This is a genomic window from Flavobacterium sp. GW823-FHT04A11, assembly GCF_058796535.1.
Genome location: NZ_CM179503.1, coordinates 57,672 through 173,014, shown reverse-complemented (window position 1 = coordinate 173,014; position 115,343 = coordinate 57,672). Strand labels below are relative to the sequence as shown.

Sequence of the window (115,343 nt, the reverse complement as noted above, 5' to 3'; positions counted from 1 at the left end):
ATCAACAAAGCCATTCCATAACGGAGTGGTTTTTTCTTTTATCATAAAATCTTATTCAGAACTATATCTTTCGAAATAATTCTGATATTTCTACATTCAAAGCTTTACTGATTCGAATAAGTTTGTCGATTCCCATAATTTGTTTGCCTAACATATATCGCCTTAACGCTTCAATATCTAAATCTGAATCGTGAGCAATATGTCTTACTTTAAGATTTTTTTCTTTTATAATCTCCTTAATATTATTTTCAACAATCTTAATTAATTTTTCTACTCTTTTATGAAATAACAGTCATAAATGCAGGAACGTATATGTCCAGTGGTATGTATTCCTATTTTATTATAAGAATTTGTTGAACTATGCAAATAAAAATAAAGACCTTATGGAAACTAATGAAATTAAAAAATTAGAGAATCTTAAAAAAGTAATTGGAAAGTATTTCAATAATCCAAAGCAAGATAATAAATCAGGATTTTATACAGCTCAAATCAAGATTAATTATTATGAACTTGGTTGTGTGATTACAAATATGATTAAAATGTGTGTTTTAATATTAGATAATGACGGGCATATAAAGTCAAGTACAAATAAAAACCCTGTAAATGTTTCGCTGGTTTTAGAAATGGTACTTGAAATGTTTCCTTCAAATGAATTTGACTTGTTGGGTGAAATTAATGAGATTGTTATGGATTCGCAGATTATTGAGGAATAAGATAAATAGTTTACGAGCAAGCAGAGTAGAATTCAAAATCACATCATTTTTCCTTCTTTCACATATTCTTTTTTTATTCCCTGAATAAGGTGATGCAGTTTAATATTTTCGTTTTCGTCTTCTAATGTTCTCAAACACGCATATTGAATAATGTTGACAATATTGGCGCCCGTAATATCGTATTTTTTTGAAAGCTCGTTCAGATTTACATCTTCGGCAATTCGGATTCCTTTTGGTAAATTATTTTGCCAAAGTTTTAAACGTTCATCATACGAAGGCACTTCGAACTCAATTATAGATTGAAATCTTCGGGTGAAAGCCGTATCGATATTCGCTTTAAAATTAGAAGCCAGAATAACCAATCCGGGATGATTTTCGATGCGCTGCAGCAAATACGAAACTTCCTGATTGGCATATTTATCATGCGCGTCTCTAACGTTGGTTCTTTTTCCGAAAACCGCATCGGCTTCGTCAAAAAAGAGAATCCAGTCTTTGTCAATCGCTTTGTCGAAAAGAGAAGAAAGATTTTTTTCGGTTTCACCAATATATTTCGAAATCACCATTGACAAATCAATTCGGTATACGTCTCTTTGAGTGTATTTTCCAAGAAGTGACGCCGTAAGGGTTTTTCCTGTTCCCGGCGCACCATAAAACATAACTCTGAAACCGGGTTTTATATTGGTTTTCATATTCCATTCATGAAGCAGAATATCATTGAATTTCAGCCAGGTTTCAATTTCCTTAATCTGATTTAAAGTATTGGAATTGAGAACCAAATCCTCCCAATCTAATTGTGTTTCGATTAATTGCGCCGGAAAAATGCTGCTAAGCTGTGGTTTCAGAATTTTTCCGGTCAGGAATTTTTCGATGTATTCTTCTTCTAAAATAAGCAAACCGCTCAATTTTGGTTCGCCAACGGGAACAGCTTGTATTTTGACGATTCCTTTTTGATACAAAAATGAGTGATTGTGCAGATTATTATAGAAAGCAATTCGGTTTTCGAGATCATTTCCAGCGATTAAAAATTGTGCGGTTTCACCTGTTGGCAGGATTCCGCGATGGTTTTTGGTTTTTATTCCGCCAAATTCAGGCAATTCACCACCATTTGGTAAATAGTCGGCAATAATCGAACTTAAAAAATCAGGCTTCAAATGCGGAACAAACGCCAATGCCAATAAAAGAATATCAGTTTCGGTTAGCTTATTTTCGATAATAAATTCATTAATAAATCCATCCGAATAAAGTTGATCCAAAACAGGTTTTTGCATCGGGTTTTCTGCCTGAAAAAGGATGTCAAGCTGAAAGACAAGTTGGTTTTTTAAGTAGTCAAAAATCGCATTCATGTTGTTTCTTTAAATCATTAAAAATTTCTTAAGCTTATAATTAATGTGTTTTTGACGTTTTCATCTACAGTATCGTCAATATAAGTAATCACAGAAAGCCTGTATATTTCTTCATATTCCCACGCATAGGCTTTAAAATTCTGATAGGGTAAATTAAAGACTTCGTCATGAATTTTAATCGTTGGCGAACTCTTAAAAATAGTCGTAAAATAATCGATTATTTTATGTAAGGTGTCCAGGAAAATCTCAGAATACTTTTGAATTTTATTGTTTTCCAGTAAATTAGTAAACTCAACATAGTCATTTCCGCCATCTTTTTTCCAATAAAAATCAGGGTAGCTTATAAAAAAAAGCTTGATTTCGGTTACTTTATTAGTGTCTTCAAGAAAGTTATAATAGACCAGAATTTCTTCTGTTTCTCCTACTTCATAGAAATAACTCAAAAAAGGATTGCTGTATCGTTTTTCTTCAGTTGGTGTTCCTTCTTTTGTAATCACATCATTTATGTCGTCACCCATTTTAATTCCCCTAAAATGAATATCATTGGTTTTGATAATTTCATCAAATAAATTTTCAGTTGCCATTTTGTTACTTTTAAATTAATAATTCTTTCGCTTTTGCTGAATAAGGATTGCTGGTTTTGGTTAAAAGAGATAAAAGTTCGATTCCTTTTTGTCGGGTTTCTTTTTTGCCAAGGTAAATACTGCCCAGATAATAAGTCGCTTTTAGATTATTTGTCTCCTTTTTTAAAACCAGTTGAAGTTCCTTCAAGGCTTCATCTTCTCTTTTATTTCCGAGTAGAACAACTGCTTTATCCACTCGTACCGCATAATTAGCAGGATTGTTTTTTAATAATTCATCCCAATAGGCTAAAGTACTTTCAATATCATTGCAGGTCATACTGATAGCGCCTGCCAGATGAAGTGATTTTTCCCATGAATTGTGAAATTCTATGCTGGTTTCAATGGCTTTTTTCGCCAGATTAAAGTTGCGGTTTTTAAAATGAATATAAGCGATATAGTACCAAACTTCATATTCTGATTTTTCCTGTAAACGGGCCAGTTGAAGCACATCCAATGCTTCCTGATACAACTCTTTTTTGATATAATTTTTTGCCAGTTGAATTTTAAACGAAACTTCCACACTTACCTGAATGATTATGGTCGAAAGTGCTTCGATTGCTTTGTCTGTCTGGTTGGTGAATTCGTATAAGGCCACCAGACTTTTCCATGCGGCATTGTCACCTTTGTCCAGGCTAATTTTATAATATTTTTCGGCCTCCTCATATCTGTTTTGATACACTAAACTATGCCCAAGATTTAAGGCATAAGTAGCATTTGGAGATTGGTTGTAAGCTTTTACAAAAACGTCTTCTGCTTCCTGAAATTTTTCTTCCTGAAGATATAAAAGTCCCAGATTATTTAAGGTTGTGGCATTGTTTGAATCAATATTCAGAACTTCAAAATAGTTGTTTTTTGCTTTTTCAAAATCATGATTTAAAAAATGCAGAACGCCTTGATTGTTTATTTCTTTTGTGTCAGTAATCATAACAGCATAATTTAAGTTAATCAAAAATTTCGTCTTTAACATCCGAAGCTAAATTTTTAGCCATGTCAATGACATCAAGTTCCGGGTAAATAACTTCGATGTCTTCGAACGATATATCAAAAGGCTCGCCTTCCTGATAATGAATAGGGAATACCAATCCGAATTGAATGTCAGGACCCCAACTGAAAGAAGCCAAATTGTATCTCCACGTTTCAGAAATCGAGAACCATCCAATACCCAAACTTGCTCTCGCAAACGCATTTACATCGAAAACAAATTTTGGATTTGCAGTAATATGGCCTTCGGCATCTAGTGCTAATCCGGTTTGAGGGCTCCAGTTAACATCAACAGAAGCACCTGCTTCTCCTTCAAGCCCCAAAGTTCCTGCCAGTTCAATTCCGCCTGATAAGCTGGCAATTCCCACACTTAAGCCCAATCCTAAGTCACCGTGCATGGTTAAACCGGCATCGGCAGGAATAGCAAATTCACCGTGGCCACTCACTGTAGTTTCATCTTCGTGTTCAGGATTATAGGTGATTTCTGCAGATAGATTTCGTAACTGACCCGGTCCAAATCCTGCCGTAAAATCCAGCCCTCCGCCAACCTGAGCTACCAATCCTAAACTTCTTGGTCCTAGTGGTATCGCAAATAGCGGGATTTCAATCGTTGGTACGGTAAATAAATTTCGATCAAATTGTTTTCTTGGAAATACATCATAAGTGTCTGTGGCCAGTCTTGCAGTTACTTCCATCTCACCATTTGGTAAAAATTTAACTCCCGCAGTCGCAGCCAGCCAAGGCGTTAGCTGCAGTGTCAGCGTACCTCCGCCATACACTCTCATAGTATCGTCTGGTTCGCCTGTTGGCTGACCGTCTTCGCCGATTGTTCTGTTTGTAGCTCCAACGGTAACAGAGCCACTTAACATTCCTCTTGAATAATCTGCTGAACCGGCCAGAGTTAATGCGCCATTATCGTAAGTTACGGTCAATGACGAGTTGACTCCGGGAATATTCGGCTGTGCGGTTCCTGATACACGAACGTTATAACCTTCATCTCCGTTTTGTTTTGAAATAGTGGCCGAAACATTGCCGCCTCTAATGCCGGGTATATCATTTCGTAATTGAAATTCTCCACCAATTGAAAATCCCTCGTTGTTGTAAGTGGCCTGCATATTTCCTCGCTGTATGCCCGGAATATCCAGTTCTGCATCACCCGTTGCCGTAAAGGTATTTTCGCTATAACTTGCTGTAATAGTGGCTCTTTTTACACCTCGCACTTTTCCTTCGGGTATTCCGACAGTTCCTCCAATGGTAAATATTTCATTAGCATAACTTACTTCAATTGATGCGGGATCAAATAGGGAGGAGTCAAAATTGAAACCTCCTGCCAATGCAAAACCGCTCTCTGTGGTAACGCTTCCGCGTAAGAATCCGTCTCCCACATTTTGGATTTTGAAATTCATTTCTCCCGTTAATCCAAATCCCGCAGTGCCGGCAAAAACTTCTAAAGAGGTATTGGTCACTTCAAAAGGAGCAGGGAAACTGAAATCACTTTTTTGGAATAATTTTCGAATTCGGGCACCGGTTTCATCAATGACCACTTCGATGTTTGCATTGCTGATTAAAGGAACAGAAGGCGCAATCTGACCCACTGCGCTTAATCCGATATCATCGTCTAAAGTCGCCTGGTTGAGCGTTATCGGACTCATATGTTTGAATTCAAGCGCATGAAGACAGGCCTGCAAAACCGAACTTGGTTCTATATATCCGCCGTAAGAAACTCCCGCCATTGGTCTTATGGTGAAGGCCAGATTGGTTTTCTCTTTAATCATACCTGTAGAGCCGGGAAAAGCGGTACAAATAATGGATCCTGTACCTCCAAAATTTCCTTCTCCGGATGATGAATTGTAAACAATCGAATTAACAAACAAACCGGCGCCGCCTCTTTTTCCTAAGCGAAGATTTAAACCATCTTTTCTGCCAGCCGTTTTTGCCTGTTCGTCCCACGGAACTTTTATTGGTTTGCCTCCGGTCAGATTGGTGAAGAAAATCAATTCATCGGGACTTCCTCTTAAACCGGCAGCATCTACTTCAGCTTCTGTTAAAAATTTCAAGCCGCCTAAATGTACACCTTGCTGTATTTGGGGTAATTCCCAGTTAAGGTTAGGATCGCCCGTGCCATCGATAGAACGATCTGCAATAACACCGTTTTCGACCACAATATCATAATTCTCTTTTGCAGCTTCTACATCTGACGGCGGATCAATCAGGCTGCTGCGTCCCGCATCTAAAAGCTGTTGGATCGCCTGATTTTTTTTAATATTGATGTTAGATCCCGAAGATCTGTTTGCAGAAGATTCCAGCATCCACATATTGGCAGTATCAGTTTCTCCACCGCCAAGCTGTATTTCTCGTTTGTGATCTACGTCTAGAGGTTTAAACTCACCACTAGAAGTCCAGAAAGGTCTGGATGTTCTTCTTTTTATAGTATCAATACTTCCAAAAATAACCCCTTCGTTTCCTGGAGTAGCTCCTGCAGCTCTTCTCGAACCGCCGCCTTTTAAAGTCAGGTAAAAAATTTGTTCTCCATTAAAACGCAGGTTAGGAGCATTTTGTGAAGCCGCATAATCAGTAAATCGTGTCGTGAAACCGGTTCCTGTCATGGCCGCATTTTCCCATTCGGGAATATGATTGTCGTTTCTTGGAAAACCTCCTTTTGGTATTACAAATCGGGCTGAAGGTCCAAAAGTTGCTTTAAAAGACGGAACTTTTAAATTAGGTAAAGTAATTGTTTTTGAAGTCGTATTTACAGTTCCTTTTCGATCTGGATCTACGTATTCGCTCGTAGGCGCAGGCGGCGCTACGGTTGGGGTTGCCGTTTCTGTTTTCTGAATCATTTTCGGCTGGATACTGCTGGCTCCTTGTTGCACCGTATGGGTTAATTCATGCGCCAGAAGGTGTTTTCCGTCTTGTGAATTCGGGTTGTATTTGCCTTCGTTAAAATAAATATCATTACCGCTGGCAAAGGCTTGCGAACCCAATTCCTTGTTCATTTGAACGGCGTTTGAATCGTTGTGGATTTTGACACTGCTGAAATCGGCTCCAAAACCAGATTCCATTTCGTTTTTTACAGATCCCGATAAAGCAGCACCGCCACCTTTTCTGCTGTTTAAATTGCTTTCGAGATTAGAATTGTCGCCAGGATTTGCATCGGCACTGGCACTCATCTGAAGCTCTTTTTCGTCTTCTTTGGTTTGAAGTTCCTCTTCTTCTTTGGCCTGAATTTCTTCTTCGGCTTTCTTTTGTTGAATTTGATGTTTTGGAACTGAATTTTTTTCGACAGTTTTAGCCGTTTCAGGAGTACTGGTTTCCGTTTTGTTTTGGATGGTTTCTTCTTTCTCTGTTTTTAACTGAACGACAGGCGTAACGTTTTCTGCGATTGATTTTTCCTGAACCACATTTTCAGTTTCTTCTTGTTTTTGTGGTTCATTCGATTTTTTCTGAACTAATGGCGAAGGACTAAAAAAAGATTCAGCAGTACTATTTTGTTTTTTCGATAGAATTTGATCTGCCGCTTTATCAGCTTCAACTTCATATTTATCATTTGATTTGCCAATGTTGAGCTTTGCCTGAACGCCAAAAAAATCCTCGCCCTGTCTGGAATTAAATGCAGAAGGGGTAGAAGGGTTTGGTTTTGATTTTTGGCCGAATGCTGTCATTTAGTTGGTCACATTAAATTTTCCTTTTAATCGTGGACTATTTGCAGGATTGATTACTCTTATTTCTACCTTGAAAAAGATGCACTCTTTTGATTTTACAGTAAATGATTGTGCTTCTGTTCTTCCAACATCAAATCTTCTAACAATAGGATCAGCGACAGTTCCTCCCTGTATAGCTGTAATTGCAATATGATAATGTTCTTCAGTATGTGGCGTTGCCCAATTTGCCGTTGAGATTATTTTAAAATTACCTTTTGAACAGAAAGTTGCCTTAGAGAGCACAGAACTATTTATATCAAAGTCGTTGTCGTTCTGGGGTAATTGAAATGCTTCTCCACAACAATTGGAATCACCTCCCTTTTGTTCGACCAATTTATTATCAAGAGTTCCAATAGTTTCCGGCCCAACCATTCCATCAACGTCAAGACCATTCTTGTCCTGAAAGCCGATTACAGCATTTCGTGTTTCGCTTCCAAAATCTCCGTCTGCTCCAAAATTGTTTAAATTTTCTCCTGTTTGCATTAAGCCTTTTTGTAATTCCCGAACCGCCGGACCTTTTTGTCCGGTTGAGATGAGCATTTCGTCATCATTGGCTTTTTCAAGATTTGTATTGCCTTTAAACTGTGGATTTTCCGGCTGTTCTGCGCGTAAATCTTCCGGATGGTTTGCTATCGCCGATTTTTGTATAGTTCCTGATTTTTGTTTGGCTCCGGTTTGCTGAACGGTATGTGTTAATTCGTGCGCCAGTAAATGTTTTCCTTCTTTTGAACCGGGATTGTATTTTCCATCGTTAAAATAAACATCATTGCCGTGGGTAAAAGCCTGCGCACCCAATTCATGACTCATTTGAACAGCATTTGCATCTGTATGAATTTTTACATTACTGAAATCGGTACCAAAACCTGATTCCATTTCATTTTTTGTTTTTTTATCTAAGCCGCTTCCGCTTCCTTTTGAGTTGTCGAGCTTTTGTTCCAAATCATTACTTTGGATTTCACTATCTGAATTTTGTTCTTTCTTCTGAACAGCTTTTTCTTCCTCTTTTTTATCTTTTTTCTGAACCTTTTCTTCTTTTTCACATTCAGCACATTTCGCCTGAATAGGTTTTTCTTCTTCTTTTTCTTTTTTCTGTACCGGTTTCTCTTCTTCTTTTTTATCGGATTTTTTCTGAACGGGTTTTTCTTCTTCTTTTTCCTTTTTCTGAACGGGTTTTTCTTCCTCTTTTTTGTCTGATTTTTTCTGAACAGGTTTTTCCTCTTCTTTCATTTCTTTAGTCTGAACAGAAGAAATAGTATCTGAAATCGGTTTTTGCTGCACTTCTTCCTTCGATTGTAAAAGCCCGGCTTTGGCAGCATTATTATTAACGACCTTATCTGCAACGTTATCAGCTTCTACCTCATATTTGTCTCCAACGGTTCCGGTTTTTAATTTCTTCTGAATTTTGGGTTCAAAGAAAGGCGAGGAGGAATGTTTTTCGGGTTTTCTATTTTCTAAAGCTCTCATAACTTGATTGTGTTATAAATGTTTCTATGTGTTCAATTTTTTCACGCAGATTTAAAAAGATTTAAGCAAATCCGCACAAATAATTATCTATCAAAATCTGCTTAAATCTGTATAATCTTCGTGAAACAAAAACAGTTTTATTTACGCTGCAATAATTTTAGGATTAACCTCATCTTTCTGAATGATCTGATGTTTTTCTAATTCAATTTTTATTTGGGCATACCAATACGGAAATATTTTAAACAGTCGGTATTCAATTTCCTGCGTGATGTCTTTTTTATATTTTTTAATGCCAAAAAGATGGCTGTAACCCATTTCATTGGCATATTTGCTTTGCTCGATTATATTTCTTCCTTTGAGTAAAAGAGTTGGTTTGATATTATTATAATCCAGCAATGACGCCAGATTATATTGTTCTATCACGATGCAGGGTTCAAATCCTTGTTGTTTTAATGGCGTAAATTCTTCTCGATGTGCCATAAAAATTTCTTCCAGATCGTAATAGGCATTTACAAACTTATTACGCAGCATAAGATCGTTGAAACCCAATATGCCGCAACTGTAAGAGCGTCCTAAATCAGAATGCCAATACGATAAATGTTGAGTATATTGATTAAAAAAATCAATCTGTTTCTTGTAATGCATTTCATAACCGCATTCTTTTCGTTCCAGAATAACCGCATCGAAATTAAAATGGATCTTGTTTTTTATAAATACATCGGTATCCAAATGAACAAAGGGTTTTGTCTGTTTTTCGATAGCATGAATTTTAGACTTCATCCAGAGTTCCTGATTTTTTTCATTGACAACTTTTGTAACTCTGCACGGCAGCATGTATAAAAATTTATACGCCGTTTCGTCTGCATAAAGTTCAATGTCTTTGTACCAAAGATGACTGTACAAAACACTCAAAGCCGTCATATAGATCGTTTCCTTCAATTTATTGCCCATTTGCCAGCGGTTGTTTATTAAAGGAAAAGCATCCAGACTGTATATTATTCTTGGTTCTTCTTTCATACATTTTTTAAGGTTTGCAGCAGGTTTTTTTCTTCTAAATAGCACATATTATTATATAGCGAAGCTTTTTTGCTGTGTTTATAAAGCCTTTTCCATTCATAATTTGCACCCATTGCCTGTGAGGTTATTAATGGCACTTGTTTGTTATGAAACTCTTTCATTTCAGTAAAAGAGGCATGCCATACCATTTTGCCCAATAAAGGAGATTGACTGAGTTTTATTCTGGCAAAATTTCTTTTGTAATAATCCATGTGGATTTTTTTGTTATTGATAAAACATTCTGAAACCAGTACTTCGCCAACTTCCATACTATAAAATCTCGTGCAATATTTTCTTATTCCGTATTGTTCCTGAATGGGCAATAAATCGGCTTCGTTTTCATAAATAATATCAATATCGTTGACCGGCATATCATAATAACTGCGGAGATTAAGATAATCGGCAATGCCGCCTACAAAGGCAATTTTTGACATATCGAGTTTTTCAAAAATACTTTTAAGAGCTTCTTTCTGCTCCTGAAAAATGTTCTTTTCATCCTCATTCACAAATGTTTTCTTTTCGATGTTCATAATGTTGTTTTTAAATTACCATTCAACAAAAATTACTTTGTTTTTCCATGCCAGTTTTACAACTCCCAGATTCCATGAAATTTTATCTAACAGAATATCCTGCGTTTTTCTTTCTACAAGAATCTTCGGATTATCCTGTGTCAGGATTATTTTTCCAGGTCTTTGTAGATATTCATTTCGCAATAGCGCTACAGAAGAATTTTTCATCACCGACCAATTTTCCAGAACCGATTCCAGCATTTCATTGACATGATTTTTAAACTCTTCCGGAATTTTAATATTTCTGTTAATTGTTTGGTTGGCGGGAATGTTGCACAATAATTTCTCGAACAGCATTTCATTTTCATAATCCTGTTCCTGCTCTGTTGCGATATAGTGCAAAAGATGCGCAGCCAGTTCCGGGTTGTTTATAGCATTGTCATTGTTTAATAATCCGCAATTCTCAAAAAGTGTTTTCAAAAATGGATGAATCAGAATAAGTCCGGCATTGTTTACATAATGATCGGACAATATTTCAGGTGTTTTTTCTTCTTTTAAAACGAAAGCCAAATCCAAAATTTCTTCTTCTTTAACCTCATTTTTATTGTTTAAAATGGTGTTTGTTTCTTCAATTTTTTCCTTTTCGGAAGATGTATCGGTTTTTGAAAAATTAGATTTTAAGAAAGCATCGTTACTATTTTTCTGAAGTATTTCTAACGCTTTTTCTTCGAGAATTGCGGTTGTAATCAAAACTTCATTTGCCAGATTGCCCAGAATTTCTACAACTGGTTTATTGATGATTTGATCATTAATGGTTTCTGAAACAAGTTTTGAATTGTATTTTCTAATAGCAACAAAAGAAGCAATCAGGTAAAATAATTTCTCTTTTATGACGCTTTCGTTATGCTTTAATAATTGTGAAAGAATGATTTCCCAAATTAAATTTCGCTGTTGTAATCCTTTTGCAGAAGGCGCAATAACTGTATTAATATTTGCCTTAATTCTTTTGATGTTTTTTGTGATCGTTTCTTTTTGAAATGCTTCTAAAAGAAATGTTTTGTTGAGCATAATATAAATCTGATCATCTGATAATTGCTTAATGAATCGAATTCTCGTTTGAGTATTTTCCAACGCATTTCGCAATTTTAAACCAAAACTTTTGTCGCTAATGATATCTTCAAATTGATCATTTTGATTTAAATCAGACGCTTTTTTAGAAATCGCCCACCAAGGCGTAATTCCCGTTTCTAAAAAGCTAAAAAATGCATTGACACTTTTTTCTTTATTAGAAATTTTCGTGTAATGTTCTGTATCAGGAAAACCTTTTTCGACTTGGGCTTCAATCTGTTTTTGAAATTGATCCACAACTTCTCTTTTTATAGTGTTAAAATCAAGATCTGGAGACAGAGAAAGATCGATGTTTAATTTATCTATCTGAATACTATACAATGGCATTTTTTTATCAAGCTTGTCAAAATAAGTTTCTAAAAGAGGAAATAATTCTTCTCTTAGAAACGTGTTCAGATTATCTTTCAGATCATACGCCTTTTGTTTAGAATGCGTATTCACTTCAAAATATAACCTGTTGATACTATGTCTGTCTGCCGTTTTCATCTAGACTAAACTTGTTAATTGTGTTCGAATGGCATCATAAATAAATTTGATTCCTTTAAATATTGCCACCATATCCGTAAGGAATTTTTTTAATATTCCATTTAGATCTGCATTGTATTTCATTTCTACAAGACTTTTTAGAAACGTATCAAAACGAACCGTAATTGGCGTAATCTGATTTTCGAATTCTTTCAGCTTTTCGGGATCCTGACATTTTAAAATGTAATAGAACAATGAAATATGATTTTGAATCAGGAAATTAAGCGCATTTTTCTCCGCAGCAGTTTTGGCATTTCTTACCGCAAAAAGTAAAGTATCGTAAATACTCTCGGTAAACATTTCCGGTAATTGAGTATTGAAATCACCTTTTACAAAACCGGCAGCTTCTTTGTCTACGTTTCTAAATTGTTTTTCAATTTGATCGGTAAGTGCAGTAGTTTCGGCACTGAATTTTGCAAACGCAGGAAGCAATTTTATTTTTTCCAGCTCTTCGATTGCTTTTTTGGTAAATGCACTGACGCTTTCAAGACATGAATTTGTTTCAACCGGTTCTCTGATAATGACGTCTTTTGGGCCATCAATTCCTTCACCACAATTTCTGTTTATTGCAGTAAGTGATATTACAATCGAAGAATTGTTGTATAGAGAAAGCGGACGTTTTATGGTTTCTTTAGAATTAGTTTCTATGATTTCGCCTGCGATTTCCCATTTGTATATTTCTGCGTCTGTAGAATTGTTGGTCAATACGAGTTCATTATTTTGTATAGCATAATTAAAGCGTGCAAATGGCTGGTTTAGCATGGTAATCACAAGATCTGAAGGTTTGTCATTTGCCATTACCACCACTTTGTCTACACCTTTAGGAACATTATAGCCAATAAAAACATATTGTCCCGCTTCATCCTGAGAAACGCCGTCGCCGGATAAGGTTACTTTTTTATTTTTGGATTCAATAGTTAGAACATGCGGCGTTTGATCGTTTTTGCAGATAGTAGTACTGTCAATGTTAATCGTGATTCCCGTGATTTCAAAAGTGACCGAATGATTGACCTGATAAGTGCAGTTTCCATTATCTCCGATAACTTTTACAGGAAAACTATAACCGTTTTTAACAGGCAATTCATATTTATAAATGCGCTGCATTTTTCTTTCGTTAGTGATCACTCGCTCACTTCCGTCGCCAAAATCCCAAACGTATTTCATTCCTTCCTGATTTTCGCCGGTAATTTCAAAATCAGCTGTAACTTCATTTGTTTTATCAGATTTTGTGATGATAATGGTAAAATCAAATTTTGGTTTTCTGAAAATCGTTATTTCACATTCTGTTTCAAAATTATTAACCGTAAAAGTGATGGGCTGGCCTATGAGTTCTTCGCTGACCAATTTTGGATCAAAAACAAATTCTCCATGTTGATTTGTTGTCACGCCGCCATTTAAATCTTCGTCGATATCTGCTTTTACAAAACCTCCTGTAGGCGTAACATGAAATGGGAAATACGGCGTTGTTTCATCAAAACAAATTTTATTGACAGGTAAGGAAAGCGATATCACATTATCATCGCAGCATAAATACGGCAAAGTAAAATCGGCTACGATAGGATTTAAAACAACCGAATCTCCGTTGCCTTCTTCACTTTCAAAATCGCCTGCCAGAGAATTTCCGCGTGGAAACTCATGCGGATAACCATATCCATAATAATACGGATATTGGCTGTATTCTCCCTCAATATAAATCATAATAAACGTGCCGCCCGGCGCTACACCGGATTTATGCTCGTAACCATGATTTTTATTCAGATAATACGAAGTGAAGTTTTCAATAACTTCTTGTACTTCGGTTGCATTTACACCCAATACGACGACATTAAATCCCAAACCATTCTCACGTCTTATATCCTGAATGATTTTTAAGGCTTCTTTGTAATTCTTGCCCTGATGCCCTTCAATTCTGTAAAAATTGTGATCAGCAACAAATTCCAGCGGACGTTTTGTATTCAAAAGATTGTCGTGATAACTTCTGTTCGTACGTTGTTTTCCTATCGCTGTTTTTTCATAATCCCAAAGTTCGATAAGATGATTTCCCACATTATTATAAAACGGAATCGCTTTTTTGCCCAAAACACCTAATTCAAAACTTGGTGTAATTTTTATATAATTGTAATTGACATTGTAGTTGGCCAGTAATTGCGCACAGCGTTTTATAAGGCTGTATAATTTTTGTAAATCTGTATTTTTCCCATAGCAGATTTTAACTTCTTTGCCTTCCGGATCCACAATAAATTCTGCAATTGTTTCTGCATTTCCAGGCTCAATCAGCGGATCAAATGGCAAACAATCTGCACAGGTATTTAAGTTTTGACCCGTAAGCAAAGGCGATTTGTAAAACGCATGTCGGTATTCAAAACAAGGCCCGGTTTTATATATTTCGCCCAACATTAAATGTTTGGGAAACGATTTAATATCCGGACAGCAAAACTCGCCATCCATATTAGACAATAAAAGTTTTATCTCATTGTAAGTATCAATCAAATCATTAAGAAGATCATATCGATATTGAAAATCCGGCGGAACATTATTTTGGTCAAAACCATATATTTCGCCCAGATTCTTTTTAATCGAATTGAGCGTTACCGGCATTTTCAGGCTGTTCAATAGGATTTCAAAGCCATCACGCAGTTTGGCAACCACATTGTTTTTAAAAATACCACTGGCAAATTTCTTTTTGATTTCAATATAATTGCTAAAATTTTCAGGCTGTAAAACAATGCGATTTGAAATTACATTCGGCAATTTATAATACAGATTCGCAAAATTGGTTTTACTGATAATCGCATCGTTACTGTTAATTTGCGCCGCAACTTCTTTACTTACAATTAAAGCTTTGTGATTGCCAATAATTTCTAATCCCTGATTGTCGCAGGAAAGACTCACACAGAGATCCAAATCTTTTTCATACGATTCTAAATACAATAAAACGACGGCATTGTTGAGGTCTAAGTCGGCATTGGCTTTAAGATATTGTATCGGGAAAGTATTAGCATTATCCAGCGCTTGCTGTTCGTACGTTAAAAGTTCGAAAATTTCAAGCTGTTCGCTACCATTATAAAAATAAGGTTTGTAAGCCGCTTTTTTATTGTCGTATACTTTGTAATGCGTGTATTCTTTGTTTTCGAAATCAATAAATTCTCCGCCATTCACTTTGGTTTTATACAAATGAAAAAGATCACCATCAGTCGTTATGCCGCTGCCTTGTGTGATAGCTATCGTTTTGGCAGCTTCATTATAAGAAACCTGAAATCCGCAAATGATGCCTACACCACTAAGACCAATTCTGGAAATACGGTCCTGATCATCAAAAAAATCTACAATCTCGTTGAGATGTCCTTCTGTAAGTACCTGATTTTTGGTAAATTTTCGGTACAAAGTTGTTATGGTTGAAAGTTTTGCTAACATTTTGAATGGTATTTATAGTGATCCTAAATTCGTTTTTCCTAGTATTATTTTTTCGTATTGATTTTCATTTTCATCGCTGCAGTCAAACAATCTTCCAGTAGGGTATAAATTGCTGAGATGTGAGAGCGAGTGAATAAATTGTATCAGTTCTGTTTCCGGCTGTTCCTGCTGCAATACCGTTTTTGCAAACAAATATTCTTTATAAGCGTTTTCAAACTGTAAAAGTTCATTTTCTGCCGGATTTTCAATTTCATTTTTCCGATGTCCGATCCAGCAGATTTTTGCCAGTACATGCGAAGGCAATTCTTCCTTAATGACCTTTTCCATGTAATTTCTAAAATCAGTATTCGCAAAACGGAGCGTATATCCTGGCAGCACAATACTAATGCGATAGGAGTAAGGGTCTAATGGTTCGCAACTTTTGCATTCATCGGTACAAATAGGTAAAAATGTTTCCGGATTTACCGTAATCAGATTCACATCCGGGCGAAGCATCATGTGCTCGATGATAAACATTCCTTCCTCTGTAAATTCTTCTTTCATAAAATGTATTAATTCCAGAATGGACTGTTTTACTTCGTCTAATGTGTCATAATACGTATAGCGTTTTGCAATAATCCTGTCCGGATTGTCTTCGTCACTAATTAAAGGATTGATAATGTCATACGAATACTTGCCGGAATCTGCCTGATGAATCTGTATGTTATCAATAATTTCAGGATCTGAAATTCCGTTTTTAAAAGCTTCTTCGACATTATATTCCCTTGTCTGGATAATCTGCAAAACCGCAAAATATAATTCTCTGTTCGCTCTTGAAGTATCATAATATTCTGTGGTCGCAGAGAGTACAATATTATTTTCAGCATCCCTGATTCTCCATCGATATACAAGCTGATTGTCAGAATCGGTAAAATGATATACTTCAACAAAAGAGTCAGAAAGATGTCTTCGATTGTAATCTTTAATACCCAAAAGTCGGGCAAGTCTCTTTTTTACTCCCGAAACATTATCGGTATCCCACAAATTACTATTTGGCTGGTTGTAATAATTGAAGGAATTTCCACGGTTTCTGCTTACGATTTTATAATCTTTCAAAAAGTCTTCTTTGTTTTTAAGAACCACTTCGTCTGTTGCGTTTCCATAGATACTTTTGTTGATAAAAACATATTCAGAAAAACGCTCCGCAAAACGACCTAAAAGATGATCAAGAATAGCATTTCGTCTTTCGATATTATTGTCAAGTTGTTTAAAAAGAATCTCCGTTAGATATTCATCATTATTTTCCGGATAATTGGTCACCAGTTCGCTAAATCCGTCGAAGTCTTTTATGGCCTGGGTAAAAAATGTTTTAGTCAGATTGCCACTTACCGAAAGCATTTCATTCACCTGACCTAAATGTTTGAAGTAACTGGCCAAAATCTGATCAAAAAACAAAAGATATCCCTTAAGTTGTTTTGCCTGAGATTTTCGGGCGATTGAAGCTCTGGTTGGCAATCCTGTTTCGCCAATGCCATACGTTTCCGGAAAATCATTTTGTATGGTTGTATAACTGTCTATTTCCAGATAATCGCCATTTGGCACAAGCAGTTCCTTATTTTGGCTTGAATAAGCGGTAGCTGCTGCTTTTTGGGCGGCAATTTCATCCAGATAAATAGTTACTTGCGCTTTATTGATATTGAGTGGCAGCAAACCTTTGTTATAATTGAAAACGCTTTTGTAACAAATAACCGGTTTTTGATATTCTTTAAGGCAAATCAGCCATTGATTCATATCGACATCGCCATCTCCGCAATTTCCCATCGAGATATCTTTGATGGTGATAACTCCCGGAACATTCATTATTAATTTTATAATATCAGATAATCTGACTTCGCTCGTCAATTCTGCTTCGATTAATTCTTTGGTATCTATAAAACCATTTTCGAGAACTGGACCGTCAAAAATTTCCAAAGAAGAATATCCTTTATCCATCATTTGCTTGACAGAATAAAAATTGACAGTGGTAGATAAATAGCCATCAAGAGCGGTTAATACAAGCGCGTGAACCATTTCTTCATCGGCCTGAGTATCAACTTCAATATTGGCGCAGATTTTTATGGGATATTCATCGACTTTTATGATATTGATTAAATCCTCGCACAGATTTCTGTTGGCGTGGTATTTTTTTCTGATTTTTTCTTTAACGATATTAATTTCAGAAGGTTTTTTGCTTTCAAAATCAACATACAAATCATACAAACCTTTGAGTTCAAATTGTTTTTTAAAACCTCTCGGAAGCTCGCTAAAATCTTTATAATCATAAGATAACTTGTCATCTTTACAATTAACATAAACCGTTTTTTTGTGTTTTGCCGGCCAGCAGTTTTTAACGCCCTGAATATCGATAAACAATTTTCTATAGTCTAATGCTGTAACCGGGCTTGTGGGCAAAACTTCTGAAGCTTTAAAAAACTGAGAAGCCAGTCCTTTGTCATTTTGATCAGAAGCAAGAACATTTTCGATAGGAAGATTCAATCGCATTCCAAGATCGGTGATGGCATAACACAGCATTTCCAGCATCGTGATACCGGGATCGTGCGAGTTAAAATCAGTCCATAAGTTGCCGCCAAGCTGTTCGATATACTCAATCCCTTTTTTTCTCAGATAAAAGAAATCCAGGTCGTCTTCGGTGGCCACTTTTTTGGGAATCGTACTATGTGAATTTAATATTGACATGTTTCTGGTGCTTGAATAATGGGTTGTTTACAAGTTTTTATATCCGTAGAAATAATGTGATTTTTTACCGATACAAGAATACGTTTTGGGTTTGAGGGCGAAACAACTGGAAGAAAATCCAACGCCGCCTGATAACCGGTATCATTAGGATTTTCGGGTTCTGTATTGTCTTCCAGTTTTGCCATTTCTAATTCAGTCAGATAATCGACATAGTATAATTTTTCTATGTAGTCGATGACGGTGCTTCTGTGTAACTCAATTCCAAAAAGAATATCCTGAGAAGTATCAAATGCCCACGGAGATAAAAATTTTGCAATATCTTCATTAAGCTGTTTTTTATAGAAATTCTCATCATATTCGGCAAAAAACCGCACATTTAATTTGATCACTACTTTTTCATATTCCGGATTAATTACAGAAACCTCTACGTGCATGCTGTTTAAATTGCTGATGTAGTTTTGAATCTTGTTTAATGTCGCTTTACTCACTCTGGGCTCGTAAATATCAAACACATTTTTGTTGATAATATCCGGAACGACAATAAGCGTAACATCGCCGGGCGAAAGAAAAGAGTTGGTCGTATTATTTGTATGGTTCAGGCATTTAACTCTAAATACTTCCGGAAATTCCTGAAGAATAAGATGTTCATAATCCCAAAGGGTAATCGCTCTGTTTTTATGTCTAAGCCGTTCACTCACGCGTTTGTAATACGTATCATCAGATTCTATCGGTTTTCCGTTAAAGGAATTAAAAGGCTGTGAAACACTTTTTATTTGCGGAATTCTGGTAATAAGTTTCGAAATCGTTTCGGCAGGCAATCCTTTTTCTAAATGCGATAATTCATTGCCGTTGTTATAAAATTCGGCTGTTACAACTTGTGTTTTTACGTCAATAACTTTGCAGACAGCATCATACGCTTTGTGCATTTTTGCTTTGATCCAGATGAGGTTATCGGGAAATAAAGTATTTGTTTTGGTCGCCTGTTTCGGAATTATAAACTTTACAATTCCCGATTTTAAAAAATTATCTATGGAATTGGCCAACATTTCATTCTCGATATTTTTCCAGTAATTGTCACAAAGCACAAACCATTCTACTTTTTGTTTTCCTGTAAAAGATTCTGCCAGCGGATTCTCGCTTCCTTCCAAAATCTGAATCAATAAAGCAACTTGCTGCGTTGTTTCTGCTTCATCAAGTCCGATATAAAATTCGCCTCCATTGCAATAATCGGGAACAATACGGCTTGCAATTGTCGCATTGGTATCTAAAACTGCTTTTTGTCTGGCTAGTTTTTTTAGATACGAATGTTCTTCGCTTTGACCAAAAGGACCTTCATGAAATAATTTTATGCGGTCTGTTTGATATTCTTCTTCGGTTTGATGGGCAAAATCGGTGGTTTCTTCTGCCGTATAATTTAAACTAATATTTTCTGCAAGCGGAGTATAAGCTTCGTTTGGAATCAGTGTTTCCGGATTTTCACTCATAACAGCCAGCATGTATATTTTTGGATATAAAGAATGCAAAAACGACTGATTTAAAGTCAGGCGAATGGGGCCGCTTTTGTCAATATCATAAGCTCCGGATATAGAAAATTCCGTTTGGTAAAGTGTATCTTTTTTCGAAAATAATACTGTCGCAGCACTTTTAGGATCCCAGTCTTCTTTATTTAATACCGAAACGGTCGCTTTAAAATAAGCATCAGACGATACAATAAGATCTGACGGATTAGAATTTAAAATCCACTTGCTTTTATCCGGAATATTAATAGCGATATTCTCTTTTGCTTGTGGAGCTTCGGGTTGGTTTGCAGACAATGCTTGTAATATTTCTTCCGTAAACATTCCATGCAAAAAGTTGTTTTTGCTGATTGTAGTTAGATATTTGGTTTTGTAAGCGTCGTAATGTGTTGTGAAAGAGGTTGGCGTATTTTTCCAATTGATGATAACATCAATATTTTTCCATTTTTTCGAAAAGATTTCAGGATAATTAATCAGAAAGGAAGAACCTTTAACCGGCTGCGTTGTAAAAGGATAAAAAGGTTTGTCTGCATTTAATAAACCCGTGTCACTTTCCAGCGATAAAGATTTCACATCTTTTACATCGACTTTTACATTAATGTTTGCGATGGTTTTGGTAACCAAATTTCGAAACAAATAATGTCCTTTTTTATTTTCTGTATGAATTAAAAAACGAATGACAGGCAGATTAGTCGAGAAATATTCGCCCAATATTTTTTGATTATAATCTACAATCGCAGGAATGTCTTTTGAAATTTGAAAAACAAGTTTTAAAACATTTCCTGAAATGGCTGAGGTCGTATTATTAAGTTTAAAATCACCCAGCCATTCTTTTTCGCCACTGCAAAAAATACTGATATTATCTGCAAGATCATTCACCGTAAATGGTCCTGACGGAAAGCTAAAAGCCTCATTAAACGTGATTGTAATTTCAATATTTCGTTCGCCTTCCTGTAATTGCAATAGAGGAGAAGCGATTGCAAAACCAAGTTTGGCCGCTTCCAGCTCTGTATATTTTTCTTCTACAGAAGTATAGCCAAACGGCAGCCAGTATTTTGCCTCTTCTTTCAGACTTTCGCCTTTTCCGTCAAGCGAATTAGCTACTTTACTTGCTTTTATTTCGCCCAGCTTAATATCGTTATAAACACTTTTAAGCTGTGTAATCTCAGCTTTATTGGCAATTAATTCTTCGGTAGTTTTGTAAATAAGTTTGTTTCCGGCTGCGTCTTTTCCGGCATCCAATTCGGTTTGTGCTAAAATTTGTTCCTCGATACTTTTTTTAGCCAATTCAAATATTACATGGACTTTATCTGCTATGGCAGGAAGTTTTTCGATTTGTAAAATGTCTTTATAAAAGAAATCCAGGTGTTTTTTTGTAATTAAATTAAAACGTGTTTTAGAAAGTTCCAACAGTTTTAAAAAACACACAAGAAGTGTCACATGCGGCGTTAGCGTACCTTCAAATTCAATATTGCGGAGTGTTTGCGAAATGTTTTGTTTTAAAATACCGTAAGCTTTGTCTTTTCTATTCGGAATTTCCTGCTGTGGAAATCCAAAGTGATCAAAAATTTCCTGCCAGTTACCGGATGGAGTTTCGCTATTGTTTGTGTCAAAAAAGTTAACCTGTTTGGCGAAATTATAGGTAAAAAGTAACCAGTCTGCCATATCAAAATCATGGAGCTGCAGATTGCCGGGATCGAGAGTTGTATTCAGACGATCGCCCTGGTCTGTGCCGTTTCTTTTAAATATTATATCGTTTGTATGGTCGCTATTGTTACACATAATAATTAAATATTTTTTGCTGTTTTTTTTCCACAGATTAAAAGATTCTCACAGATTTTTTAATCATTTTAATCTCGTAATCTGTGGCTAAAATTTGTTCCCGCAGATTTTGCAGATCAGATTTTTTTTCAACGTTTGTCACCCTGAGCGTAGTCGAAGGGCGTTCCAATTGAGAGGCGGGCTTCAACTACGCTCAGCCTGACAACCTGAATTGAATTTTTAATTTTTAATTCAAAATTTTTAATTCTATAAGTTCGTTCCTTCTTCTTTATAAAAAGGATAAACCATATTAGTTCTGGAGTTTGTTGCTCTTATTTTATAATCTAAACTCACTAATAATTCACCATTTAAATCATCTCCCTGGCTAATGTCGATTTTCTCTACGTCAATTCGGGGTTCGTGGTACAAAATGGCGGTTCTTATTAATTCAGATACATAGGTTTTTAATGTTCTGTTTAATGGATTAAAAAGAAGTTCGTCTACATTGCAGCCATATTTTGGAAGCATAATGCGTTCGCCAATTTTGGTTGTCAATAAAATTTCCAGACTGCTTTTTATATCTTCCTCATCAGAAATCATGACAACCGCTTTTGTTGTTTTTTTAAATTCTGGCGGGAAACTCCATCCGGTTCCTAAAAAGGCTTGTTCACTTTCCATAATTATTCGAGTTTCTGGTCAATCAGGTGTAGTCCCTACGGGACAATATTTCTTTTCTACATTATTTGCTACCAACATGTAATCTCTCCGAGATATAGCCGTTTGGGGTTATTTTTATAGCAACAAAATTTCAATAGATAATCCGTTAGGATTTAAGCGTTGGTCATTAAAATAATCAGTTAGGATTTAAATGATGGCAGAAAAACTGCCGACATGTAATCTCTCCGTGATATTCTTTAGAACTATTTGCATAAACAAAATTTCAATATAAAATCCGTTAGGATTTATGCGTTAGTAATCAATAAAATAATCAGTTAGGACTTAAATGTTGGTATAAAAACTGCCGACATGTAATCTCTCCGAGATATATTCTTTAAGATTATTTGCTTAAACAAATTTTCAATATATAATCCGTTAGGATTTAAATGTTGGTAGCAAAAACAGGTCACCACCACATAAAATATCCCGTAGGGATTATACCTCAACGTTTTTAAAACCACCTGAATTAATTAACCAATTAAAACGGTTGCTAATCCGGCTACAATTGTTCCGCCATGTGCGGTTGAATCTCCCATTCTTGCTGCAGGTTTTCCACCAATCAAAACCGTTGCTGAACCCATTGCGATCGTATCCGGCGGACCGCTGCAGGTTGCCATATCACCAACGCATGCTGCTGGAACTCCGCCAATTAAAACAGTAGGCGAGCCGGCTGGTAAAATAGGTCCGCCCACATGCGGAACCGTTGCCGTTACCATTGGGCAAACATGCATATCTGAAACTCGTGCTGCTGGTGCTCCCATAATTTTTAATTTATTTGTACAATACTTCCTTTTAGAATTGCCGTTGCGCCAGAAGACATTTCGACGCCTGCGCTTCCTTCTGCCTTAAATTGCGCACTGGCTTTTATTGAAACATTTGTTCCTTCGATTTTTACATCTCCGCTTGCTTTTAGTTCAATGTTTCCGGCACTTTCCATTTTTATTCCGTTGCTGTCGATCGTGATGATATTCGAATTTTCATCTTCTATTTTAATGATACCCTGATCTTCGTCGAGTGTGATTTTTTTTCCTGCCGGAGTTTCAATTCCGATGGATTTTTTTTCATCATCAAATAAAATTTTCATTTCACTTCTCGTTATAATTCCCTTTTGGTGATTATCGTCAGAAGCCACAATTGGAGCCGGTTTTCCACTGCTGTGAAGCGTTCCTAAAACAATGGCATTATTCGGATCTTCATTCACAAAACCGATTATTACTTCGTCTTCGATTTCAGGTCTGAAAAAAACACCTCTGTTATCTCCGGCATCGGGCGACGCCACGCGACACCAGATTCCCTGTTCTTCGTTGTTGATGATGGGAATTTTTACCAGAATGCGTTCTTCACCATTTGGATCTGCTTCGAGCTGTGTAACAATCCCAACATGAAGACCTTTTATGGCCGGAATAATTCCGGATCCTGTTGGCGTGTGAATGTCAAATGTTTCAGAAAACCATTCCGGATTTAACCCAAATTGTGCATCAATTGTCCAGTTTCCTTCTGTTATTTCATGAAAAACTCCTGTGATGTACGCATTTCCATTAAATCGATCGCCCACACCTTCAAGCGTGATTATCGTGTTTGGTTTTACAGCCGGAATTCCCTGAAATTTGACTCTTCCGCGAATTTTTGATAACTGCTGAAAGAGTAATTTGGCATCTGCCCAATCCTGAAGCTCCACTTCTGTAATTGTTCCGCCGTGACGTAATTCGAGGTTTTCCAGTTCAATAGTTTCAGCTAAATCAGAAGCTGAAAGATTGCCGTTTAAACTCACACTTGGATCATTGGCTTCAATTTCAACAAGTTCCTGATTCGTATAATCCCAACTGTAAGATGATACTTTTGCAAATTGATTTCGTGCATCCATTTCAGCATCAAAATCAAGTAAGGAAGCACCAAAAGTCACCGTTTCTACCGATGATGACGTCAAATTTGGTTTGCTGATCGTTATTTTACCATTTTCAACAAAACAAAGTTTTCCGTTCGTCTGTGCTCTCGAAACTATAAAATCCCAATCGGAAGTATTGTATTGCACCAGTTCTTTATGACTGAAATTAGTGGCTTCGACGTCTTTTTGCAAACCGTACGCATCAATGATTTCTTCGAATGCTTCACTGTCTTTTACATCATAAAAATACTTGCTCTTTCTGCCAATCGTCAGTTTTACGGCTTCGTCTTTACATTCGACAATTAATAAAGAAGCGCTGCCTTTTATTTTGATCGAATGTTTGATGATTATTCCTTTGTAAATGGTTTCTTCATCGTTGTGATAACCGGCCGTGATTTCGATTTTTTTTCCGGGAATCAGCAAATCTTCATTGCTTAATTTAAAATCCCTTTCAGAAGCTTCTCCATCGATCAAAATGATTTGAGCCATAGGAATCCGGTTGACTTCATTTTGTACCACAATGCTTTTTACCTGATAGGTTTTAGATAATTCTTCCCCTTCAATTAAAACTTTATGCGTTACTAAATCGGCACTTTTACTGGTTTGTATGACTCCGCTATTGTTCATCAGGATTGTTTTTGTAAGGGTGGAAAAAATATTCTCTGACCCGTTTTTAATTTTCTGAAATTCATAATGCTGTTTGCCTTTGCAACTTCCAGATAATACTTAGAATCACCATAAATATGAAACGTCATCAAGGGCAGTGTATCACCTTCTTTTACTGTTCTGTAATGGGTTAAATCCGGCGATTTATTGTTTTCTCTTGCTGCTCTTAAATTATCTTCGACAAAACCCTGAAATTTTGCTTTTGCAATGGCTCTTATCGGCGTTCCGTCTGGTTTGAAGAGTTTGAATTCTACATTCATTTCGGTTAACGCGCCTTTAAAAAGCAATGTTCCCCAGGAAATAATCAGGTAATTCGGTTTGTGTTCATCGCCATTGTAATCAAGGATAACCTTCTTGAATTTCTCAATATCATTGATGATTCCGTCGTCTGAACTTTCGTAACCATTAATTACTCCGGAACGGTCAAAAACAAAATCGAGCTCCAGATTTTCGGGCAATTTTTTATTGAATTTTGGAGAAACCGTACTCGTGCCGGAAGCCTGAGTTTCGTCAGTTTCTATCTTATAGTTATAGGTGTATTTTTCCGGATTCATTAAAGTCGAAAATTCACCATCCGAAATCTTGTTGTTAAATTCCGGATCACTATAAGCCACCACTTTTAATTTTTCTAATTCCCCTGCCATGTCAGCGTTCTTTTTTGCGTTCGATAATTTTCATGACCTGTTCTACACATTCAGCTACCGCATCTTCGCCTTTGCTTTTAGGAGCGGCCGGAGAAGCTGGTTTTGATCCTTCGTTCACGTTTATTTTTATGTGAAGCTCTTTTATTTCTATCGGCATGACTAACTTTTAATTAAGGTGAAATAATTGTAGGTAAGCTCCACGTTTTCAACAACGAGCTTACTTTCTTCCGCATTAAAATCTTCCACCGACCATTTTACAGGATAGGCGTGGACGACATTCCATGAAACCAACGGCTGATGTTCGTCATTCAGCAATTTGATAGTCAGATTGACGGGCTTAAACGCAAAGTTTTCGAGCGCGTCCCTGCACCAATCGATCACGGCAGAATCAATCAGCATTCCTCTCTTTAAAGTCAGGTTTGGATATTTTGTCTTTACAGGAAGTTTGTGCTTAAATCTGTTTTCACCACCTTCGGCTATATCCTCGGTTTCAATGTCAACAGACAGTCCGGAAACCGCTTGAAACTGATGGTCTTTTTCTTGCGAACCAAGACCTTCAAATTCAACTAAAAAATGAAAACCAACCGGTGGATAATACGTAGCCATGATTAATCATTTTGAATCGACAAACCTTCATGCGCTAATTCCATTGATTCGATAGCAACTTCGTTTCCGTCTGCTTTTAAATCAGTTGACTGAACTTTGGTTGGCCAGGCGTTTTTTACTTTCCAGGTAATCACGGGTTCGTGTTCCTCGTTTAGTAATTTGATGGTAATGTCCCTTCTTTCAATGGTATTTAATTTTACGGTATTCCACCAGTTGTAAAATTCATTATCACTTTTAAAAGTGCCTCTTTTAAGCGTGATATTAGAAAACTTCTGCATGCCCGGCATCTTGATTTTGCTGTATTCCGGACTGGCGCCCTGACGGTATTCGATAACTTCCGTTTCTACATCCAGTCCGGAGACTTCTGTAAAACCTATTTTTGTTCCTCCCCAGTCAACTGAGAAATGAAACTTTGGTAGCGGATAACTCATGATCTATATTTTTTTAATGTTGATATTAATTAAGATTCCTGCATTTTGTGAGAGAAACGAAGAATGATGAATTCTGCCGGACGAACGACTGCCAATCCGATTTCGATAATCATTCTGCCTTCCAGAATATCCAAAGCCGACATGGTTTGTCCCAATCCGATTCTCACATAAAAAGCCTGTTCCGGTTTTGCTCCGGCCAAAGCTCCGGCTCTCCATTGAAGAATCAGGAAGTTCTCAATCATCGCTCGAACTCTTATCCAGGTATTGGCATCGTTAGGTTCAAATACAAATTGCTCCGTTGCTTTTTTGATCGATTCTTCGGCCATGTTAAAGAAGCGGCGAACCGGTACATAACGCCATTCATTGTCATTTCCGGCCAGTGTTCTTGATCCCCAAACCAAAGTTCCCTTACCACTAAAACTTCTGATGGCATTAATGGATTTTCCGCTTACGGTATCCACATTCAGATTGTCCTGAATTGTGTTTGTGATTTTTACGGTTGGTTTTGTAACATAGTTCAGACTCACATTGGCAGGAGCTTTCCAAACCCCTCGATCTCTGTCAACTCTTGCGTAAACTCCTGCAATAGCAGAACTTGGCGGAAGTGTAATAGGAAGGTTGTAAATTTCAGTGAGAACTTTATTATACGTTGCATTGTCGATGCCTTCGAGAGTATCTAATTTTCTTCCATTTAATTCACCGTTATTTAAATCTTTTCCATCAACCGATTTAATGGCGTTTAAAAGTGCAGTCAGGTTTGCGCCAATTCCGGCAAAAGTATTTGTAAGTCCGGTAATTCCGGTTTGAGCGTTCAAAGGCGTATAATTTACCAGCTTTTTCAATTCCTTGTCAAAACTTACATCATCAGTTTGTATGATTTTAAGCAGTTTTGCTGTTGCATTCTCATCCTGAATTTTTTTCTTTAATGTTTTTAAGTTTTTATAAACCGAATCAATTTTATCTGCATCCGTAAAATTCAAATTAAAAGCCGTTAGAGCATTTGAAATGTTACCAGCGATCACCATGTTTTCGTCAGATATTGTGCTGATTGCGGCATTTGCTTCGTCGTTTAGTGAATTTCTCAAAACAGATAATTCCTCTAAAGAAACCAGTAAAAGATCAAGATTATTTAAGAAAGCAGTTTTTTTGGCAGCATCGCTCACAAATGTACCGCCCAGATCAAAACCCGTTGCATCGTTACTGTATAATTGCAAAAGCACATCACTTATTTGTCCTGCAATTTCACCTGCAGCAGGTTCTTCGACTAATTTGGTAATTGTTGCCGTAACTCCTGTAGTAGGATTTTCAACAGGTACTAATCCTGCAGCAATTTTATCATATGCTTTTGCAGTATATGAATAATGTTTAATTATAATTTTACTGCTGTCAAAAGCATAATCCAATATGGTTTCCAAGTGCGGATAATAAACCGCTCCGTATTTAATAGTGTCTTTTTCAGAACTAATCTGATTTCTCAAATCGTCTATATTTGCATCTGTCGGACTTGATTCGTCGTAACTAAGCGTGTCGATTAAAGTAAATCTGTCCTGAAGATTTTTGCATTGTGTCAATGCATTATTGTATAATCCGTAGAAATCAGTAGCACTTATAGAAGATACTTTTGTGGCATCCGGAAACACAATTAAAGTGGGTTCGTCTACTTTTTCCAATTCTAATAAACCGTTGTTCAAAGCATTACTATTGTTGATTGCTGTAACCTGAGCGTCGTCGTCATCTAATTCCTCTCCATAACGGCCAATTGAAATAATGTAACACGGACCACCGCCATTTGCAAAAAACAACTGCAGAGAATAATACATCAAAAACGGTTGTTTATCGGTTGGCTGATCTACAACAATAGATCGGGTTTCTCCATTATCAGTCAAAACATCATTGATTGTAACACTAATCGTTGTTTCTGGTTTTGCAAATCCGAAAAAGCGTTCATATTCTAAAAGAGACGTTATTCTCGTTGGTTGCGATTTCAAATCTCCATTAATTTTATTCGTCGCTTTTTCGGTATAGCCAATAAAAGCAGGAATCGCTGTTTCTACCTGAGCAACAGAAGGAGGAAACTTCACGATTTCCTCAATATAGACTCCAGGCGTTTTGTAAGTTGTTGCCATAATTGATTGTTTTTTAATTATTAAATAAATATTTCTGAGTAGTAATTACTATTGATTTTTGTGATTGATTTTACCGTTGGATTTGGGTATTGACTGTTTGCTGGTTCCGGCGGCGTAAAATCGGTAAGCGGATCAATTTCAACAAAACCTGAGTAGGTTAGGGGTTTAACAGCATTGGTTTCAATTTCGGTTGCTGCTTTTCTGTTGATGTATTTCCAAAGTGTTTTTCTATTATCAAAATGAATTTTAAAATTGGGACTTATGATTTTGCCCAAATTGTCTAATACATTTTTGGTGTTATTATCGCCTTGCATCGTCAGGGAAATTATCCCGAAAACGCCTTGTCTTTCCGGTGCATGAAGTTCTGAGATGAAATGAGTTGTTGTTTCTTCGGATACTAAATACTCATTTGAGATCAGAATATTTTCATTGAAATCAGGAATGTATTGAAACGTTACCGGTTCTGTTGAAGGCTTTACATTGCTGAATAAAAACAGTTGTTGCGGAACAAATTTTAAATCGGTATAATTTTCAAAATGATAATCATTTATAGCGATTATAAAGTCCAATTTTAAATCATCAGGAACCTTTATAAACGGATTGATATCATCGTTTTCTTTCACTTTAACGTACACACGAAATCCCGTTTTAGTAGGTTTAAATGCCATTTTGAAGTTTCTTAAACGAATGTTAGTTTCCACAGTTGGTTTTATAACTGCAAAAGAATCACTGTTGAATTTTTGGAGCATTTTTTCCTTTTCTGCCGCCGGCATACCTGCATAAGTATCTTCGCCGCTATTGAGAAAATAATTGTGTAAAAGTGTTACTTCAAATAACAACGAATATGTAAGACCAAAACTCATGACTGTTCTTTTGTTTTTGTGATACCTTTGATTTTGCTGATCAATTCTCCTTCGCCCTGAGCGATATTGCGTTCAATTTGTATCATGCTCACTTTATATAAAGCCGATGGAAATTGTTTGCCTCCTAATGTTCCCCAGATATAGTTTAACTCTTCAAAAGTGGGTGTGTAGAGCTCGACTGAAAATCTAAAATTGTCTAGATTGGTCATCGCAACATTATTTCTGTTGTAAATAGTGTTGGCTTGCGTAAATAGTTTTTTACCCTGAAAAAAAGCAATGATTTTCGAAATATCATTGAGAGAGTTGATGTATGCTGTTCTGTTGGCGCTAAAAAGCAGATACAGATTTAAATTGATAATGCTGTTTTTATAAATTGTCTTACTATTTTCGATAGTGTGATTGGGAAAGTTTTTTAAAGTTGCTTCTTCATCCAAATTGATCAGGGTAAGTGCCACTTTATCGTCTAAATTTGTTGCTACAGTTTCGTTTTGAGACTCTAAAAAAGCAATATTTTCAGCCACAACTGTTTTCTCTAATCCGATTTCGTCGAGATAGTTGTTTACTTGTTCTGCAATTATTTGAATTATTTCAAAAATCATCTTAATTATAAAATTTTATACGTTCTAAATACTTATATGAATCAATATAAATATCTCATTATTAACAATATACATTTAGGATTTTTCACTTTGCTTAAAGTGTGATAGAAATGATGGCTTATAAAACTAGTCGAAGTTAGAAAAACCGAAGGCAATCAGGAAAGGGGAAAATAACCCTTTTTTTTACCGGTTTTTACATTGTTAACTAATTGAATATCAGTTTTTTATGTTTTTAAAAAACGGTTTTATTTTTTTATATAAAAAAGGGAAGCATCAGAATTTATAAAATCATTAAATTTTTAATATAAAAAAGTGTAAAAAAGTCAATTTGAGATTTAACCTTCTAATAATCAATTGTGAATTGGAAATTCAGCCCTATTTTCTTCAGATAATAAGCGTTTTATGAATTTTAGAATGAGGAATTGTATTGGAGTTTTAATCCATAAAAAAAAAGCCTGAGAATTTAGAATTCTCAGGCTTTAGTTGATAGATGTTTATTGTTTAAGACTTGTAAAAGTTAATGTTATGAAAGTAAATTTGATGAATTACTTATTTTTTCTCCTCTTCTAAACCGTCAACAGCAGAAATCTGATCCAGGATATTGGTTTGATTAGGCGAAATATAGTTTTTTACTTCAGCCGGAGTTTCTTTCTTAAAAAGAATATCTAAAGCATTATATAGTTTTAATAAAACATCTTTATCTTCTTTCGCAATGTCTAAAGCAGTATTAAAATTAAAAACGTAATTATTGGAGTTACGTACTTCTACTTTTATTGTTTTTGATGTGATTTTAAACTTTACTATGTCCATGATATATAATGCGTTAACTTTTTTGACTTCTTATAACGTGATAATTTTAACAAGTTAAGATTTTTTATATGATAATAAAAACGTTGTAAAAAAATATTTAATGTTAGATAAATAATCTGGTATTTTTAAAATTACTAAGCATAATTTTTTGCTCCTCGATGAAATATTGCAATAAAAAACCCTTAAACAATTGATGTTTAAGGGTTTGTTTTTTGTAGCGAGGACGGGAGTTGAACCCGTGACCTCAGGGTTATGAATCCTGCGCTCTAACCAACTGAGCTACCTCGCCAAGATTGCAAGTGAACCGTGTTCCTCATTGCGGGTGCAAATATAAAAATAATATTAGAGCTTACAAGCATAAAATGAAGAAAAAAAAATATTTTTAAAAATGCATTGTTTTTGGACATATATTCTTATATTTCCAAAAAATTTAAAGTAGCACATGGATTCAAAAATACGTTACGAAATAGAGTTTCCAATAAATTCTTCGCCGCAATTATTATATCAATATATATCAACTCCGTCAGGTTTATCAGAATGGTTTGCTGACAACGTAAATTCAAGAGGTGAATTTTTTACCTTCATTTGGAACGATTCACAGGAAAAAGCAAGATTAGCGTCTAAAAAAACCGGTGAAAAAGTAAAGTTTAAATGGGTCGATGAAAGCAGTAAAGACACTGAATATTTTTTTGAATTGCACATTTTAGTTGATGAATTAACTAAAGATGTATCATTAATGGTAGTTGATTTTGCAGAAAAAGAAGAAGTAGGTGAAGCTAAACAATTGTGGGAGAATCAGATTTCAGATCTGAAACATCTTATCGGATCTGTTTAGTAAAAGTCTATTTTATACCTTATATTTGCCCTGAACAAAATTCAGGGTTTTTTTATGATTAATTTTAACGGAAACATAGCAGCGCAGGACGATAATGTATTAACTCAAAATCGTGCGTTTTTGTACGGAGACGGAGTTTTTGAAACGCTAAAAATAATTAATAATAAAATCTTGTTTCTTGAAGATCACTATTTTAGATTGATGGCTTCTATGCGTGTTGTGAGAATGGAAATTCCGATGAACTTTACAATGGAATATTTTGAAGAACAGGTTTTAAAGCTTGTTCAGGAAAAAGGACTTTCAGCATCGGCAAGAGCCAGAATAACCGTTTTTAGAAATGATGGCGGATTATATTTACCAAAAACTAATGAAGTATCATTTCTAATTCATGCAATTGCTCTGGATAATACGCTTTATACTTTAAATTCAGCTTCTTATGAGGTAGATTTGTATAAAGATTTCTACGTTACAAAACAGTTATTATCGTCTATAAAAACGACTAATAAAATGATTAATGTGACTGGAAGTATTTTTGCTCACGAAAATGGTTTGCAAAACTGTATTTTACTCAACGATACAAAAAATGTAGTAGAGGGATTGCAGGGAAATTTATTTATGGTAACGGGTAAAAAACTAATTACACCGCCAATTTCTGAAGGTTGTTTAAACGGAATAATGCGTAAGCAAATTTTAGCTTTGGCAAAAAAAGTTACTGACATAGAAGTTTCCGAAGAAATAATTTCACCATTTGATCTTCAAAAAGCGGATGAATTATTTCTGACAAATGTAATCACGGGAATACAACCGATAACGAAGTACCGAAAAAAGGAGTTTAAAAATGACGTGGCTCATTTATTAATGCAAAAGCTAAATGAATCCATTTCTGAAAATTAATTCAGATATGGATTTTCAGGTGCATTCGACCAAATAACGTAATCTCCGCCCAGTTCAATAATTTGTTCTTTCCAAAAATGAGTGGTGGATTTTCCGATAATCTTGTTTTTGTAATTATTATCGGCAATGATCCAGGAGTTACCCTGCATTTCACTTTCAAGCTGATTTTCGTCCCAACCAGTATATCCTAAGAAAAAACGAATATTATTTTTACTAATAGATCCGTCGTTTATTAAGTCTTTGGTCGATTCAAAATCACCTCCCCAATAAATTCCGTTAGAAATCTCGACACTATTCGGGATTAATTCCGGTATATTGTGAATAAAATAAAGGTTATCCTGTTCAACAGGACCACCATTATATATCTTAAAAGTGGCATCAATCTCAGGTATCAAATCATTAATAGTGTACTTTAAAGGTTTATTAATGATGAATCCTATTGATCCTTCTTTGTTATGGTCTGCTAATAAAATTACCGATCTATTAAATGATAAATCTCCAATTATCGAAGGCTCGGCAATAAGCAGGTGTCCTTTTTTTAATTTTTCTGAAATCATACGGCTACAATTTTTATTAAATTTAGTCATAATTTTTTTAAAAACCCAAATAAAATCGTTAAACCGCACAAAAAAACCCTTCACGAGGAAGGGTTTTAATTATATTATAAGTTTAGAGAACTTTCTTATTAGTTCACTGCACCTTCTAATTCAGCTCCAGCTTTAAATTTTACTACATTTTTAGCAGCAATTTTGATAGTTTTTCCTGTTTGAGGATTTCTACCGTCTCTAGCAGCTCTAGCTGATACTGACCATGATCCAAAACCTACTAATGAAATTCTTCCACCTTTTTTCAAAGTAGATCCTACATTTCCTAAAAATGATTCTAAAGCTAATTTTGCCGCAGCTTTTGTAATTCCTGCATCAGCAGCGATAGCATCGATTAATTCTGATTTGTTCATAATAATTAGTTATTAATTGTTGGTTAAAAAAAAAATTGTTAATACACAAATTTAATAGGAAATCCGTTCCTTGCAAGTGTTTTCTTTAAATTTAGCAAAAATTGTTAATAACTTGCTTTTTTTGTTCATAAAGCGGGTTATTCATCGATATAAAACAGGAAAAAACCCCCGTTTTATTGGCCTTAATAGACTTTTGCGTTTTCTGTAAAAGTGATACCATTTAGTAACTCAGCGACTTGCATTCTCTTTTTTCCCGGTAATTGTAAACTCAAAAGTAAAATATAACCATTCTTAATAGCGATTTTAATTTCTTTTTTGCTGCTAATTAAGCTTCCAATCTCCAAAGAATGCTCTTCTGAAATTAATTTTGCTTCGTATATTTTGATGCTTAATTCTTCATTTTTATCTTTCAAAAAACACCACGCAGCAGGATAAGGACTTAAACCACGAATTAAATTATTAATTTCATCGCCGGATTTACTCCAGTCAATCTTACAATTTTCCTTATTTAATTTATATGCCGTTTTAATTTCTTCGTTATCTTCCTGAATTGTAGTGGTTACGTTTCCGTTTTCGATAACCTTTAAAGTATCAATAACGGTTGTACTTCCCAAATTCATTAATCTGTCGTGTAATTCTCCGGCACTTTCTGTTGGTTCAATTGCAATTTCCGAATTTAAAATCATCGCTCCGGTGTCAATTTTATCATCAATAAAAAAAGTAGTAACGCCGGTTTTGGTCTCTCCATTAATAATAGCCCAGTTAATTGGCGCCGCGCCACGATAATTTGGCAATAAAGAAGCATGAAGATTAAAAGTTCCCAAACTTGGCATTTCCCAAACTACTTTTGGCAGCATTCTAAAGGCAACAACAATTTGCAAATTAGCATTGAGGGCTTTTAATTCTGCAAGAAAATCTTCGTCTTTTAAATTTGTAGGCTGTAATAAAGTCAGGTTATTTGCCAGCGCATATTCTTTTACTGCCGAATATTTTATTTTCTGTCCGCGTCCTGCCGGTTTATCCGCGGCCGTAATAACGCCAACAACATCATAATTGTTTTTAATAATGGTGTCCAGAATGCCAACAGCAAATTCCGGAGTTCCCATAAATATAATTCTCAATTTTTCCATTTATAATTTTAAAGTGTATTTATTGTTTGGTTGAATCGTAATATAATTGTTTTCTAATAATTCCTGAAGCGCCAAAATGATATCATTGGCATCCAGTTTTATTTGGGTCTGAATTTCTCTCGAAGTCAAAGCGGCAGATTTTAATAAATACAGAATTTTATCAGCAATCGAATCTGCTTCTGTGATTTTTCCTTTTTGGGTAATACAATAGGAGCAAACACCGCAATTATCTTTTGTTTCTTCGCCAAAATAATCTAAAATCAATCGGTTCTTGCAGGTTTTGTTCTCCTTAATATAATGTAGAACTGATAAAAGCTGTTCCTTTTTTAATTGATTCTGTCTTTCCAGATATTTCGAAACCCTGTTTATGGTTAAATCGTCCTCGCGAACTTCGTTAAATAATATAGTGGCGTCGTTATTTTTTGCTTTGTATTCGATAATTTCTTTTTCTATCAGTTTTTCTAAAACTGCAGTTACCTGTTGTTCTGTTCGGTTTGATTTTTTTGCAATTAAAGAAAGATTAAAAGCCGTTTTCATATCGTAAATTCCCGGATATGTTCTCAAAATCGCCAGAATAATTTCTTCATCATTCGGATTCAGACTCATATACCGGATCACCTCTTTAGATTCAATCAAAAATTGCATGGTTATTTTTTCTGAAAATTCCTGAGACATCGTTATAATTCCCTGTTGATTCAAAAACTGCAAAGCATTGTATGTTTTTAAAGTAGGAAATTCATATTTATGACAAAAATGATTCAGTTTAAACGAAAAAGAATCGTCTAAACCTTCGCCGTAAGCAATCTGAAAATAATTGCAAAGTTTGACATACATTGTTTTTAAGAACTTTTTGTCCGGCAAAACACTTAAAAATTGCTGTTCTGTCTGCGTATAATCTGAATTATTAAAAAGTAAAACAGAAAAAGCTTTTTCGCCATTTCGTCCCGCTCTTCCGGATTCTTGATAATAGTTTTCGATATTTTCAGGAAGCTGTGTATGAATAACCGTTTTTACGTTGTTTTTGTCAATTCCCATTCCAAACGCATTTGTGGCCACAATAACCTGCGCTTGTTCAGACATCCACAACTGCATGTTTTTGTCTTTTTCTTTTGCCGAAAGTCCGCCGTGATAATACGTTGCTTTAAAACCTAACGATTCTAATTGCGATGACATATTCAAACACGATTTTCGATTTCGTACATATATAATAGAAGGCTGTGGGTTTTTCTTTAAAATTTGTTCGGTGCGATATAATTTGTCTTCGACTTCGAAAACCATATACGCAATATTTTTTCTCTCAAAAGACTGCTGAAAAAGTTTCGGATCTTTTAATGTTAATTCGGTTGTAATATCTGTGATAACTCGGGGAGTTGCCGTGGCCGTCAAAGCTAAAAACGGAATCTTCGGAAAGTACTTTTTAAGCTCAGAAATCTTCAGATAAGCCGGACGAAAATCATGACCCCATTGCGAAACACAATGCGCTTCGTCAATAGCAATTAAATTAATGGGAAGATTTTTGATACGTTCCAAAATCCAGTCCGACTGTAAACGCTCAGGCGAAAGATATAAAAACTTATAATTTCCGAATTGGCAATTGTCCAGAAGATCAATGATTTCTTCGGTGTGAATTCCGCCGGTTAATGCAATCGCTTTGATTTCTCGTTTTTGCAAATTCGCGACCTGATCTTTCATAAGGGCGATCAAAGGCGAAATAACCAGACAAATACCTTCCTGCATCATTGCCGGAACCTGAAAACAAATCGATTTTCCGCCACCCGTAGGCAACAGTGCAAAAGTATCCTGACCGTCTAAAACCGAGTCAATAATTTCTTTTTGCAGCGGTCTGAAACTGTCATGTTTCCAGTATTTTAAAAGAATTTCCTGTGCTTCCGGCATAGCTCTGGTTTTAAAGTTAAAAATTTAGAAATCAGTTCTAGTTTTACAACTTTAAACCGCCTGCCTAAATTTTATCTAATATATAAAGAATTCTGTTCTCAACCGTATCTTTAGGTACTTCAATTAAGTCGTAGCCATATTTCTTGTACGTTTCAACAAGATGTTTCTGAATCGTTAATGCCTGTTCAAAATTCTCGTAACGCTCTGTGTCGCTTTCGTAAATTTCTTCCCACGGCGGTAATATAAAGGTTTTTGTGTATTTAAAATCCTCACAAGCCTTTGTAAAATGCTCCGGATATTCATCGCCTATATAATCCATATAAGCCACAACATCAGGAATTCCACGATCTATAAAAACTACATTATCAGGTTCTTCAAGCGCATTTTCAAACTGTTTAATTCTGCCTTCCAGCAACATTTCGCTAAACAATAAAGGTTGTTCCAGAAACAATTGTTCGATACCGCGTTGTTGGGCTTCGAGAGTAACTTGTCTTGAAATTTCAGGATAACAGCAGTAGCCACGAGCCACCAATTCGTTGATAAGAGTAGATTTTCCCGTTCCCGGGCCACCAATGAGAACTATGATTTGTTTTTGCACTTTCTAAAAATAAAGCGCAAATTTACCTAAACTTATTGGTATTTAAAAAGATTATTTTGCTTTGAGCGAATGATTTCGCAATTTTTGTTGATATGGGTTCCTGCTATCCACTTCAATCTTTTGCTTTTTAAAGAAAAATGCAAAAGGATTTCCGTTTCTATCAGGGCTAATTAGGAAGCATAGTTTTGTTTTTGGAAATATTTCAAAAAGCACAATTTCCTGCAAGGTTTTCAAAACCTCGTAGGTATGGTAAGAATACAAATTTTTAAATGTCAAATAAAAGCCGCTGAAGCTCTGATAATATTTACACAACTGGACTAAAGTCCAGCTCTACAAAATAGATCGTTCCTCCGGAACTTAGCGAAAAAGAGCAATAGGCTTGACAAATATTGTAGGGCTGGACTTTAGTCCAGTTTAAAACGAATGATATAATAAATAGGTTTTGTACATATAATGCCTGCAAGGTTTTGAAAACCTTGCAGGAGAGAAAATCAATTATGCTTTTTGATTACCGTTGGTTACTCACAAAACAAATATTTCCCAGAACCTTCAACTTTCTTTTTCGAAGGAATAATCAAGTGCGATTCAAACTTTTTCCCAGCCAAAACATCATTCACAAAATCCAAAACATATTGTTTACCGTCATGAAAAAGGTAACAGGAAAATTCATGTCCGCCGCCACAAAACGTAATCAATTCAATATCTTTATGGAGTTCATTCATATGATTATAAACGGCATAAGACCCAAACAGAATCAGCCAGCCGGAAGCATTTGTAGGGCAGGAGCGATGTGAACCTGCAGCATATGGAACAGTTTGGTCATTATTTCCGTGTGCTAATAACATCGGAATCGCATTTTCTTTCGTAATCAGATTAATATCCTGAATGGCGCCCGAACCTCCAATGAAACCTTTGTATTTAAAATTTTCCGGAAGATTATTTTTGTATAAATTCATCAGTTTATAATCCCAAAACGAGGCGTGGAAACCAATTTCTGCACCCGCACTAATTCCCGAAATAAAGATTTTTGAAGTGTCAAGATTGTATTTATCCGCATTTTCAATTAAAAACGAAGTCGCCTGCCACATATCGCTTACACCAATCTGGATTGCTTTTATCTTTTCTGTCAAAGTTCCTTTACAGCCAAAATCTTTTCCTTTCATATATAAACTGTACGAAATACTGGCAACCGCATAACCGTTTTTTGCCATAAACAATCCAAAGTCTTTCTCGCTTGTGCGTTCTCCACCGGAAAATCCTCCGCCAAAAGCGAAAATAATCAACGGAATTTTTTCGTTAGTTTTCTTCTGAGGCAAATACAAATCTAAATCCAATTTGATGGTGTCATTCTGAAAATAAGTCAGCGTTTTGATTTCCTGAGCCTGGAGATTGTAAAAAGTGAAAACTGTGAAAAGTAAAAAGATAATTTTTTTCATTGTAATGTGTTTTTAATCTCGCAAAGTAGCAAGTAAAAATATTCAAGCTTAAAAAACTTTGCGACTCTGCGACTTTGCGAGCAAATTTCTAAGCAATGTTTTTCTCAAATATAAGGGTAAATTTTACAAAGGAATAAAGTTACAGAGCTTTTTTCTTTGCACCTTTGCACCTCTGTAACTTTGCACCTTTTTCGAAAGAAAAAAATCTAAAATCTAAACTCAAAACCGTATATTTGCCTTTATTTTTAATTACGAATGGAGAACGATAAAGAAAAAAACACCGCCGAATTTTACGAAAGATTAAAAGTGGAGTTAGATAACGCAAACACTTGGCCTGCAGAATATTTGTATAAATTTATTGTGCCATCTGTTGCCGATAATGTGGAGCGCGTTGAAAAAGCTTTTGACAGAATGGGCGCGGTTATCAAAACAACAAAATCTAAAACAGGTAAATTTACCAGCGTTTCTATAGATGTTACGATGAACAGCTCTGACGAAGTGATTGGCAAATACAAAGAAGTTTCTACAATAGAAGGTATAGTTTCATTATAACTTATGATCGAAAAATATAAAAAAGAAGTCGCAAATGATGTTGTTTTTAATTTAGAATACAATTCTGAAAGACAACGCTTAATCATTCCGGAATATGGTCGTCATTTGCAAAAACTGATCGATCAGGCAACCGCAATTGAAGATGCTGATACGCGCAATAAAGCCGCAAAATACATCATTCAGGTAATGGGAAGTCTTAATCCACACTTGCGTGACGTACCGGATTTTCAGCATAAATTATGGGATCAGCTTTTTATAATGTCTGATTTTAAATTAGATGTAGAATCTCCATATCCAATTCCGTCAAGAGATGTATTGCAGTTAAAACCGGATGTATTACACTATCCGCAGAACTTCCCGAAATACAGATTTTATGGTAACAACATCAAATATATGATTGATGTTGCCAATAAATGGGAAGAAGGCGAAATGAAAAATGCATTGGTTTTGGTAATTGCCAACCATATGAAAAAATCATATTTAAGCTGGAACAAAGACACCGTAAAAGACGATGTGATTTTTGAACATTTATTTGAATTGTCAGGAGGAAAACTCAACTTGTTACAAAGTACAGAAGAACTTTTAAACACAACTGATTTATTGCGTACCAACAAACGTATGTCAAACAAAATCACGCCTCCGGGACAGCCAAAAATTCAAAGCAACAAGAATAATAAAGGTCCGGGAAAACCAAAACCTTTTCAAAAAAATAATAATCAGAAGTAAAAAAAAGCTGCTAAGTGACTAAGCTGCTAAGTTTTTTTAACAAATGATCTTAGAATATCAATACTCAAAGCCCTAAAAACAAAAACAAAAATAAAAGTTGCTAAGCAGTAAGTCCTAAGCTTTTTTACAAAGAGAAAAACTTAGAGCCTCAGAAACTTAGTGACTCAGAACCTTAAAAAAGAAATATGGGAATATTTAAAATCGAAGGAGGAATTCCTTTAAAAGGAGAAATCACTCCGCAAGGAGCAAAAAATGAGGCATTACAAATTTTATGTGCCGTGCTTCTAACGGGGGATAAAGTAAAAATTAATAATATTCCCGATATTATTGACATCAATAAATTAATCACTTTGTTGGGTAATTTAGGAGTAAAAATCCAACGCAATGAACCGGGTTCGATTACGTTTCAGGCCGATGAAGTGAATGTTGGATATTTAGAAACTGAAGCTTTCAAAAAAGAAGGTGGAGCGCTTCGTGGTTCTATTATGATTGTTGGACCGCTTTTGGCTCGTTTCGGAAAAGGATATATTCCAAAACCTGGAGGAGATAAAATTGGCCGTCGTAGATTAGATACTCACTTTGAAGGGTTTATCAACCTTGGAGCAAAATTCAGATACAACAGAGAAGATCACTTTTACGGAGTAGAAACTCCTGCAGAAGGATTACAGGGAACTGATATGTTACTTGACGAAGCGTCAGTTACCGGAACTGCAAACATTGTTATGGCTGCAGTTTTAGCAAAAGGACAAACTACAGTTTACAACGCTGCCTGCGAACCATATTTACAACAATTGTGTAAAATGTTGAACTCGATGGGAGCTAAAATCACCGGAGTTGGATCTAACTTATTAACTATCGAAGGTGTTGAAAGCCTTGGTGGTTGCGAGCATACAATTCTTCCGGATATGATCGAAATTGGTTCATGGATTGGTCTTGCGGCTATGACAAAAAGCGAAATCACGATCAAAAATGTAAGCTGGGAAAACTTAGGTTTGATTCCGAATACATTTAGAAAACTTGGAATTACTATCGAAAAACGCGGAGATGATATTTATATTCCTGCTCACGTTGACGGTTACGAAGTAAAAACAGATATCGACGGTTCTATTTTAACTATTGCCGATGCGCCATGGCCAGGATTTACACCTGACTTATTAAGTATCGTTTTGGTTGTGGCAACACAAGCAAAAGGAGATGTTTTAATTCACCAGAAAATGTTTGAAAGCCGTTTATTTTTCGTGGATAAATTGATTGATATGGGAGCAAAAATCATGTTATGTGATCCGCACAGAGCTGTGGTTATGGGACATAATTTCGAATCTCAATTGAAAGCAACAACAATGTCATCTCCTGATATTCGTGCGGGGATTTCATTATTGATTGCAGCGCTTTCAGCAAAAGGAACAAGCACCATTCAAAATATCGAACAAATTGACCGTGGATACGAGCGTATCGACGAGCGTTTAAGAGCTATTGGAGCAAAAATCGTGAGAGCGTAAAAAATATTTGACACTCCAGATAACTATCGTGAGTGTCGAAAAAAAATAGTCTACATGACAGATGAAAAAAAAGCTATAAAAGCTACATACTTTAGTATAGCTGGAAATACCTGCCTGGCCCTTGTAAAAGGTCTCGCAGGTTTTTTTGGCAATTCTTATGCCTTAATTGCAGATGCGATCGAATCGACTGCGGACATATTTTCGTCTTGTCTGGTTTTATTCGGAATCAAATATTCTAATAAACCTGCCGATGAAAATCATCCCTACGGACATGGTCGTGCTGAACCTTTAATTACTTTTCTGGTTGTTGGTTTTTTAATTACTTCGGCAACAATAATTGGCTATGAAAGTATTATAAATATTCAATCTTCACACGATTTGCCAAAATCATGGACGCTGTATATTTTAGGAGCCATTATTATCTGGAAAGAATACTCTTTTAGATTAGTAATGAAACGAAGTAAAGAGACAAATAGTTCGTCTCTGGAGGCAGATGCCTGGCACCATCGTAGTGATGCGATAACTTCAATTGCTGCGTTTATCGGAATTTCAATTGCACTATTTATGGGCAAAGGTTACGAATCAGCAGATGATTGGGCGGCACTTTTTGCTGCTTTTTTTATCTTGTATAATAGCTATAAAATTTTCAGGCCTGCTCTTGGCGAAATCATGGACGAGCATTTAAACGATGATTTAGTCGAAGAAATCCGTGTTAAATCACTAATTGTTCCGGGCATTTTAGGAACCGAAAAATGTTTTATCCGTAAAGCCGGAATGAAATACCACGTTGATCTTCATGCTATAGTTTCGGCAAAAATTTCTGTAAAAGAAGGACATGATTTGTCGCACAAATTACAAGATACTTTAAAAGAAAAAATACCGCAATTAGGGAATGTCCTTATTCACATCGAACCGGATGATTATCACTGAGGAAGGTTCTAAGAGGCTAAGATTCTGAGTTACTAAGTTTTTTTTCTTTGCCAATCATAAAAAAAATCCGCTTATTCTTGGGAGTAGGCGGATTTTTTTATGGGCGTTCCCTCCGGTCGGGCTATTCACTCCAATCTTTTTTTGAGCAGAAAAAGCTCAAAAAAAGGATTTCCGCTTCTATCCCTAACGCAATTTAAGGTAAACAAAAGTTTAAGGAAATAAATGTTATCAGTATAGTTTTGTCAGTTCGAGCGGAGTCGAGAACCCGCACAGCATTTCGAATTGGTTAACTTAGCAACTTAGAACCTTAGCCACTTAGCAACTTTTTCCCTAATCCAATACATTCAAAATCTTTAATCCAAACACAACGCCATTTTGCTCGATTCCACTTTGATAAGAATGCACATAATCAACTCTGAATAATTTAAATTTCCCAAAACCTAAATTATCCAAACCAATCGTAAATTCAGAATACGGTTTTCTATCCGGAATTGCCAATGAATGAAAACCCAGATTCATCGTTGATTTTAATAAATTCAATAATGGAATTTTATTCATAATAAAACCGGTGTCATTGTATTCCAAATGATTTTCAAAATAACTGTCGTTTGTACTGTTTGCGTAATAAGGCATTAAATTGAAAACATTCAAATAACGGTCGCTTGTTCCAATGTGCGTTTGGTTTCCGTTAAAATGTCTGTAATCGATAAATGATATATTTTCGGCATTAAAGAATTTTCCGGCTCTGAAATTCATTCCAATAATTCCTTTATTCTGAAGCGATAAATCATATTGTACAGAAGCGCCAATACGTTCAAATTCATATTTTTTCTCACTCGCGGCAAAGGCTTTTTCGAACGCTAAAAATATCGTTGGATATTTATCATCTTTAAAATTATATCTTCCGTCGGGTCTTGAAATATATTTATTTCCAAAATTAATTCGGGCAGTTAAAGAAGCTTTAAACAAATGATGCGGATCAAATGCCGGAGTTGTAAAATCATTTGGAGCAAGGGGATTATTAGACGAATAAATATCATCTCTTTTAAAGAAAGAATAATCTGTTGTATTAATAAGAGGTTTGCGCTGTTCATACGCCACTTTTCCATTCAAATTTATTCCGTTTGCAACATCTTGGGCATAATTGATTTGGACAAATTCTAAATTATAGAGTTTCATATAATTGTCTTTAAAAAATAAAGAACTTATAGAATTGACAAACTTACTTATAGGTTCGGCATTATTAAATTGGGCGACTTTTGTTCCCCCCGAAACTCCAATTGTGGCATAATTTATATTGTTGAATTTATGATTATATTCTCCAACAACGCGAAAACGCTCATCAGAAAAACCATAATTAAAAGTGGTTTTTAAAGAAGTAGTTTTTCCTTCTTCTTCATTCCATGTTTTAAAAGAGAAACCGGAATCCAAATTAAAACCCTGAACCGTATTAAAACTCAAAGAAGTAATATTCAATACACCATCGTAACTAAAAGAATATTTTTTGAAAGTGTTTTTATAATCATAACCCGCCAAAATATCCCAAATCTTAAACTTATTGTTTTTAGCATCAACAGAATCCGTGTATTTCTGTGTTTTTCGAATCATTAATAAACTGTCTTTTTTGGTATAATCCGCACTTTCTTCGATCGTTAACGGAATCGGACGAATTTCATTCCAGAAAGCATTGTCTTTTTTATTGGCATTGGCTTCAAAAGCGACAATTTCATTGGTGAAAGTTTTCTTTTCAAAAGCATCCGGGAATTCATAATTGGAATAGACATAATTGAATTGTCCTGAAAACTTCACTCCAAAAATTCCTGCCTTAAACGAAAGCGTTTGGGCATTTTTTGACCAGATTTTATTTTTAGAATTATAATTAAAACTCTGTTTTAGCGTCATCACTTCCGTAAATTCATTCTTCATTCGATACCCTTTTATATCAAGGTCAATCGCATAAATAGCAAAACTGTCGTCAACAATATAAATGTAACCTTCAAAAACAGGTTCTTTATCACGTTTTGGCGTTACTTTAATTTTATTGATTTCGTGATTATTAGCATCAAAAAAAGTTCCTTCGAGTTTGTATTTGTAATAATTGAAAGCATTATCAGCAATTGGCGAAATCAAATTAATATCAAAATCTAACGTGTTGTCATAAAAATCATAATACGATAGGGTGGCCGTATTATAACTGTATCCTTTATTGTTTCCTGAAATTCGCGAAGCAATAATTTTCTCTTTTAGTTTATTAGGTTTTTCATAGGCAATTTTCGAAACAGTTTCAGACAAATACAAAATCCCGGTTCCTGTCGAATCCAGATTGGAAGACATATCATCGCCAAGATCTACTTTTTGCCCCAGAATTTTTTTAGGTAAATCTTTTACTTTAAACATTCCTTTAGAGTAAAAATCGGCAGTGTATCGCGAAGTTTTTTCAGAGTTTTCCTTTTTGTTGGCAATGGCATTTTTTATAATGGCATTTGCCGGATTGTTTTTCGGATCAATAACAACTTCATTCAAAGAGAAACTTTCTTCCTGCATTTTGACATCCAGAATGGCAGTTTTGGAATCTGCCGAAACGGAAAGTTTTTGGGTTTTAAAGCCTAAATATTGAAAGATGATTCTGTTTTTACCAATTTCCTTTACGTTAATCTGGTATTTTCCCTGCTCGTTTGAAGTTGTACCGCTATACGTATTTTCTTCAAAAACAGAAACAAAAGGAAGCGGATTTCCTTTTTCATCGGTAATGGTTCCTTTGATTTGGGCAAAGTTTGCAATCGAAAAAAATATAAAGGCAAGTAAAATGTAATTTCTCATAAAAGCTTTTTCTCTAACAAAAATAAGGTATGTTGAGAGTGCGCTTATTAAAAATTTGTTAAATATTAAGTCGTTAGAATCATCTCAGGCTGAGCGTCCCGAAAATTTCTGCAGAAGCCTTTTTTACAAAAAAGACTGAATCGCTAATTCGTAACTTTTTAATCCAAAACCTAAAATAACGCCTTTTGCATTTCCGGATAAATACGATTGATGTCTGAAACTTTCACGCGCATAAGTATTCGAAATGTGCACTTCGATAACGGGAGTTGTAACCGCTTTTATGGCGTCTCCCAAGCCGATTGAAGTATGTGTGTAAGCGCCGGCATTCAAAATAATTCCATCAAATGTAAAACCAACTTCCTGAATTTTTCCAATCAATTCACCTTCAATATTACTTTGATAATAAGAAAGCTCAACGTTCGGAAATTTGTGTTCCAGTCTTTCAAAATAATCTTCAAAAGTTTGACTTCCGTAAACTTCAGGTTCACGTTTTCCTAAAAGATTCAAATTTGGCCCGTTGATTATAGCGATTTTCATATTTAAGTTTATTTAAAGCATTTAGATTTTTAAACCATATAAGTGATATAAGTTCAAATAAGCTAAATTGATTTTTTAATTGGCATTGAATCGTGTAAAAATAAAAAAACCGTTCTAATTAATAGAACGGTTTTTATAAAAGTATGTGATATTATTTTTAGAACATAAATCCGGCAGACAATTGTACTGTGGAGTTTTTCACGTCAGCATTTTTTGAAGCTTCTGTTAATCCTAAACCATAACGACCCTGAACGAAGAAGTTTTTGGTAATCTTAAATCCTAATCCGGCATTAAGACCAAATTCGAAAGTTTCGGCATCTTTTACATCAAAATCATTTTTTTCGCTTACTAAAAATGATGCCTGAGGACCAACTTCAAGACTAAATGAATCTGTTAAATAAAATTTAGCCATTACAGGAATAGAGATATAACCTAATTCGTTTTTATATTCGTCAATAGCATTTTTATAAGTTGCTCCTTGTGTAGAATATAAAAGCTCTGGCTGAACAGAAAATTTATCTAGTAATTTAATTTCTGCAACTAAACCTGCATGATAACTTGTAATACCTTCTTTGTCAAAGTTTTGCTCTGGAAATGCATCTCCGGTTTGGCTTGCAAAATTCACCCCTGCTTTTACACCAATTTGTAGTAATTGTGCCTGAATTGTAGCCGATGTTGCAATGAACAATACAGCTGCTAATAATATCTTTTTCATAGAATTGTCTTTTTTAAGATTAACATTGTTTTATAATATTAAAACTACAGATTTAGAATATTATTGCTTTTATATTTTGAATTTAATAATTAATAGAATTCACATTTATAAAGATTAACTTTTATAAATGGATTAAATTTTAAGTTTTTTGTTTATTATATAACATAATGCTAATTTTTAAATTTTATTTAACATGATTTTGGCTCTTAATTACTACAATATTTGTTAAAAAACAAATTATCTCTTGTTAAGTATAATTATATATTTGCCGCATAATTTTCAAACCAAAACAATTAAAAATGAAAAAAATTATGTTAACTGCGGCAGCAGTAATGGCGTTTGCATTTTCAAATGCACAAGAAACTAGATTTGGAGTAAAAGGAGGTCTAAACATTTCAAACTTAGGTGGAGATGTTGAGGATAACTCAGCAATTGTAGGCTTTCATGTAGGTGGATTTGCTGAAATTAAATTATCAGAAAAATTTGCAATTCAACCGGAATTATTGTTTTCAACTCAAGGATCAAAAATTGAAGATTCAGGTGAAGATTATTCTGCAGAAGATAAATTAAATTTATCTTACATTAATTTACCAATTATGGCTAAATTTTACGTTGCGCCAAAATTTAGTTTAGAGGCTGGTCCGCAAATAGGATTTTTAGTTAGTGCTAAAGATAAATATGAAGAAACATATTTAGGAGAAACTATTTCATCTGATGAAGATGTTAAAGACAATTTTAAATCTATTGATTTTGGTTTAAATTTAGGAGCTGGATTTGACTTTACTGAAAATTTATCTGCGGGTGTTCGTTATAATATTGGTTTATCAAACATTGCTGATGCTGATGATGAAGATTTTAAATTAAATAACAGTGTTTTCTCATTATCTGTAGGATACAAATTCTAATATTATTTTTAGATATTCAAAAGCCTTCCACTATGGAAGGCTTTTTTTTTGGACAAATATTTCTATGTCGAAAATTTCGATTATTATTTAACATGATTTTATCTATAATAACTGACATTCTTTGTTAAAAAACAAATTAATTTTTATGAAGTATAGTTTTATATTTGATTAATTAATTTTAACCAACATAAAAAATGAGAAAAATAATTTTATCTGCAATCGCAGTTATGGCATTTGGATTTACAAATGCACAAGAAACAAGATTTGGAGTAAAAGGAGGTCTTAATATGTCAACAGTAGTTGGAGGAGATGTTGAAAATACTAAATCTATAGTAGGATTCCACGTTGGAGGATTTGCAGAAATTCATGTTGTTGAGAGATTTTTTATCCAGCCTGAAGTTCTGTTCTCAACTCAAGGGACTAAAGTTGAGGGACCTTTTGGAGCTGATGCCGATATTAAACTGAATTATTTGAATATTCCTGTATTAGCTAAATATTATATTGTAGATAAAAAATTTAGTGTTGAAGCTGGGCCACAATTAGGCGTTTTATTATCAGCTAAAGCGGAAGATGATGATATTAAAGATTTTACCAGATCAGTTGATTTTGGATTTAATATCGGAGCTGGTTATAACTTCACGGACGATCTTTCAATAGGTCTTCGTTATACTATTGGCTTATCACCTCTTTCTGATGAAGATATTGATAATGAAGACGATTACTATGACAGTGCAAAAAACAGTAATCTTGCATTATCTTTAGCATATAAATTCTAAGGTATTTATTTATTAGATGCAAAACCTTCCAGCAATGGGAGGTTTTTTTTATATAGTCTTAACAATTAATTAATTTTAACAAAATTCAGTCCAATTACCAAATTATTTGTTAAAAAACAAATGCGTTTTTACTTAGTATAGTTTTATATTTGACCATTATTTTAACCATAAACAAATAAAATGAAGAAAATTATTTTATGTGCTATTGCAATAATGGCATTTGGGTTTGCAAATGCCCAAAAAACTAGATTTGGAGTAAAAGGTGGTCTTAATATTGCTACGATTGGTGGTGCTAATGATGCTAATTCATTAGTAGGTTTTCAATTAGGTGGATTTGCTGAAATCAATGTTTGGAAGAAATTGTTCATTCAACCAGAACTTTTATATTCTGCTCAAGGAGCTAAATTTGATTATGGACAATATGATCGTACTGTGAATTTAAATTACATTAATATTCCAGTATTGGCTAAATATTACATTACAAAACAATTTACTGTTGAGGCTGGACCACAACTTGGTTTCTTGGTTTCTAGTAAAAATATTGAGGATGAAAAATCTGTTGATGTTGCTTTTAATTTAGGAGCAGGATATAATTTTACAGATAATTTCTCAGTTGGTATTCGTTATACTATTGGTTTATCAAGTGTTTACGATTACAACGATTATTATGATGGTTATTATTATGATGACAGATATACTAATAATGTTTTAGCATTAACTGCAGCATATAAATTCTAATCTATAATTTTAGAATATTTAAAAACCTTCCCTAATCCGGAAGGTTTTTTTATGCCCAAAAATGTTTTACTTTGTAAGTATGAAATGGAATACTTATATCAAAGATTATCAATCGTATTTGCGTATCGAAAGGGGATTGTCTAAAAATACCATAGAGAATTATGGTTTTGATATTGAGCGATTGTGTCTTTTTTTAGAAACCAATCAAATTGAAGTTTCGCCCATAAATATAACCGATGAAACGGTCCAGCAATTTATATATTCGGTTTCTAAAGAAGTAAATCCGCGTTCGCAGGCGCGAATAATTTCGGGACTAAAAAGTTTTTTTAACTATTTGATTTTTGAAGATTACAGAAAAGACAGTCCGTTAGAATTAATCGAATCGCCTAAAACCGGACGAAAATTGCCGGATACCTTATCTGTAGCAGAAATTGATGCGCTTATTGCGGCGATAGATTTAAGTTCGAACGAAGGCGAAAGAAACCGTGCCATGCTGGAAACTTTATATGGCTGCGGACTTCGGGTTTCTGAACTTGTTGAACTTAAAATTTCAGATTTATTTTTTGAAGAAGGCTTTATAAAAGTTACCGGAAAAGGAAATAAGGAGCGATTTGTTCCTATTGGAAAATTGACTCAAAAATACATTCAGATTTATCAAAATTCAATCCGAACCACTTTAAATATCAAAAAAGGCCATGAAGATACGCTTTTTTTAAACAGAAGAGGCAATCAGCTTACACGTTCGATGATTTTTGCGATTATAAAAAATCTGGCGATACAAATCAACCTCCATAAAAGTATTAGTCCCCATACTTTGCGTCATTCCTTTGCGACACACTTACTTGAAAACGGTGCAGATTTGCGATCTATTCAGTTAATGCTTGGACATGAGTCGATTACGACAACTGAAATCTATGTGCATTTAGACAGAAGTTTTTTAAAAGAAGTAATGCATTCTTTTCATCCGAGGAAATAATTTACATATAATTCTTTTAAAAGTATGAATTTATGTAATAAAATTGATATCTTGTTTTAAATTTTTGCATTAATAGAGCTAGAAAACAATAACTTAACTCTTTTTCTGTTTTGGTTTTGAAGATTATTTTATAATTGAATCTGCATAAAAGAAAAATATATGGTTTTTGATTTATATGAAAATGAGGATTGCCTGGAAATAAATAATTTTTATAAAAAGTTATTTGCTGAAATGCCTGATTTGCTTTTTCAGTTTATAATTGACAGAGATAATAATTATACTTTTCCGCTTGTAAGTAAATCTGCCGATGATATTTTTGAATTGCCATCAACCACTTTTTCAAATGAAAGTATATTAGTTATTTACAATAGAATTCATCCTGGCGACAGAGATTTATTTTTTCAGTCTTTGGTTAAATCCCGTAGAGAAGTGAAGCCTTGGATAATTGAATTCAGAGCCATTTTACCTAAAAAAGGGCTGCGCTGGTTTAAAGTTTCTTCAAAAACAGAATTAGCTTCAGATGGATCTGTGAGTTTTTATGGACATGTGTCGGACATTACGGATTTAAAAGATAAGGAAGAAAAAATACGCATTTCCGAAGAACGTTTTCAATTTGCTTTAGAAGCTTCAACGACTGGAATCTGGGATTGGAATATGGTTACAAATAGTGTTTTCTATTCTTCACTTTCCCTTAAAATTTTAGAATTAGATTCAGCAGATATATTTGATGATCCGGAACGTTGGGATAAAATTGTGCATCCGGATGATCTTCCAAAATACTATTCAGACATTCAGGATCATTTTGATAATAAGATTCCGTATTACGAAAATTACCATCGTGTTATGACTTCGAGCGGAAATTACAAATGGATTTTAGATCGCGGAAAAGTAATAGAACGCGATGAAAACGGTCGGCCATTGCGCGTGATCGGCACTCATACCGATGTATCTCAGCAAAAAGAAAAAGAGCTGGAACTTTTAAAAACCATGAAGCTCTACAGCGACCAAAACAGCCGATTATTGAATTTCTCGCATATCGTTTCGCATAACTTAAATACGCAGGCAGGAAATATAAAGTCGATTCTTGATTTTATTGATGCCGATGTTGATAAAGTTACAATTAATGAAATGCTGATTCATTTAAGAACCGTATCTAACGATTTGAATGAGACAATTGCCAATTTAACTCAGATTGTAAAAACGCAAAGTAATATTAATATTGCCGTTGTGCCGTTGCGATTAAATGAATACATCGATAAAACGATTACCACCATTAAAGGTTATGATAAGCAAACAAATGTTACGATTATAAACAACGTTCCAGAATATTTAAAGATTAATTTTAATCCCGCTTATCTGGAAAGTGTATTGCTGAATTTTGCAACAAATGCCATAAAATACCGTCATCCTGAACGAGATCCTGTAATTATTTTTGATTTTGCCATAGAACCGGACGGACACAAATCGCTAAAGATTACAGATAATGGCTTAGGTATAGATTTAGCGGTTTACGGAGACTTATTATTTGGAATGTATAAAACATTTCACAAACATCATGAAGCACGCGGAATTGGCTTGTATATCACCAGAAATCAAATTGAGGCGATGAAAGGAACAATTTCTGTAGAAAGTGAAGTAGGAGTGGGAACGAGTTTTAAAATTGTTTTTAATGATATGTAATTACACGTTTTAAGTTTTGAGTTGTGTTTACACAATCTAAGTTCGCAAACCTTTGTGAACTTTTTGATTTTACTAAACTTAGCATATTTAAAACTTTGCGTTCTCCGTGGTAATTTTTTATCTCTCCACAGGTTTTTGTATCAATATGAATTTATAAAATATACAAAAAGTCATATGGTGTCATATAAAAAAAACAAAGGCTATCCGTTTAAGATAGCCTTTGTTTTTTTATATAAAGTTGAGATTATTTAGCAATATTAACTGCTCTTGTTTCTCTAATTACAGTTACTTTAACCTGACCCGGGTAAGTCATTTCAGTTTGGATTTTTTGTGAAATTTCGAAAGATAAATTCGCTGCATTATCATCAGAAACTTTTTCGCTTTCTACAATTACACGAAGTTCTCTACCAGCCTGAATAGCATAAGCATTTTTTACACCGCTAAATCCGTAAGCTACCTCTTCAAGATCTTTCAAACGCTGAATGTATGAATCCAAAACCTGACGTCTTGCACCTGGTCTTGCACCTGAAATAGCATCACAAACCTGAACGATTGGAGAAAGTAATGATTTCATTTCAATTTCGTCGTGGTGAGCTCCAATTGCATTACAAACTTCTTCTTTTTCACCATATTTTTCAGCCCATTGCATACCTAATAATGCGTGTGGTAAATCACTTTCAGTATCAGGAACTTTACCAATATCGTGTAGTAAACCGGCTCTTTTTGCCAGTTTTACATTTAAGCCTAATTCAGCCGCCATGATACCACAAAGTTTAGAAACTTCTCTTGAGTGCTGTAATAAGTTTTGTCCGTAAGAAGAACGGTATTTCATTCTACCAACCACTTTAATTAATTCAGGATGTAAACCGTGAATTCCTAAATCGATAACCGTACGTTTTCCAACTTCGATAATTTCGTCGTCGATTTGTTTTGCTGTTTTGGCAACAACTTCTTCAATACGTGCCGGGTGAATACGTCCGTCAGTTACTAATTTATGTAATGATAAACGGGCAATTTCTCTACGAACAGGATCAAAACAAGAAAGGATAATCGCTTCCGGTGTATCATCAACAATGATTTCTACTCCGGTTGCAGCTTCAAGTGCTCTAATGTTACGACCTTCACGACCAATAATTCTACCTTTTACATCGTCAGATTCAATGTTGAAAACAGAAACGCAATTTTCAACTGCTTCCTCAGTCCCGACTCTTTGAATCGTGTTGATGATAATTTTCTTAGCTTCTTGCTGCGCAGTAAGTTTTGCCTCTTCAATAGTATCCTGAATATGAGACATTGCTTTACTTTTAGCTTCGGCTTTTAAGCCTTCCACTAATTGTTCTTTTGCCTCATCCGCAGAAAGTCCTGAAATTACTTCAAGTTGTTGTAATTGACTTTTGTGTAATTTATCAACTTCTGCTTGTTTCTTGTCTAAAACCTCAATTTTATTGTTGTATTCAAGGGTTTTAGCTTCAAAATCATCATTTACTTTTTTAGCTTTTGATAATTCATTTGAAACCTGAGATTCTTTGTCGCGAACTCTTTTTTCTACTTCGGCAACTTTTTTGTCACGTGCTAAAATTACTTGTTCGTGTTCTGATTTTAATTCGATAAAACGTTCTTTTGCCTGAAGGATTTTATCTTTTTTAATATTTTCAGCCTCTAAATTTGCATCTTTTAATATGGAAGCTGCTTCTTTTTTGGCGTTTTTGATTAAGTTAGAAATATTGCTTTTTTCGATAATTTTAGCGATTGCAAAACCTGCTGCAATCCCCACAATACCTGAAATAATGATCGTTATGATGTCCATGTTTGTTAAAATTTATATATAAAAAAAGCCTACATTAATTGCTTGAATAAACTCGTAAAGACAAGTTTTGAGCTAACTCACTGTTCAAGTTTCCCGGTCAAAGCTGGGCATACTATAGTAGCGACGATTTGCTCATTCTAAATTGTTAGTGTTGAGTTTACCAATTGTGAACTAATGTAGGCAGTATCTTAGTTTCTGTAAAGAACGTTTAATTTTCGAGATATTGATCTAAAAGCGAATTTAATCTTTTAATTCTTTCAATGGTTTCTTCTCCATCGATTGCGTTATCAATTTGTTTTTGTTCTACTTGTGAAGCAAACTGCAGGGCGCACATGGCCAATACATCTTGCTTATCGCGAACTGCGTAACTTTCTTCGAATTGCTTGATCATAGCATCAATTTTTTTAGAAGCACTTCTAAGCCCTTCTTCCTGAGTAGGATCTACCGTTAACGGGTAAACTCTGTCTGCAATTGATATTTTTATTCTAAGCTTTCCGTCCATGTTTTCTAGTCAGATAGTTGTGCTATACAGTGATCTATTTCGCGAATTAATGAATTTATTTTAAGCTTTGTCTCTCTCTTGTTATTGTCGCTGCCGAGCAACGAATTGGCTATCTTAAGTGTATCATACTGCTTCTTCAAAGCTTCCATTTCTTCAGATTGTTTCTGGATGATTTGCGCAGCTTTGGCTAGTTGTAATCGTAATTCCTGATTGTTTTTCTCCAGTCCTTTTGACTTCTCAAAAAGCTTTTCGATCTTATATTCAAGAGTATCAATTATTTCGGCAATTACACTCATTATAAATCCTATTCATTACTTAATCATACAAAGTTAGTATTCCTTTTTATTAATGCAATTTTTTATTGATTTTTTTGCATTTAAAATAGACAAATAAATGAATTTCAGTGAATTGTATTTTTGTAGCTAAATCCTCGGTTTTTGCTGGTTAATTTTTTATCTTAGCAAAAATGTTGCTTATGAGATTTTCACTACTTACCTTATTTTTCTGTAATTTGTTTTTTGCCCAAACCCAATATCCAAAAGATTATTTTGGTTCTCCGCTGGATATTCCAATGCAGCTTTCGGGGAATTTTGGGGAGTTGCGCCCGAATCATTTTCATGCCGGATTCGATTTAAAAACAAATCAAAGAGAAGGTTTAAATGTTTATGCTGTTGCTGATGGATATGTTTCGAGAATCAAAATTTCGACCTTTGGTAACGGGAAATGCATCTATATAACGCATCCCAACGGATATACCTCTGTTTACGGACATTTGCAAACTACTATTGGAGCGATTCAGGATTATGTTTTAAGAACACATTATAAAGAGAAAGCATTTGAAATAGAAATATTTTTAAAGCCGGATGAATTGCCTGTTACAAAAGGACAATTAATTGCGCTTTCAGGAAATACAGGATCGTCAGAAGGACCGCATTTGCATTTTGAATTCCGCGATTCTAAAACCGAATTTGTGATCAATCCAATGTTTTTTGGCTTTGATAAAAATATAAAAGATACTAAAAAACCCACGATTTCGAATGTCCTGGTTTATCCGCTTGACGGAACAACTGCCAATCAGTCAAAATTGCCATTGATGTTAAATGTTTCTCTTCAAAAAGACGGAACTTATCTGGCAAGTAAAGTAAAAGCAAATGGTAAAATTGGTTTCGGAATCACAGCTGTGGATTTTGACGATGTTTCGGCAAATAGAAATGGTGTTTATAATGTGTCGACTTTTTTCAACGGGAATCAAAACTACAATTATCAATTCAATACCTATTCATTTGATGAAATGCGCTATATCAACGCTTTGATCGATTATCCACGATATAAAAAATCCGGGCAAAGAGTGCAAAAACTTTTTATGAAAACGCCTTTTGCTTTAAGCATTATAAAAACAGATTCTCTTCGCGGAATTTTGCCGGTTGAACCGAATTTGGCTTCAAGTTATCGCATTGAAGTTTCTGATTATTTTGGGAATTTAAACTCTGTTACAGTTCCCATTGAATATGATTCGGCAACGCCAATTGTAAATGCAGAACCTGTAACTTCAAAATATTTTGTGAGATACAATAAAGATTCGAATTTCGAAAAAGATAATATGTCTGTCTTTTTTCCTGCAGGAACTTTCTACGATGATTTTAATATGAATTTTGATGTCAAAAACAACAAAATTTATATTCATGAAGATGTAATTCCGGTGCATTCAAATTTTACGATCACGATAAAAGACAGCACTTATGCCGAATCTTTACGCGATAAACTTTATATAGGAAGAAACACAAGTTATAACGGAACAATTAGAAAAGGTGATGTTTTTACAGCAAAAGCAAAAACTTTAGGACAATATGGTTTGGTGCTCGATACAATTCCTCCGGTTATTAAAATTGCAAAACCAATTCAGGATAAATGGATTAGCGATATGAAATTAATTCAGTTTACGATTGGTGATAGTTTGTCCGGAATTAAGTCATACAACGGTTATTTAAACGGAAATTGGGTTTTATTTGAATATGATAATAAAACCAGAAAAATTACGCACACATTTGATGCTGATAGTCTGGTTAATGAAGGTGCAAATGATTTAAAAATTGAAGTAGTTGATAATGTAGGTAATTCTGCTATCTTTGAAACTCACTTTTTTAGAAGTCAACAAAAATAAATACCAAAACGTTTGAATCAGAGTAAATTAATATTCGTTTTCCTTTTTTTGTGCGTCAGTTATATTTCATTTGCCCAAAACGCACATGTCAAAGGAATTATTTTAGATAGTGAAAAACGTCCGGTTTCTGATGTAAATATTGTTTTTTCGGGAAATTCTTCAAAAACCGATTCTAATGGTTTTTTTGATGTAGAAATTCCTTCGAACAAAAAAGTCTCTTTGATTTTTACTCATATTTCATTAAAAATGATGAGTCTGACAGTGAACTTAAAACCAAACGAAATTTTTGTTTTTAATCCCGTTATGAGCAATTCAGCAGAGCAAATGGGAGAAGTTTTTGTATCATCAGGAAATAAAAAACGAGTTCAGGGCATTACGGTTATTGATGCCGCGACAATAAAGAAAATTCCGGGAGCCAATGCCGGAATCGAAAATGTTTTGAAAACGCTTCCGGGCGTCAATTCAAACAATGAATTGAGTACACAATACGCAGTTCGAGGCGGAAATTATGATGAAAACTTAGTTTATGTAAACGAAATAGAAGTTTATCGACCTTTCTTAATTCGTTCAGGACAACAAGAAGGTTTGAGTTTTACCAATACCGATTTGGTTCAGAATGTTGATTTTTCTGCCGGAGGATTTCAGGCAAAATTTGGTGATAAATTATCTTCGGTTTTAGATATTACCTATAGAAAACCAACTGAATTTGGAGCCGCTTTAGAAGCTAGTTTCCTGGGAGGAAGTATTGCTGTTGATGCGGTTTCTAAAAATAAAAAATGGTCTGCCGTGACCGGAGTCCGTTACAGGAACAATAGTTTGCTTGTCAATAGTCAGGATACGCAAACCAATTATACGCCAACTTTTGTAGACGTTCAGACCAATATTAATTATGATATTTCTGAAAAATGGCAAATGAGTTTTCTGGGAAATATTTCCAGAAATAAATATTTATATCAGCCTTTAACACGCGAAACAAAATTTGGAACTATAGATCAGCCCATGGCTTTGGCGGTTTATTATGAAGGTCAGGAAAAAGATCAGTATGATACTTATTTTGGAGCTTTAAAAACTACTTATAAAGTGGCGCAAGACTTTACTTTGAAATTTATCGGATCTTTATTTCATACCACAGAACAGGAACATTTTGATATTTTGGCACAATATCGTTTAGGAAATGTAAATGCTGATGGTGAAACTGATATTGATAATGTTGATTTTACCCGCGGAATCTGTTCTCAGGTTAATCATGCACGAAATGATCTGGATGCTTTAATCGCAAACGCCGAAATAAAAGGTTTTAAAGAATGGAGCAATAGCCAGTTAGAATTTGGTTTAAAATATACCAGAGAATCAATTCGCGACAGAATAGTAGAGTGGGAGATGATCGATTCGGCAGGATTTTCTATAAATCCGCCCATTGTTATTTTGCCGAAAAATAACCAGCCTTACCAACCTTATACGGGACCTTTATTGCCTTATCAGGATATTCGTGCGACCAATTTCAATACCATAAACAGATTTTCAGGTTACCTGCAATGGAATAAAAAATCTGAGATTGGTTCAAGCGAAGTTTGGTATAATATAGGAGTGCGATCGCAAAGCTGGAGTGTTTCCGGCGCAGCTGTTGACGGAAAAAATCAAATTGTTTTTAGTCCGCGTGCGCAATTTGCCATAAAACCAGATTGGGATATGGATATGGTTTTCAGGCTTTCGGGAGGATTATACCATCAGCCGCCTTTTTATAGGGAACTTCGCGATTTAGACGGAGTTGTAAACCCAAATGTAAAAGCGCAGGAATCTGTACATATTGTTTTGAGCAACGATCATAATTTTAAAATGTGGAATCGCCCGTTTAAATGGGTGACGGAGATTTATTATAAATCGCTTTCAGATGTAAATGTGTATTCAATTGATAATGTTCGAATTCGATACATAGCCAACAACAATGCAAAAGCGTATGCACAAGGTTTGGATTTCAGACTAAACGGAGAATTTGTTCCCGGAACAGAATCGTGGATAAGTTTTGGATATTTAAAAACCGAAGAAAATTACGAAAACAAAGGATATATTGCGCGACCAACAGATCAGCGTTTGAAATTTGCGATGTTGTTTCAGGATTATATGCCGAATATTCCGAGTGTAAAATTGTATCTGAATTTAGTTTATAATACTGGTTTACCCGGAGGTTCGCCATCTTATTCTGATCCTTATTTGTATCAAAACCGTTTAAATGATTATCGAAGAGCCGATGTAGGTTTTGCAAAAGTTTTTGTTGATGCCAATACACAAAGTTCTAAAACAGGCTGGATAAAAAACTTTAAGGAATTATCTCTTGGTTTAGAAATTTTCAATCTTTTCAATAATCAAAATGCCATAACCAATACATGGGTTCGCGATGTGTATTCTAAAAATCAATATGCGATTCCAAATTATATGACTTCGAGAGTTTTTAATGTGAAGCTGAATGCGAGGTTATGAGACAAAAACGTGAAAAAAGAAAGAAGTTTTTTTACGTTCCCGGGATGATTTCATTGGTTTTAATTCCTTTGTTGTGTTTGAGTTATTTTTATAAAGTTGATGCTTTTAAAGTTTATAGTTCAGTGGAATTTTCTGTTCCGAATAAACAATATTTTAGAAAATACAGAGTTGGAGATTTAAGAGAATATAGGGTTTTTAGTTTTAATGATAAGAAATCAAAACAGGAGCAACAGTTAACTGAATTGAGGTTTTTTGCACGTGATATCGTGAAAAAATATGACACTATTAATGGTGCTAAAATTCAATTTGGTTCAAAAACAGATTATGATACTTTTGTTAGTGTAGTTAATATTATGATTGAAGAAAATATGCCTACTTGGGGTTTTTTTAATGATCATGAAATTTATGCATTTGGAAATGCTAAAGCAAAGCTGAATAGAAAGCGAAGCTTTGTTTGCGGAACTAGTACATATTCGAAAGAAAATACTATTCGAATACAAGAAGAAAATCGAAGAAAAGAACTTCAAATTTTTCAGTTTTCTTTTTTGAAAGAACAATGGATAATATTTTTAGGTTACTTAGGCCTTGTATTTCTCAACATCTTTACTCTAGTAAACCTCAATAAAATTAAATAATACAATCAAAAATACTATATTTGATATTCCAATATAATTAGCATACATGAAAAACTATTTAAAATATATCGCCTTAGCAATCATCGGAACAGTAGTGAGTTGTAAAGATGACGTCGAGAAACAGCCAAAAGTAATTTATGATGCTTCGAATAAAGCTAAAATAGTAGCTAAAACAGATTCGACACAAATTGAAGTTGCCGATTTGCCAATTCAGATGGAAGGAACAAATTATTTGATTCATCCTGTTGGAGATTTGCGTGTATATGAAAGAGGAACAAAATCGCGTTACGGCTCTTCGAGTGTAAGTGACTTGAGTTTTACAATTTCAAATTTAGGCGAATATGAAATTACAGGATATTTACAAAACCTAAAGTTTCAGAAAGTAGATTCAGATTCAATTCGCCCTTTAACAGACAAACCCGCTTTGATTTTAACGGCTACTTATTTGAAACCAGTAGCAGACAAAACGCAGAACCAAATCATGGTTTATACACTTGCGGATGCTGATACCAATAAAGACGGTAAAATTGATTCAAGCGATATTAAAACTTTATATCTGAGTAATATAAGCGGAGAAAATTTCACAAAAGTCTCTCAGGATTTTCAGGAATTGGTTGATTGGAGTTTAATAGAATCCAAAAATCGTTTATACTTCAGAACAATTGAAGACACCAACCAAAATGGTCAATTCGATAAAAACGATGTTTTACATTATAATTATATTGATTTAGCTTCTAAAAAATGGGAAGTGAAAAATTATAAACCAATATAGGTTTTTTTTAAAGTTTCTAAGGAACTAAGATTCTAAGATGCTAAGTTTTTTAATCATTGACTTAAAAAAGAGCCGTTAGGCTCGATCAATTTTGTAGAGCTGGACTTTAGTCCAGTTTAATTGATATAAGTATTTTAGATTTGGATTGAAAAACATATCGCATTGTCATTTCGAGGAACGAGAAATCACATAAAGTTATTCCGTTCCTAAAATTAGCCTTTATCAATCTCAACCTTACAAAAGAAAAAAATCCGCCTTAATCCGTGTTTTTGCAAAGCAAATCCGCGTCATCCGCGTTCAAATCCACGCAAGTAATAGCCTTCCAGCAAAGTAAAATTACCTACTTCCTCAACAAAAAAGCTTAAATCAAAATATCACTTTCCAAATCTGATTTTTCAATTTCGAAATCAAAACCAAGTCGCTCAACCAATTCGATTACCAGTTTTTTATACCAGTTTTCAGATTTTGGATGAATGTATATTTTTTCAATTAATTGATTGATGTCAACATTGATTTTTAATCCATCATTTAGTTTTATAGTACTTTTTGAAGTGTCAGTCAAAATGCGGACTTCACGCTCATATTGAAAACTTTTTCGTTTAAATAAAAATGGAAAGAACAAATCATCAAACGGAATATATTCTTTTCTGTAATCGATATAATTTACCTCGCCAATATACTGATCATAATTATTTTCCGGTTTTACCGCTTTTTGCAATCTTCCAATCGTTGACTGAATAGCTAATCCTTCGCTGTTTTGTGTAAATATCTGCCACATGGCAAACGATTCGTATTCGTTAATGTGCCAGCTGCTCACGGCTACTTTTTCACGATGTGTTTTGTAGTAATTTAAAAAGTCAGGATTGTCAATCGCCAGTTTTTTAATCTCCTCAAATGTAGGTTCGCTAAAGGTCCCTTCGTACTGATCTTCAAATTTATCAGAACGGGACATGAAGAGTTTCTTCGAAAGTAATAAATCCAGGAATTTAGATAAGTCAAGATATTTCCAGACAATAGTATCAGGATCGTCCGGCAGTTTTATATTTGGATTGTTAAGATACATTTTCTAAAAGAATTAAACGATTTCAATCTGTACTATCTAAGTTATAAAAATAAACACAGATTAAAGAAATTAAACTGAGTTTTAATATTTCCTTAATCTGTGTAGGTCTTATGATTTAGGTGTAAGTCTTACGATTCAAAAGACTGCATCGTAACCAATTTGTTATAAGTGCCGTTATGTGCAATTAATTCGTCATGAGTTCCTTGTTCTACGATTTTTCCTTTTTGCATAACAACAATTACGTCTGCTTTTTGAATAGTCGAAAGTCGGTGTGCAATTACAATCGAAGTTCTGTTTTGCATCATGTTTTCTAAGGCAACCTGAACAAATTTTTCACTTTCCGTATCCAATGCTGATGTTGCTTCATCCAAAATCATAATTGGTGGATTTTTCAATACGGCACGAGCAATCGATAAACGTTGTTTTTGACCGCCGGAAAGCTTGTTTCCGCTATCTCCAATATTAGTGTAGATTCCTAAAGGTAAATCTTTAACAAATTCAAAAGCATTGGCAATTTTCAATGCTTCTATAATTTCGTCATCTGTAGCATCCAGTTTTCCTAATGCGATATTTGCTTTTATTGTATCATTAAACAAAATACTATCCTGAGTAACCAATCCCATTAAGCCGCGAAGCGATTGCAGATTCATGTCTTTGATGTTGATTCCGTCAATAGAAATTGTACCGTCATTTACATCATAAAAACGGGTTAACAAGTTGGCGATCGTACTTTTTCCACTTCCGGATTGCCCCACAAGAGCAACGGTTTGTCCTTTTTTAATTTGAAGAGAAAAATCTTTTAAAACTGTTTCTTCTTCATATTTAAAGTTGATATTCTGAACCGTGATATTATTTTCAAAAGTTGTTTTTTCAATAGCGTCCGGTTTACTTGTAATTGGGTTTTCCTGATCCAGAATCTCAAGAACACGTTCTGCTGCGGCATTTCCTCTTTTTACACCATACGAAGCTTTGGAAATAGCTTTTGCAGGAGTCAGAATGTTATAAGCCAATCCCATATAAGCAATAAACGAAGCGCCATCTAAAGTTTTTTCGATCAAAACCATTTGTCCGCCATACCAAAGTAATATGGCAATAACCGTAATCCCCATAAATTCACTTGCAGGCGAAGCTAAGTTCTGACGATTACCAATAGAATTGGATAAATTGAAAAAACGCTCTGTAGAATTTTGAAAAACGGTATTAAAATAGTTTTCAGAATTATATCCTTTTACCACTTTTAGTCCGCCAACAGTTTCTTCAATAGTAGATAAAAAAGTACCTTGTTCCTGCTGCGCTTTTGTGGATTGTTTTTTAAGCTGTTTTCCAATTAATGAAATAATATATCCTGAAACCGGAATAAAAATAAAAACAAACAAAGTTAGTTTTGCACTAATAATTAGCATCGCAATTATAGTAAAAGCAATTGTTAGAGGCTCTTTTACGATAAGCTCTAAAATTGCTAAAAATGAAGTCTGAACCTCATTTACATCACCGGCAATTCTGGAAATTACATCTCCTTTTCTTTTTTCAGAATAAAAAGCCAATGGCAATTCCAGTGTTTTTTTATACATCGCATTACGCATATCTCTTAAAACCCCATTACGCAAGAAAGTAATAAAAAACATTGCAGCATAATCAGCTAAGTTTTTCAATAAAAATATCGAAATAATGATAGCAACCATTACAGAAAGTACAAACCCGGGATTATTTGGGTCTGTGTGTGTTGTAATGTAATAACTTAAATAGTTTTCTCCATAGTCTTTAATGTGGGTAATTCCTTCGTAAACAGGCATTACAGTGTTGCTTTTTGTTTTGTCAAATAAAACCTGAATCATAGGAATTAATGCCATAAAAGAAAGCGTACTGAAAAGCGCATACAAAATATTAAAGAAGATGTTTAAGAAAGCGTATCTTTTATAGGGAAGTATAAAAGGGAATATTTTTTTGAAATTACTCATTTATTTGTAGATGTTATTTTCTGCTGTTGCAATTGCTTTTTCCAGTTTTCCGGTAATAAATAATTACTTTGTTCCGGATGTTTTTACTCGACAAAATTAATCCAATTGGTTTATTTTCGACTTGTTTTTATTTTTTTTTATAAAAAAAACTCTAATTTATATTGTTTTTAATATAAATCAGAGTTTTAGGTATTGTATCATTTGAATTCTGCAGAAAGTATTAGCAGAATTCAAATGTTATTGAAAAGAGTTTATCACTCAATTTTGTTTATTTCAATTGCATGCCTGCAATGATATTTTGTATTTTTTGATCTAAGAAACTTTCTGCGGCATCAAAGTCTTCAACAGATTCTAATTCAGCATTTACACTGATATAGAATTTGATTTTTGGCTCTGTTCCGCTTGGTCTTGCACAAATTTTAGAACCGTCTTCCGTATAATAAATCAAAACGTTTGATTTCGGAATATCCATAGTAGATTCTTCTCCTGTCAATAAATTCAAGGCAATTGATGATTGATAATCTTCCACCATAATTACACGTTGTCCGTTGATTTCTTTCAAAGGATTTTCACGTAAATCAATCATCATCTGATTAATTTCCTGTAAACCTTCCATTCCTTTTTTGGTTAACGAAACCAAATATTCTTTATAAAAACCATTTTCAACATAAAGCTGTAAAAGTTCTTTATAAACCGTGCTTCCGGCAGCTTTTGCCTGAGCAGCAACTTCGCATATTAATAAGGTAGCGGCAACGGCATCTTTATCACGCACGGCATCGCCAACCATAAAACCAAAACTTTCTTCTCCGCCGCCAATAAATTCAAGCTCAGGAAAATCTTTGATCATTTTCGCAATCCATTTAAAACCGGTCAGACCCACTTTGCATTCTACACCATAACTTGTAGCCAGTTCCATCATCATTGGAGTGGAAACAATGGTTGAACCTACGAATTGTTTTCCGTTAATTTTTCCGGCTTTTTTCCATTGTTTCAATAAGAAAGAAGTCATCAGAATCATGGTTTGATTTCCGTTAAGCAAAATCATTTTACCATCGTTATTTCTAACGGCAACACCTAAACGGTCACAATCAGGATCAGTTCCTACCACAATATCCGAATTTGTTTTATCGGCAAGAGCCAAAGCCATAGTTAGAGCCTCAGGTTCTTCAGGATTTGGAGATTTTACAGTTGGGAAATCCCCGTCAGGAATCGCTTGTTCTGGTACAATATGTACATTTTTATAACCCGCCTGAGATAAAGTATCCGGAATAGATTTTATAGAAGTTCCGTGAAGTGAAGTAAAAACGATCTGAAGATTATCTTTGGCTTCAGAAAGAGTATTAAAACTTGCGTTTTCTATAGATGATTTGATAAAAGCCTTATCGATTTCTGTATCAATATATTGAATCAGACTTTCGTTTGCGTTAAATTTAATTTTATCGTAATCTAAGTTCTCGATTACTTTAATAATTGCTGCATCTTCCGGCGGAACAATCTGCCCACCATCTTGCCAGTACACTTTATATCCGTTATATTCAGGAGGATTGTGCGAAGCTGTTAATACAATTCCGCATTGACAGCCTAAATATTTAAGCGCAAAAGACAATTCCGGAGTTGGTCGTAAATCAGAAAACAAATAAACCTGAATTCCGTTTGCAGAGAAAACATCTGCTACAACTTTTGCCAAAGTATTACTGTTATGGCGACAATCATAAGCAATAACGACTTTTAAAGGCTGATTTGGGAAAACCTCATGCAGATAATCAGAAAGACCCTGCGTGTTTTTTCCAAGTGTATATTTGTTGATTCTGTTGTTTCCAATTCCCATTACACCGCGCATTCCACCTGTTCCAAATTCCAGGTTTTTATAGAAACTTTCTTCAAGTTCTTTTGGCGATGTTGTCATTAATTCCTTAACGGCAGCTTGTGTTTCGTTGTCAAATGTTGGCGTGAGCCATTCGTTTACAGCATTTAAAATATTAGGTGCTATATTCATTGTTAATGTCTTTTTTTAATGTTCTAATTAAAGATAATATTTTTTGAGGAATAATCCTGCGATAAAGTGATTATCAAAAAAAAATATTTTTACGTTCAGGTAAGAACGCAAAAGATGTTCCTGATTACTCGGGAACATCATATTTAGTGTTTTTATTTTAAAAATTAACCTCTCGGGAAACTTTGTAACGTGCTTCGTTATTTTTGGTTCTCAAAATTATTTCCCCTAAAAATCCGGCTAAAAACAACTGCGTTCCTATTATCATAGAAGTAATTGATAAATAAAAATGCGGTCTTTCTGTGATTAGTCGGCTTGTTTTGTGAATAAATAATTTGTCGATTCCTAAGTATAAAGCCAGTAAAAATCCAATTAAAAACATGATGGATCCTAACAGGCCAAATAAGTGCATTGGTCTTTTTCCAAATCTTGATAAAAACCAGATCGTAATTAAATCCAGAAAACCGTTGATAAAACGATCCATACCAAATTTGGTTTCGCCATATTTTCTGGCCTGGTGAATTACTACTTTTTCTCCAATTTTATTAAAACCGGCATTTTTTGCCAAAACCGGAATGTAACGGTGCATTTCGCCCGAAACCTCGATGTTTTTTACAACCGTATTTTTGTAAGCTTTTAATCCACAGTTAAAATCATTCAATTCAACTCCAGAAGTTTTTCTGGCCGCCCAGTTGAATAATTTAGAAGGTAAATTTTTGGCTACGACAGAATCGTAACGTTTCTTTTTCCAGCCAGAAACCAAGTCGAATTTCTGAGCTGTAATCATTTCGTACAATCCCGGAATTTCGTCCGGACTGTCTTGTAAGTCGGCATCCATAGTAATAATGACATCGCCTTTTGCTTTTGCAAAACCAGCATGCAAAGCCTGTGATTTTCCAAAATTCTTCATGAAACGAATGCCTTTTACATTGGGATTTTCGTTAGAAAAACCTTCAATAATTTCCCAGGAATTATCTGTACTTCCATCATCTACAAAAATGATTTCATAAGAGTAATTATTAGATTGCATCACTTTAATGATCCACGAATAGAGTTCTTGTAGTGATTCCTCCTCGTTTAGAAGCGGTATAAGTATAGATAAATTCATTTATTTTTTTATTCTTGTGTAGTTTTGCTTTTAAAAAATGCTGCGAAAATTAAACCGAAAATGGCACTGACTATGATGGCAAAAACAGATCCTTTTAATAATTCTAAAGTCGAATATGGATTGCTTGCTTTCATTTTAGCAATAGTTTCATTGATAGCAGATGCCGGAGTTCCAAATTTTTGCAACATTCCAACAGTATATTTAATCATTAATTCGCTCAAAGTATCTTTTGCACCCGGATCGATAACATTAAATAGAAGGATGTTAAAAAAGGTAGAAATCAAAATTCCAATTACTGCCGCAATAAAATAAGTAGTGAAAGCATCTTTAAAAGGAAAAACACCGTTTAGATCTTTTTTTGTTTTAGAAAGTAAAATGATACTGATAGTCAAGCTGATTGCGATACCTATTAATCCCATCCACCATGCTGTGAACAGATTTAAATCAACCGCATATATAGTAGCAGTTACTAAAGCAGATGCAATACCAATCATTACACCGTAAGTAATTCCATTCTTTTTTATAACTTCATTAATCATATTTCTATATGTTTTAAAATTAATCCACAAATATAGCAATTCCCAATATATTCGAAGATAAAAAAGCTTTTTGAATTTAACTAAAAAAAAGTGCGGTAAAGATTTGTATATTAAAAAAGAATTGTAAATTTGCAAACTCAAAATAATTAAAAGTTTTAAACAAAAAAGAGTATTGTTTGTTTACACCTTTTTCTAACCATGAAAAAGCTTCAAAATGAAAATACTTTAAACAATAAATAAAAAGCAAGATGAAAAAAGGAATTCACCCAGAAAATTACAGATTAGTAGCGTTTAAAGACATGTCAAATGATGACGTTTTTATCACTAAATCTACTGCAGATACAAAAGAAACAATTGAAGTTGACGGAGTTGAGTATCCAGTTGTAAAAATGGAGATTTCTAGAACATCTCACCCTTTTTATACTGGTAAATCTAAACTTATCGATACTGCAGGACGTATTGATAAATTCAAAAACAAATACGCAAAACACGCTAAAAAATAATAGCTGTTTTTATTTATACAAAAGCCTTCCAATCGGAAGGCTTTTTTTTATGTATTTATGATTATGTTAATCATAATGTTGACCAATCCTCATATTATATTGCGCCCCAACGGTTCAAACCGTTGGCAATGTTTTTATTTAGATTCCGAAGTACCGGTTTTTAAACTGATTTCATAAAAAATATGAAATTAATTGGACGTCAGAATTTTATCATTATCGTTCACAATTTCGGTATAGCCCGTGGTTTCAACCATGGGGACGCATTTTGATAACTTGTTGTAAAATTTAACCGCTAAGAGCGCAAAGATTTTTATGCAGCAGTATATTGAGAAAAGAGTAAGTTCGCAAAGCTATGCGTATAAATAGCTTTGCGAACTTACTCTTTATTATAAGCTAAAGTAAAAAAAAACTTAGCGGACTTAGCGGTAAATTTTTTCTACATACGATTCCAATACGTTTAATGAAACCCATAAATATTTGTAACTTTGAATCTGGTAACCAAATCAATTTTAACAATATTAAATTTATTTTATGAACTACATTCTTTTTGACGGTCCCGTCCGGAATGCTTTATTACCTTTTACATTTACCAGGCCCGTGGCTGATATTTTAATCGGAATTATGACAATTCGTCAAAAATGGGAAACACGTTTAGGTTCAACTATAACAACAATTACTGAAGATTACCTTTCTGCCAAATTCCCAATGGTTGAAATGGAAGAAAACGTAATGATAAACGCAGCGTATTTGCCAAATGATACACTTGCAGAACTTGTTTCGGACTTAAAAGAAAATCAGGCGATTTTTAAAGGCGATGATGTAATTGCTTTTTTTACTACTGAAAATCAGGAAGAAGTTGATTTTGATTCGTATGAAATCATTCAATATAATGACGAATGTTTAACCATTGAACATACCTGGGATATTTTTTCTAAAAATGATGCTGCAATTCGTGCCGACTTTGACTACTTGACAGAAGACAGAAAATCACAGCCAATTCCAAAAAGTGTCAATACAATTGCCCCGGAAAATATATTTATTGAAGAAGGTGCAAAATTAGAGTTTGTGACACTTAATGCTTCAAATGGTCCTATATATATAGGTAAGAATACCGAAATTATGGAAGGAACCGTAATTCGCGGGCCTTTTGCTTTATGCGAAAATGCTCAGGTAAAATTGAATGCTAAAGTTTATGGGGCTACAACTGTCGGCCCCGGATCCAGAATAGGAGGAGAGGTTAAAAATTCTGTGCTTTTTGCTAATTCTAATAAAGGACATGACGGATTTTTAGGTGATTCTGTTTTGGGCGAATGGTGTAATATTGGCGCAGACAGTAACAATTCAAACCTGAAAAATAACTACGAAGAAGTGAAATTATGGAGTTACGAGACAGAAGGTTTTGCTAAAACCGGACTTCAGTTTTGTGGTTTGATGATGGGTGATCATAGTAAATGCGGAATCAATACGATGTTTAATACCGGAACTGTTGTTGGCGTAAGTGCGAATATTTTTGGAAGCGGATTCCCCCGCAATTTTGTTCCGAGTTTTTCGTGGGGCGGTGCTGCAGGTTTTACAACTTATGTAACTAAAAAAGCTTTTGAAACTGCAAAATTAGTAATGGGAAGACGAAATATTGAATTCGACGAAACAGAAGCTGCAATTTTAGAGCATATTTTTGAGGAAACTAAGAAATGGAGAAAAGACTAATTTGTATTAGATAATTTAGTCAATTTGATAATGAACTAATGAAGTAAACCCGACGCGTTTTTAAACGAGTCGGGTTTTGTTTTGCTATTTATCTATTCGAAGAAAACTTCCCTGAAGATCAAAAACTAATTCTACGTTATTAGAAAGTTCAACTTCAATATAAGTTGGCTCTTTATCAATTGATGTTACAAATTGATTGGCGTAATTTGTTGTTACATAAGCCTGAATTTTTTCAGGAATTAATTCAACCGGAATAGCCTGATGATTTCCGTCTATATCGATCCAGTTTCCTGCAGCATCAAAATCAATTTCGAAACCATTTGTCAAAAAAACATCATAAATAGAACCATCATTATCAGCTCTGTTTTGTTTTTTTACCGTTAAATACGTAGCATTCGGAAAATAGGTGGTGACAAATGTGCCTGCTGATGCCGGCAAATCTGCAGCATTAATTACAGATTCGTGATCATCGTCATCGTTGTTGCAAGAAGTTGTTGAGAATAAAAGTGATAAGGCAATAAAACCTGTTAAGATTATTTTTTTCATGATTGTATTATTAATAAATTATTTTTAATTATCGATTCTTATAAAGCTGCCTTTAGAATTAAATTCTAGTTCTAAACCGTTATTCAGTTCTACTTCATAACCCCATTTGCTTTTGTCGATTTTGATTACCGGAATATTGGGATAATTTGCTTTAATATAAGATGCAATTGTTTTAGGAACTATTGCTTGCGGTATTGCATTATGATTTCCGTCTACTTCTTCCCAGTTTCCTTTTCCGTCAAATTCTACTTCGATATTGTTGGCAAATTGAACTTTGTAATCTGTAGAAAAAGTTTCTTTATCCTCAATGATATAAGTAGGTTCTTGTGCTGCAAAATGAGTTTTTAAAAATGTTTGTGCATTTGCCGGCAAAGCAGTTTTTGTAATAGTTGTTTTTTGAGCATTTGCAGAAAATCCAAATGCTAATCCTGCAAAAAGGCATGTAGCTAAATTTAATTTCGTTTTCATAATTGTATGTTTTTAAATTCTGATACAAGTGTATAACCTGAATTAGGAAACAATTAGGAAAAAAGGAAAAATACTACTTTTTCGGGAAATTAATTTTGAATTGGTGATCTCCGGTAAATGAATATTCAACAACAATTGAATAGTTATTAATGATGGATTTTACGATAGATAAGCCTAAACCGGTAGATTCGTTTGTGGTAGTGTGACGATAAAAACGGTTAAAAATAACGGCCGAATTTAAAGGCGTATTATTTCCTGAATTTGTAATTATAATTTCATTTTTGTTGATAATGAATTTTACAAAACCTTCCTGATGATTATGGATTAAAGCATTTTTTAATAAATTACTAATTAAAGCAATCGCCAGACCTCTATTCATCTTAAAGTGTAAAGAATCATTTTCTGTAACCGTTATTTTTACTTTTTTAAAGTCGGCCAAATCAGAATAATCTTCTGTGATGATTAAAATAAGTTCATTGAAATTAATGTTTTCTTCTTCTGAAAATTGTTGGTTTTCGATTTTAGAAAGCATTAATAAAGATTTATTCAATCTTGTCAATCGGTTTAAAGTGTCTGTTATTTTTCCAATCTCCATCATTTGTTCGTCCGGAAGCGTACTGTTTTCTGCAAACAATTCGAGTTTATTTATACTGATTGCAAGGGGTGTCTGCAATTCATGCGAAGCATTTTCAATAAATTGTTTCTGACTTGAATAAATACTTTCGTTACGATCCAGCATTTTTTCGACTTCTTTTGCCAGCGTGTTAAATTCATCAATAGGAGAATTTATCGTTTTTAATCTGCTGCCGGTTCCTAGTTTAATTTCTTTAAGATTGTTTAAAACAACATAAAATGCCTTCCAGATTTTTTTCAACAATAAATGATTCACGACTAGTATGCTGATAACCAACATGACATATAAACCAAGTAAAGCCAGAAATAAATCCTGCAGCAATTCATCTTCTTCAACAATAGAAGCTTTTATGATTAATTCATATTGATTTCCTTCTTCGTCTTTAAAGAATGATTTTAAAATTCTGACAGGTTCATCATCATTATCATATTCCATGAATTCCTTTGTAGAAAAAAAGGTGTCTTTTGTGGGATAATGTCCTTTTGGAAGCGGTTTTATGGTGAATTTGTTTATTCCGAATTCAGGAGAATTCAATAGTTTTTTATCTGCGAAAGCGTGACGGATGATGATTATTTTTGAGTTTTTTAAATCATCATCGATATTGTCGTATACTTCATCTAAAATGAGCACATAGAAAATTCCGGCCCAAATTGGGATTACGAGAAGCAAAGTAATTGCCAGATAACGAAGTGTGTAATTTTGTAATTTCATTAAGTCATTTTGTATCCAATGCCATAAACCGCCTGAATATCAATTTCGGCGTTACTATCTTTCAGTTTTTTACGCAGATTTTTAATTTGTGAATATACGAAATCTAAATTGTCAGCCTGATCCGTGTGGTCGCCCCAAACATATTCGGCAATAGCAGTTTTATTAATCAGCCTGTTTTGATTGATGATGAAATAATAAAGTAAGTCAAATTCTTTTCGGTTTAAAACCAAAGGATTATCATCGATAGAAACCGTTCGTTGTTCCGGAGAAAGTGTGACGTTTTTCCAAACAATCAAATTATCTCCGTTATGATTATTGCGTCTCATCGCCGATTTTATCCTGGCATGCAATTCAGACAAATGAAAAGGTTTACTCAAATAATCATCAGCACCCAAATCGAGACCCTTTACTTTATCATCGACGGCGTCTTTTGCAGAGATAATAATAACGGCGCTTTGCTTTTTTTGTTTTTTGACTTCTTTTAGTAAATCCAATCCGCTTCCGTTAGGCAACATGATGTCAATCAGGATACAATCATAATCGTAGGATCCCAATTTGTCAAATCCCGAAATATAATCGTGAGCGGTTTCTACAATATATTTTTCTTTTTCCAGTGATTGCTGCACCACTTCGCGTAAACCAGCTTCATCTTCTATTATTAACACTTTCATAATTGCCTGTTTTCTGTAACTCAAATTTAAGAATACAAGTTCAAAATAAAACCAAGTTTCTGGAAACATTTGGGAATTTTGATAATTGTCCACTTAGAAAATGAGATAATTAGATAATGAAATTCATTATTGCGCAGCTTTATTTTCGAAAGTAAATTATCTAATAGACACATTTTCAAATTATCTAATTAACAAATTGGCACATTATCTAATTAAATCTATCTTTGCACCACGAAAAAAATGGGTGATCACATAAACGATTAACCGATAAAACAAATTCACAGAAAGTAATGATTACAGTTAACGATATTTCGGTTCAGTTTGGTGGAACTACATTATTTAGCGATGTTTCTTTTGCTATAAATGAAAATGATAAAATTGCCCTTATGGGTAAAAATGGTGCGGGAAAATCGACACTTTTAAAAATAATTGCAGGTCAGAGCAAACCTTCAACCGGAAGTATTTCGACTCCAAAAGATGCAGTGGTGGCTTATTTGCCTCAGCATTTATTGACCAAAGACGGATCGACTGTAATGGAAGAAGCGTCTAAAGCTTTTGGTGAAATTTTTAAAATGAAAGCCGAAATTGACGAAATCAACGAGCAATTAACCGTTCGAACTGATTATGAAAGTGACGAATACATGAAATTGATCGAAAGAGTTTCTGACTTAAGCGAGAAATATTATGCTATTGAAGAAGTAAATTACGAAGCAGAAGTAGAGAAAATCTTAATTGGTTTAGGTTTTGAACGTGAAGATTTTACACGTCAGACTTCTGAATTTTCAGGAGGATGGAGAATGCGAATTGAGTTGGCTAAAATCCTTTTGCAAAAACCGGATTTGATTTTACTGGATGAGCCAACCAACCACATGGATATTGAAAGTATCCAATGGCTTGAAGAGTTTTTGATAAATTCAGCGAAAGCTGTTGTGGTAATTTCGCACGACAGAGCGTTTGTAGATAATATTACAAACCGTACGATTGAAGTGACAATGGGAAGAATTTACGATTATAAAGCGAAATACTCTCATTATTTAGAATTAAGAAAAGATCGTCGTGTTCATCAGCAAAAAGCATACGATGAGCAGCAAAAAATGATTGCTGATAACAGAGCTTTCATTGACCGTTTTAAAGGAACATTCTCTAAAACTGATGCGGTTCAGTCTCGTGTTAAAATGCTTGAAAAGCTTGTAATTGTACAGGTTGATGAAGTAGATAACTCAGCATTAAAATTAAAATTCCCGCCGGCTGCACGTTCAGGACAATATCCTGTTGTGGTAAAAGATTTATCTAAAAAATACGGAGATCACGTAGTTTTTAAAGATGCTAATATTGTAATCGAAAGAGGAGAGAAAGTTGCCTTTGTAGGTAAAAATGGTGAAGGAAAATCGACCATGATCAAAGCGATCATGAAAGAAATCGGTATTGATGAAGGAAGTGTTGAAATTGGACATAATTCACAAATTGGGTATTTTGCTCAAAACCAGGCTTCTTTATTAGATGAAAATGCGACTATTTTTGAAACTATTGATGCAATTGCTGTTGGAGATATTCGTACGCAAATAAAAAATATTCTTGGAGCATTTATGTTTCAGGGTGATGATATTACCAAGAAAGTAAAAGTGCTTTCAGGAGGAGAAAAAACGCGTTTGGCAATGATCAAATTATTGCTCGAACCGGTTAACTTATTAATTCTGGATGAGCCTTCGAATCACCTGGATATGAAAACAAAAGACATTATTAAAGATGCTTTGCGTGATTTTGACGGAACTTTAATCCTGGTTTCTCACGATCGTGATTTCCTTGACGGATTAGCGACAAAGGTTTTTGAATTTGGAAACAAACGAGTTAAAGAACATTTTGAAGATGTTGCAGGTTTCCTTGCTCATAAGAAAATGGATTCTATGAGAGAGATCGAAAAATAATCTTTTCTATAAAAAAGAGAAAGGGCATAAGTTAATTCTTGTGCCCTTTCTTTTTTGCCGTTTTGCAATTATATGCTATTAGATTCTAATTCCCGGAGGAAGTAATTCTTTGTATTTTGGATTTTTTTTGATGAACAAAACAATTTTCGGATGAATAGGCATCAGTTTGAATTTCTTTTCGATGACAATTTCCATGATGCTTTTAAGTACGGTATCGATCAATTGTTGATTATCAAATCCTTCCGGTGTATTGATTTTGGTTAAAAAAATTTTCTTTTCCTGAAACGAATATTCAACAGAAAGTAGTCCTTCGGGGGTTATGGCCTCAAATTGTCTTGCAAAAGTGTTGTCTTTGATTTCCATAATGTCAAGTGTTTCCATAATTAGTTGTTTTTGATAGGTTAAAAAAAATAATAGAAATGGAGGGTTAAATGACTCATATAAAAAACTCCTTAAAAGACATTTAATACGAGTTATTTAGAATACAAAGGTAATCATTTGATTCTCAATATTAAATTATTTTTTTGAAGATGTAGTTTTCGCAGGCTTTACTTACGTTTTGTAATTTAAATAAGTTTAATATGCAATTATGGCGTAAGATTTGTTGTGCATATTGTTAAAAAAAGTATTTTTAGAATCAAATTAAAAGGTTCAATCATTAATTATTTCTAATCGAATGAGTAAAATTCCTGTTTATTTTATGCCCGGTTTGGCTGCAAGTTCAACTATTTTTGAAAGGATAAATTTAGATGAATCTGTTTTTGAAATGTGTTTACTGGAATGGGAAATTCCAAACCCAAAAGAATCTTTATCAGATTATGCACTTCGAATTGCAAAAAACATCAAACATGAAAATCCGGTTTTAATTGGAGTTTCTTTTGGAGGAATTCTGGTGCAGGAAATCGCCAAACATATTGAAACCCGAAAAATTATTATTATTTCGAGTGTTCGAAGCAATTTAGAATTTCCGCGAAGAATGAAAATAGGCAAAACTACAAAAGCCTATAAATTGATTCCGATGAAATTAATTTTGAATATCGAGAATTTAGCAAAATATTCTTTTGGAGAAAAAGTCAACAAACGCATCAAGTTATACGAAAAATTTCTGGCCATGCGTGATATTCGCTATTTGCAATGGGCAGTTGAAAATGTAATTTTATGGGACAGAAATGTGATCGATCAAAACGTGATTCATATACACGGCGATCAGGACGAAGTTTTTCCTATAAAGTATATCAAAAGCTGCATTATTGTGAAAGGCGGAACGCATATTATGATTCTCAATAAGTATAAATGGCTCAATGAGAATTTGCCTTCTATTATATTGGAAGATTAAATTCCAAACTCTTGTGGTTAAGAACCTTTGTCAAAGTTTAAAACTTTGACAAAGGTATATCTACGCGTAAACAAAGTCATTGCGAGGAACGAAGCAACCGCACTAACAATAAGCAAATCTTGGTGATATATTGCGTGAGATTGCTTCGTTCCTCGCAAAGACTACAATAGTCAGCATCTAAAATAAAAAAATCCCAAACTCTTTTGGAATTTGGGATTTCAATATTGTAATTTAAAAATCGTTAGATTTTCTTCATTTGTTCTTTCATCATGGTGATTTGCTCTTTCAACATGCCTTGTTTGTCCAATTTTTTAGCTTCGTTCAATAAATTGGTAGCTTCCAATTTTCTTCTGCGTGACATGGCAACTCCGGCAAGGTTTAATTTAGCAACGGCTAAATCCATATCCATTGATAGTCCCAGTTCGATTGCTTTTTTGAAATGTTTCTCAGCCTGATTGATGTTCGTTTGAGATAACATGATTCCGTGTAAGTAATTAAAGTATCCTTGTTGCTTTCTTACCAGTGCAGCTTCCGGATTTTTAATGTATGCCAACCATTTTTTAGCGCCTTCGAAGTCTTGTTTTCTTAATTTAAGGAAAGCTAAAAGGATAAATTCGTTTTTGAAGTAAAGAAAAATTGGAATTGCCGTTAGTAAAATAAGGAAAATTCCGTTCCCGATATTACTTTCTGTAAATTGCCAAATGCCAGCGACTACAAGAAGTCCGGCCAAAATAAGTTTAATATTTTTGTGAAACATAATTATTGTAAATTTGTGATTGCAAAGATAGTAAAATGAATTAAAAATATTTTTATAAAACTACTTGCGAGAAAAAAAAGTCTTTGTATATTTGCACTCGGTTTTGGAATAACGATATTCAAAAACAGAAAAGAGATATTAGATACCATTTTAAAGATACAAAGCAATGAGCAAAAGAACATTTCAACCATCGAAAAGAAAAAGAAGAAATAAGCACGGATTTATGGACAGAATGGCTTCTGCGAATGGAAGAAAAGTTCTAGCGCGTAGAAGAGCAAAAGGAAGACATAAATTAACTGTTTCTAGCGAGCCTAGACACAAAAAATAATGTTTCTATAAACATAAATAAGGCGTTACTTTTTTAGTATCGCCTTTTTTTATACCTTGTCAGTAAAAAAACTTGCAACATTCTAGTTTTTAAAGCACTACAGATTATTTTTGAATACCATATATAACTACACAATACAAATAAAATGCCTAAAGACACATCAATAAAATCAGTTTTAATAATAGGTTCAGGACCTATTGTTATTGGTCAAGCTTGCGAATTTGATTATGCAGGATCTCAATCTGCACGTTCTATTCGCGAAGAAGAGATTGAAGTTATCTTGATAAACTCAAATCCAGCGACAATTATGACCGACCCAACCATGGCCGATCATGTTTATCTAAAACCTTTAACTACAAAATCGATTATTGAAATTCTGAAGGAACATCCACAAATTGATGCCGTTTTGCCTACAATGGGAGGACAAACAGCATTAAATTTATGTTTGGAAGCTGAGGAAAAAGGAATCTGGCAGGATTTCGGAGTAAGATTAATTGGAGTTGACGTAAACGCAATCAATATTACAGAAGACAGAGAGCAGTTTAAACAGCTTTTAGAAAGAATTAATGTACCAACTGCACCGGCAAAAACGGCTACTTCATACTTAGAAGGAAAAGAAATTGCTCAGGAATTTGGTTTCCCGCTTGTAATTCGTCCTTCGTTTACACTTGGAGGAACAGGAGCAGCAGTGGTTTATAAAAAAGAAGATTTTGATGAGCTTTTAACTCGCGGACTTGAAGCTTCTCCAATTCACGAAGTTTTGATTGACAAAGCTTTGATGGGATGGAAAGAATATGAGTTAGAACTTTTGAGAGATAAAAACGATAATGTTGTAATTATTTGTTCAATCGAAAATATGGATCCAATGGGAATTCATACCGGAGATTCGATCACGGTTGCACCAGCGATGACATTATCCGACACAACATTCCAAAAACTAAGAGATTACGCAATCTTAATGATGCGTAGTATCGGAAACTTTGCGGGAGGATGTAACGTACAATTCGCAGTTTCGCCAGACGAAAAAGAAGATATCGTAGCAATCGAGATTAATCCTCGTGTGTCTCGTTCATCTGCATTAGCATCAAAAGCGACTGGATATCCAATTGCTAAAATTGCTTCTAAACTGGCTTTAGGATACAATCTTGATGAATTGCAAAATCAAATTACAAAATCAACTTCGGCTCTTTTTGAACCAACTTTGGATTATGTAATTGTGAAAATACCACGCTGGAACTTTGATAAATTCGAAGGAGCTGACAGAACTTTAGGTCTTCAGATGAAATCTGTTGGTGAAGTAATGGGAATCGGACGCTCGTTCCAGGAAGCTTTACACAAAGCAACTCAATCTTTAGAAATCAAAAGAAATGGGTTAGGAGCTGACGGAAAAGGATATAAAAACTACGAACAAATTATCGAGAAACTAACTTTTGCAAGTTGGGATCGTGTTTTTGTAATTTATGATGCCATCGCAATGGGAATTCCGTTGAGCCGTATTCATGAAATCACAAAAATCGATATGTGGTTCTTAAAACAATACGAAGAACTTTATACTTTAGAAAAAGAAATTTCGAACTATAAAGTATCTAATCTTCCAAAAGAATTATTGCTTGAAGCCAAACAAAAAGGTTTTGCCGACAGACAAATCGCTCACATGATGAATTGTCTGGAAAGTGAAGTGCACACTTTGCGTATGGATCAGAATATTAACCGTGTGTTTAAACTGGTTGATACTTGTGCGGCAGAATTTAAGGCGCTTACACCTTATTACTACTCCACTTTTGAGGCTGAAATCGAAAAAGCAAACGGTGAGCGTTATGTAGATAACGAAAGCATTGTAACAGATAAAAAGAAAATCATTGTCTTAGGTTCAGGACCAAACAGAATTGGTCAGGGAATTGAGTTTGATTATTCTTGTGTGCACGGAGTTTTAGCTGCAAAAGAATGTGGTTACGAAACGATCATGATCAACTGTAATCCTGAAACGGTTTCTACTGATTTTGATACAGCTGATAAATTATACTTTGAGCCGGTTTTCTGGGAACATATTTACGATATTATTCAGCATGAAAAACCAGAAGGTGTAATTGTTCAGTTAGGCGGACAAACAGCTTTGAAACTTGCTGAAAAATTATCTAAATACGGTGTAAAAATCATCGGAACTAGTTTTGATGCACTTGATTTAGCCGAAGACAGAGGACGTTTCTCTGACTTATTGAGAGAATTACATATTCCTTTCCCACAATTCGGAATTGCTGAAACAGCTGATGAAGCTTCTGCTCTTGCAGATACTTTAGACTTCCCGTTATTGATTCGTCCTTCTTATGTATTAGGAGGTCAGGGAATGAAAATCGTAATCAACAAAAAAGAACTTGAAGAACACGTTATCAACTTGTTGAAAACGATTCCAGGAAATAAATTGCTTCTGGATCATTATTTAGCCGGAGCAATCGAAGCGGAAGCAGATGCAATTTGTGATGCTGATGGTAATGTTTACATCATCGGTATTATGGAGCACATCGAACCTTGCGGAGTTCACTCTGGAGATAGTAATGCGACATTGCCTCCTTTTAACTTAGGAGAATTCGTGATGCAGCAAATAAAAGATCATACTGTAAAAATTGCAAGAGCTTTGAAAACTGTTGGTTTAATAAACATTCAGTTTGCGATTAAGGATGATACGGTTTATATTATCGAAGCAAATCCAAGAGCTTCGAGAACGGTACCATTTATTGCAAAAGCTTACGGAGAGCCTTATGTAAACTACGCTACAAAAGTAATGTTAGGGCACAATAAAGTAACGGACTTCAACTTTAATCCACAATTGAAAGGATACGCGATCAAACAACCGGTTTTCTCTTTCAGTAAATTCCATAATGTAAACAAAGCATTAGGACCAGAAATGAAATCAACAGGAGAAAGCATCTTGTTTATTGATGACTTAAAAGATGATCAGTTCTACGAATTGTATTCAAGAAGAAAAATGTATTTGAGTAAATAATAACTCAAATGTTTGTATAAAAAAAGCTCCATGAAAATGGAGCTTTTTTGTTTATGTGTTTTATTAGTATGCGAAATCATATCTATAATTAAAAGTTCCCTCAGTAACTTTTGTTGTAATGGGATTTGAAGCACTTACTGGTTCTCCATAATCTTCTACACAATTAAATGAAAAAGTGCCTGCTACTACTTTTGCGGTTAAGTCAATAGAAGTTATCGATAATTTACCTTCAAATGGATATTGAATTATACCTTTACTGTTATAAGATATATCAATTTGTGTTTTTGATGCATTAAATGTACTGAATGTAATAGGATAAGTACCAACTTTAAGATCACTTCTTTTAATGTAAAGTCTAATCTCATCTAAACCTAATCTGCCTGCCAATTGAATGTATTCTGTTGCAGGGTAATAATCAAATATTGGTTTTGTAGCAAAATTAGAGTTGAAAGGATTGTTCATTTCTGCCAATACACCATCAATTTTTGCTGTCATTGCATATTTTGCTGTTGGTACAGTTACTTCTTCATCTGCAGTGTTTGAATCGTTATCACTTGAGCAGCTGTTTAATACAAGAATTAAAAATAGTAATAGGATTTTTGTTGTTTTCATTTATTATTTTATGGTTTGATTAAGCGGTAAATGTAGGCGATATTCTGTTAATTGTTTTAACTTAATCTAAAGTTTTTTTTGAAATAATGATGATTATACATATAAAAAAAGCTCCATTTTCATGGAGCTTTTTTCGTTTTGTTAACTTGGAAGTTGGTTTTTATTTGAATTATAATTTCAAGAGATTATTCATTTGAAAATGACATATTATCTCTTGTGTTTTTTTGTACTGAAATAGCGCCAAATAGTGCTAATAAAAAAGCAAATGCATAGAAACCTTTTTCACTTGGTAAAATAGTTGCATTCCAAAGGCCAACCGTTAATAATACAATTGATAAAAGTGTTCCAAACCAGCAAATACCATAATACATATCTGTTACCGGAAGTTTTTCAAGTCTGTCTCTTACGCTTTTTTGTAATGAAACTACAGCAAAAAGACCAAACATTAAAACTGTAAAATAATATCCTTTTTCGTTTAAAAGCATTTCGGCTCTAGCCAGACCCACAATGTATCCTATCATTCCTGCTCCCAGTGCGACCCAAGACGCTGCAATAAAGGCATTCGATGTTTTTTGTACCATATTTTTTATTTTTGGTTATATACAAATATAGTTAAAATCACTATCGATTAAAACAAATGACGGTAAATATTATTAGGGTTTATCTTTCAAATATTATAAGAAAAAAGCTCCATGATTGGAGCTTTTTTAGTTTATAAAGTAAGTAAAAGATGTATTTATTGTTTGATCAATTGCTGCAATGGCTTTAATTGTTCCATATCGATGTTTGATTGTTTCAAAACAGACATTAAGGTCATGATGTTATTCGGGTTCATGTCTTTTCCTAAAACGCGAACCACTGCAAAACCACTTTCTTTTTTGTTGGCAAAAACGATAAACTCTTCTATGTTGTCATCTGTACCCACATAACTTATTGATGCACCGTCTTTACCAGATCCAAATTTCATCAATTGCTGGTATTTTGGATTCTTCAAAATCGCAGTGACTTTTGTTCTTTCGGCTTCAAATTGCGCCTGATTTTTATCATTTGCCTTGAATGCCAGAATATTCATTTTGTCAAAAGACTCTATAGCTTCTGTTTGTGCTGCTGATAATTTTGCTTTTTCCAGATTTAAAATAGTTGGCGAAAGGTCAACTGCAATAAAATCTTTTTTATCTGTATTTTCTACAAAATACTTCTGTAATGAAGGCTCAGAACTACAACTTATCAAAGTTAGTAATGCTAAAACGGCTGAGGTAAAAACAGTGATTTTCATAATTATTTTTTGCCTTTAGAGGCTTTTTTTAAGTCAGAACCACCAGGAAGCTGCATCTTGTCTGTAAGAACAGAAATTTCGTTGATATCAAAATTACCTGTAAGAGATAATAAAACAGTCTCGTCATTTTTGGCGCCGTCTACAAACATTAGTAATTCTTTAATCTGAGAATCAGTCGCACCGGATTTTACCATTATTCTAACGTTTTTCCCGCTATCATTTACACGCATTAATTCTTCTAAACCGGCAGATTTCATGTATCTTTCTGCAGAAGCTTTCATGTCTGCTTCAATTTTAGGATTTTTGGTTGTAAATACTTTCAGGTAATCTAATTTTTTAATAAGACTGATGTACTGTGCAGTTTCTTTATCAGAAGCATCGACTTTTACTTTGCTCATTAAATCAAACATTTTTTTGTTTACAATTACTGAGGTTACATCGTCCTGACCATCATACTTGTCAAATGCACTTTGAGCATAAAAAGCAGTAGTGAAAAATGCAAAAACCAGGGTTAAAATTAAATTTTTACTCATGCTTTTTTTATTGTTTTTTCTGTATTCGTGAATCGTTGATTTCATTTTGATTGATTTTTTTATTGTTTAAAAATTTTGTTTTTTGATTGTTCATATTCTTTAATGTATTGTACACTTTCGATACCTACATTGACATTGTTTGATAATAAGGCCAAAGCTTTTTGCGTTGCGGCAAGTGCTTCTTCCGGATCATCATAGGTTCCTAATTCTGATTGCGCTACAACCGGAGCTGTATCTTTTTCACCAACATAAAAATAGGTCCCGATTCCCAGTAAAACAACAGCAGAAGCTGCAATTGATAACCACGCCACATTTCGTTTCTTAGTTTTTAGCGGTATTGTTTGCGTCGATTTTTGTTGTTTTACCTGAGAGAAATAACCAAACATTGGTTTGTATTGCTCTAAATGCTGCGCAACATTTGATGAAGAAAAATATTCTTTTAATTGATTTTCTTCGGCAATACTAGTTTCTCCCTGAAAGTATTTTTCTAATATATCTTCTATTTTATTGAATTCCATAACGGTGTGTATTAAGCATTGATTCTCTAATTTTTTTTCTCGCTCTCGAAAGTGCTACCCGAATAGCCGTTTCATTCATGTCGACAATTTTCGCAATTTCATCAAATTCATATTGTTCAACATCGCGTAACTGTATTAATATTTGTAATTGTTCCGGCAACTGGCTTATAATTTTTTCTACCCATTCTAAACTATCAATATCTTCTATTTTTTTATCTAATTGAGGCTCTCTGTCTGTAAAATTATTATGTACAATTTTAAGATTTCCGGCTCTCTTTGATTTTAACTGGTCCAGACAATAATTTTTTGTCATTGTCATGGCCACGGCTTCAATATTATTATAAGCATCCAGATTGTCTTTCTTATTCCATAACTTCACCATCACTTCCTGAGTCGCATCTTCAGCTTCTTCGGTGCTTGTAAGTAATCTTTTTGCCAGACGAAAAACCTTGTCTTTAAAAGGATTAATTAATTCTATAAATACAATTTGGTTCATCTTTTGGTTAATTTTTGGTTTTTGGCTGGTTAATGTCAACGACTTTGGTTTGATAAATTCAGAGTCATTTTCATTTTACAAATAACCTTTATCAGATCGTTTATATAGTCAAGACGAGGCACAATAATTTTTGTTACAACAGTATTGATTTTTTTTTCTTAAAAAAAATACAATAAACTTATAAATGTTAAAACTAAAGGTAGTATTTTTACGTTAATACAATATCGAAACATATTTTTATGAAAACAATATTAAGAAGTGTCCTGCTAATATTTTTATTGGCTTTTTCTTTGCAGTCCTGCGAAGATCAGGATGATGTTGCAGCTCCGGCGGATTTACAAGTAAATAATTTTATCTGGAAAGGATTAAATCAGTATTATTTATGGCAAGCAGATGTACCTGATTTATTAGATGATCGTTTTGCAAATCAAGATGCATTAAATTCTTTTTTAAGAGGATATCCTGCACCGGAAGACTTGTTTCAAAATTTATTGAACAAACCAATAAGCAAATTTCCTAAAGGACAAGCTATAGATCGTTTTAGTTGGATTGTTGATGATTATTCAGTTTTGGAAGGAGAACTTCAAGGAACAACTAAAAACGACGGGGTTGATTTTAGATTAAGTTATAAACCGGGAAGTTCAACAGATCTGGTTGGTTTTGTACGCTATATTATTCCGAATTCTAATGCTTCAACAAAAGATATTAAACGCGGTGATCTTTTTACAGGAGTAAACGGAACACAACTTACCGTATCAAACTATCAAAGCTTGCTGAATGCAGATGGCTATACTTTAAATATGGCTGTTTATGATGGAACAAATATAAATACTAACGGTAAAACAGTTGCATTAACGAAAACAACTTTGGATGAAAATCCTATTTTAATCAATAAAGTAATTACTTCAGGAAGTCACAAAATTGGTTATTTGATGTATAATGGTTTTTATGCTAATTACGATTCAAACTTAAATGATGCTTTCGGACAATTGGCAGCACAAGGAATTACAGATCTTGTACTGGATTTAAGATATAATGGAGGAGGATCCGTGCAAACAGCAACGCGTTTAGCGAGTATGATTACGGGCCAGTTTAAGGATCAGATTTTTTCTAAAGAAAAATGGAATAATAAGGTAAATGCTTATTTTGAAAGTGAAGATCCGGAATCATTAAATAACAGATTTGTAGATAATATTGACGGACAGGCATTGAATAGTTTGCATTTAACAAAAGTATATATCATTACAACTGATGGAACAGCATCTGCAAGTGAATTGGTAATTAATGGTTTAGCGCCATATATTTCTGTAGTTCAGGTAGGAGATGTAACTGTTGGTAAAAATGTAGGTTCGGTTACTTTATATGATTCAGAAACTTTTACAAAAACTAAGGTTAATCCAAATCATAAATATGCAATGCAGCCTTTGGTGCTTAAAATTGTTAATTCAAATGGTTTTGGAGAATATACTAACGGACTTCAGCCAGCTTATCTTCAACTTGAATATATTGCAAGTATGGGAGTTTTAGGAGATCCATCTGAACCGCTTTTAAATAAAACAATCTCGGTAATCACAGGTGTCGCAGCCAAAAAAACACAACAGGACAGAGCAGAGGCATTAAGAACTTTTATAGATGCTAAATCAATGAATGGCATTAGAAATCAAATGTATGTTGATAAAGCTCCCGAAGGACTGTTAAGAGCATTAAAATAAAAGAAATTAAAAAAGGCTTTCAGAAATGAAAGCCTTTTTTTCCAAAAAAAATAAAAAAATAAAGTGTAAAATGATTGTCCGGAAATCCGGAATATTCTTTTAGCTGTTTTTATTAATTGTTAAAGTAAAAACCGTTTGAACCAACTCCTGTGGTTAATGTTTTTAGCAATTCTCCTTTTAAATTATAGATGTAAGCATTACCATCTGCTGTAAATTTTCCATCAGCAAAATAAAGACGACTGTCATTAACAGCAAATCCATACAAATAACCTGCAGGTGAAGAAGCAATAACGGTTGTAGAAGGTGTAGTTGCAGTTATGTCCATAGAATAAGCAGCACTTTGAACAGTGTAGTAAATTTTGCTGTCTTCAATATCCATAAAAGAAGCTCCGTCTAAACTCTCCGGGAATGTAATTTTTGAAACTGATTTATCCGATAATTTCACTTTCACGATTTCGCTTCTGTTTCCATAAGGACCTCTTAAAATGTATAAAGTTCCGTTTTCTTCTTCAATACAATCAGCACTGTCACCAATTTCTACAGGAGTTTCAAGTGTTTTTGTTGCAATATTTACAACCAGTAATTTGCTGCTGTTAAATGGTTCTGTTATATATAATTTACCATCTTTTAAAACTAATTTGTTAGCCGTAGCATTTAATTCAATTTTAGATTCGAAAGTATTAGTTGCTAAATTAATTACAGCTACATAATCATCGATATTTCCATTTGGATTTTCTTCTGGTTTTTCCCAGTTGTAGTAAGTGTTCGCATTGGTAACATACGCTTTTCCATCTTTTACAACTCCATATCTTGGATTAGCAAGCCCAGTCTCAATTTTTGCAATTAATTTGAATGTATATCTGTTTACAACATTGATTACGTTAGATCCACCGGCAATGATATAAGCTCTGTCACCATCAAAAAAGATATTTTGAACAAATTTTCCAATCACATCACTTGGGTTAGCAGCCTTATAAGCATCTTTTGTGAAAGTACTGAAGTCATTACTTGAGAAAGAAATGGTTCCAACTCCTGTACTTCCTTCATTTAAAATGAAAAAACCATTGTCATATTCTCCTTTTGGTTCATCAGTATTATCATTGTCGTCGTCGCTTGAACAAGAAGCAAATAAAGAAATGCTAAGCGCTATTAAAAGTAATTTACTAAGTTTCATAAATATTAAAATTTTAGAGTTAAATACATGTTGAAATTTCGACCCGGCATTGGTCTGTCTTCGTAGCCTTCATAATCTTTATTGAAAAGATTTAAAACTTTAAAACCCAGTTTAAATGAATCCAGGAATTTAAAATCATAGTCTACACCCAGATTTGAAACCATATAATCGTTTATGATTTCGTCTTGATTATTATCTGCTCTGGTATACACAAAGCCGTTATATAAAAATTGATAGTAGGCAGTAATTCTATTTCGGGAATAAGAAACAGCTGCAGTAGCTTTATTATAAGGAACAAAGAATAACTGGTTTTTAGTTTCTTCATTCTTTGAAGCAGTGTAAGCATAAGATGCATTGGCTCCAAAATAGTTTTTGCCAAATTGTTGTTTCCAGCTTAATAAGGTTTCAGCTCCATAACTGTTTACTTTGTCCGTATTTTGGGGAGACCAGATACCGTTTTTACCGGGAACCCATTGCAATAGATCTTTTATTTTGATGTAATAAAAATTCTGTGTAATCGAAAAATTTTTGAAGGTAAACACATTTCCAATTTCAGCCTGATAAGAACTTTCAGGCTTTAAATCCAAATTACCACCCGGACTCCAGTAAAGATCATTATATGTAGGGATCCTGAAATTTCGTGATACATTTAGTTTTAAATTATATAACTTACTAAATTGATAAGCAGAACCCAAAGAGAATAAAAGCGGCGATTCATAATTATCTGTAAATTCTTTTCTGATTCCGAATTCATTTTTCCAGTTAATCGAAATATCTTGTTTTACAAGCAAAGAGGCAGAGCTTATCTCGCGAATATGATCTCCAAAATCAGTTCCGTAGCCTTTCGTTCTGTTATAATCTACAATTCCGTTTATTTGTGTCGATTTAAAAATCGTGTAGCCTAAATCTAGTTTTGTAATTAAACTTTCGGTTTTACCGTAGCTGTAATAATCTTTTGTGTTGTCTGCAAAATATTGATAATTTTCAAAGATGTAAGCCGTTTTAAAATTGGTTTTGAATTTTCCAAAATCACCATCATATTCTAATAAATTTCTATTGAAACCATTTATATACTTGCTTTTAGTTTCGCTTTCTGTTAGTAGTGAAGTATTTCTGTCTGTATTTGATGTTTGGCTGTAAAGTTTTATTGTATTTTTTGAATCAATTTTATAACCCACATTGGCACTCATCGTAACAATATCATATTGCCCGTTTTGATTCCAGCGCTGTTCACCGCGCCAGGTGTATCGATTTAAATATTTATAATCGTTTGTGGAACTATTTTTAGAAAAACCAATCTGAGCGCTCCATTTTTCGTTAGAAATATTGCTTTTATAATTTATGCCAATAGTATTAAAGCTTCCGTAATCTAGTTTTACACTATTCTCAAAGCGATTATAAAAAGCCAGATCATTATTTAAATGTACCGTTCCGCCAATTGCACCCGTTCCATAAATAACACTTCCTCCTCCGGCTTTTACGCTGACAGAATTATAATCGGCACTTGAAATTGTATTAAAGTCCGTGCTTCCATTCATTTGTGAATTAATGTTGATTCCATTCCAGATTACAGCAGTCTGAGAAGCAGTTGTTCCTCTAAAGGCAACCGAAGAAAGCATACCGCGGCCGTATTCTTTAAAATAAATTGTAGAATTATAGTTTAATAAATCAGTCAGTAAGGCTTCATTTTTATTAATTACAGAATCATTTAAAACCTGAACTGACTGTGAAGCAGAGTATTTTTTAAGATTAGCATCAGAAACTACAACTTCTTTAAGTTTGTTAATAGAGTCATTCTGCGCCGAAATAAATTGGCACAGCAATAGCAAACAAAATGCAAAACGTTTTTTTAAAGTCATAATTTCTACACTCTTTTTCCCGAGAGTTCGATATTTGTTATAAAGGCAGGTCTCCTGGCTTGCGTTTTGTTGTTTACCTTCCCACTCGCGGTGGCGAGCAGTGGTTTGTAGTTAACAACAAACATTCTTTTCAGAACTAAGCTTACAGTTGCGGGTACAGCTCAAGAATTTACTTGATTCCCTTTTAATGTGTTTTAAATAACACAACCTTAATTTTCTGCAAAGATAAAGTTAAAATCACCGAATCTTCAAATTTGTTTTGCTTTTTGTGACAAATTCTAAACAAAACGATGTTTAAAGTACTATTTTTATTACTTGTCCAAAATCAACTTTGTTATTAAAAGCGTCTTTTAAGGGCAATTCTGAATAATGACATAAAATACTTCTAATGACTCCGGCGTGAGAAACTATGATAATCGGCTTATTTATTTCTTTTGAAATTTGATCTGATAAAAAATCAGCAACCCTTTTATGTAATTCAACAAAAGATTCTCCATTTGAGGCTGGAATATTCACAAAATCTTCCATCCACGGATTTAATTGTTCAGGCAGAATATCATTCCAGTTTTGCATTTCCCAATCACCAAAATTCATTTCTTTAAGGCGTTCATCTTCCTGGTAAGAAATGGTTTTTATTTTCTCTTGAATGTGTTTTGCTAAAAGTGTGCAACGTTGTAAAGGACTCGAAAATATAATAGCTTCAGGCGGAAGTTGAGAAATAATGACTTCAAAAACTAAATCAAAAGGTTCCGCAATTGCAACATCCGATTGTCCGTAACAAATGCCTTTTTCGCAAATTGTTTCGGTATGGCGAACTAAATAAATTTCCATAGAAAAAGAATACTTAAATAATAAATAACTTCACAAACCTGTTGTGTTGCGCCCAGACAATCTCCGGTATAACCATCAATCCATTTTTTGAAATAGCGAGCCAGAAAATACCTCGTCAAAAAAACCGGAATTACAGCTAAAAGAATTTTAAAATTGAAATAGGAGAGTACCAACATTGGAATTAACCCGAATAAAAAAGCACCAAAAACCTCTTTCCACCTATGATTTTTTGCAATGGGTTTGCTTTTGCTCGTAGCATCATCACGTGAATATTCATGCGTAAAGATGATTGAAATTGCCGCTAACCTACTGATAGAATGTGCAGAAACAAATAAGAGATAAACTAATAAATAATTGTTTTGAATGGATAAAAGCGAAATAGCCTCAGAAAACAATTTGAATTTTACAAGAAAAAGCAAAACTAAACCAATTGCTCCATAAGCGCCAATTGCGCTGTCTTTCATAATGATAAGTATTTTTTCTTTAGTCCAGCCTCCGCCAAATCCATCACAAACATCTGCAAAACCATCTTCATGAAATGCACCCGTTGTCAAGACCGAAGCAATTATCGCTAAAATAACCGCAGTTTCTGTTGATAGAAAAAAGGAGAAACCATAGAAAGCAAGAAATGAAATGCTTCCAACAATCCAGCCAATAAACGGGAAATATCTCGTTGCCTTATTTAAATATTCAGGATTATGATCGATGTTTTTTGGACAAGGAATTCTGGTGTAAAACATTAAACAGGTGAAGAAAATATGGAGTTCTTTTTTCATTTAAAGAGATTATTTTTAATTGTTTTGTCATTTCGACGAAGGAGAAATCACACTAGAAATTCCGCAAAGAAAATCATTAAATCTTTGTCGAGCAACGTGTGTGATTTCTCCTTCGTCTAAATGACAGAGATTGTGGCAAATTATTATTTTTTTTCTGAAAACTGAAAACTGCGACTGTATTACTTCCTACTAACCCCCGCACTTTCAAAACTAGCCATTTCATTCAAAAAAACTTCTGCCGATTTCAAAATAGGAAAAGCAATCGCACAACCCGTTCCTTCTCCCAAGCGCAAATCAAGATTCAGAATAGGTTTCGCAATTAAGTAATCGAGTAGTTTTTGATGTGCTTTTTCTGCAGAACAATGGCAGAAAACAGCATTTTTATGAATATCAGGATTTATTTTTGATGCAATTAAAAAAGCGACGCTACAAATAAAACCATCCACCAGAATAATCATTTTATTTTCAAAAGCAGTCAGCATTCCGCTTGCAATCTGAATAATTTCGAAACCGCCAAAATAAGCGAGTTGGGGCATTAATTCGGCCTGACCGGAATAATTATCAATTGCTTTTTTAAGAATTTCCTGTTTTTGAAGGAGCTTTTCATCTTCAACACCAGTTCCTTTTCCAACACATTCTTCAATTGAAAATCCGGTTAAAATACTCATTAAAACAGAAGCCGTAGAGGTATTTCCAATTCCCATTTCGCCAAAACCAATGCAATTCGAACCTGTTTTTGCAATGTCTTCAACAATAGATTTTCCTTTTTCAAAACACAATTGTAATTCTTTTTCGCTCATTGCGGGAATGTGCAGAAAAGACTGAGTTCCTTTAGCTATTTTGGCATGAATTAAATGGGCATTTGTTGGAAAATCATAATTTACACCGGCATCTACAATAGATAACTGAATATTATTTTGATTACAAAACACGTTAATTGCTGCGCCGCCTTCGAGAAAATTCCCAACCATTTGGCGTGTCACATCTTGCGGATAAGCACTAACTCCATGATTTGCAATTCCGTGATCTGCGGCAAAAACCACAATATTTGGATTTGTAATTTTTGGGTTTAAAGTTTCAAAAACAGTTCCGAGTTGAAAAGCTAAAACTTCTAAAGTCCCTAGAGAACCAACAGGTTTTGTTTTAGAATCTATTTTTTCCTGCAGAAGTTTAGCAAAGTCATTTTTGTTATCTGAACCTTTAGTTTTTAATTGAAAATCTAAAACGCAGTTTTCAGCAACATTTTTTATTTCCTTACAATCCGGAGTTTCCGATTTTTGTTTCCATTGCAATTGCTGCAACATCGGTTGATTGTTGTAATTCGTAGCCGGTTTTCCGATGCAGAAATATCCCAAAGGCTCGATATTTTCAGGCAAATCGAGGATTTTTTTAAACTGATAATAATTCAAAATCGAAACCCAGCCCATTCCATAACCCTGATCTGTAAGCGAAAGCCAAATATTTTGAGCCGCACAAACCGAACTAAATTTCACCGCCTCATTACTACCAACGGTTCCAATCGTAAACTGATTCAGAACAGATCTGTCATAAGCAATAATAAGTCCGATTGGTGCTTCTTCAATCGCCTCCAGTTTCAGCGATTTATAATGCTCTTTTTGTTCGGGATTATCGGTAAGTTCTTCTGCTTTTTTATTATAATCTAAAAATAAGTCTTTAATCGCACTTTTTACTTCAGCCGATTTGATGATAAAATAGCGCGTAGCATCCGTCAATCCAACAGAAGGCGCCCAATGTCCGGCCTGCAAAGCTTTTTCAATTACTTCATCAGGAACTTCATCAGTTGTAAAATGTCGGGTATCGCGACGTGATTTTAATATATCGTCTAAATGGCTCATTTTTTAAATTCCAATTTTTTTAAATTCCAAATTCCAACTCAATATCAATGACAATTGCAAAAATCAATTTCAATTTGAAAATTTAATATTTAAGTAAAGGTAAAGTATAGCGTTGGAATTTGGGATTTTAAAAATTGGAATTTCATTTTTAACCTTTTATTTTCACCGGAATTCCCGAAACCATCAAAACCACTTCATCTGCTTTTGAGGCCAAAAACTGATTCATCCAGCCTTGCAATTCCGTAAATTTTCTGCCAATGTGAGTTGCCGCGTGAACACCCATTCCAATTTCGTTGGTTACAATAATCAAGGTTGCATTTTCATGATTGGCAATTGAAATAAATTCTTTTTTTGCTTCTTCCAGACTTAATTCTACATCATTATTAGTATCAACAAAAAAGTTCGTCAGCCAAAGCGTTACACAATCAATCAGAGCCACTTTGCCGGAAAAATTAATTTCACTTAAATGTTTTTCCTTTTCAATATTAGTCCAGCTTTCATCTCGTTCTTGCTGATGCCTGTTGATTCTGTCCTGAAAATCATCATCCCACTTTCTCGCTGTTGCTACATATATTGGTAAATCTGAAAGCTGCAAAGCCAGATTTTGAGCATACCTGCTTTTTCCTGATCGCTCGCCTCCGGTAATTAGGTAAATCATTAGTTAATTGTGAGTTATGGGTTATGAATTATGAGTTTTTATGGCGTTCCCCAAGGGTCGGGCTATCCGCTTTATCTTTTATTTTTTAAAGAAAAAAATAAAAGGATATCGCTTCTATCCCTAACGCAAAAGACCAATCTTGTTTTTAAGAAATGAGATGCAATTAACAACTAATAATTTACAATTAACAATTAATAAGGGCAATGCCGACAATTGTTTCCACAACAAGTTCCTCTTTTTAAATGAAACCAGGTGGTAAAAACGTAGTTGCCATTTTCAATATAATAATCAAGATCTTCTATTAATTTTTCGGTCTTTGGCAAAGATAAGGCTTTATTTTGGAGCGCTTTTGTCGGAGTCATTGTTTCGACATAAGCATCAATTTTGTCTATGCACGCTTCTTTAAAGCAGTTTGGACAAAGACAATCTCCTCCTTCAGAAAGATTAAAAATAGGAGGATAGTCGTTACACCAACATTTGTTTTCAACAGAAATATCGCCGCAACTAAATACAGAGTCGCAACTCGAGCAAATTTTGGTTTTTGTGGTATTCATATTAAAGTAAAGATAAATTTGGTTTTTTGTAAGAATAAAGGTAAATAAAAAAATTATAAATTGCGTTACCTTTGTTATTATTGAAAACTTAATTGTCAATCGCATTGGTTTAAATAAAACAAAACAGTAAAAACGACAATACAAAGTCTATAAAGCAATATAACCTACATATGAAACATTTATTCCCTAAATTAATTTTTGTTTTATCTTTTTTTCTTCTGGTTGGATGTAAGAAAACTGAAACGACAGAGATTGCAAAATCTGAAATTCCTCAAAATAGTATCGAGTTCGCTTCAGGACTATCGATCGTAAAGCACGACGGATATTCCGTTGTAACGGTAACAGAACCGTGGCCAAATGCAAACGCAGAATTTACTTATATCTTAAAAGAAAAAGAAGCTAAAGTTCCGGATAGCTTACAAAAATATACAACCATAAAAGTGCCACTTGAATCTATTGTGGTAACTTCAACAACAAATATTCCGTTTTTGGAAATGCTTGATGTTGAAGATAAATTAGTTGGTTTTCCTCATACCGATTATATTTCTTCAGAAAAAACAAGAGCTTTAATTGATAAAGGTTCCGTTAAAAATGTGGGACAAAACGAAAAATTAAATATCGAGCAGTTAATAGAATTATCACCGGATTTGATTGTCACTTTTGGAGTTGACAACAACAATCCAATGCTGGATAATTTGAAAAAAAGCGGTCTTAATGTTTTTATTCAGGCCGATTGGATGGAACAATCTCCGCTTGGAAAAGCAGAATGGATTAAACTTTATGGTGCTTTATTTGGAAAAGAAGACAAAGCAAAAGAATTGTTTGATAAAATTGTAGAAAGCTACAATCAGGCGAAAAAATTAGTAGCAGATCAGCCTGCAACTTCAACCGTTTTGTATGGTTCAATGTATGAAGATCTTTGGTATGTCGCGAAAGGAAACAGCTGGGTCGCGCAATTTATGAGCGATGCTCAGGCCAATTATTTATGGGCTGATTTAAAAGGAACAGGAAGCGAAGGTTTATCATTTGAAAAAGTATTAGTTAAAGCCAAAAAAGCAAATTTCTGGATCGCTTCGGGGTCGTTTAAAACCTTGGAAGAATTCGGAAAAAGTAATCCGCATTACACTCAATTTGATGCTTTTACTTCGAAAAACGTATATACTTTTGAGGGTAAATTTGGAGCAACAGGAGGAACCATTTATTATGAATTGGCACCAAGCCGTCCTGATTTAGTTTTAAAAGATTACATCAAGATTTTTCATCCCGATTTATTGACAAGTTATGAATTTACTTTTGCCTCTAAATTAAATTAATTGATAAATTCAAAGCGAAATATAATCCTGTTTTTTGTACTTGGTTTGGCACTTTTATTTATGTTCTTTCTGGACATAAGTTTAGGATCGATCACGATTCCGTTCAAGGAAGTTTATACCAGTTTGACAGGCGGTCAAGCCACTAAATCAACTTGGGAATATATCATAATCAACTATCGTTTGCCAAAAGCAATAACCGCTTTTTTGGTTGGAGTAGGATTGTCGATAAGTGGTTTACTGATGCAGACATTATTCAGAAATCCATTAGCCGGGCCTGATGTTTTAGGATTATCTTCGGGAGCGATTTTGGCTGTTGCCGTCGTAATTTTGGGAGCAGGATTATTGCCGGCATTTTTAAATGAGATCTTATTATCACCATACGGAATCGTTCTGGCTTCAACATTAGGAAGTGTTTCTGTTTTATTATTGGTTTTATTGGTAGCACAGCGATTACGAAATACAATGGCTATTTTAATTGTCGGACTTATGTTCGGAAGTTTTACAAGTGCGATTGTAGGCGTTTTAACTTATTTTAGTTCGGCAGAACAATTGCAGAAATTCACCTTTTGGTCGTTAGGAAGTCTTGGTAATCTTTCGTGGACATCAATTTCTGTTCTGGCAGTTTGCGTAGGTTTAGGTTTGCTTTTAAGTGCAGGAAGTATCAAGCCTTTAAATGCATTGCTTTTGGGTGAAAATTACGCTAAAAGCATGGGTTTGAATTATAAAAAAGCACGACTAATTATCATATTTACGACGAGTATTCTGGCAGGAAGCATCACGGCTTTTGCTGGTCCAATTGCTTTTATAGGTCTTGCGGTTCCACATATTGCTAAACTCACTTTTCAAACGAGTAATCATGCAGTTTTATATTGGAGCACGCTTTTTTATGGCGGAATAATTATGCTGTTTTGCGATATCGCATCTCAATTACCGGGCTTAGAAACTACGTTACCAATTAATGCAATCACGTCCATAATTGGTGCGCCGGTTGTTGTTTGGTTATTAATGCGAAAAAGAAATTTTCAGTAAAAACTTACAAAATTTTAGTAACTTGCTTTTTTAACACATAGAAACATAGTTTTTATTTCAATTAAAAAAAAACAATGATTACTCAAAAATATTTAAACGAATTAACTTATGAAGTTGTTGGAGCTTCAATAGAAGTGCATAAGATAATTGGAAAAGGATTGCTCGAAAATGTTTATCACCAGTGCTTGAAAGAAGAACTTTCACAGAGAAAATTAAATTTTTTCACAGAGATGAAAGTGCCGATAATTTATAAAGAAAAAGAACTGATTGCAGATTTTAGATGTGATTTATTTGTTGAAAATTGTTTGGTAGTAGAACTAAAAACAGTTTCTGAAATAAATTCAATTCATAAAGCTCAACTTTTGACTTATATGAAACTTTTAAAGGCACCAAAAGGAATCATAATTAATTTTAATTGTTTTAATATTTTTAAAGAAGGACAACAAACATTTGTAAATGAATATTTTAAATTACTACCACAGTTTTAATCATACATCTACGTGATAATTTACGAGTAAATTTTAAAATTACTTATTCAATCCAATAAGAAAATCTATGTTTCTATGTGTTTAATAAATAAGCATTTCAATTTGTTGGCAAAGTTTAATTTCAATGCCTATGTGATAATTTGCTAGTAAATTTTAAAATCACTTATTCAATCCAATAAGAAAACCTATGTTTCTATGTGTTTAAAAAAATACGCACCAATGAAAACCATTCTAAAAACTTCAAATCTAAATATTGGCTACAAGTCCAAAAAAGAAAGTGTGACCATAGCTGAAAACATGAATTTGAATTTGTCTTCTGGAAAACTCATTGCTTTAATTGGTGCAAACGGAATAGGGAAATCGACTTTATTAAGAACCATCACAGGAATTCAGCAGCCTTTATCAGGAAATGTTTTTCTGAATGATAAAAAAATAGATACGTACAAACCGCTGGATTTAGCACAGAATTTAAGTTTAGTTTTAACTGAAAAATTACCGCCAAGTAACCTGACTGTTTTCGAACTCGTTGCTTTAGGAAGACAACCTTATACAAATTGGATTGGAACTTTAACTGAAACAGATATAGAGAAAGTTCAGGAAGCTATGCAATTGACTCAAATCGAACATTTAGCTACAAAAAAGCATTACGAAATTAGCGACGGACAATTGCAAAAGGTTTTAATTGCCAGGGCTTTGGCACAAGATACCCCGCTAATTATTTTGGATGAACCTACCACACATCTGGATTTACTGCACAAAGTTTCGCTTTTCAAATTATTAAAAAAGCTTACACAAGAAACTCAAAAGTGTATTCTGTTTTCAACACACGATATCGATTTGGCGATTCAGTTAAGCGACGAAATGATTATAATGACACCCGAAATGGTCGTTCAGGATGAACCTTGCCATTTAATTTCAAATGGAAGTTTTGCAACTTTATTCAAAGACGATCATATTGTTTTTGACGCCCAAAAAGGGAAGTTTGTAATTACCTAAACGATGTTTTTTCTCTATTAAATCTACTTCTATGTACTTTAAGAGTAATCGATAATTCACTAATATCTGTGCTATAATTTGCAAGATCAAATTTCATTACCTGACCAGAATCAATAATATAGTAGACAAAATAGTACTTAATATCTTTTTCATTTCTATATTCAGTAATAACTCTTTCATTTTCAATATTGCTCCACGGAACAAGAATTAAATCCTGATATTGAATTCCCTCAGCATTAATTTTAAATTGAACTTCATCAATTCTTTTTATTTCTTTAATTAAATAAGGAATCTGAAATAGAAAAATTCCCAATAACACAAGAGATATAATAGATTTATTCTCATTAAGAAAATAGATAGCAGCGATAGCAAGTCCAATCAAAAGTAAGATTCTTAAAAGAATATATGTTCGCGTATAATAAATAAAGACTTCTTTTGAATAACTGAGATTATTTGCGTCAATAAGTGGTCTCATACTAGACCTTCAATTTAATCTGGCGTTTCGCTTCTCCAACAACAAAAGCTACAGAATTGGCAATATTAAAACTGCGGATTAATTTTGACATCGGAATAGTTAAATGATTTTCAAAACGTGCTAAAACTTCCTTGCTTAAACCAACACTTTCTTTTCCGAAAACCATCCAGTCGCCATCCTGAAAATCGGTTTCTAAATATGATTTTTCGGCATGCGAACTCATTAAAAATACACGGGAATGATCCGGAATTTGTTTTACCCATTCGTCTACATTTTGATATTCGGTAACATCAAGATGCACCCAATAATCCAAACCCGAACGTTTTAGGTTTTTATCGTTAATTACAAAACCAAAAGGATGAATTAGATGCAGGCGACTTTCAGTTCCCACACATAATCTCCCAATGTTTCCGGTATTATTTGGTATTTCCGGTTCTACAAGAACAACGTTTAGCATTTTTTTGAGTTAAGAGTTAAGAGTTATGGGTTATGAGTTTTTAAAAATTATCAAATTATCAAATTATCAAATTGACACATTATCTAATTGAAAATCTTTCACTTCGAGAACTTCTCCCGCTTTTAAGTTTTGCAAATATACATTTCTTATTCGAACACGAACCAATCTTAAAGTGGGAAAACCAACCGCCGCAGTCATTTTACGAACCTGACGAAATTTGCCTTCATTTACAGTTATTGACGCCCAGGAAGTTGGTCCGTGACGTTCATCCCGAATCTTTTTTGCTCTGGGACCAAAATCAGGAATTTCGGTAACGATAAATGCAGAGCAGGGTTTTGTTTTGTATTTTCCACCTTCAAAGCCTATTTCAACACCTTTTTGTAGTTGTTCAATTGCTTCGGGAGTTATTACGCCATCAACCTGAACGTAATATTCTTTGTCAACATTTTTGCTTCTTATTTGTTCGCTTACTTTTCCATCAGTAGTTAGTAAAAGCAATCCTTCAGAATCTTCGTCAAGTCTTCCAATTGCCATTGTTCCTTCGGGAAAATCATGCAATTCACCTAAAAGCTTTTTCTTTCTTTTTAGTTCATAAATAAACTGGCTTAAATAGCCGTAAGGTTTAAAAAGAATGAAATGACGATGCATAGTTTTATTTTTTGCAAAGATAGTTTTGTTTCATCTTATTAAAAGAATAATTCAAGAATAAACTAAAAGCTATGTTAAACCCTTTCGTTTTAAAATTTAGAATTCGTAATATTAGTAAAGAAACTCAAATAATAAAGATATGGACACAAATGATTTAGGCTCTAAAAAAATAAACGGAGTACAGAAAGACATAGATGAATCTAAAGGGAAAAATATTCCACACGATGGAAAAGCAGATGATGCCAACCTGAAAAAAGAAGTCGTAACAGACAAGGATGGAAATAAAGAAGTTGTGGAACGGGCACGAAATGAAAACGAAGACATTAAAAAAGTCAAGGGCGATGTGAATCCGAATAATGCAAATGCAAATCGCGGTGTTGCAACAGAAGAAGAAGCTGAAAAAACGGTAGAGAATAAAGATAGAAATTCTGACGTTACACCCAATCGATATTCAAATTCAAATCCGGAAAGTCATAAAGACAGAGGGAATATGAAATTAGATGAAGATAAGTAATAAGAAAAATTTAATGGTTTTAGGTCATTTTAATGTAAAATAACATTAGATTATGAAAGTGCGTTAATGTTATTTTAAACTTGGCTTTTGAACTGGTCAGCCATCAGGATCTTCGTAAATTGTAGGTAAATTTAAAATATATTAAAATGGCACTTTTAGACAACAAAGTTGCTTTTGTATCCGGCGGAGGTTCAGGAATTGGACGCGCAGTTGCAGAAGCCTACGCCCGTGAAGGCGCAAAAGTAGTAATATCTGATATAAATGTAGAGCACGGTGAAGAAACCATAAAAGTGATAAAGGAAAATGGCGGAGAAGCCTTTTTTGTAAAAGGAGATTCATCGAGCGCGGCAGACAATAAACATATGGTTGAGGTAACCGTTTCTAAATACGGTCGGCTTGACATCGCCTGCAATAATGCAGGAATGGGAGGACCGGCGAAACCTACGGGAGAATATGAGCCGGAAGCCTGGGATAAAGTAATTGCGCTTAATTTGAGCGGTGTATTTTATGCCTGCCGTTATCAATTGGAACAAATGGAGAAAAATGGAGGAGGAAGTATTGTAAATATTGCTTCGATTCATGGTCAGGTTGCAGCGCCGCTAAGTCCGGCTTACACAGCTTCGAAACATGGAGTTGTAGGTTTAACAAAAAACATAGCAGTAGAATATGCTCAGAAAAATATTCGTTGTAATGCTGTAGGACCAGGTTATATCGAAACGGCTTTATTAAAAGATAATTTAAATAAAGATATGATGAATGCCGTTGCTGCAAAAGCACCGATGAACCGTTTAGGAACTGCCGAAGAAATTGCAGAACTGGTAACATTTTTAAGTTCAGAAAAATCATCATTTACTACCGGAAGTTATATTATTGCCGATGGTGGATATACAGCAATATAAAGTATTTTTTTATAAAATTTCTAAAGCTATCTCGTAATGAGGTAGCTTTTTTTATGTAATAAAGTTTTATTTTTTTAAACAAAATAATAAGTTTTTATGTATTAAAAAATAATTATATATTAATTCGTACAAAAACATATAAACTTGTAAAGTCTTTATATATGTGAGAATAATTAAATAAAGGAATAAATAATTTGATTTTTAATGTAATATGTTCATAAAATGGAAAGCAATAAGTTTAAGTTTTCACAATATTCTCTTAACTTTAAAGATTATAAATTTGATTTCTAAAAACTCTATTTTAAAAGTATGAAAAACAATTACTCTTTTAGTCACCTAATGACTTTTTTAAGTTTTTTCTGTTGCTTGTCAGGAAATCTTTTTGCCCAGACAATGCCTGCGGCACAAACTTTGCCTTATCAGCAAGATTTTTCATTTGGTGCCACAATAACAACATATCCAGTTGGATTTCAAGGTTGGACAGCAAGTGTATCACCAGGTTCTACCTATAATGTAAGCGGTACTATAGTAGCCGATAGACCTTTAATAGCAAGCAGTACAGCAGCTACTACGAGTGGAAATTTTCATAATTATAATGGTAAAATTGGATTTTTGAATAATAGTAGTCTCGATTTATCAATTGGATTCGCAATAGATGCTACAAATCAAAAAGGTATTCAGGTTAAATATGAAGCCATGACAATACGTAATCCTTATGGAACAGGAACAGGAACAGGATATTCAGATCGTATTAATGAAATGGTTTTAGAATATCGTGTTGGTACAACTGCAGATTTTAAAATATTATCAGAAACAGCTTATCAAAATATTCAAACAGCAGTTACGACGGGCATTGCTCCTCAAAATCCCCAAACTATAAGAGTTACATTGCCATCAGAATGTGACAATCAGCCAATAGTTCAAATAAGATGGATTTCTAAGCAAAATTCAGGTGGAGGCTCTCGTCCTTCATTTGCAATTGATAATATTGATATCAGAAGTGACCTTGTCGCACCAGTAACTGTTACTGGTTATCCAAAAACGGATAATATTTTAGGACAAAGTTTTGATTTCTTTAATAGATTAGATGAACCAGGAAAAACATATTATGTACTGTTACTATCTGGAAGTGCAGAACCAACAATTGCTCAAATAAAAGCAGGTCAGGATGCAACCGGAACCGCAGCTTTACAATCTGGATCTTTCAATATTACAGATGCATCTCAGGAATATGTAAAAAGTTTTGCAGGTTTAGCACTTAATACTGCGTATTCTGTTTTCTCTATTTCTGAAGATTCTTATGGAAATGTTCAGTCAACGGTAAATAAAGTCGACGCTACAACTTTAAGTGTTGCTACTCCTACTATATCAACTACAGTTTCTTCTCTTGATTTAGGATTTTCTGAAGCCAATTATAGTTCAGAGAATTTAAGTTATCAGATACAGGCATCAAATCTTACTAATGATGTAGTCGTAACTTCTTCTTCGTCAAATTTTACTATTTCTAAAGATAATACCAAATTTGGATCTACTTTAACATTTGTTGCTGCTGATTTTGCTTCTAATGCATCCCAAACCGTTTATGTAAAGTTTACACCAAATGCAACCAGCAGTTTTTCAGGACAAATTGCACATGAAACAATTGGTGGAACAGGTAAGATTGTTACACTATCAGGAGTTGGAATTAATCCTTATATACAAGGATTCAATGATCCTAATGTATTGACAAACAGCGGATGGACGCAATATAATGTAGCCGGGACTACAAATAAATGGATATCAACAAATGATCCAAGAAACATAAATTCCGGAACGGGAGCGGTTTTAGTAAATGGATTTTCTGATACCGGAGCAAGCAAAGACTGGTTGATTTCGCCAAGATTACGTTTAGATACTTTTTCTCAATTTGCCTTATTATCATTCTATTCACGTAAGTTTTACACTGGACCATCTTTAAAATTAATGGTTTCAACTGATTATGATGGAAAAAGTAGTCCTGAAACTGCAACATGGACAGAAATTGATGGTAAATTTCCAACTGTAACAGGAACTTACGCGCAATCACAATATATAGATTTAAGCGCATTTAAAACTAACAGCACTTATGTTGCCTGGGTTTACGAAACGACTTCAGGTGGGAATACTTTTGCAGCCGAATGGTCATTAGACGACGTTGCTATAACGGAAGAGTCAGGTTATATAACTTCAAATCCTGTTTTAGATTTTGGAGTTGTAAACGAAAATACACTATCTGCAAGTCAGTCTTTTGTTTTTCAGGGAGAAGGTTACGGAGATATTACGATTACAGCTCCTGCAGATTATCAATTATCATTAGACAATATTACGTTTCAATCTAGTATTGTAGTTGAAGCAACAGAAGCAGCAAATAAAAAAACAATTTATGTAAGATTTGCACCTTCTTCAAAACAGTTAAAAATTTCAGGAACTTTAACAGTAACGGGTTTTGGTTTAAATAAACAAATTGGTTCGTTTACGGGTTCTTCGTTGCCAAAAGAAGATACTTTTGATATTGTAACGTATAATTTAGAGTTTTTTGGTACAGATGTAAAAGGTTCTGATGGAAAAGAATTTGGCCCAACCGATGACGCATTACAAATTGAGAATGTAGCCAAAGTAATGAATAAACTTGATGCAGATGTTTATGTTGTGCAAGAAGTATCTGATGAGCCATCTTTAACTGCTTTAATCCAAAAAATAAGTATTAACGGAAAAACATTCGATAAAACAATTTCAACATCATGGTCGTATTCATTTGATGCACCAGATCCACAATTCCCACCACAAAAATTAGTAGTACTTTACAATACACAAACAACGACAGTAAAAAACACCCGTGTAATGTTTAAGAACTTCTATGATCAGATACTTGCCGGAACTCCAAATTTATTGCCTGGTTATCCGGATACTCAAAAAAGCTTTTTTTCATCAGGACGTTTGCCTTATATGGTACAAATAGAAACGAATGTTGGCGGAGTAAAAAAACTACTTAATTTGGTTGATCTTCATGCCCGTGCTAATAGCGGTACCGATATTGGTAAATACAACATGCGTAAATACGATGCTCAGGTATTGAAAGATAGTTTAGATCAATATTATCCAAATTCTAATTTAATCATTTTAGGAGATTATAATGATGATGTAAAAGCGTCTGTTATTACACCAAATCCTTCTTCTTATAAAATGTTTGTTGATGATACAGCAAATTATGATGCACTTACTTTAGGTATTAGTCAGGCAGGTGCTTTCAGTTATTTAAGTTCAAGTGGATTCTTAGATCACATCATGATTTCTAATGAATTAACAGATGAATATATTGCAAACTCAACTGCAGTTTATGATCCTCGTGCTGATATTGCGAACTATACAACTACAACTTCAGATCACGGACCGGTAATTGCTCGCTTTACTCTGAAAAGCGACAATTTATCTACTATAGATTTTGACGCTAAAAAAGGTTTCGCTCAGGCGTATCCCGTTCCTGCAACAGATATTGTAAATATTGTAGTGAAAACGGCTGATGATAAAGATTTAAAATTAAGGCTTTATGATATCTTAGGACGTTTGGTTGGCGGTCCAATTGAGATAAAAGCTTCGCAGGAGAGTAATGCTACTGCAGTTCAGGTTAGTAATTTAAAATCTGGAATCTACTTTTATACCTTAAGTGAAAACAATAAAGTTGTTTTTAAAGATAAGATTATCAAGAAATAATTAAAGTAAGTAATATTTAAAAAGGCTGTCTGAATTTCAGACAGCCTTTTTGTTTTATCAATTTTTGCCAAGTAGAATTTTAGTGCGATTTAAATCTGTGTTATCAGAAATGGATAAGAAATAATCCAATTGCCATTGCTGTGTTTTTTGAGCTTGTTTGCTTGTCGTTTCATCCCAGGGCGGATAAACTCTCGTTGCTCTAATTCCTTCTTTTGTTGAAGTGGTAAAAATTCCCTTTTTCAATAAGATGTCTTTCGGGAAAATAAACTGACCTGCTAAATCTTCTTTCTGAACGCTGATAATTACAAAGTCAATTTCGTCATTATAATCAAAAGGTTCTATAATTCCGTTTTGATTGCGTTTCCATAAAGTTACAAACTGTCCGGTTTTTGTAGGCGTAATTTTAGCTGATCTGAATTTAATCCTGTTTTCACCGATTTTAAAATCAAACGCATCATATTCATGGCTTTCTTTTTCCGGCTGAGGTTCAGAACAATCAAAACCGCAAACATCATAAACCAGTTCTTTGGCAATAAGTAAACTTTTTGGAAACGATTTCGAATCTTCCCAATTCTTTTTAGAAGTCATTTAATGTTATATTTCTTCCGAAATTACAATAAATACAACATTAAAAGTTAACATTTAATCCAAAATTAAATCCCCATTGAAACTGATTGAAAGATTGCTCGTTTAAAGGATTTATATAATAATTCATCGCAGGTTCTACAAATACATTGGTTTTTTTATAAATACGATATTGTAATGTCGTACTCAACAATGAACCGTACACATAATCATTTGCATTTACATTTTCTCCAATAGAACTGCCATTAAGAGCCATATTGTTAGAAATTAGTTTACCCACAAAACCGCCGGTATTCAAACTGATATTGGCTCTGTTTTTATTAAAAACAGAGTATGAAACTTCAAGCGGAACTTCCAGATATCTCAAACTCTGATCTAACTTTCCACGTTCTACATTATCACTTTTTAACGCCATTATCGTATTTTTAGGAACAAATACATAATTGGAATTATCCGAAATTGGAGCAGCGGCAACCGATACATTTTGATTAAAATAATCGCTTTGGGTTAAAAAAGCATTTGTTGTTCTCATATAAGAAACATCAGCAATACTTTGTCCCAATTCGTTGAATTTAACTCCGGAACTTACAGCCCATTTTCGGTTGATTTTGTATTTTGTTTTTACTCCGTAACTATTACTTTGTTTAGAATCGTTTATGTTTCCTAACGTTTTATCTTTTTTATAGTTTTCAGAATTGGCAACACCGGCAAAAACTTCTACCGCCCATTTTTCATTTTTGGCAATAGCGTTCTTTTTCTCTTCTTTTTCTTTTTTAGTTTCAGGCGTTACGGCTACAATTCCTTTTTCTAAATTTTGAAGTTCGGCCAACTGAACAGAATCTTGTTTGCTTAATGCATCGCCAAATTTAGAACTGCTTTTTTGATTGTTAGCGATCGCTTTTTCGTTAATTATAAATTCATTTTTAGGTTCGTTTATACCTGTATTAGCTTTTTTATCTTTGTTTAAAGCTGAGTTAAACGGATTTGAAGCCACATTATTGGTATTATTTGCCTTCAGTTTATCTTCAAAAATAGAAGAAGGAGTTTGGTTTTTAGAATCCTTATTGAATGAATTCGTTTTATTCGGAACAAAAGATTTTTCGGCTACAGCTATATTTTCTTTTACTTTTTCCGTATTCGAAAATTGATTTTTAGAATCTGTATTGAATGAATTGGTTTTATTCGGAACCAATGATTTTTCGGCTACAGCCTGATTTTTATTTGCTTTTTCCGTATTCGAAAATTGATTTTTAGAATCTGTATTAAGTGAATTCGTTTTATTCGGAACCAATGATTTTTCGGCTACAGCCTGATTTTTATTTGCTTTTTCCGTATTCGAAAATTGATTTTTAGAATCTGTATTGAATGAATTGGTTTTATTCGGAACAAATGATTTTTCGGCTACAGCCTGATTTGCTTTTACTTTTTCAGTATTTGGTATTTGATATTGAGAAGGCGAATTAAATGTTTTTTCATTATTCGGAACCAAAGATTTTCCGGCTACTGCCTGATTTGAATTTCTTTTCTCTGAATTTAATGTTTTAGTTTTAGAAGCGGTATTAAATCCATTGTCATTATTTGGGGCAAATGATTCTTCGGCTACAGCCTGATTTGGTTTATTTACTTCTAAATTTGATTTTCCATTTAAAACGCCTTCATGATTTGTTCTTTTTGAATTTAAAGAATTAACTGTAGTTTTTTGATTTTGATTTTTTTGATCTGATTCGTTTTTAACAGAATTATCGGCGTTTTCAAGTACAACGGCATTTTCGCGATTGTTTATTTTGTTCGTCGTTTCGTTTTGGATATTATTTTCCTGAATACTTCTGGTTTTTGAATCATCTGATTCTAATTTTTTCTCCTCGAGAACAACGTTATTATTTTTTTCAGAGCTAGTATTGATAGTTTTAATTCCGGCATCAGAACTAAAATGTAAAACAGTAGGGAGCATCAAACCTAATAATAAGCATGCGGCAGCAGACCACCAAAGAATCGCTCTTTTTTTCTTTTTTGGTTTGTCTAGTTTTTCTTCAATCTGACCCCATAATTCAGGAGGCGGAACACTTGAAAAGTTTTCCATTGATGAAAAAATATCTTCTATATTTTGCTTTTTCATGCTGTCTTAAAATTTTTTATGCTCAAAATTCTCTTTTGCAAAATGCGCTTGGCCCTGTTTAAATTTGATTTTGATGTTCCTTCTGAAATCTTTAGTAATTCGGCTATTTCTTTATGTTTCATTTTTTCAAAAACATATAAATTAAAAACCGTCCTGTATTGATCTGGCAAATCTCGAATATATTCTAACAGTTTTTCTTGTTCTATTTGAGGAATATCGACTTCTTGCTCTTCAATAAAATCAGTATCCGGGTCAAAAACATCGAGAAAGAAACTTTCTTTTTTCTTTTTATTTAAAGTTTCAATCAATTTGTTTATAAAAATCCTTTTGAGCCAGCCTTCAAAGCTTCCTTCAAATTTATATTGACTTATTTTTTGAAAAACAATAACAAATGCTTCCTGAAAAACGTCTTTTGCATCATCTTCGTTTTTCATGTATTTTAGGCAAATACCATACAAAACGGGAGAGAACAACTGATATATTTTCAGTTGTCCCTCTCGGTCATTTTGCATACACTGTCGAATATATTTGTCTAAATCGTCTTTCAAAAAGTGGTTATTTATTTTGGCAAAATTAGCTTTTTTTAACTCATTATGCTATCGCTTATAAATAGTACGGCTGGCATCTGAGTTATTGCTTAAAATGGTTAGGTTTTGATTGTCAAGCTTTTCTATTACATAAGTCTTGCCTTCAAACGTAATAAGATCATGTTCCAGTTGGTCAGAGAAACCTATTCCTTTTTCAAATTCATAAGGACTGTTTCTAATCTCGACATCGTTTTTATAAGTGATGACTCTTCCATTAGAAGTAAAAACAACTTTCTTGCTGTATCCGCTGGTTTTTGGGGTTGCAACATAAGGATTATTCGTTCCTCCAATTGATTTTTCCCAAATCCAGGTATTTACGATTGATTCAGAAGTTATGTTTGCTTTTTCAGCAGCAATAAAACTTGAAAAAAGACCAAAGGCAATAAAAAACAATAAAAGTCTTTTCATAATCTTATTGTTTTAAACTTATAACTTTATCCTGAATGGCTTTTTTGAAAACTTTTATAACGTCACTTTGATCTGCAGTGTCGTTATTATCAATGTAAATTTTAGTTATAGTTCCAGCCTGACGAAGTTGAAAATATACACCACCCTGATCAGCACCGTCAGGAGTACCGTAAGTTTTAGTTTGTCCTTTAATATTCAGAATTTCAGCAGGAACATTTTTTACGAATGAAGTATATTCACCTCTTTTTGTTGTGTTTGTATATTTATATTGCTCAAAACTGTAGTTTCCGGCAGCAACATTTTGAAATTTAAGAATATTGAAGTCATTCAACTGAAAGAATTTTTGACAATCTCCTCCTGTACATTGACTTGCAAAAGTTCCAATAACGATATTATCCGGAGATTCCGTAGTTCTGTTAAAAATGATTGGTTTTGATGTTTTAGGAATCAAAATAAAATCTGAAGGATAAGTAGGCGTTTGTGTAATTTGTTCACCGGCTTGTGGGCTTTTTTCATAAAAATTAATCACAATTTCGCACATATTTTCAACCATCGAAGTCATTTTTATTTCATAACCACTTGTTGGTTTTACCCCGGCATAAACTCCAACCAAATAATTTTTTGTAAAATCAATATTAGGATCGCTTGCAACAGGACAAGTATTAGCGTGTTTTGTAAAATTATCATCCATTTCAGTTTGCGTTCTTACCAACACAGCAAGTGGATTATTAGGTAAAGTTTTTACACTATAATTACATAAAAGAGGAAATCCTGTAAAAGGCACATCTACATCAGTACCGCAATTAGTATTAAAATCGTCGTTGTTAAGAGAGCAGGCACTAATCCCAAAAGCTATAAATAAGCCAAGCATTAATTTTTTCATGATCATTTTTTAATAAGTTATATTTAGTAGATAATCATATTTTAAAAAGGTTGCGTAAAACGACTTTTTTTGATATTATTTTTTTGAAAAATGGTTCAAAATGTTTGTTTAATTTTGAATTGATAATAATTCGTGAAATTTAAATTTTAAAATTCGGCACTACGTATTATTGCGTACTTTTACTTAAAAAATAACTTAGTTATGTTTGATTTTCTTCCGTTTTTAGTGGTTTTTGTAATCGCATTTCTTCCAGGTATTTACTTTGGAAAAATGTTGTTTTCGGCTAAATTTCAATCTGAAAAAGTAGGTTTAGAAGAAAGGTTAAATTCCAGTAACCATCAGCTTCAATTGCAAAAAGAACAATTTGAAAATGACAAAAGAAGCTTTGAAAAATTACTCCAGCTCAATAATGCAGAAAAGGAACACATTCGAACAGAAAAAGATAGTCTGGCAATTCAACTTTCAAAAAAAGAAGTAGATTTTGAAAATTTATGGGAACGTCATAAAGAACAAAAAGCAGAGATAACAGAGCTTCAGGAAAAATTTACCAAAGAATTTGAAAATCTGGCCAATAAAATTCTCGAAGAAAAATCGGCAAAATTTACAGAACAAAATAGTGAAAACATGAAAAATATCTTGTTGCCATTACAGGATAAAATTCATGTATTTGAACAAAAAGTAGATCAGACTCATAAAGAAAGTATCGATTATCACGCCGCTTTACGTCAGCAAATTATTGGTTTAAGCGAACTGAATGTTCAAATGAGCAAGGAAACCTTAAATTTAACCAAAGCCTTAAAAGGTGAAAGCAAAATGCAGGGAAATTGGGGCGAATTGGTTTTGGAGCGTGTTCTCGAAAAATCAGGATTAGAAAAAGGCCGCGAATACGAAGTACAGCAAAGTTTTACGAACACAGACGGCGCGCGTGTTTTGCCTGATGTGGTGATCAATTTGCCTGACGGTAAAAAAATGATTGTTGATTCTAAAGTTTCTCTTGTGGCATATGAAAGATGGGTTAATGAAGAATCAGATCTTCTTAAAATTGATTTTTTAAAAGAGCATGTACTTTCCATCAAAAGACACGTTGAACAATTGGGAAGTAAAAATTATCACGATTTATATCAAATAGAAAGTCCGGATTTTGTCCTGCTTTTTATTCCCATAGAACCCGCATTTGCCATTGCTTTAAACGAAGATTCTACCTTATATAACAGAGCTTTCGACCGCAATATCGTGATTGTTACGCCAACGACTTTATTAGCTACTTTGCGAACAATTGATAGTATGTGGAGCAATCAGAAACAGCAGGAAAATGCTTTTGAAATTGCGAGACAAGCCGGTGCTTTATATGATAAATTTGAAGGTTTTGTGATGGATTTGGTTAAAATTGGAAACAAAATAAAAGACACCAAAACCGAATATGAAAACGCGATGAACAAGCTGGTTGATGGAAAAGGAAATCTTATTTCAAGCGTTGAAAGATTAAAGAAAATGGGAGCGAAGGCCAAAAAATCGCTTCCGGAAAATATTATTATAAGAGCCTCCAATACCGACGAAAGTCAATCTCTAAATTAAACCTAACCAAAAACAGAATACAATAAACATGACTACAGATTTTAAGCCCGTTTCTTCCTCAAAAATTAGTATCTCAGAATTGATGCTGCCGTCGCATACCAACTTTAGCGGCAAGATTCATGGAGGATATATTCTACAATTATTAGATCAGATTGCCTTTGCATCGGCATCAAAATTTTGCGGTAATTATTGCGTAACTGCTTCGGTTGATACGGTGAATTTTTTGAAACCTATAGAAGTAGGCGAATTGGTTACCATGAAAGCTTCGGTAAATTATGTTGGCCGCAGTTCGATGATTGTTGGTATTCGTGTTGAAGCCGAAAACATCCAGACCGGCGCTATAAAACATTGCCTGTCTTCTTATTTTACAATGGTTGCCAAAGATAAAGAAGGTAAAAGCGTACAGGTTCCGGGACTTATTTTGTCCAGTCTGGATGAAGTAAGAAGATTTAGAAAATGCATCAAACAAATTGAAGCTAAAAAAGAAGTCGAAGAACATGCTAAAATCACGAATGTAAATTCAATAGAAGATTTAGCAAGTCTGGATAAATACAATGTTTTGTTGGAAATTGGATAATTTGCCTATCAAAATTTTTGTAAATTTAAATTACGTTATTAATAATTAAAAAATTAAAAAATGGTAAAGTTCGGATATACTATATTATATGTAGAAGATGTCGAAAAGTCAATTGTATTTTATGAAAATGTATTTGATTTTTCGAGAAAATTTATTTCACCGGATAATGATTATGGCGAATTAATTACGGGTGAAACTACGCTTTCATTTGCGTCAAAAAGTTTGGCAGGACAAAATTTAGAAGATGGTTTTATCGAAAGTAATCCTGAAGCAAAACCTTTTGCAATTGAAATAGGTTTTATAACAGATGATGTTCCAGCATTGGTACAAAAAGCAACTTCTTTTGGAGCAATATTAGTAAAAGAACCAACTCAAAAACCGTGGGGACAAATTGTTTCTTATGTGAGAGATTTGGATGGTTTTTTAATTGAGATTTGCACAGAGGTTGAAGGATAATCAATTTGCATTTTCCAACAAGTATTTCACATTTCATAATCTTATTTCAAACAATGAAAATTTCACAAATATTTAGCATAAATGTGTAACAAATAAGGCTGTTAAATTTCGTAAATTTAAGTAATATATTAATACATAGATTTTTAACGGAATATTGCCATTCGATTTTTCAAGACTGAGATAATTCAGTTGTTTTATTAGCCTAAAAAATGGAGTGACATAATTGTTTTATGCTGACGATTATGAAAAGAACTACTATACTTATTTTACTTTTTTCTGCATTTTCATTATATGCACAGGAAAAATTTACAACCAACACAGCCACTGTAAATTTTGAGGCATCTATTCCTCTTTTGGAGGAAATAAAAGCAGTAAACAGATCGGCTGTAATAGTTTTAGAACCTAAAACCAGTAATTTTGTTTGTACGGTAATCATCAAAGATTTCCGATTCAAATTAGATTTAATGCAAGAACATTTTAATGAAAACTATTTAGAAAGCGAGCGCTATCCTAAAGCAGTTTTTAAAGGTAAAATTGCACAATTTGATTTGAAAGATATCAATGATGTTGAAAAAGAATATTTGATTAAAGGAAAAATAACCGTACACGGAAAATCAAGAGAAATCGAAGTAAAAGCTTTGTTGAAAAAAGTGAATGAAGGGATACAGATTCATTCTGATTTTCCTATTCTGATTTCTGATTTTGATATTTCGATTCCGAGCAGAATAGTTTCAAAAATTTCACCAACTGCAAATACCGGATTAACAGGCGTAATTCGAAGTGATGAAATGGCGCTGGTAACTTTAAAATAAAGGCGTTGTTACGACAAACTGTTAGAAAGCGCAGTTTCAATATCATTGTATTGAAATTCGAAACCTGATTTTTGTATTTTTTCAGAAGAAACTCTTTGGCCTTCCAAAACAGCAACACTCATTTCGCCCAAAACAAACTGAAGTAAAAATTCAGGTACTTTTGGAAGCCAGATTTTATATCCATATAAATTTGCCAGTATTTTTGAGAATGAAGCATTTGTTGTATTATCCGTAATTGCAGCATTATACGCGCCATGCATTTCGATATCTGTCAAAGCTTTTAAATAAATATGGCATAAATCTTCTATGTGAATCCAGGGTAAATACTGTTTTCCGGAACCCAGAATTGTGCCAAAACCAGCTTTAAAAGAAGGAGCGACTTTTTTAAGAAAACCTTCATTTTTTCCCAAAACAATTCCGGTTCTTATTTTTACGGTTCTAATGCCTAATGAATTGATGGTATCAACGCTGTTTTCCCATTTCTCACATGTAGTTCCCAGAAAGTCGTTTGCAGGAATTTTATCTTCAGAACATATTTCCTTGGTTGTATACGCGCCATAAATTCCAATTGCAGAAGCCGAAACAAAAGCATCCAGCGATTTATTATTGTTTTTCAGTACATTATATATCAGTTCAACAGGTTTGGTGCGGCTTTCTAAAATATCTTTTTTACGTTTTTCTGTCCATCGTTTTTCAACAATTCCTTCGCCCGCCAGATGAATAATATAATCAGCTTTAAGGACCGCTTCTTCCTCTATAAAATAATTTTTTAAATCCCATCTGTAATAGGTGATTAGAGGCGTGTTCTTTCGGTCAGTACGGGTTAGAATGGATACTGAAAAACCATTGGCAATTAACACTTCTGTTAAGTATTTACCAATGAATCCTGATCCTCCGGTAAGTAAAACATTTTTTGACATGATAGTTTATAATATATTTAACAGTGCAACTTGTTTAGGTATTAGTAAAGATACTTAAACAATGCTTACCTTTAAGGCGAATTCTAAATTAAATAAAATGACCACTAAAAACAAGATAATCAGCAAAGAAGAGATCGTTTCACTATACATGGAGGAAGTTTTGGAGAAAGGACAAAAACCAAAATCTGTTTATCATTTTGCCAAGGAAAATGATTTTACAGAAGCTGAATTCTATGCTTTTTTTGGAACATTGGAAGGATTGGAAAAAGAAATTTTTAGACTCTTTTTTGTCAATACAGTTGACTTGCTTCATAAAAATGCAGAATATCAGGAATATGATATGAAAAACAAAATGCTGAGTTTTTACTTTACTTTTTTTGAAGTTTTAACTGCCAACAGAAGTTACGTTTTACAAGCTTTAAAAATAGATAGAAATCCGCTTAAAAATCTTTCTCAGTTATCTTCTCTTCGGGAAAGTTTCAAAGAATATGTTTCTGAAATTTTGACCGATGAGTATAGAATTGAACAGGAAAAACTTCAAAAATTTCAGGAAAAAGGAATTCAGGAATCGGCTTGGTTACAGTTAATGATGACCATAAAATTCTGGATGGATGATGCTTCCGCAGCTTTTGAAAAAACAGATATTTTTATCGAGAAATCTGTCAATGCTTCTTTCGAATTAATGAATGTGGCGCCATTGAATCATCTTATAGATTTAGGAAAATTTCTTTTTAAAGAAAAAATATACAGCAAACAATGAAAACAATTGATTATATCCCCACTTCAAAAATAGAAAGAGCCGGAAAACTAGTGCAGACTGGTGCAAAAATAGGAGTAAATTATGTGAAGCATTATGCTGAAAAAATGGTTAATCCTGATTTGACCCGCGATAAACTTAACGAAAACAATGCAGAAGATATTTACGACGGATTAAAAAGCCTGAAAGGAAGCGCGCTGAAAGTTGCTCAAATGCTAAGTATGGACAAAAACTTTTTGCCTCAGGCGTATGTTGAGAAATTTTCTTTGTCGCAATTTTCTGTTCCGCCTTTATCAGCGCCTTTGGTTTTGAAAACCTTTAAAACAAATTTCGGAAAAACGCCTTATGAAATCTTTGATGAGTTTAATGCTAACTCTGTCAATGCAGCAAGTATTGGACAAGTGCATTTGGCGACTAAAAATGGCAAAAAACTGGCAGTTAAAATTCAGTATCCCGGTGTTGCCAATAGTATTTCTTCAGATTTGGCTTTGGTGAAACCTATTGCGATCAGAATGTTTAATTTGCAAGGAAAAGATTCTGATAAATATTTCAAGGAAGTTGAAGACAAATTGATCGAAGAAACCAATTATTTACTGGAATTAGAACAAAGTAAAGAAGTTGTCGAGGCTTGCAGTAAAATCGAAAATATTCTTTTCCCGAATTACTATCCGGAGTTTTCATCAGAGAAAATCATCACGATGGATTGGATGACGGGAATTCACCTTTCTGAATTTACCGCAAAAAATGCCAGCCGCGAAATTGGAGACAAAATAGGGCAGGCGCTTTGGGATTTTTATATGTACCAAATTCATGTTTTGCGAAAAGTTCACGCTGATCCGCATCCGGGAAACTTTTTAGTTGACCAGCACAACAATTTGATTGCGTTGGATTTTGGCTGTATGAAACAAATTCCGGAAGATTTTTATGTGCCTTATTTTGAGTTAATCAACAAAAATGTGATTACAGATTCTGCCCGTTTTAATCAAAAATTATTCGAATTAGAGATTCTCCGTCCGGATGATTCTCCTGCCGAAATTGAATATTTTACTGAAATGTTTCATGACTTGTTATCGCTTTTCACTAAACCTTTCCAGGAAGAAACTTTTGATTTTGCAGATGAAACTTTCTTTGAAAGCATTGCAAAATTAGGAGAACGTTTCTCAAACGATACCAATCTTAAAAAAATGAATGGAAATCGTGGATCTAAGCATTTTATCTACATGAACCGTACTTTCTTTGGTTTGTATAATTTAATGTTTGATTTAAAAGCGAAGATTGTCGTAGATAATTATTTGAAATACTAATTCTTTGTTTCAGGTTTCAAGTTTCAGGTTGCGTAACTTGAAACTTGAAACAAAATTTAACTATCTCAAAATTCCCGCTTTATAAGTCGCAATCGCACGATCTCTTGCAAAAGCGTGATCGACCATTGGTTCATTATATCCCAGATCAAATTCAGGAATCCATTTGCGGATGTAGATGCCTTTTTCGTCAAATTTCTTCTGTTGAATTTCCGGATTAAAAACCCTGAAATATGGCGCAGCGTCGCAACCTGTTCCTGCAGCCCATTGCCAGTTTCCTACGTTGGATGCTAATTCAAAATCCAATAATTTTTCGGCAAAATAAGCTTCGCCCCATTGCCAATTAATAAGGAGATGTTTGCAAAGAAAACTTGCGACAACCATTCGAACACGATTGTGCATATAACCGGTTTCATTCAACTGACGCATTCCGGCGTCGACCATTGGGTAACCTGTAGTTCCGGAACACCAGCGTTTGAAATCGTCTTCATTGTTTCGCCATTGAATCCCATCATAAGCCGATTTGAAATTATGATTGACGCAATTCGGAAAGCTGAACAAAATCTGGATAAAAAATTCTCTCCAGATTAACTCACTTAAAAAAGTTTGATTTTTCTTGTTTGCCCAATTCACTAATTTCCGAATACTTACAGTTCCAAAACGCAAATGCGGCGAAAGATAAGAAGTGCTGTCTAATGCCGGGAAATCCCTTGTTTCTTTATAATCACCAATTTGAGTTAAGTTATGAGGAACTACTTTTATGGAACTTCGTTCAAAACCAATTTCGGCTAATTCAGGAAATTTAAATTTGTTTTTAGCGAAATTAGAAAACAAAGTTTTTGTGTCATATTCAAAAGCTTGCCCTGAGAGATGGTATTTCTCCAGCCATTTGTTTTTGTATGGTGTGTAAATCGTATACGGAAGTCCGTCTGCTTTTGTGATTTCTTTTTCTTCAAAAATTACGTGATCCTTAAATGAAAAGATTTCACTTTTATTTTGCTTTAATAAATCAGAAATTACCAGGTCACGTTTTATAGCGTATGGTTCATAATCTTTGTTGAAGAATACTTGTTGAATGTCATTTTCTTCTAAAAGTGATTTCCAAACTTCAGTCGTTTTTCCTTTTTTGATTAAAATTGAAGAACCAATTGCCTGAAGTTCTTCGTTTATTTTTTGGAGTGAATCATAAATAAAACTTACCCGCGCATCATTTTTCGGCAGATGTTCTAAAATATCTTCGTCAAAAATAAATAACGGAATTACTGGAAAATCAGATTGCAAAGCATTGAATAATCCGATATTATCATCCAAACGTAAATCACGTCGAAACCAGAAAAAAGTAACTTTTTGTTTTGTCATTATAGGAGATTCTGTACTTTGTTTTTTCGCCACGAATTCACGAATTAGTATATAAAATGGTAAAAAATCGCGGCTACTTCCTTATTTAATTATGCTTTTGTATTAAATAATTCTTCGATTTTATTGTAACGATAATCGAAAATTGATTTCAGTTTGTTTTTTACCATTAAAGAATTCGCAATTCGGCCTAAGAAACCAAAAGGCAAAGCATAATGCACAACGTCAGTCATTTTTGTGCCATTTTCGGTAGGTTCAAAAAAGTGTTTGTGATGCCATAAAGCATAAGGGCCAAAGCGCTGTTCATCAACGAAATATTTATTTTCTTCTGAAACCGTAATAATCGTTGTCCAGTTTATTTTAATTCCTAAAAGTGGTTTTAGCGTATACGTAATAATTTGTCCCGGATACATGCGTTTACCGTCAAAATCCTGAATTACAAAACTCATGTCGTCAAGCGTTATGGTTTGAAGATTTTTTGGACTGGAGAAAAAATCCCAACATTTTTCGATTGTGGCGTTTATATGTTGTACGGTTTCTAATTTATATACTTTCATGAAGTTTATTATTGCGAATATTTCTTAAAATACGTGAGCGTTAGGGATT

The 115,343-nt window shown here is 33.9% G+C and carries 106 protein-coding genes, 1 tRNA gene and 1 riboswitch; of the genes, 36 read left to right on the top strand and 71 right to left on the bottom strand.

Annotated features, from left to right (window positions below; all coding sequences use genetic code 11):
• Nucleotides 1–61 precede the first annotated feature (61 nt).
• Nucleotides 62–232: a hypothetical protein gene (locus tag AC3QL1_RS00825; protein WP_492497517.1), complete on the bottom strand. Its 171-nt coding sequence runs from the start codon at nt 230–232 to the stop codon at nt 62–64.
• Between the two features lie 151 nt (nt 233–383).
• Between AC3QL1_RS00825 and AC3QL1_RS00820 the strand changes: the two genes are divergently transcribed.
• Nucleotides 384–713 (top strand): hypothetical protein, encoded by a 330-nt coding sequence (locus AC3QL1_RS00820; protein WP_492494350.1) that lies wholly within the window; start codon nt 384–386, stop codon nt 711–713.
• 38 nt (nt 714–751) lie between these two features.
• Here the strand turns inward: AC3QL1_RS00820 and AC3QL1_RS00815 are convergent, their stop codons facing one another.
• From AC3QL1_RS00815 to AC3QL1_RS00705, 23 genes are all read right to left on the bottom strand, one after another.
• On the bottom strand, nt 752–2,056 hold the full coding sequence (locus AC3QL1_RS00815) for an ATP-binding protein (protein WP_492494349.1): 1,305 nt from the start codon (nt 2,054–2,056) through the stop codon (nt 752–754).
• Nucleotides 2,057–2,073: 17 nt separating this feature from the next.
• Nucleotides 2,074–2,640, bottom strand: a complete 567-nt coding sequence (locus AC3QL1_RS00810) for a hypothetical protein (RefSeq protein ID WP_492494348.1) — start codon at nt 2,638–2,640, stop codon at nt 2,074–2,076.
• 10 nt (nt 2,641–2,650) lie between these two features.
• A complete protein-coding gene (locus tag AC3QL1_RS00805; protein WP_492494347.1) occupies nt 2,651–3,604 on the bottom strand; it encodes a tetratricopeptide repeat protein in 954 nt (317 codons plus the stop codon).
• Between the two features lie 16 nt (nt 3,605–3,620).
• Nucleotides 3,621–7,322, bottom strand: a complete 3,702-nt coding sequence (locus AC3QL1_RS00800) for an eCIS core domain-containing protein (RefSeq protein ID WP_492494346.1) — start codon at nt 7,320–7,322, stop codon at nt 3,621–3,623.
• Entirely contained in the window at nt 7,323–8,825 is a 1,503-nt protein-coding gene (locus AC3QL1_RS00795; RefSeq protein ID WP_492494345.1) for an eCIS core domain-containing protein, read from the bottom strand. It abuts the gene before it with no gap.
• Nucleotides 8,826–8,966: 141 nt separating this feature from the next.
• Nucleotides 8,967–9,842 (bottom strand): DUF6734 family protein, encoded by an 876-nt coding sequence (locus AC3QL1_RS00790; protein WP_492494344.1) that lies wholly within the window; start codon nt 9,840–9,842, stop codon nt 8,967–8,969.
• Nucleotides 9,839–10,411, bottom strand: coding sequence for a hypothetical protein (locus AC3QL1_RS00785; protein WP_492494343.1), 573 nt, complete (start codon nt 10,409–10,411; stop codon nt 9,839–9,841). The genes AC3QL1_RS00790 and AC3QL1_RS00785 overlap by 4 nt, the downstream gene beginning before the upstream one ends.
• A 15-nt stretch (nt 10,412–10,426) precedes the next feature.
• Nucleotides 10,427–12,004, bottom strand: coding sequence for a contractile injection system tape measure protein (locus tag AC3QL1_RS00780; protein WP_492494342.1), 1,578 nt, complete (start codon nt 12,002–12,004; stop codon nt 10,427–10,429).
• Nucleotides 12,005–15,457 (bottom strand): hypothetical protein, encoded by a 3,453-nt coding sequence (locus AC3QL1_RS00775; protein ID WP_492494341.1) that lies wholly within the window; start codon nt 15,455–15,457, stop codon nt 12,005–12,007.
• Nucleotides 15,458–15,469: 12 nt separating this feature from the next.
• Nucleotides 15,470–18,172 carry a baseplate wedge protein gene (locus AC3QL1_RS00770; RefSeq protein ID WP_492494340.1) on the bottom strand — a complete coding sequence of 901 codons (2,703 nt, stop codon included), beginning with the start codon at nt 18,170–18,172 and terminating at the stop codon, nt 15,470–15,472.
• Nucleotides 18,160–21,471, bottom strand: a complete 3,312-nt coding sequence (locus AC3QL1_RS00765) for a baseplate J/gp47 family protein (protein ID WP_492494339.1) — start codon at nt 21,469–21,471, stop codon at nt 18,160–18,162. Before AC3QL1_RS00765 ends, AC3QL1_RS00770 begins: the two co-directional genes overlap by 13 nt.
• Before the next feature lie 246 nt (nt 21,472–21,717).
• Nucleotides 21,718–22,128 carry a GPW/gp25 family protein gene (locus AC3QL1_RS00760; RefSeq protein WP_492494338.1) on the bottom strand — a complete coding sequence of 137 codons (411 nt, stop codon included), beginning with the start codon at nt 22,126–22,128 and terminating at the stop codon, nt 21,718–21,720.
• A 509-nt stretch (nt 22,129–22,637) separates the two neighbouring features.
• Nucleotides 22,638–22,928 (bottom strand): PAAR domain-containing protein, encoded by a 291-nt coding sequence (locus tag AC3QL1_RS00755; RefSeq protein ID WP_492494337.1) that lies wholly within the window; start codon nt 22,926–22,928, stop codon nt 22,638–22,640.
• A gap of 5 nt (nt 22,929–22,933) precedes the next feature.
• Entirely contained in the window at nt 22,934–24,679 is a 1,746-nt protein-coding gene (gene vgrG, locus AC3QL1_RS00750; protein ID WP_492494336.1) for a type VI secretion system tip protein VgrG, read from the bottom strand.
• On the bottom strand, nt 24,679–25,362 hold the full coding sequence (locus AC3QL1_RS00745; protein ID WP_492494335.1) for a CIS tube protein: 684 nt from the start codon (nt 25,360–25,362) through the stop codon (nt 24,679–24,681). Before AC3QL1_RS00745 ends, vgrG begins: the two co-directional genes overlap by 1 nt.
• A gap of 1 nt (nt 25,363) precedes the next feature.
• Nucleotides 25,364–25,519 (bottom strand): DUF5908 family protein, encoded by a 156-nt coding sequence (locus AC3QL1_RS00740; RefSeq protein ID WP_492494334.1) that lies wholly within the window; start codon nt 25,517–25,519, stop codon nt 25,364–25,366.
• A gap of 2 nt (nt 25,520–25,521) precedes the next feature.
• Nucleotides 25,522–25,968, bottom strand: coding sequence for a phage tail protein (locus AC3QL1_RS00735; RefSeq protein WP_492494333.1), 447 nt, complete (start codon nt 25,966–25,968; stop codon nt 25,522–25,524).
• A gap of 2 nt (nt 25,969–25,970) precedes the next feature.
• Nucleotides 25,971–26,399 carry a phage tail protein gene (locus tag AC3QL1_RS00730; protein WP_492494332.1) on the bottom strand — a complete coding sequence of 143 codons (429 nt, stop codon included), beginning with the start codon at nt 26,397–26,399 and terminating at the stop codon, nt 25,971–25,973.
• A 29-nt stretch (nt 26,400–26,428) separates the two neighbouring features.
• A complete protein-coding gene (locus AC3QL1_RS00725) occupies nt 26,429–28,525 on the bottom strand; it encodes a phage tail sheath family protein (protein ID WP_492494331.1) in 2,097 nt (698 codons plus the stop codon).
• Nucleotides 28,526–28,545: 20 nt separating this feature from the next.
• Nucleotides 28,546–29,388 carry a hypothetical protein gene (locus AC3QL1_RS00720; protein WP_492494330.1) on the bottom strand — a complete coding sequence of 281 codons (843 nt, stop codon included), beginning with the start codon at nt 29,386–29,388 and terminating at the stop codon, nt 28,546–28,548.
• Nucleotides 29,385–29,987 (bottom strand): Pvc16 family protein, encoded by a 603-nt coding sequence (locus tag AC3QL1_RS00715; RefSeq protein WP_492494329.1) that lies wholly within the window; start codon nt 29,985–29,987, stop codon nt 29,385–29,387. The genes AC3QL1_RS00720 and AC3QL1_RS00715 overlap by 4 nt, the downstream gene beginning before the upstream one ends.
• Nucleotides 29,988–30,536: 549 nt before the next feature.
• Nucleotides 30,537–30,797, bottom strand: a complete 261-nt coding sequence (locus AC3QL1_RS00710) for a hypothetical protein (protein ID WP_492494328.1) — start codon at nt 30,795–30,797, stop codon at nt 30,537–30,539.
• A gap of 215 nt (nt 30,798–31,012) precedes the next feature.
• Nucleotides 31,013–31,086, bottom strand: a tRNA-Met gene (locus AC3QL1_RS00705).
• A 153-nt stretch (nt 31,087–31,239) separates the two neighbouring features.
• Between AC3QL1_RS00705 and AC3QL1_RS00700 the strand changes: the two genes are divergently transcribed.
• Nucleotides 31,240–31,632, top strand: coding sequence for an START-like domain-containing protein (locus AC3QL1_RS00700; protein ID WP_026727620.1), 393 nt, complete (start codon nt 31,240–31,242; stop codon nt 31,630–31,632).
• Between the two features lie 54 nt (nt 31,633–31,686).
• Nucleotides 31,687–32,526 (top strand): aminotransferase class IV, encoded by an 840-nt coding sequence (locus AC3QL1_RS00695; RefSeq protein WP_492494327.1) that lies wholly within the window; start codon nt 31,687–31,689, stop codon nt 32,524–32,526.
• Here AC3QL1_RS00695 and AC3QL1_RS00690 read toward each other — a convergent pair.
• From AC3QL1_RS00690 to AC3QL1_RS00665, 6 genes are all read right to left on the bottom strand, one after another.
• Nucleotides 32,523–33,083, bottom strand: a complete 561-nt coding sequence (locus AC3QL1_RS00690) for a YqgE/AlgH family protein (protein WP_492494326.1) — start codon at nt 33,081–33,083, stop codon at nt 32,523–32,525. The genes AC3QL1_RS00695 and AC3QL1_RS00690 overlap by 4 nt on opposite strands.
• A gap of 128 nt (nt 33,084–33,211) precedes the next feature.
• Nucleotides 33,212–33,484: an HU family DNA-binding protein gene (locus AC3QL1_RS00685; protein ID WP_042567273.1), complete on the bottom strand. Its 273-nt coding sequence runs from the start codon at nt 33,482–33,484 to the stop codon at nt 33,212–33,214.
• 182 nt (nt 33,485–33,666) lie between these two features.
• Nucleotides 33,667–34,614: a methionyl-tRNA formyltransferase gene (fmt, locus tag AC3QL1_RS00680; RefSeq protein ID WP_492494325.1), complete on the bottom strand. Its 948-nt coding sequence runs from the start codon at nt 34,612–34,614 to the stop codon at nt 33,667–33,669.
• The gene (locus tag AC3QL1_RS00675) at nt 34,615–36,510 is read right to left on the bottom strand and encodes a RecQ family ATP-dependent DNA helicase (RefSeq protein ID WP_492494324.1); all 1,896 of its coding nucleotides are present in this window, start codon (nt 36,508–36,510) and stop codon (nt 34,615–34,617) included.
• Between the two features lie 64 nt (nt 36,511–36,574).
• Entirely contained in the window at nt 36,575–37,108 is a 534-nt protein-coding gene (locus AC3QL1_RS00670) for an AAA family ATPase (RefSeq protein ID WP_492494323.1), read from the bottom strand.
• Nucleotides 37,109–37,626: 518 nt separating this feature from the next.
• Nucleotides 37,627–38,544, bottom strand: a complete 918-nt coding sequence (locus AC3QL1_RS00665) for an alpha/beta hydrolase (RefSeq protein WP_492494322.1) — start codon at nt 38,542–38,544, stop codon at nt 37,627–37,629.
• A 255-nt stretch (nt 38,545–38,799) separates the two neighbouring features.
• Between AC3QL1_RS00665 and AC3QL1_RS00660 the strand changes: the two genes are divergently transcribed.
• The 4 genes from AC3QL1_RS00660 to AC3QL1_RS00645 all read left to right on the top strand — a co-directional run bounded on the left by AC3QL1_RS00660 (nt 38,800) and on the right by AC3QL1_RS00645 (nt 42,251).
• Nucleotides 38,800–39,096 carry a DUF493 family protein gene (locus AC3QL1_RS00660; RefSeq protein WP_492494321.1) on the top strand — a complete coding sequence of 99 codons (297 nt, stop codon included), beginning with the start codon at nt 38,800–38,802 and terminating at the stop codon, nt 39,094–39,096.
• 3 nt (nt 39,097–39,099) lie between these two features.
• Nucleotides 39,100–39,822, top strand: coding sequence for a DUF4290 domain-containing protein (locus AC3QL1_RS00655; protein ID WP_492494320.1), 723 nt, complete (start codon nt 39,100–39,102; stop codon nt 39,820–39,822).
• A 185-nt stretch (nt 39,823–40,007) separates the two neighbouring features.
• The gene (murA, locus tag AC3QL1_RS00650) at nt 40,008–41,321 is read left to right on the top strand and encodes a UDP-N-acetylglucosamine 1-carboxyvinyltransferase (protein WP_492494319.1); all 1,314 of its coding nucleotides are present in this window, start codon (nt 40,008–40,010) and stop codon (nt 41,319–41,321) included.
• A 54-nt stretch (nt 41,322–41,375) separates the two neighbouring features.
• Entirely contained in the window at nt 41,376–42,251 is an 876-nt protein-coding gene (locus AC3QL1_RS00645; protein ID WP_492494318.1) for a cation diffusion facilitator family transporter, read from the top strand.
• Between the two features lie 330 nt (nt 42,252–42,581).
• Here AC3QL1_RS00645 and AC3QL1_RS00640 read toward each other — a convergent pair whose 3' ends face one another.
• The 3 genes from AC3QL1_RS00640 to AC3QL1_RS00630 all read right to left on the bottom strand — a co-directional run bounded on the left by AC3QL1_RS00640 (nt 42,582) and on the right by AC3QL1_RS00630 (nt 46,323).
• Nucleotides 42,582–45,071, bottom strand: coding sequence for a DUF5686 and carboxypeptidase regulatory-like domain-containing protein (locus tag AC3QL1_RS00640; protein ID WP_492494317.1), 2,490 nt, complete (start codon nt 45,069–45,071; stop codon nt 42,582–42,584).
• A 123-nt stretch (nt 45,072–45,194) separates the two neighbouring features.
• Nucleotides 45,195–45,608 carry a type II 3-dehydroquinate dehydratase gene (aroQ, locus tag AC3QL1_RS00635; RefSeq protein WP_492494316.1) on the bottom strand — a complete coding sequence of 138 codons (414 nt, stop codon included), beginning with the start codon at nt 45,606–45,608 and terminating at the stop codon, nt 45,195–45,197.
• A 157-nt stretch (nt 45,609–45,765) separates the two neighbouring features.
• On the bottom strand, nt 45,766–46,323 hold the full coding sequence (locus AC3QL1_RS00630) for a porin family protein (protein WP_492494315.1): 558 nt from the start codon (nt 46,321–46,323) through the stop codon (nt 45,766–45,768).
• 299 nt (nt 46,324–46,622) lie between these two features.
• Between AC3QL1_RS00630 and AC3QL1_RS00625 the strand changes: the two genes are divergently transcribed.
• The 5 genes from AC3QL1_RS00625 to AC3QL1_RS00605 all read left to right on the top strand — a co-directional run bounded on the left by AC3QL1_RS00625 (nt 46,623) and on the right by AC3QL1_RS00605 (nt 51,398).
• Complete coding sequence (locus tag AC3QL1_RS00625; protein ID WP_492494314.1) at nt 46,623–47,228, top strand: porin family protein; 606 nt, start codon at nt 46,623–46,625, stop codon at nt 47,226–47,228.
• A 194-nt stretch (nt 47,229–47,422) separates the two neighbouring features.
• Nucleotides 47,423–48,004: a porin family protein gene (locus AC3QL1_RS00620; RefSeq protein WP_492494313.1), complete on the top strand. Its 582-nt coding sequence runs from the start codon at nt 47,423–47,425 to the stop codon at nt 48,002–48,004.
• Between the two features lie 180 nt (nt 48,005–48,184).
• On the top strand, nt 48,185–48,742 hold the full coding sequence (locus AC3QL1_RS00615) for a porin family protein (RefSeq protein WP_492494312.1): 558 nt from the start codon (nt 48,185–48,187) through the stop codon (nt 48,740–48,742).
• 79 nt (nt 48,743–48,821) lie between these two features.
• Entirely contained in the window at nt 48,822–49,718 is an 897-nt protein-coding gene (xerD, locus tag AC3QL1_RS00610) for a site-specific tyrosine recombinase XerD (protein ID WP_492497516.1), read from the top strand.
• 159 nt (nt 49,719–49,877) lie between these two features.
• Nucleotides 49,878–51,398 (top strand): PAS domain-containing sensor histidine kinase, encoded by a 1,521-nt coding sequence (locus AC3QL1_RS00605; RefSeq protein ID WP_492494311.1) that lies wholly within the window; start codon nt 49,878–49,880, stop codon nt 51,396–51,398.
• Nucleotides 51,399–51,642: 244 nt separating this feature from the next.
• On the opposite strand, the gene rny is transcribed toward AC3QL1_RS00605, so the two are convergent.
• The 3 genes from rny to AC3QL1_RS00590 all read right to left on the bottom strand — a co-directional run bounded on the left by rny (nt 51,643) and on the right by AC3QL1_RS00590 (nt 54,003).
• The gene (gene rny / locus AC3QL1_RS00600; RefSeq protein ID WP_492494310.1) at nt 51,643–53,205 is read right to left on the bottom strand and encodes a ribonuclease Y; all 1,563 of its coding nucleotides are present in this window, start codon (nt 53,203–53,205) and stop codon (nt 51,643–51,645) included.
• A 208-nt stretch (nt 53,206–53,413) separates the two neighbouring features.
• A complete protein-coding gene (locus tag AC3QL1_RS00595; protein WP_395355531.1) occupies nt 53,414–53,707 on the bottom strand; it encodes a cell division protein ZapA in 294 nt (97 codons plus the stop codon).
• Between the two features lie 5 nt (nt 53,708–53,712).
• The gene (locus AC3QL1_RS00590) at nt 53,713–54,003 is read right to left on the bottom strand and encodes a coiled-coil domain-containing protein (protein ID WP_463459953.1); all 291 of its coding nucleotides are present in this window, start codon (nt 54,001–54,003) and stop codon (nt 53,713–53,715) included.
• Between the two features lie 179 nt (nt 54,004–54,182).
• Here AC3QL1_RS00590 and AC3QL1_RS00585 point away from each other — a divergent pair, with 179 nt between their 5' ends.
• From AC3QL1_RS00585 to AC3QL1_RS00570, 4 genes are read left to right on the top strand one after another with little or no spacing between them, the layout of a single operon-like run.
• Complete coding sequence (locus AC3QL1_RS00585) at nt 54,183–55,868, top strand: M23 family metallopeptidase (RefSeq protein ID WP_492494309.1); 1,686 nt, start codon at nt 54,183–54,185, stop codon at nt 55,866–55,868.
• Between the two features lie 12 nt (nt 55,869–55,880).
• A complete protein-coding gene (locus tag AC3QL1_RS00580) occupies nt 55,881–58,346 on the top strand; it encodes a TonB-dependent receptor (protein WP_492494308.1) in 2,466 nt (821 codons plus the stop codon).
• 44 nt (nt 58,347–58,390) lie between these two features.
• On the top strand, nt 58,391–58,981 hold the full coding sequence (locus AC3QL1_RS00575) for a hypothetical protein (protein WP_492494307.1): 591 nt from the start codon (nt 58,391–58,393) through the stop codon (nt 58,979–58,981).
• 46 nt (nt 58,982–59,027) lie between these two features.
• Nucleotides 59,028–59,753, top strand: coding sequence for a hypothetical protein (locus AC3QL1_RS00570; RefSeq protein ID WP_492494306.1), 726 nt, complete (start codon nt 59,028–59,030; stop codon nt 59,751–59,753).
• A 361-nt stretch (nt 59,754–60,114) separates the two neighbouring features.
• On the opposite strand, the gene AC3QL1_RS00565 is transcribed toward AC3QL1_RS00570, so the two are convergent.
• The 5 genes from AC3QL1_RS00565 to AC3QL1_RS00545 form a co-directional block, all read right to left on the bottom strand.
• Complete coding sequence (locus AC3QL1_RS00565; RefSeq protein ID WP_492494305.1) at nt 60,115–60,816, bottom strand: hypothetical protein; 702 nt, start codon at nt 60,814–60,816, stop codon at nt 60,115–60,117.
• 128 nt (nt 60,817–60,944) lie between these two features.
• Nucleotides 60,945–62,774 (bottom strand): ABC transporter ATP-binding protein, encoded by a 1,830-nt coding sequence (locus AC3QL1_RS00560; protein ID WP_492494304.1) that lies wholly within the window; start codon nt 62,772–62,774, stop codon nt 60,945–60,947.
• A 268-nt stretch (nt 62,775–63,042) separates the two neighbouring features.
• Nucleotides 63,043–64,770, bottom strand: a complete 1,728-nt coding sequence (locus tag AC3QL1_RS00555) for a phospho-sugar mutase (protein WP_492494303.1) — start codon at nt 64,768–64,770, stop codon at nt 63,043–63,045.
• Between the two features lie 157 nt (nt 64,771–64,927).
• The gene (locus AC3QL1_RS00550) at nt 64,928–65,875 is read right to left on the bottom strand and encodes a glycosyltransferase family 2 protein (RefSeq protein WP_492494302.1); all 948 of its coding nucleotides are present in this window, start codon (nt 65,873–65,875) and stop codon (nt 64,928–64,930) included.
• A gap of 8 nt (nt 65,876–65,883) precedes the next feature.
• Nucleotides 65,884–66,414, bottom strand: coding sequence for a DUF4199 domain-containing protein (locus AC3QL1_RS00545; protein WP_492494301.1), 531 nt, complete (start codon nt 66,412–66,414; stop codon nt 65,884–65,886).
• Between the two features lie 248 nt (nt 66,415–66,662).
• On the opposite strand from AC3QL1_RS00545, the gene AC3QL1_RS00540 reads away from it, so the two are divergent.
• Together AC3QL1_RS00540 and AC3QL1_RS00535 are read left to right on the top strand one after the other, a co-directional pair.
• Nucleotides 66,663–66,917: a type B 50S ribosomal protein L31 gene (locus AC3QL1_RS00540; protein WP_209565272.1), complete on the top strand. Its 255-nt coding sequence runs from the start codon at nt 66,663–66,665 to the stop codon at nt 66,915–66,917.
• A 531-nt stretch (nt 66,918–67,448) separates the two neighbouring features.
• Complete coding sequence (locus tag AC3QL1_RS00535) at nt 67,449–68,624, top strand: GlmU family protein (RefSeq protein ID WP_492494300.1); 1,176 nt, start codon at nt 67,449–67,451, stop codon at nt 68,622–68,624.
• Nucleotides 68,625–68,708: 84 nt separating this feature from the next.
• Here the strand turns inward: AC3QL1_RS00535 and AC3QL1_RS00530 are convergent, their stop codons facing one another.
• From AC3QL1_RS00530 to AC3QL1_RS00515, 4 genes are all read right to left on the bottom strand, one after another.
• Complete coding sequence (locus AC3QL1_RS00530) at nt 68,709–69,170, bottom strand: PepSY-like domain-containing protein (RefSeq protein ID WP_492494299.1); 462 nt, start codon at nt 69,168–69,170, stop codon at nt 68,709–68,711.
• Between the two features lie 24 nt (nt 69,171–69,194).
• Nucleotides 69,195–69,638: a PepSY-like domain-containing protein gene (locus AC3QL1_RS00525; RefSeq protein WP_492494298.1), complete on the bottom strand. Its 444-nt coding sequence runs from the start codon at nt 69,636–69,638 to the stop codon at nt 69,195–69,197.
• 73 nt (nt 69,639–69,711) lie between these two features.
• The gene (locus tag AC3QL1_RS00520; protein WP_492494297.1) at nt 69,712–70,983 is read right to left on the bottom strand and encodes a sensor histidine kinase; all 1,272 of its coding nucleotides are present in this window, start codon (nt 70,981–70,983) and stop codon (nt 69,712–69,714) included.
• Nucleotides 70,983–71,654, bottom strand: coding sequence for a response regulator transcription factor (locus AC3QL1_RS00515; protein WP_492494296.1), 672 nt, complete (start codon nt 71,652–71,654; stop codon nt 70,983–70,985). The genes AC3QL1_RS00520 and AC3QL1_RS00515 overlap by 1 nt, the downstream gene beginning before the upstream one ends.
• Nucleotides 71,655–71,944: 290 nt before the next feature.
• Here AC3QL1_RS00515 and AC3QL1_RS00510 point away from each other — a divergent pair, with 290 nt between their 5' ends.
• A complete protein-coding gene (locus AC3QL1_RS00510; protein WP_492494295.1) occupies nt 71,945–73,579 on the top strand; it encodes an ABC-F family ATP-binding cassette domain-containing protein in 1,635 nt (544 codons plus the stop codon).
• Nucleotides 73,580–73,657: 78 nt separating this feature from the next.
• Here the strand turns inward: AC3QL1_RS00510 and AC3QL1_RS00505 are convergent, their stop codons facing one another.
• The gene (locus AC3QL1_RS00505; RefSeq protein WP_492494294.1) at nt 73,658–73,960 is read right to left on the bottom strand and encodes a GNAT family N-acetyltransferase; all 303 of its coding nucleotides are present in this window, start codon (nt 73,958–73,960) and stop codon (nt 73,658–73,660) included.
• A 295-nt stretch (nt 73,961–74,255) separates the two neighbouring features.
• Between AC3QL1_RS00505 and AC3QL1_RS00500 the strand changes: the two genes are divergently transcribed.
• Nucleotides 74,256–74,915, top strand: coding sequence for an alpha/beta hydrolase family protein (locus tag AC3QL1_RS00500; protein WP_492494293.1), 660 nt, complete (start codon nt 74,256–74,258; stop codon nt 74,913–74,915).
• Between the two features lie 241 nt (nt 74,916–75,156).
• Here AC3QL1_RS00500 and AC3QL1_RS00495 read toward each other — a convergent pair whose 3' ends face one another.
• A complete protein-coding gene (locus AC3QL1_RS00495; protein WP_042567304.1) occupies nt 75,157–75,672 on the bottom strand; it encodes a hypothetical protein in 516 nt (171 codons plus the stop codon).
• A gap of 166 nt (nt 75,673–75,838) precedes the next feature.
• Between AC3QL1_RS00495 and rpmH the strand changes: the two genes are divergently transcribed.
• Both rpmH and carB read left to right on the top strand, forming a co-directional pair.
• Nucleotides 75,839–76,000, top strand: a complete 162-nt coding sequence (gene rpmH, locus AC3QL1_RS00490; RefSeq protein WP_008464848.1) for a 50S ribosomal protein L34 — start codon at nt 75,839–75,841, stop codon at nt 75,998–76,000.
• Between the two features lie 145 nt (nt 76,001–76,145).
• The gene (gene carB / locus AC3QL1_RS00485; protein ID WP_492494292.1) at nt 76,146–79,001 is read left to right on the top strand and encodes a carbamoyl-phosphate synthase large subunit; all 2,856 of its coding nucleotides are present in this window, start codon (nt 76,146–76,148) and stop codon (nt 78,999–79,001) included.
• 63 nt (nt 79,002–79,064) lie between these two features.
• Here carB and AC3QL1_RS00480 read toward each other — a convergent pair whose 3' ends face one another.
• The 6 genes from AC3QL1_RS00480 to AC3QL1_RS00455 form a co-directional block, all read right to left on the bottom strand.
• Complete coding sequence (locus AC3QL1_RS00480; RefSeq protein WP_492494291.1) at nt 79,065–79,613, bottom strand: Riean_0653 family protein; 549 nt, start codon at nt 79,611–79,613, stop codon at nt 79,065–79,067.
• A gap of 185 nt (nt 79,614–79,798) precedes the next feature.
• Nucleotides 79,799–80,194, bottom strand: coding sequence for an inner membrane protein YiaA (gene yiaA, locus AC3QL1_RS00475; RefSeq protein WP_089353010.1), 396 nt, complete (start codon nt 80,192–80,194; stop codon nt 79,799–79,801).
• A gap of 155 nt (nt 80,195–80,349) precedes the next feature.
• Nucleotides 80,350–80,889, bottom strand: a complete 540-nt coding sequence (locus AC3QL1_RS00470) for a GFO_1091 family lipoprotein (protein WP_492494290.1) — start codon at nt 80,887–80,889, stop codon at nt 80,350–80,352.
• Nucleotides 80,890–80,891: 2 nt separating this feature from the next.
• The gene (locus AC3QL1_RS00465; RefSeq protein WP_492494289.1) at nt 80,892–81,467 is read right to left on the bottom strand and encodes a GFO_1090 family protein; all 576 of its coding nucleotides are present in this window, start codon (nt 81,465–81,467) and stop codon (nt 80,892–80,894) included.
• A 14-nt stretch (nt 81,468–81,481) separates the two neighbouring features.
• Complete coding sequence (locus AC3QL1_RS00460; RefSeq protein ID WP_492494288.1) at nt 81,482–81,940, bottom strand: PG0215 family putative anti-sigma factor; 459 nt, start codon at nt 81,938–81,940, stop codon at nt 81,482–81,484.
• Nucleotides 81,927–82,436 carry a GFO_1088 family ECF-type sigma factor gene (locus AC3QL1_RS00455; protein WP_492494287.1) on the bottom strand — a complete coding sequence of 170 codons (510 nt, stop codon included), beginning with the start codon at nt 82,434–82,436 and terminating at the stop codon, nt 81,927–81,929. The genes AC3QL1_RS00460 and AC3QL1_RS00455 overlap by 14 nt, the downstream gene beginning before the upstream one ends.
• Nucleotides 82,437–82,675: 239 nt before the next feature.
• Between AC3QL1_RS00455 and AC3QL1_RS00450 the strand changes: the two genes are divergently transcribed.
• Nucleotides 82,676–84,148, top strand: a complete 1,473-nt coding sequence (locus AC3QL1_RS00450) for a GFO_1087 family putative carboxy terminal peptidase (protein ID WP_492494286.1) — start codon at nt 82,676–82,678, stop codon at nt 84,146–84,148.
• 112 nt (nt 84,149–84,260) lie between these two features.
• Here AC3QL1_RS00450 and AC3QL1_RS00445 read toward each other — a convergent pair whose 3' ends face one another.
• The 7 genes from AC3QL1_RS00445 to AC3QL1_RS00415 all read right to left on the bottom strand — a co-directional run bounded on the left by AC3QL1_RS00445 (nt 84,261) and on the right by AC3QL1_RS00415 (nt 91,856).
• Nucleotides 84,261–85,322 carry a YncE family protein gene (locus AC3QL1_RS00445; RefSeq protein ID WP_492494285.1) on the bottom strand — a complete coding sequence of 354 codons (1,062 nt, stop codon included), beginning with the start codon at nt 85,320–85,322 and terminating at the stop codon, nt 84,261–84,263.
• A 5-nt stretch (nt 85,323–85,327) separates the two neighbouring features.
• Nucleotides 85,328–87,181: a TonB-dependent receptor plug domain-containing protein gene (locus AC3QL1_RS00440; RefSeq protein WP_492494284.1), complete on the bottom strand. Its 1,854-nt coding sequence runs from the start codon at nt 87,179–87,181 to the stop codon at nt 85,328–85,330.
• A 27-nt stretch (nt 87,182–87,208) separates the two neighbouring features.
• Nucleotides 87,209–87,408: riboswitch (cobalamin riboswitch) on the bottom strand.
• 67 nt (nt 87,409–87,475) lie between these two features.
• Nucleotides 87,476–88,012 carry an alpha-ribazole phosphatase gene (cobC, locus tag AC3QL1_RS00435; RefSeq protein ID WP_492494283.1) on the bottom strand — a complete coding sequence of 179 codons (537 nt, stop codon included), beginning with the start codon at nt 88,010–88,012 and terminating at the stop codon, nt 87,476–87,478.
• Nucleotides 87,997–88,788 (bottom strand): adenosylcobinamide-GDP ribazoletransferase, encoded by a 792-nt coding sequence (locus tag AC3QL1_RS00430; protein ID WP_492494282.1) that lies wholly within the window; start codon nt 88,786–88,788, stop codon nt 87,997–87,999. The genes cobC and AC3QL1_RS00430 overlap by 16 nt, the downstream gene beginning before the upstream one ends.
• A 179-nt stretch (nt 88,789–88,967) precedes the next feature.
• Nucleotides 88,968–90,644 (bottom strand): nicotinate-nucleotide--dimethylbenzimidazole phosphoribosyltransferase, encoded by a 1,677-nt coding sequence (cobT, locus tag AC3QL1_RS00425; protein ID WP_492494281.1) that lies wholly within the window; start codon nt 90,642–90,644, stop codon nt 88,968–88,970.
• A 148-nt stretch (nt 90,645–90,792) separates the two neighbouring features.
• Complete coding sequence (gene cobU, locus AC3QL1_RS00420) at nt 90,793–91,302, bottom strand: bifunctional adenosylcobinamide kinase/adenosylcobinamide-phosphate guanylyltransferase (protein WP_492494280.1); 510 nt, start codon at nt 91,300–91,302, stop codon at nt 90,793–90,795.
• A 191-nt stretch (nt 91,303–91,493) separates the two neighbouring features.
• A complete protein-coding gene (locus tag AC3QL1_RS00415; RefSeq protein ID WP_492494279.1) occupies nt 91,494–91,856 on the bottom strand; it encodes a C1orf53 family protein in 363 nt (120 codons plus the stop codon).
• 170 nt (nt 91,857–92,026) lie between these two features.
• On the opposite strand from AC3QL1_RS00415, the gene AC3QL1_RS00410 reads away from it, so the two are divergent.
• The 4 genes from AC3QL1_RS00410 (at nt 92,027) to AC3QL1_RS00395 (ending at nt 95,682) form a co-directional block, all read left to right on the top strand.
• Complete coding sequence (locus AC3QL1_RS00410) at nt 92,027–93,169, top strand: ABC transporter substrate-binding protein (protein ID WP_492494278.1); 1,143 nt, start codon at nt 92,027–92,029, stop codon at nt 93,167–93,169.
• A complete protein-coding gene (locus AC3QL1_RS00405) occupies nt 93,170–94,198 on the top strand; it encodes an iron chelate uptake ABC transporter family permease subunit (RefSeq protein WP_492494277.1) in 1,029 nt (342 codons plus the stop codon). It begins immediately after the preceding gene.
• 74 nt (nt 94,199–94,272) lie between these two features.
• Nucleotides 94,273–94,686, top strand: coding sequence for a GxxExxY protein (locus tag AC3QL1_RS00400; RefSeq protein WP_492494276.1), 414 nt, complete (start codon nt 94,273–94,275; stop codon nt 94,684–94,686).
• 219 nt (nt 94,687–94,905) lie between these two features.
• Nucleotides 94,906–95,682, top strand: a complete 777-nt coding sequence (locus tag AC3QL1_RS00395) for an ABC transporter ATP-binding protein (protein ID WP_492494275.1) — start codon at nt 94,906–94,908, stop codon at nt 95,680–95,682.
• Here AC3QL1_RS00395 and AC3QL1_RS00390 read toward each other — a convergent pair.
• The 3 genes from AC3QL1_RS00390 to AC3QL1_RS00380 form a co-directional block, all read right to left on the bottom strand.
• Complete coding sequence (locus AC3QL1_RS00390; protein ID WP_492494274.1) at nt 95,675–96,157, bottom strand: hypothetical protein; 483 nt, start codon at nt 96,155–96,157, stop codon at nt 95,675–95,677. The two genes, AC3QL1_RS00395 and AC3QL1_RS00390, sit on opposite strands and share 8 nt — an antisense overlap.
• 1 nt (nt 96,158) lies before the next feature.
• Nucleotides 96,159–96,614 (bottom strand): tRNA (cytidine(34)-2'-O)-methyltransferase, encoded by a 456-nt coding sequence (locus tag AC3QL1_RS00385; protein WP_492494273.1) that lies wholly within the window; start codon nt 96,612–96,614, stop codon nt 96,159–96,161.
• A 66-nt stretch (nt 96,615–96,680) separates the two neighbouring features.
• Nucleotides 96,681–97,262: a pseudouridine synthase gene (locus AC3QL1_RS00380; protein ID WP_492494272.1), complete on the bottom strand. Its 582-nt coding sequence runs from the start codon at nt 97,260–97,262 to the stop codon at nt 96,681–96,683.
• A gap of 139 nt (nt 97,263–97,401) precedes the next feature.
• On the opposite strand from AC3QL1_RS00380, the gene AC3QL1_RS00375 reads away from it, so the two are divergent.
• From AC3QL1_RS00375 to AC3QL1_RS00365, 3 genes are all read left to right on the top strand, one after another.
• A complete protein-coding gene (locus tag AC3QL1_RS00375) occupies nt 97,402–97,776 on the top strand; it encodes a hypothetical protein (RefSeq protein ID WP_492494271.1) in 375 nt (124 codons plus the stop codon).
• A gap of 146 nt (nt 97,777–97,922) precedes the next feature.
• Nucleotides 97,923–98,675 (top strand): SDR family NAD(P)-dependent oxidoreductase, encoded by a 753-nt coding sequence (locus tag AC3QL1_RS00370; RefSeq protein WP_492494270.1) that lies wholly within the window; start codon nt 97,923–97,925, stop codon nt 98,673–98,675.
• A gap of 309 nt (nt 98,676–98,984) precedes the next feature.
• On the top strand, nt 98,985–102,404 hold the full coding sequence (locus tag AC3QL1_RS00365; RefSeq protein WP_492494269.1) for a choice-of-anchor J domain-containing protein: 3,420 nt from the start codon (nt 98,985–98,987) through the stop codon (nt 102,402–102,404).
• Between the two features lie 57 nt (nt 102,405–102,461).
• Here the strand turns inward: AC3QL1_RS00365 and AC3QL1_RS00360 are convergent, their stop codons facing one another.
• From AC3QL1_RS00360 to AC3QL1_RS00340, 5 genes are all read right to left on the bottom strand, one after another.
• Nucleotides 102,462–102,992, bottom strand: coding sequence for a MepB family protein (locus tag AC3QL1_RS00360; RefSeq protein ID WP_492494268.1), 531 nt, complete (start codon nt 102,990–102,992; stop codon nt 102,462–102,464).
• A gap of 40 nt (nt 102,993–103,032) precedes the next feature.
• On the bottom strand, nt 103,033–105,105 hold the full coding sequence (locus tag AC3QL1_RS00355) for a hypothetical protein (RefSeq protein ID WP_492494267.1): 2,073 nt from the start codon (nt 105,103–105,105) through the stop codon (nt 103,033–103,035).
• On the bottom strand, nt 105,102–105,617 hold the full coding sequence (locus tag AC3QL1_RS00350; RefSeq protein ID WP_492494266.1) for an RNA polymerase sigma factor: 516 nt from the start codon (nt 105,615–105,617) through the stop codon (nt 105,102–105,104). Before AC3QL1_RS00350 ends, AC3QL1_RS00355 begins: the two co-directional genes overlap by 4 nt.
• A gap of 84 nt (nt 105,618–105,701) precedes the next feature.
• A complete protein-coding gene (locus AC3QL1_RS00345; protein WP_492494265.1) occupies nt 105,702–106,100 on the bottom strand; it encodes a hypothetical protein in 399 nt (132 codons plus the stop codon).
• Nucleotides 106,101–106,104: 4 nt separating this feature from the next.
• Nucleotides 106,105–106,983 carry a protease complex subunit PrcB family protein gene (locus AC3QL1_RS00340; RefSeq protein WP_492494264.1) on the bottom strand — a complete coding sequence of 293 codons (879 nt, stop codon included), beginning with the start codon at nt 106,981–106,983 and terminating at the stop codon, nt 106,105–106,107.
• A gap of 201 nt (nt 106,984–107,184) precedes the next feature.
• Between AC3QL1_RS00340 and AC3QL1_RS00335 the strand changes: the two genes are divergently transcribed.
• From AC3QL1_RS00335 to AC3QL1_RS00320, 4 genes are all read left to right on the top strand, one after another.
• Nucleotides 107,185–108,558, top strand: a complete 1,374-nt coding sequence (locus tag AC3QL1_RS00335; RefSeq protein WP_492494263.1) for a DNA recombination protein RmuC — start codon at nt 107,185–107,187, stop codon at nt 108,556–108,558.
• 28 nt (nt 108,559–108,586) lie between these two features.
• A complete protein-coding gene (locus AC3QL1_RS00330; RefSeq protein ID WP_492494262.1) occupies nt 108,587–109,135 on the top strand; it encodes an acyl-CoA thioesterase in 549 nt (182 codons plus the stop codon).
• A 60-nt stretch (nt 109,136–109,195) separates the two neighbouring features.
• Nucleotides 109,196–109,591, top strand: coding sequence for a VOC family protein (locus tag AC3QL1_RS00325; protein ID WP_492494261.1), 396 nt, complete (start codon nt 109,196–109,198; stop codon nt 109,589–109,591).
• 242 nt (nt 109,592–109,833) lie between these two features.
• Nucleotides 109,834–110,403, top strand: a complete 570-nt coding sequence (locus tag AC3QL1_RS00320) for a YceI family protein (RefSeq protein WP_492494260.1) — start codon at nt 109,834–109,836, stop codon at nt 110,401–110,403.
• Between the two features lie 8 nt (nt 110,404–110,411).
• Here AC3QL1_RS00320 and AC3QL1_RS00315 read toward each other — a convergent pair whose 3' ends face one another.
• Nucleotides 110,412–111,323, bottom strand: coding sequence for a TIGR01777 family oxidoreductase (locus tag AC3QL1_RS00315; protein ID WP_492494259.1), 912 nt, complete (start codon nt 111,321–111,323; stop codon nt 110,412–110,414).
• Between the two features lie 97 nt (nt 111,324–111,420).
• Between AC3QL1_RS00315 and AC3QL1_RS00310 the strand changes: the two genes are divergently transcribed.
• A complete protein-coding gene (locus tag AC3QL1_RS00310) occupies nt 111,421–112,083 on the top strand; it encodes a TetR family transcriptional regulator C-terminal domain-containing protein (RefSeq protein WP_492494258.1) in 663 nt (220 codons plus the stop codon).
• Nucleotides 112,080–113,384: an ABC1 kinase family protein gene (locus AC3QL1_RS00305; protein ID WP_492494257.1), complete on the top strand. Its 1,305-nt coding sequence runs from the start codon at nt 112,080–112,082 to the stop codon at nt 113,382–113,384. The genes AC3QL1_RS00310 and AC3QL1_RS00305 overlap by 4 nt, the downstream gene beginning before the upstream one ends.
• A gap of 60 nt (nt 113,385–113,444) precedes the next feature.
• On the opposite strand, the gene AC3QL1_RS00300 is transcribed toward AC3QL1_RS00305, so the two are convergent.
• Nucleotides 113,445–114,740: a cryptochrome/photolyase family protein gene (locus AC3QL1_RS00300; RefSeq protein WP_492494256.1), complete on the bottom strand. Its 1,296-nt coding sequence runs from the start codon at nt 114,738–114,740 to the stop codon at nt 113,445–113,447.
• An 89-nt stretch (nt 114,741–114,829) separates the two neighbouring features.
• On the bottom strand, nt 114,830–115,294 hold the full coding sequence (locus AC3QL1_RS00295; RefSeq protein WP_492494255.1) for an SRPBCC family protein: 465 nt from the start codon (nt 115,292–115,294) through the stop codon (nt 114,830–114,832).
• Nucleotides 115,295–115,343 lie beyond the last annotated feature (49 nt).

Bases quoted from the DNA above. Each gene is read 5' to 3' on its own strand.
- AC3QL1_RS00400 (WP_492494276.1), top strand. From the start codon at position 94,273: ATGATTACTCAAAAATATTTAAACGAATTAACTTATGAAGTTGTTGGA.
- AC3QL1_RS00645 (WP_492494318.1), top strand. From the start codon at position 41,376: ATGACAGATGAAAAAAAAGCTATAAAAGCTACATACTTTAGTATAGCT.
- AC3QL1_RS00440 (WP_492494284.1), bottom strand. From the start codon at position 87,181: ATGACTTTAAAAAAACGTTTTGCATTTTGTTTGCTATTGCTGTGCCAA.
- AC3QL1_RS00685 (WP_042567273.1), bottom strand. From the start codon at position 33,484: ATGAACAAATCAGAATTAATCGATGCTATCGCTGCTGATGCAGGAATT.
- AC3QL1_RS00445 (WP_492494285.1), bottom strand. From the start codon at position 85,322: ATGAAACTTAGTAAATTACTTTTAATAGCGCTTAGCATTTCTTTATTT.
- AC3QL1_RS00775 (WP_492494341.1), bottom strand. From the start codon at position 15,457: ATGTTAGCAAAACTTTCAACCATAACAACTTTGTACCGAAAATTTACC.
- AC3QL1_RS00550 (WP_492494302.1), bottom strand. From the start codon at position 65,875: ATGAATTTATCTATACTTATACCGCTTCTAAACGAGGAGGAATCACTA.
- AC3QL1_RS00495 (WP_042567304.1), bottom strand. From the start codon at position 75,672: ATGTTTCACAAAAATATTAAACTTATTTTGGCCGGACTTCTTGTAGTC.
- AC3QL1_RS00785 (WP_492494343.1), bottom strand. From the start codon at position 10,411: ATGAACATCGAAAAGAAAACATTTGTGAATGAGGATGAAAAGAACATT.
- AC3QL1_RS00385 (WP_492494273.1), bottom strand. From the start codon at position 96,614: ATGCTAAACGTTGTTCTTGTAGAACCGGAAATACCAAATAATACCGGA.
- AC3QL1_RS00585 (WP_492494309.1), top strand. From the start codon at position 54,183: ATGAGATTTTCACTACTTACCTTATTTTTCTGTAATTTGTTTTTTGCC.
- AC3QL1_RS00725 (WP_492494331.1), bottom strand. From the start codon at position 28,525: ATGGCAACAACTTACAAAACGCCTGGAGTCTATATTGAGGAAATCGTG.
- rpmH (WP_008464848.1), top strand. From the start codon at position 75,839: ATGAGCAAAAGAACATTTCAACCATCGAAAAGAAAAAGAAGAAATAAG.
- murA (WP_492494319.1), top strand. From the start codon at position 40,008: ATGGGAATATTTAAAATCGAAGGAGGAATTCCTTTAAAAGGAGAAATC.
- AC3QL1_RS00360 (WP_492494268.1), bottom strand. From the start codon at position 102,992: ATGACTTCTAAAAAGAATTGGGAAGATTCGAAATCGTTTCCAAAAAGT.
- AC3QL1_RS00620 (WP_492494313.1), top strand. From the start codon at position 47,423: ATGAGAAAAATAATTTTATCTGCAATCGCAGTTATGGCATTTGGATTT.
- carB (WP_492494292.1), top strand. From the start codon at position 76,146: ATGCCTAAAGACACATCAATAAAATCAGTTTTAATAATAGGTTCAGGA.
- aroQ (WP_492494316.1), bottom strand. From the start codon at position 45,608: ATGAAAATCGCTATAATCAACGGGCCAAATTTGAATCTTTTAGGAAAA.
- fmt (WP_492494325.1), bottom strand. From the start codon at position 34,614: ATGGAAAAATTGAGAATTATATTTATGGGAACTCCGGAATTTGCTGTT.
- AC3QL1_RS00455 (WP_492494287.1), bottom strand. From the start codon at position 82,436: ATGAACCAAATTGTATTTATAGAATTAATTAATCCTTTTAAAGACAAG.
- cobU (WP_492494280.1), bottom strand. From the start codon at position 91,302: ATGATTTACCTAATTACCGGAGGCGAGCGATCAGGAAAAAGCAGGTAT.
- AC3QL1_RS00765 (WP_492494339.1), bottom strand. From the start codon at position 21,471: ATGTGTAACAATAGCGACCATACAAACGATATAATATTTAAAAGAAAC.
- AC3QL1_RS00660 (WP_492494321.1), top strand. From the start codon at position 38,800: ATGGAGAACGATAAAGAAAAAAACACCGCCGAATTTTACGAAAGATTA.
- AC3QL1_RS00715 (WP_492494329.1), bottom strand. From the start codon at position 29,987: ATGATTTTTGAAATAATTCAAATAATTGCAGAACAAGTAAACAACTAT.
- AC3QL1_RS00605 (WP_492494311.1), top strand. From the start codon at position 49,878: ATGGTTTTTGATTTATATGAAAATGAGGATTGCCTGGAAATAAATAAT.
- AC3QL1_RS00430 (WP_492494282.1), bottom strand. From the start codon at position 88,788: ATGAAAAAAGAACTCCATATTTTCTTCACCTGTTTAATGTTTTACACC.
- yiaA (WP_089353010.1), bottom strand. From the start codon at position 80,194: ATGGTACAAAAAACATCGAATGCCTTTATTGCAGCGTCTTGGGTCGCA.
- AC3QL1_RS00565 (WP_492494305.1), bottom strand. From the start codon at position 60,816: ATGTATCTTAACAATCCAAATATAAAACTGCCGGACGATCCTGATACT.
- AC3QL1_RS00720 (WP_492494330.1), bottom strand. From the start codon at position 29,388: ATGAGTTTTGGTCTTACATATTCGTTGTTATTTGAAGTAACACTTTTA.
- AC3QL1_RS00505 (WP_492494294.1), bottom strand. From the start codon at position 73,960: ATGGAAACACTTGACATTATGGAAATCAAAGACAACACTTTTGCAAGA.
- AC3QL1_RS00355 (WP_492494267.1), bottom strand. From the start codon at position 105,105: ATGAAAAAGCAAAATATAGAAGATATTTTTTCATCAATGGAAAACTTT.
- AC3QL1_RS00535 (WP_492494300.1), top strand. From the start codon at position 67,449: ATGAACTACATTCTTTTTGACGGTCCCGTCCGGAATGCTTTATTACCT.
- AC3QL1_RS00415 (WP_492494279.1), bottom strand. From the start codon at position 91,856: ATGAATACCACAAAAACCAAAATTTGCTCGAGTTGCGACTCTGTATTT.
- AC3QL1_RS00320 (WP_492494260.1), top strand. From the start codon at position 109,834: ATGAAAAGAACTACTATACTTATTTTACTTTTTTCTGCATTTTCATTA.
- AC3QL1_RS00470 (WP_492494290.1), bottom strand. From the start codon at position 80,889: ATGAAAATCACTGTTTTTACCTCAGCCGTTTTAGCATTACTAACTTTG.
- AC3QL1_RS00695 (WP_492494327.1), top strand. From the start codon at position 31,687: ATGATTAATTTTAACGGAAACATAGCAGCGCAGGACGATAATGTATTA.
- AC3QL1_RS00740 (WP_492494334.1), bottom strand. From the start codon at position 25,519: ATGCCGATAGAAATAAAAGAGCTTCACATAAAAATAAACGTGAACGAA.
- AC3QL1_RS00810 (WP_492494348.1), bottom strand. From the start codon at position 2,640: ATGGCAACTGAAAATTTATTTGATGAAATTATCAAAACCAATGATATT.
- AC3QL1_RS00655 (WP_492494320.1), top strand. From the start codon at position 39,100: ATGATCGAAAAATATAAAAAAGAAGTCGCAAATGATGTTGTTTTTAAT.
- AC3QL1_RS00690 (WP_492494326.1), bottom strand. From the start codon at position 33,083: ATGATTTCAGAAAAATTAAAAAAAGGACACCTGCTTATTGCCGAGCCT.
- AC3QL1_RS00510 (WP_492494295.1), top strand. From the start codon at position 71,945: ATGATTACAGTTAACGATATTTCGGTTCAGTTTGGTGGAACTACATTA.
- AC3QL1_RS00345 (WP_492494265.1), bottom strand. From the start codon at position 106,100: ATGAAAAGACTTTTATTGTTTTTTATTGCCTTTGGTCTTTTTTCAAGT.
- AC3QL1_RS00795 (WP_492494345.1), bottom strand. From the start codon at position 8,825: ATGAGAGCTTTAGAAAATAGAAAACCCGAAAAACATTCCTCCTCGCCT.
- cobC (WP_492494283.1), bottom strand. From the start codon at position 88,012: ATGGAAATTTATTTAGTTCGCCATACCGAAACAATTTGCGAAAAAGGC.
- AC3QL1_RS00380 (WP_492494272.1), bottom strand. From the start codon at position 97,262: ATGCATCGTCATTTCATTCTTTTTAAACCTTACGGCTATTTAAGCCAG.
- AC3QL1_RS00295 (WP_492494255.1), bottom strand. From the start codon at position 115,294: ATGAAAGTATATAAATTAGAAACCGTACAACATATAAACGCCACAATC.
- AC3QL1_RS00315 (WP_492494259.1), bottom strand. From the start codon at position 111,323: ATGTCAAAAAATGTTTTACTTACCGGAGGATCAGGATTCATTGGTAAA.
- AC3QL1_RS00730 (WP_492494332.1), bottom strand. From the start codon at position 26,399: ATGAGTTATCCGCTACCAAAGTTTCATTTCTCAGTTGACTGGGGAGGA.
- AC3QL1_RS00375 (WP_492494271.1), top strand. From the start codon at position 97,402: ATGGACACAAATGATTTAGGCTCTAAAAAAATAAACGGAGTACAGAAA.
- AC3QL1_RS00305 (WP_492494257.1), top strand. From the start codon at position 112,080: ATGAAAACAATTGATTATATCCCCACTTCAAAAATAGAAAGAGCCGGA.
- AC3QL1_RS00460 (WP_492494288.1), bottom strand. From the start codon at position 81,940: ATGGAATTCAATAAAATAGAAGATATATTAGAAAAATACTTTCAGGGA.
- vgrG (WP_492494336.1), bottom strand. From the start codon at position 24,679: ATGAACAATAGCGGAGTCATACAAACCAGTAAAAGTGCCGATTTAGTA.
- AC3QL1_RS00310 (WP_492494258.1), top strand. From the start codon at position 111,421: ATGACCACTAAAAACAAGATAATCAGCAAAGAAGAGATCGTTTCACTA.
- AC3QL1_RS00575 (WP_492494307.1), top strand. From the start codon at position 58,391: ATGATTTCATTGGTTTTAATTCCTTTGTTGTGTTTGAGTTATTTTTAT.
- rny (WP_492494310.1), bottom strand. From the start codon at position 53,205: ATGGACATCATAACGATCATTATTTCAGGTATTGTGGGGATTGCAGCA.
- AC3QL1_RS00735 (WP_492494333.1), bottom strand. From the start codon at position 25,968: ATGGCTACGTATTATCCACCGGTTGGTTTTCATTTTTTAGTTGAATTT.
- AC3QL1_RS00700 (WP_026727620.1), top strand. From the start codon at position 31,240: ATGGATTCAAAAATACGTTACGAAATAGAGTTTCCAATAAATTCTTCG.
- AC3QL1_RS00340 (WP_492494264.1), bottom strand. From the start codon at position 106,983: ATGAAAAAATTAATGCTTGGCTTATTTATAGCTTTTGGGATTAGTGCC.
- AC3QL1_RS00370 (WP_492494270.1), top strand. From the start codon at position 97,923: ATGGCACTTTTAGACAACAAAGTTGCTTTTGTATCCGGCGGAGGTTCA.
- AC3QL1_RS00780 (WP_492494342.1), bottom strand. From the start codon at position 12,004: ATGAAAACGGCAGACAGACATAGTATCAACAGGTTATATTTTGAAGTG.
- AC3QL1_RS00710 (WP_492494328.1), bottom strand. From the start codon at position 30,797: ATGGACATAGTAAAGTTTAAAATCACATCAAAAACAATAAAAGTAGAA.
- AC3QL1_RS00545 (WP_492494301.1), bottom strand. From the start codon at position 66,414: ATGATTAATGAAGTTATAAAAAAGAATGGAATTACTTACGGTGTAATG.
- AC3QL1_RS00540 (WP_209565272.1), top strand. From the start codon at position 66,663: ATGAAAAAAGGAATTCACCCAGAAAATTACAGATTAGTAGCGTTTAAA.
- AC3QL1_RS00675 (WP_492494324.1), bottom strand. From the start codon at position 36,510: ATGCCGGAAGCACAGGAAATTCTTTTAAAATACTGGAAACATGACAGT.
- AC3QL1_RS00480 (WP_492494291.1), bottom strand. From the start codon at position 79,613: ATGAAAACAACAAAAATCCTATTACTATTTTTAATTCTTGTATTAAAC.
- AC3QL1_RS00760 (WP_492494338.1), bottom strand. From the start codon at position 22,128: ATGGAAAGTGAACAAGCCTTTTTAGGAACCGGATGGAGTTTCCCGCCA.
- AC3QL1_RS00590 (WP_463459953.1), bottom strand. From the start codon at position 54,003: ATGAGTGTAATTGCCGAAATAATTGATACTCTTGAATATAAGATCGAA.
- AC3QL1_RS00630 (WP_492494315.1), bottom strand. From the start codon at position 46,323: ATGAAAAAGATATTATTAGCAGCTGTATTGTTCATTGCAACATCGGCT.
- AC3QL1_RS00500 (WP_492494293.1), top strand. From the start codon at position 74,256: ATGAGTAAAATTCCTGTTTATTTTATGCCCGGTTTGGCTGCAAGTTCA.
- AC3QL1_RS00595 (WP_395355531.1), bottom strand. From the start codon at position 53,707: ATGGACGGAAAGCTTAGAATAAAAATATCAATTGCAGACAGAGTTTAC.
- AC3QL1_RS00350 (WP_492494266.1), bottom strand. From the start codon at position 105,617: ATGCAAAATGACCGAGAGGGACAACTGAAAATATATCAGTTGTTCTCT.
- AC3QL1_RS00525 (WP_492494298.1), bottom strand. From the start codon at position 69,638: ATGAAAACGAAATTAAATTTAGCTACATGCCTTTTTGCAGGATTAGCA.
- AC3QL1_RS00790 (WP_492494344.1), bottom strand. From the start codon at position 9,842: ATGAAAGAAGAACCAAGAATAATATACAGTCTGGATGCTTTTCCTTTA.
- AC3QL1_RS00300 (WP_492494256.1), bottom strand. From the start codon at position 114,740: ATGACAAAACAAAAAGTTACTTTTTTCTGGTTTCGACGTGATTTACGT.
- AC3QL1_RS00395 (WP_492494275.1), top strand. From the start codon at position 94,906: ATGAAAACCATTCTAAAAACTTCAAATCTAAATATTGGCTACAAGTCC.
- AC3QL1_RS00515 (WP_492494296.1), bottom strand. From the start codon at position 71,654: ATGAAAGTGTTAATAATAGAAGATGAAGCTGGTTTACGCGAAGTGGTG.
- AC3QL1_RS00325 (WP_492494261.1), top strand. From the start codon at position 109,196: ATGGTAAAGTTCGGATATACTATATTATATGTAGAAGATGTCGAAAAG.
- xerD (WP_492497516.1), top strand. From the start codon at position 48,822: ATGAAATGGAATACTTATATCAAAGATTATCAATCGTATTTGCGTATC.
- AC3QL1_RS00800 (WP_492494346.1), bottom strand. From the start codon at position 7,322: ATGACAGCATTCGGCCAAAAATCAAAACCAAACCCTTCTACCCCTTCT.
- AC3QL1_RS00530 (WP_492494299.1), bottom strand. From the start codon at position 69,170: ATGAAAAAAATAATCTTAACAGGTTTTATTGCCTTATCACTTTTATTC.
- AC3QL1_RS00335 (WP_492494263.1), top strand. From the start codon at position 107,185: ATGTTTGATTTTCTTCCGTTTTTAGTGGTTTTTGTAATCGCATTTCTT.
- AC3QL1_RS00520 (WP_492494297.1), bottom strand. From the start codon at position 70,983: ATGAAATTACAAAATTACACACTTCGTTATCTGGCAATTACTTTGCTT.
- AC3QL1_RS00465 (WP_492494289.1), bottom strand. From the start codon at position 81,467: ATGAAATCAACGATTCACGAATACAGAAAAAACAATAAAAAAAGCATG.
- AC3QL1_RS00410 (WP_492494278.1), top strand. From the start codon at position 92,027: ATGAAACATTTATTCCCTAAATTAATTTTTGTTTTATCTTTTTTTCTT.
- AC3QL1_RS00665 (WP_492494322.1), bottom strand. From the start codon at position 38,544: ATGAAAAAAATTATCTTTTTACTTTTCACAGTTTTCACTTTTTACAAT.
- AC3QL1_RS00615 (WP_492494312.1), top strand. From the start codon at position 48,185: ATGAAGAAAATTATTTTATGTGCTATTGCAATAATGGCATTTGGGTTT.
- AC3QL1_RS00745 (WP_492494335.1), bottom strand. From the start codon at position 25,362: ATGGCAGGGGAATTAGAAAAATTAAAAGTGGTGGCTTATAGTGATCCG.
- AC3QL1_RS00560 (WP_492494304.1), bottom strand. From the start codon at position 62,774: ATGAGTAATTTCAAAAAAATATTCCCTTTTATACTTCCCTATAAAAGA.
- AC3QL1_RS00770 (WP_492494340.1), bottom strand. From the start codon at position 18,172: ATGTCAATATTAAATTCACATAGTACGATTCCCAAAAAAGTGGCCACC.
- AC3QL1_RS00640 (WP_492494317.1), bottom strand. From the start codon at position 45,071: ATGAGAAATTACATTTTACTTGCCTTTATATTTTTTTCGATTGCAAAC.
- cobT (WP_492494281.1), bottom strand. From the start codon at position 90,644: ATGAGCCATTTAGACGATATATTAAAATCACGTCGCGATACCCGACAT.
- AC3QL1_RS00805 (WP_492494347.1), bottom strand. From the start codon at position 3,604: ATGATTACTGACACAAAAGAAATAAACAATCAAGGCGTTCTGCATTTT.
- AC3QL1_RS00450 (WP_492494286.1), top strand. From the start codon at position 82,676: ATGAAAACAATATTAAGAAGTGTCCTGCTAATATTTTTATTGGCTTTT.
- AC3QL1_RS00365 (WP_492494269.1), top strand. From the start codon at position 98,985: ATGAAAAACAATTACTCTTTTAGTCACCTAATGACTTTTTTAAGTTTT.
- AC3QL1_RS00815 (WP_492494349.1), bottom strand. From the start codon at position 2,056: ATGAATGCGATTTTTGACTACTTAAAAAACCAACTTGTCTTTCAGCTT.
- AC3QL1_RS00555 (WP_492494303.1), bottom strand. From the start codon at position 64,770: ATGAATATAGCACCTAATATTTTAAATGCTGTAAACGAATGGCTCACG.
- AC3QL1_RS00570 (WP_492494306.1), top strand. From the start codon at position 59,028: ATGAAAAACTATTTAAAATATATCGCCTTAGCAATCATCGGAACAGTA.
- AC3QL1_RS00330 (WP_492494262.1), top strand. From the start codon at position 108,587: ATGACTACAGATTTTAAGCCCGTTTCTTCCTCAAAAATTAGTATCTCA.
- AC3QL1_RS00625 (WP_492494314.1), top strand. From the start codon at position 46,623: ATGAAAAAAATTATGTTAACTGCGGCAGCAGTAATGGCGTTTGCATTT.
- AC3QL1_RS00390 (WP_492494274.1), bottom strand. From the start codon at position 96,157: ATGAGACCACTTATTGACGCAAATAATCTCAGTTATTCAAAAGAAGTC.
- AC3QL1_RS00820 (WP_492494350.1), top strand. From the start codon at position 384: ATGGAAACTAATGAAATTAAAAAATTAGAGAATCTTAAAAAAGTAATT.
- AC3QL1_RS00755 (WP_492494337.1), bottom strand. From the start codon at position 22,928: ATGGGAGCACCAGCAGCACGAGTTTCAGATATGCATGTTTGCCCAATG.